The following is a 110,358-nucleotide window of genomic DNA, read 5'->3' on the forward strand; positions in this document are numbered from 1 at the left end:
TGCGAGACCCCGCGAAACGCGAGCACCGCAGGTTGCCCGTAGCGAAGCGGAGGGTCGCAGACAGTGGGGTCGCCTTTTCTTTGGTTACTTTCTTTTGGCGAGACAAAAGAAAGTGACTCGCCCGCCGGGGCGAAATCCCGGCTCCTGCCTCTGCTAGAGCAGAACGCCCCCAAAGAACCCCGCCCCCTGAAACCAACTCCCCACATTCCTAAAATCCACCCTGCACCCCGCACCCGCCCTTATCCAGAATAAGCATCCAACCGCCCGCAAACCCGCATGAACACTGGCGAATAAGCTTATCCGCATAAGGCGCGAACCAAAAAATAGTTTGGTTCCATAAGGCACGCTTTCAGAATCCCGGCTTCTTGCTGGCGCGCTGGACGCACCGCACTTCAAGACAAGACTCACGCACGATGTACCAATACACAGACTTCGACCGCCAGTTCGTTCATCAACGAGCCGCCCAATTCCGCGACCAGCTCGAGCGCTGGCAAAAGGGCCGCCTCCACGAAGACGAGTTCCGTCCCCTGCGCCTGCAGAACGGCTGGTACGTGCAGCGCTACGCCCCGATGCTGCGCGTGGCCGTGCCCTACGGCGAACTCTCGAGCCGGCAGGTGCGCGTGCTCGCGAAGATCGCCCGCGAGTACGACGAGCCCGAGGCCGAGGTCTACAAGAAGGCCATCGAGACCCAGGGCCAGCTCGGCAGCCAGAAGCTGCCCACCCACTACGCCCACTTCTCGACCCGCCAGAACGTCCAGTTCAACTGGATCCCGCTCGCCAAGTCGGCCGACGTGATGGACCTGCTCGCCTCGGTCGACATGCACGGCATCCAGACCAGCGGCAACTGCATCCGCAACATCACGAGCGACGAGCGCGCGGGCATCGCGATCGACGAGGTGGCCGATCCGCGCCCCTACGCCGAAATCATGCGCCAGTGGAGCACGCTGCATCCCGAGTTCGCGTTCCTGCCGCGCAAGTTCAAGATCGCGATCACGGGCGCCGACGAGGACCGCGCCGCCACGGGCTGGCACGACGTGGGCCTGAAGCTGGTGAAGAACGAGGCCGGCGAGATCGGCTTCCGCGTGCAGGTGGGCGGCGGCATGGGCCGCACGCCGATCGTGGGCACGGTGCTGCGCGAGTTCCTGCCGTGGCAGCAGATCATGAACTACCTCGAGGCCGTGATCCGGGTCTACAACCGCTATGGCCGCCGCGACAACATCTACAAGGCGCGCATCAAGATCCTGGTGAAGGCCGAAGGCCAGCGCTACATCGACGACGTCGATGCCGAGTACAAGCAGATCCTCGAGCACGACGGCGCGCCGCACACCATCACGCAGGAAGAGTTCGACCGCGTGGCCGCCTCCTTCGTGCCGCCGGAACTGGCCACCCGCGTGCTGCAGAGCGCCGAGAAGACCGACGCCGAGCTGCGCGCCCATGCCGCCGAGGACGTGCAGTTCGCGCGCTGGCTCGCGCGCAACGTGGCACCGCACAAGAACCCGGCCCTGCGCGCGGTCACGCTGTCGTTCAAGCGCCTGAAGCAGGCGCCCGGCGATGCCTCGGCCGACCAGCTCGACACGCTCGCGCAACTGGCCGACCGCTTCTCGGCCGGCGAAGCCCGCGTGACGCACGACCAGAACGTGGTGCTGCCCTGGGTGCACGCCGAAGACCTGCATGCGCTGTGGCTCGCCGCCCGCGCGGCCGGCTTCGCGAGCGCCAACGTGCACCTGCTGACCGACATGATCGCCTGCCCCGGCGGCGACTTCTGCGCGCTGGCCAATGCGCGCTCGATCCCGATCGCCGAGGCGATCACCGAGCGCTACCAGGACCTCGACGAGCTCGACGACATCGGCGAGATCGACCTGCACATCAGCGGCTGCATCAACTCCTGCGGTCACCACCACAGCGGCCACATCGGCATCCTGGGCGTCGACAAGGACGGCAAGGAGTGGTACCAGGTCACGCTCGGCGGCTCCGACGGCTCGGCCCTCAGCGGCGCGCCGCAGGCCGGCAAGGTGGTCGGCCCCTCGTTCTCGGCGGCCGAAGTGCCGGGCGTGATCGAGGCCGTGCTCACGACCTACCGCGACACCCGCGAGAACGGCGAGAACTTCATCGACACGCTGCGCCGCGTCGGACCCGACCCGTTCAAGGCCGCGGCCAACGGTGCGCGTTTCAAGGTGGAGGAAGCAGCATGAACAAGACGCTCAACATCCTGGCTGCCGAGGAACACGTGGACGACGGCGACCCGAAGGTGCTGCAACTGGCGAACGACGCCGATCCGCTCGCGATCGAGGTCTGCCTGTCGGACATCGAACGCATCGACCTGCACTTCCCGAAGTTCACCGACGGCCGCGCCTACAGCCAGGCCTTCCTGCTGCGCCGCCGCCTGGGCTTCAAGGGCGACATCCGCGCCACCGGCGACGTGCTGATCGACCAGCTGGTGCAGATGGAACGCACCGGATTCTCGAGCGCCGTGCTCAAGGAAGGCGTGGACGCCTCCGACGCGCAGCGCCAGTTCGACCGCTTCTCGGCCTTCTACCAGGGCGACGCGGTGCAGACCGCGCCGCACTTCGCGGCCGGCAACTGAGTTCCCCCAGCAAAGCTTGATTCATCCATGAGCATCGACCTCGCACGCATCAACACCGAACTCGGCCGCAACGCCGAAGGCCTGGTGGACTGGGCCATCGGCCTGGGCCAGAACGCGATCGTCACCACCAATTTCCGGCCCTTCGAGGCCGTGATCCTGCACATGGTGACGCGCGCCAAGCGTGACGTCCCGGTGATCTGGATGGACAACGGCTACAACACCGAGGCCACCTACCGCTTCGCCGACGAGGTGACCAAGCAGCTGGGCCTGGACCTGCACATCTACCTGCCGCGTCGCTCGCGCGCGCACCGCGAGGCGGTCGACGGCCCGACGCCGGCGCTCGACGATCCGCGCCACGCCGCCTTCACCGAGGAAGTGAAGCTCGAGCCCTTCGCGCGTGCCCTGCGCGAGACGGCGCCCAAGGTCTGGTTCACCGCGCTGCGCGCCACCGACACGGCCGTGCGCGCGCAGATGGAGCCGGTCAGCATCAACCCCGACGGCCTGATCAAGGTCGCGCCGCTGCTGCACTGGTCGTCCAAGGACCTCTACACCTACTGCGAGGCGCACGGCCTGCCGAACAACTTCGACTACGTGGACCCGACCAAGGGCGAGGACAACCGCGAATGCGGCCTGCACCTCTCGCATTGAACGCACGCTCCACCGACTCCGAATCTCCAGCGCCCCACCCGATGAACGCCCGTACCGAATCCGATCTGCTGCTGCCGCCGGCGCACCTGTCCAACACGCACCTCGATGCGCTGGAGGAAGAGACCATCTTCATCCTGCGCGAAGTGGCCGCGGCCTTCGAGCGCCCCGCGCTGCTGTTCTCGGGCGGCAAGGACTCGCTGGTGCTGCTGAAGTGCGCCGAGAAGGCCTTCGGCATCGGCCGCCTGCCCTATCCGCTCTTGATGATCGACACCGGCCACAACTTCCCCGAAGTGACCGACTACCGCGACCAGCGCGCCAAGGAGCTCGGCGCCGAGCTGATCGTGCGCAGCGTCGAGGACTCGATGAAGCGCGGCACGGTGCGCCTCGCGCACCCGGGCGAATCGCGCAACGCGCACCAGTCGGTGACGCTGCTCGAGGCGATCGAGGAATTCCGCTTCGACGCGCTGATCGGCGGCGCGCGCCGCGACGAAGAGAAGGCCCGCGCCAAGGAGCGCATCTTCTCGCACCGCGACAGCTTCGGCCAATGGCAGCCCAAGGACCAGCGCCCCGAGCTCTGGACCCTGTTCAACACCCGCCTGGCACCGGGCGAGCACTTCCGCGTGTTCCCGATCTCGAACTGGACTGAACTCGACGTCTGGCAGTACATCGAGCGCGAGCACGTCGGCCTGCCCTCGATCTACTACACGCACAAGCGTGAAGTGGTCGAGCGTCGCGGCCTGCTGGTGCCGGTGACCGAACTGACCCCGCCGCGCGACGGCGAAACCGTGCAGGTGCGCGACGTGCGCTTCCGCACCGTGGGCGACATCACGACCACCTGCCCAGTCGAGAGCCTCGCGGCCGACGCGGGCGACGTGGTGCTCGAGACGCTGTCGGTCGACGTCAGCGAACGCGGCGCCACCCGGATGGACGACATGACCTCCGAAGCTTCGATGGAAAAACGCAAGAAAGACGGTTATTTCTGACCCACCCCCGTCCCTCGCTCACTTCGTGTAGCTCGACTCCCCCCTCAAGGGGGCGACACCAGCGGCCCGGCAAAGCCGGTTCCGCGGTGTCTCCCGAAAGAAACCCATGACCGCCACCACGCTTCAACCCGAAATCACAGCCGACACCGGCACCGCGCTGCGCTTCATCACCTGCGGCTCGGTCGACGACGGCAAGAGCACGCTGATCGGCCGCCTGCTGGTCGACAGCAAGACCGTGCTGCAGGACCAGCTCGCTGGCGTGCAGCGCGGCGGCGAGACCGACCTCGCGCTGCTGACCGACGGCCTGTCGGCCGAGCGCGAGCAAGGCATCACGATCGACGTGGCCTACCGCTACTTCTCGACCGCCAGGCGCAAGTTCATCATCGGCGACGCGCCGGGCCACGAGCAGTACACGCGCAACATGGTGACGGCCGCCTCGGCCGCCGACGCCTCCGTGGTGCTGGTCGATGCCACCAAGCTGGCCTGGGCCGCCGAGGTGGAGGACGGCACGGTCGTCAAGCGCGAGCTGCTGCCGCAGACGCGCCGCCACACGCTGCTGACGCACCTGCTGCGCGTGCAGTCGATCGTGTTCGCGGTCAACAAGCTCGACGCCATCGCCGATGCCGGCCTGGCCTTCGAACGCATCTCGGCCGCGCTCAATGCCTTCGCCGAAGCCGCGGGCGTGCGGGTGGCCGCGATCGTGCCGATCTCGGCGCTCAAGGGCTGGAACGTGGCCACGCGCCATGCCGACTGGGTCGGCTACGAGGGCCCGAGCCTGCTCGAGCTGCTCGAACAGCTGCCGGTGACGGCGCAGGACGAATCGGTGCCCTTCGCCTTCCCGGTGCAGTGGGTCGAGAAGTTCTCGTCCTCGGCCGACACTTCGCAGGGCCGCCGCGTGTTCTGGGGCCGCGTGGCCTCGGGCCATGTCGAGCCGGGCCAGCGCGTGACCGTGCTGCCGAGCAACCAGACCGCCACCGTGGCCCAGGTGCTGAGCCACGCGCGCCAGCCGAAGACCGTGCATGCGGGCCACAGCGCCGGCATCGTGCTCGACCGCGAGGTCGACGTGTCGCGCGGCGACTGGCTGCTGGCGCCCGAGGCCTTCGAGCCGGTGCGCGAGATCACCGCCACCGTGGCCTGGCTCGACGACGAGCCGCTGGTCGCGGGCCGCGTCTACTGGGCGCTGCAGGGGCATCGCTGGGTCAAGGCCAAGGTCGCGCGCATCGTCGACCGGGTCAACATCACGACGCTCGAATCCGAGCCCGCGACCCAGCTCGAGGCCAATGCCATCGGCGACGTGGTGCTCGCGCTGCAGCAGCCGCTGGCCGTGCTGCCGTTCACGCGCTCGCGCACGCTGGGCTCGCTGGTGCTGGTCGATACGGCCTCGCATCGCACCTCGGCGGCCGTGCTCGTGCAGCCGAGCGCCGCAAAGGCCTAAAATCAAGGGTTTTTCCCGACCACAGACCGCATACAACGCCAAATGACCCACGTCGTCTCCGAAGCCTGCATCCGTTGCAAATACACCGACTGCGTGGACGTTTGCCCCGTCGACTGCTTCCGCGAAGGTCCCAACATGCTGGTGATCGACCCGGACGAATGCATCGACTGCGCGGTCTGCATTCCCGAGTGCCCGGCCAACGCCATCTTCGCCGAGGAAGACCTGCCGGCCGACCAGATCGCCTTCATCAAGCTCAATGCCGAGCTGGCCCAGGCCGACGGCTGGAAGAGCATCACCAAGCGCAAGCCCGCCCTGCCCGACGCCGACGAGTGGAAGGACAAGACGGGCAAGATCTCGGAGCTGGTGCGCTGAGCCAGCCCCCCGCCCCCATCGAGACCGACGCCCTGATCATCGGCGCCGGCCCGGTGGGGCTGTTCCAGGCCTTCCAGCTCGGCCTGCTCGAGATCTCCTGCCACATCGTCGATGCGCTGCCCGCCGCGGGCGGCCAGTGCGTGGCGCTGTACGGCCACAAGCCGATCTACGACATTCCCGGCACCCCGGTGACCAGCGGGCGCGAGCTCGCGCAGTCGCTGCTGGCGCAGGTGGCGCCGTTCAAGCCGGTCTTCCATTTCGGCGAGCAGGTCGCCACGCTCGAGCGCCAGGCCGACCAGCGGCTGCTGCTGGGCACCTCGGCCGGCCGCCGCTTCCTCGCGAAGACGGTGTTCATCGCGGCCGGCGTCGGCGCCTTCGTGCCCAAGCGCATCGCGCTCGAGGACATCGGCCGCTTCGAAGGCCAATCGCTGTTCTATCACCCCGACTCGCTCGACCGCTTCGCGGGCCAGGCCGTGGTGGTCAATGGCGGCGACGACACGGCGCTCGAGACCGCGATCGCGCTGACCGCCATCGCCAGGCAGGTCACGCTGGTGCACCGGCGCGACGGCTTCCAGGCCGACGAGGCCACGGTGGCCGCGATGCGCGCGCTGGTGGCCGAGGGCCGGCTGGGCTTCCAGGTCGGCCAGCCCAGCGGCTTCGACGGCCAGACGCTGCGCATCGCCACGCCCGATGCCAGCACGGTCGAGCTGCCGCTCGATGCGCTGGTCGCCTGCCTCGGCATCTCGCCGCGCCTCGGGCCGATCGCCGACTGGGGCTTCGAACTCGAGCGCAAGCAGGTGCCGGTCGACACCGAGAAGTACCAGACGCGCGAAGCGGGCGTGTTCGCGGTCGGCGACATCAACACCTACCCGGGCAAGAAAAAGCTGATCGTCTGCGGCTTCCACGAGGCCACGCTGGCCGCCTGGGGCGCCGCGGCGATCGTGTTCCCCGGCAAGGCGATCCCGCTGCAGTACACGACCACCAGCACCCGGCTGCACGAGCTGCTGGGCGTGGCCGGCAAGGCCTGAGCCGCGTTCAGCCCAGCGCGGGCAGCAGCGCGCGGTACTCGGCGATGAAGCCGCCGATGGCGGCCACGTAGCGCTCGATGTCGGCGTCGCCGAGCGGCAGCGACAGCACCACGAAGCCGCGCGGCGAGGTGTAGATGCCCGCGTTCAACAGGTGGAAGAACAGCAGCTGGCGCAGCCGCCCATCGACCGCCGCGAGGTCGGCCACGCGCCGCACCTCGCCCTGCAAAAAATGCGCGTTCATCAGCGAGCCCACGCCCGTGAACTGCAGCGCCACGCCCTCCTTCGCGCCCAGCGCATTGAGCCGCGCGCGCATCGCCTCGCCGCGCTCGGCCAGCGCGCCGGCCGCCTCGAGCGTGAACAGCTGCGTGAGGCCCGCCTGGCCGGCCGCCATGGTCATCACGTTGTTGTTGAAGGTGCCCGAATGCGCGAGCGCGCCGGTGCGCGGGTCGAACTGCGCCATCACGTCGGCGCGGCCGCCGAAGGCGCCGAAGGACATGCCGCCACCGATGTACTTGCCCAAGGTCGTGAGGTCGGCGCGGATGCCCAGCTCGTTGGCCAGCCCGCGCGGGCCCAGCCGCGAGGTCATGACCTCGTCGAAGATCAGCAGCGCGCCGGCCGCCGTGGCCGCCTCGCGCAGCGCCCGCAGGAAATCGGCCTGCCCCGGGATGCAGCCGGCCGCGCCCTGCATCGGCTCGACCAGCACGGCCGCGATCTGCGAGGCCTGCTCGGCGATGCGCGCGCGCGCCGTCTCGGCGTCGTTGTAGGGCAGCACGAGGAAATCGAAGGGCACGGTGGTGGGCAAGGGCTGGTCGCCGAAGCCCAGCACGCCACCGTGGTAGCCGCCCGAGAACACCACGATGCGGCGCCGCCCCGTGAAGTGCAGCGCGGCCGTGAGCGCCATCAGGTTGGCCTCGGTGCCCGAGTTGGTGAAGCGCAGTCGCTCGACCTGCGGGAAGCGCTCGCGGATGGTCCGCGCCAGCCGGCCCTCGAGCAGGTTGTGGCCCGTGAGGTTGACGCCGCCCCGCATCGCCTCGATCACGGCCTCGCGGATCTCGGGCGCCGAGTGGCCGTAGACGCCGGCCGTGTACTCGGCGATGAAGTCAGCATAGCGGTGGCCGTCGGCGTCCCACAGCGCGGCCCCTTCGCCGCGCGCGATGGTCAGTGGGAACGGCGCGTAGAACAGCACCGAGCGCGTGTTGCCACCGGGCATGGACTCGGCATTGGCCTCGAACTGGCGCCGGCTGGCGGGGTTGGCCTCGGTGAAGCGGCGGTGCGCCTCGGCCAGGGCGTGGTCGATGGGGGCAAGGGTCATGGCGGCTCCTGGAAAGGGTTGGACGGCTGGAATTGACGCCTGGCTCAGCGTTAATTGTTCGATGCTCAATTTTCCGATGTTTATACAATCAATTCACCGACCGAACAATGGCACCCACCCGATGACCACCGCGCGCAAGAAAGCCGCTCCCCCGCCCCGCACCGCCGGCCGACCCGCGGGCGGCGCCGCGCTGACCAGGGGCCGGATCGCCGAGGTCGCGCTGGCGCTGATCGACGAGGCCGGCCTCGGCGCCTTCAGCCTGCGCGAGGTGGCGGCACGGCTCGGCGTCTATCCGGCCACGGTGCACTGGCACGTGAGCTCGCGCGAGGCGCTGCTGGCCGAGGTCGCGGCCACGGTCATGGCCGACGTGGCGCCGCCCGCCGATGCCGCGCAGCCGGGATGGCAGGGCTGGATCGCCGAGCTGTTCCGCCGCTGCCGCGCGGCCGTGCGGCGCCATCCCAACGTCGCCCAGCTGCTGGGCGCGCAGCTGGTGTCCAACGGCAGCCTGCCGACCGCGCTGGTCGAGGGCGTGCTCACGGCGCTGACCGAGGCCGGCTTCGAGGGCGAGCCGCTGCGCGAGGCCTACAACTGCACGATCGCTGCGATGCTGGGCTTCCTCACGATGGAGTTCTCGCCGCTGCCTTCGGACAACACGCAGACCTGGGCCGAGGAGCTGCGCGAGCGCGTCCACACCATCCGCCCGCTCGACCACCCGGTGCTCTCGCGCAACCTGCCGCTGCTGGCCAACCGCGCCTTCATCGTGCGCTGGGACAACGGCAGCACCGTGCCGCTGGACAGCAGCTTCGAGCGCCACGTCCAGATGACCATCGACGGGCTCGAGGCCTTCGCGCGGCGCGTCAGGCCGACGTAGGCACGGGCATCGGCACCGCATCGGCCTCGCGCCCGATGCGCAGCAGCGCGTCCTTGAGCCACAGCACGCCGGCGTCGGAATTCGAGCGCCGGTTCCAGCACACGACCGAACGGTAGCCCTGCAGCTCGAAGGGCAGCGGATGCACCGCGAGCAGCGCGTCGAAGCGCGCGGCCACGCGCAGCGGCATCACGGCCACGTGGTCGGTCTGCGCCAGCAGGTCGACGATCTGGCCGAAGCTGGTCATGGCCACGCTCATGCTGCGCTGGCGGCCCTGGCGCGCCAGTACCTGGTCGATCAGGTCATCCAGGGCTGAACTGCCGTAGCCCAGGAACACATGCGGCGCGGCGCAGAAGTCGTCGAGCGAGGCGGCCTCGCCCAGGGTCGGATGGCCGCGGCGCACCGCGATCACGTAGCGATCCTCGTAGAGCAGCGCCGATTCGCAGTCGCTCGGCGGCTGCAGCCGCGGCAGCACGGCGACGTCGAAATCGCCCTTGCGCAGCCGCTCGGTCAGCGTGAGGAAGGAGCTGGTCTCCCAGTACAGCCGCACGCGCGAACCGCAGGCCACGAGCTCGTTGGCCAGCCGCGGCAGCAGCAGGTGGCTCGCGTAGTCGCCGCCCGAGATGCGGAAGATGCGCTGCGAATGCTCGGGCTGGAAGCGGTCGTCGGGCTCGAGCATGGCCGACAGGTCGGCCAGCACGCGCTCGACCTGGCCCGCCAGCGCCGTGGCGCGCGCGGTGGGCTGCACGCCGTGCGCGGTGCGCGTGAACAGCGGGTCGTCGAAGGTCTCGCGCAGCCGGTTGAGCGAGGCGCTCACCGCGGGCTGGCTCAGGAACAGGCGCGTCGCCGCGCGCGACACGCTGCGCTCGCGCATCAGCGCATCGAAGGTCCGCAGCATGCCGACGTCGAGGCTGCGGATATCACGTCGGGCCATATCTCATATCCAAAGCTTCGAATTGCCCGGGGCACGGGCGGTACTTATCGTCGGGTCCACAAGTACAGCACGACCTGGAGACACGATGAATCCGTTGCGACCCCAGCCGACGCGCCGACGCGCGCTCGGCCTTCTAGGCGCCGTCATGGCCGGCGCCGCCGGCCCGGCCTTCGCGCAGGCGAGCCCGCCCCACTTTCCCACCCGCGTGGTGCGCATCATCCCCTTCGGTTCGGGCGGCGGGCCGATGGACTCGATCGCGCGCATCTACGCCGACAAGCTCAAGGCGCGCTGGAACCAGCCGGTGATCGTCGAGCCCCGGCCCGGCGCCAGCGGCACCATCGCGGCCGACGCGGTCGCCAAGGCGGCGCCCGACGGCTACACGGTACTGCTGACGCTGCCGCTCACGCACATCAACAACGTGGTGCTGCAGCCGCGCCTGCCCTACGACCCGGTGAAGGACTTCGAGCCGCTGTCGCAGCTCGCGACCGGCGGGCCGATGCTGATCGCGCGCGCCTCGGCGCCGTTCTCGAACGTGCGCGAGTTCGTCGCCTACGCCAAGGCGCACCGCGGCATCAGCTACGGCACCTGGGGCAACGGCTCGAACGCCCACCTGTTCGGCGAACTGCTCGCGCGCCAGGCCGGCATCGACCTGATCCACGTGCCCTACAAGGCCGAGGCGGCCGCGCACAACGACCTGTTCGGCGAGGCGCTGGGCGTGGCCTGGGCCAACCCGGCCACCGCGCGCGGGCTGGCCCAGGCCGGCCGCATCAAGGTGCTGGGCATCACCGGCCGGCGCCGCGTGCGCTCGATGCCCGAGGTGCCGACCTTCGCCGAGCAGGGCTTCGCGGGCTTCGACCTCGACAGCTGGATCGGCGTCTACGCGCCCGCGAAAACGCCGCAGCCCGTGATCGACGAATGGGTCGCCGCGCTGCAGGCGGTCACGCGCCAGCCCGACGTGCAGGAGCGGTTGGCCGGCTTCGGCTTCGAGCCGCTGGGCAGCACGCCGGCCGAGTTCCGCGCCGGCCAGAAAGCCGATTTCCCCCGTGTCGCGGACCTGATCAAGGCCGCAGGAGTCACCCCCGAATGAGCACCGTCCTTCCCCCCTCTTCTTCCTCTTCCGCGTCCGAATGGCAGCCGGTCGCGTTCGACACCGGCACCGCCTACGGCCGCAAGCCGCCGAGCCACAAGGCCGAGCTGACCGAGGTCGGCGCCGGCACGCCGATGGGCGAGCTGCTGCGGCGCTACTGGCATCCCATCGGGCTGGCCGCCGATGCCACCGACACGCCGCGCCAGGTGCGCGTGCTCGGCGAGGACCTGATCCTGTTCCGCGACAAGAGCGGCCGGCCCGGCCTGGTGCACTGGCGCTGCGCCCACCGCGGCGCCTCGCTCTACTACGGCCGCGTGGAGGAAGGCGGCATCCGCTGCTGCTACCACGGCTGGATGTTCGACGTGCAGGGCCACTGCGTCGACCAGCCCTGCGAGCCCGAGAACGGCGCGCGCACGCGCGGCCGCGTGCGCCAGCCCTGGTACCCGGTCGAGGAGCGCTACGGCCTGGTCTGGGCCTACCTCGGCCCGGCCGAGAAGAAGCCGGTGCTGCCGCGCTACGACTGCCTGGAGGTGCTCGACGAGGGCGAGACGCTCGAGGCCGACGACAACAGCATCGGCGGCGGCGGGCCGCGGATCATCCCCTGCAACTGGCTGCAGCACTACGAGAACGTGGCCGACCCCTTCCACGTGCCGGTGCTGCACGGCAGCTTCAGCGGCACCCAGTTCGTGGCGCTGATGGGCCAGATGCCCGAGGTGAACTTCGAGAGCACCGAGACCGGCGTGATGATCACCTCGATCCGCCGCCTCGAGGACGGCCGCGTGTTCCGCCGCGTGGCCGGGCCGGTGCTGCCGACCCTGCGCGTGGTGCCGAACCCGCGCGTGGCGGCCTATGGCCGGGTCGAGTCGATCGGCTGGGTGCTGCCGATCGACGACCACAGCTTCCGCATCTACACCGTGGGCCGGGTGAAGCAGCCCGGCGACCTCGCGCGCGTGCGCTCGCGCCTCAACGGCAAGCTGTGGGAGGAACTCAGCGAGGAGGAGCACCGCCGCTTTCCCGGCGACTACGAGGCCCAGGTGAGCCAGGGCGCGATCACCGCGCATTCGGAGGAGCACCTGGCGAGCTCCGACCGCGGCATCGTGATGCTGCGCCGGCTGCTGCAGCGCCAGCTCGACGCGCTGCGCGAGGGCCGCGACCCGGCCGGCGTGAGCTTCGACGCCGACGCGCCGCCGGTGCGCTTCGAGGCCGGCAACTTCCTGCAGGGCGAATGAGCGCGGCCGTCGAACGCATCGCGGTGCGCGTCGCGCGCAAGACGATCGAGGCCGAGGGCATCGCGGGTTTCCGGCTCGAGGCGGCCGACGGCGGCGCGCTGCCGCCCTTCGAGGCCGGCGCACACATCGAGGTGCTGCTGCCCGGCGGCCTGGTGCGGCCCTACTCGCTGTGCAACCCGCCCGCGCAGGCGCCCGGCCACTACGAGATCGGCGTGCTGCGCGAGGAAGCTTCGCGCGGCGGCTCGCGCGCGCTGCACGAGACGGTGGCCGAGGGCACGCTGCTGCAGGTCGGTACGCCGCGCAATCTGTTCGCGCTCGACGAAGCGGCGAGCCACAGCCTGCTGCTGGCCGGCGGCATCGGCATCACGCCGCTGCTCGCGATGGCGCACCGGCTCGCGGCGCTGGGCCGCGACTTCGCGCTGCACTGCTGCAGCCGCAGCGCGGCGCGCTCGGCCTATCGCGCGCGGCTGCGGGCGGAGACCTTCGCCGACCGGGTGTTCTTCCACCACGACGACGGCCCGCCCGCGCAGCGCATCGACCTGGCCGCCACCCTCGGCGAACCGGCGCCCGGGCGCCATCTCTACGTCTGCGGACCGAAGGGCTTCATCGAGGCGGTGCGCGCCACCGCCCGCGCGCTCGGCTGGCCCGAGGCGCGCGTGCATTTCGAATGCTTCGCGGGCGCGCCGCCGCCCGTCGAAGAGGCCGGCAGCTTCGAGGTGCAACTACGCAGCAGCGGCCGCGTGGTGCGCGTGCCAGCAACGCTCAGCGTGGTGGACGCGCTCGCGGCAGAGGGCGTCGAGATCCCGGTGTCCTGCGCCCAGGGCGTCTGCGGCACCTGCCTCACGCGCGTGCTCGAGGGCGAGATCGCGCACCACGACCTCTTTCTCACGCGCGCGGAGCAGGCCGCCAACGACCAGTTCCTGCCCTGCTGCTCGCGCGCGCGTTCGCCGCGGCTGGTGCTCGATCTCTAGGGCGCCTCGTTCTCCTCGAGCAGTTCGTAGAGCACCATGCGCGTCTGCCGGCCGCGCAGCGCCACCTGCTCCTCGATGCGCCGCGTGGGCAGCCGCCCGTTCAGGCCCGCGTGGGTGGCTTCGGACATCAGCGTGCGCGTGCCCAGCTCCTTGTTGCTGCCCTCGATGCGGCTCGCGGCGTTGATCACGTCGCCGAGCGCGGTGTAGGAGAGCCGGTCGCTGGACCCGAGCACGCCGGCGATCACCACGCCGGTGTGCATGCCGATGCGCGTGTGGAAGGGCTGCAGCCCCTCGGCCTGCCAGCGGCGGTTGAGCTCGGCCATCTCGGCATGCAGCTCGCGTGCCGCGAGGCAGGCGCGGTACTCGGCATCGGGCAGGTCGAGCGGCGCGCCCCACAGCACCATGATGCCGTCGCCCATGTACTTGTCGACCACGCCGCCATGGCGCGCGAACACGCGCTGCGCGAGGTTGAAGTACTCGGTGAGCTGGCGCACCAGCACGCCGGCTTCCAGCGATTCGGCGATGCTGGTGAAACCCTCGACGTCGGTGAACATCGCCGTGATGCGGCGCGGCGAGCCGCCGGGCGCCAGCGCGTGGCCCTCGGCCACGAGCTGGCGGATCAGGTGCACCGGCACGAACTTGCTGAAGGCCCGCAGGCTGCGCGCGGAGTCATCGAGCGCCTGGTTCAGGTGCTGGATCTCGAGCACGCGGCTGGGCTGCTGCGGCAGGTCGTCGAGCTCGAGCCGGCCGATGCGGCGCGCGGTCTGCGACAGCTTCTCGATCGGCGCGGTCACCAGCTTCGACAGCCGCAGCGAGATGAAGAGCGCGAACGCCAGGAAGGCCAGGGTCAGCAGCAGGCCCCAGCGCACCAGGCGCTCCACGCCGGCGAGCAGCGCGGCCTCGGGCTCCCAGCTGATCAGCTCCCAGCCCGTGGGGCCGATGCGCGAGGACTCGACCCGGTAGCGCTCGCCCGCATGGGTGACGACGAAGCTCTCGTCCTCCACGTTCTCCGAGATGCCGTGGGCCAGCATGTAGGCATGTACCGCGCCGAGCACGCCGCCCTCGGGCCATTGCAGATCGCGCACGGGATCGGGATGGTCGCTGCGCGCGAGCACGTGGTGGTCGTCGCTCAGCAGCACGCTCTCGCCGGGACCGCGGCTGCCGAACTGGCGCACCAGCGTCGACAGGTGGCCCAGCGACAGATGGCCGACCACCACCAGCGACTGCAGGTGCCGTCCCTCGTCGTCGAGCCGCTCGGCCGGCTGGGCGTAGCTCACGCCGAGTTCCTCGCCGTCGGCCAGGTGAAAGGGCGGCGTCCACACCGGCGCCTTCCGCGCCAGCGCCTCGCGGTACCAGTCGCGCTCGGTGGCGTCGTGGTCGCTGCGGAAGGACTCGATGCGCGTGGTCGCGAAGCGCTGGCGCGGATCGCCGCCCTCGATGTCGACCGAGCGCTTGTATTCCCAGGTCTCGGTGCTGAAGGCCGGATCGCGCACCACCTGGCGGATCGCCGACACCGGGTAGCGCTCGGCCATCAGCAGGTGGCCGTCGTCGCTGGCCACGCCGAGGCTGTCGAGCTCGGTGGCCTCCTCGAGCATCGTCCACAGCATCTCGGCGCTGCGCTCGCCGTCCTCGCCCAGCGGATGCAGGCTCGGCGAATCGCCGACGGCGTGCACCACCGCCTGGGTCTTGGCGAGGAAGGCCAGCACGTTGTCCTCAACGCGGTCGTGGCTTACCTTGTGCGCCGACTCGCCGACGCGCGACACCAGCCGCTGCGCGCCCCAGTAGCCCAGCGCCACCAGCAGCAGCGACTGGACCAGCGCGACGGCGCAGATGATGGTGCCGACATCGACCCGGAAGCGGCGCAGGCGGGTCGCGGCCGCGGACGGCCGGGTGGCATCCGTGGGGTCCGGCGGTGTCGCAGCTTCTGCCATGTCATTCCCTTTCGGCGCGCTCGTGCGCGCCTCGTTCGTCGTGGCGCGGATTGTCCCGGACTTCACGGAATGCCCCCGGTACGCCGCGACGGGCCTAAAATGTCGGTTCGCTAGGGGTGTTGGGTCGGCTTGCCGTCCCGGCTGAGAAAGTCCCTTTGAACCTGATTGAGGTAATCCTCGCGCAGGGAAGCTGGTCCGGCGGCCTGTCACGTTCTCTCGCGTGCCAGCCGTGCCGCTGGAGCCTCGCCCACCTGCCAAACCTTTTGCCCGGAGCAAAACGGATGGCACACGACGACACATCGAATCCTCTCGCCAACGAGGCGCTGACACCGCTGCCGGCGTCGCAGCGCGTCTTCGGCTGGCACGACCATGCCTCGCTCTGGTTCAGCCTGGGCGTGGGCCTCCTGGTGATGCAGATCGGCGCCTACCTGGTGCCGGCCGTGGGCACGCGCGACGCGGCGATCGCGATCGCGCTGGGTTCCTGCCTCGGCGCCGCGCTGCTGGCCTGGACCGCGCGCCTGGGCTGCGAGAGCGGCCTCGCCAGCGCGGGCCTGATGCATGCCACCTACGGCAGCGCCTTCGCACGGCTGCCAGTGCTGCTCAACATCGTGCAGCTGGTGGGCTGGACCACCTTCGAGCTGGTGATCATGCGCGAGGGCACGCAGGCCATCGGCCAGTCGGTGGCCGGGCCATGGCTCGGCAGCGCCTGGGGCGGCGTGGCGACCACGCTGCTGTGGGGCGCGGTGCTGCTGGCGCTGCTCGCGGGCTCGATGGTGAAACTGGTGCGGCGCTTCGTGAGCCGCTTCGGGCTGCCGCTGGTGGTGCTGTCGCTGCTGTGGCTGAGCTGGCAGTTCGCAACCCAGTTGCATGCCAAGGGCTTCGATGCCTTCTGGGCCCGCCCGGGCGACGGCAGCATGGGCATGTTCGGCGCCCTCGACCTCGTGATCGCGATGCCGGTGTCGTGGCTGCCGCTGGTGGCCGACTATGCGCGGCATGGCAAGCGCAGCACCGGCGGGCTCGGCAGCGCCTTCAGCGGCACCTGGATCGGCTATGCGCTGGCCAACATCTGGTGCTATGCGCTGGGCGTGATGGTGGTGAGCGTGGCCGAGCCCGGCACCAGCCTGGTGACGGCGCTGCTGCTGGCGCAGGGCGGATTGGTGGCGCTGGGCCTGATCCTGATCGACGAGCTCGACAACGCCTATGGCGACGTCTACTCGGGCTCGGTCTCCACCCACAGCCTGCTGCCGCGCTGGAGCGTGAAGCGCTGGGGCCTGCTGCTGGCCGTGCTGTGCATCGCGCTCGCGCTGGTGCTGCCGATGCACACGCTCGAGCCCTTCCTGCTGCTGCTGAGCTCGGTGTTCGTACCGCTCTACGGCGTGATCCTCGGGCGGCTGGGCGGCGGCCGCGCGGTGGCGCCGGCCGGCGCGCGTCCCAAGGTCGACCTGGCGGCGGCGCTGATCTGGATCGCGGGCATCGCGGCCTACCACGCGCTCGCGAAATGGGCGCCGCAGTTCGGCTCGGCGCTGCCGACGCTGGCGCTGACCTTCGTGCTGGCCTGGCTCAGCCGGCCGAAGATCGCAGCGGCAGGCGCTGCGTCGGCACTGGCGCAAAGCCGTGGTTGAGCGGGCCATGACCGGCGCCGACCTGCACGTCGACAGCGGCCGCCATCGCGCCGAGGATGTAGGCACGCGCGCGCTCGACCGCCTCGGGCAGCGGCGCGCCCAGTGCCAGGTGCGCGGCGATGGCCGACGACAGCGTGCAGCCGGTGCCGTGCAGGTTGCGGCTCTCGATGCGCCGCGAGGCCAGGCGCGTGCGTTCGCCACTGGATTGCAACAGCACGTCGACCACCTCGCTGCCCGGCAGGTGGCCGCCCTTGAGCAGCACGGCGCGCGCGCCCAGCGCCAGCAGCTCGTCGGCCGCGCCGTCGAGCGCGCCGATGCCGTCGATCGCATGGCCGATCAGCAGGGCCGCCTCGTCGAGGTTGGGCGTGATCACCGCGGCGCGCGGGAACAGTTCGCGCACCAGCACCTGCACCGTCTCGGCCGCGATCAGGCGGTCGCCGCTGGTGGCGACCATCACGGGGTCGAGCACCACGTTCGGCAGGCGGTAGTGGTCGATGGCCCAGGCCACGACCTCGACCACCTCGGGCGCATGCAGCATGCCGAGCTTGACCGCGTCGACGCCGATGTCCTCGACCACGGCCTGGATCTGTGCCTTGAGGAAGGCCGGCGGCACGCCGTGGATACCGGTGACGCCGAGCGTGTTCTGCGCGGTGAGCGCGGTGATGGCCGTCATGCCATAGCAGCCGAGGGCCGCGAAGGTCTTGAGATCGGCCTGGATGCCGGCGCCGCCGCCGCTGTCGGAGCCGGCGATCGAGAGCACGCGCGCATAGCGCTGAGTGGGTCCTTGGGTCATGCCGAAAATTATCGACGCGATTCGAAGGCGCAAGGAGCATCGCGATGAACCTGCCCTTCCGATCGGCGGCGATCCTCGGCGCGGGCCTCATGGGCCGGCTGATGGCCGTGACCCTGGCGCGGGCCGGCTGCCGCGTCGACCTTTACGAAGCGGGCAGCGCCGAGGCCGAAGGCGCTGCGGCGCGCGTGGCCGCGGCCATGCTCGCGCCGCTGGCCGAGTCGGCCGTGGCGCCGGTGCCGCTGGTGCGCATGGGCCACCACGCGCTGTCGCGCTGGCCCGAGCTGCTCGCGCCGCTGGCGCGGCCGGTGTTCTTCCAGCGCGAAGGCACGCTGGTGCTGTGGCACCGGCAGGATGCGAACGAGGCCGCACGGCTCGCGCGCGTGCTGGCCCACACCGGCACGCAGGTGCCCGAGCTGGCGCCGATGCGCACGCTCGATGGCGCGGGCATCGAGGCGCTCGAACCCTCGCTGGGCCGGCGTTTCGCCAGCGGCCTGTTCCTGCCCGGCGAAGGCCAGCTCGACAACCGCGCGCTGCTGGCCGCGCTGCTCGCGACGCTGCAGGCCGACGACAAGGTCACGCTGCACTGGCAATCGCCGCGCGCGCCCGAGGACTTCGCGCCCGGTTCGCCGGGCCAGCCCGACTGGCTGATCGACTGCCGCGGCCTCGGCGCCCGGCCGCAGTGGAACGCGCTGCGCGGCGTGCGCGGCGAGGTGATCCGCGTGCATGCGCCCGACGTGACGCTGGCGCGGCCCACGCGGCTCGTGCATCCGCGCTATCCGCTCTACATCGCGCCCAAGCCCGAAGGCCTGTTCGTGATCGGCGCGACCGAGATCGAATCGGACGACATGTCGCCCGCGAGCGTGCGCTCCACGCTCGAACTGCTGAGTGCCGCCTATGCAGTGCACAGCGGCTTCGCCGAGGCGCGCATCGTCGAGATCGCGACGCAGTGCCGCCCCACCCTGCCCGACAACCTGCCCGCGCTGCGCCAGCCGCGGCCGCGCGTGCTGCAGATCAACGGCCTGTACCGCCACGGTTTCATGATCGCGCCCGCGCTGCTCGATGCCGCGATGGAGTGGCTCGCGCAGGGCCGCTCGCCGCTCGCGCAAGGCTTCGGCCTGGAGACCCCATGACGACGATGAACATCCTGATCAACGACAAGCCCTTCGCGCTGCCCGAGCACGCCACGCTGACCGATGCACTCGCCGCGCTGAACGCCACGCCGCCCTTCGCGGTGGCCGTGAACCGCGAGTTCGTGCCGCGCTCGGCCTATGCCGCGCGTGCGCTGCGGCCCGACGACCGCGTCGAAGTGATCCGCCCCGTGACGGGCGGCTGAACGAATTGATGGAGACAAGACCGATGACCACGACCCCGAACGACCCGCTGGTGCTCTACGGCGAGACCTTCCACAGCCGCCTGCTGCTGGGCACCGCGCGCTACCCCTCGCCCGACCTGCTCGAGGCCGCCGTGAAGCGCGCGAAGCCCGCGATGCTCACGGCCTCGCTGCGGCGCCAGACCGCGAACCAGGGCTCGGGCAACAGCGAACTCGGCAACGGCTTCTGGGAGCTGCTGCGCCGGCTCGAGGTGCCGGTGCTGCCCAACACCGCGGGCTGCCACAGCGTGCAGGAAGTGGTTGCCACCGCGCAGATGGCGCGCGAGCTGTTCGACACGCCGTGGATCAAGCTCGAGCTGATCGGCGACGACTACACGCTGCAGCCCGACACGCTGAACCTGGTCGATGCCGCCTCGCAGCTGATACGCGACGGCTTCAAGGTGCTGCCCTACTGCACCGAGGACCTGGTGCTGTGCCAGCGGCTGGTCGACATCGGCTGCCAGGCCGTGATGCCATGGGCCGCGCCGATCGGCACCGGCCGCGGGCCGGTCAACCCCTATGCGCTGCAGGTGCTGCGCGACCGGCTCGAGGTGCCGATGCTGGTCGACGCGGGCCTGGGCCTGCCCTCGCATGCCTGCCAGGTGATGGAGTGGGGCTTCGACGGCGTGCTGCTGAACACCGCCGTCGCGCTCGCGCAGGACCCGGTCGCGATGGCCGGCGCCTTCGCCGATGCGGTGCAGGCCGGCCGGGCCGCGCGCCGCGCCGGCGCCATGGCCGCGCAGGATGCGGCGCAGGCCAGCACGCCGGTGCTGGGCACGCCGTTCTGGCATCACGCGGGGTGAGCGGCGCCATGAACCACGAACAGCAACCGGACCGCGCGCGCGTCGCGCAGGAGATCGTCGCGGCGCATGGCCCGCGCTTCGGCACCGCCACCTCGGCCCCCGCGGCCGCCATCGCCTACAGCGCCGACGACGCCATCTACCGCGGCGCGCGACAGGCTTGCGGCGCGCTCGGTTTCATCGACATCGACGCCGAATGCATCGCACGCGCCTGGCGCGCGCAAAGCGAACGCCTCGGCGGCTTCGATGCGCAGCGCTGGCCCGACGCGCCCGTCGATTTCGGCCTGCGCGAATTTCCGCCGGCGGCGCGCGACAACGCCTTCGCGCCCTGCCCCGAGCAGCTCGGCCTCTATGCCGTGCTGCCCGATGCGGCCTGGGTCGGCCGCATGGCGCGCGCGGGCGTGCCGACGGTGCAGCTGCGCTTCAAGTCCGAGGACGCGGCGGCCGTGGCGCGCGAGGTTCACGCGGCCGTGGCGGCCGTGCAAGGCACCGGCGCGCTGCTGTTCATCAACGACCACTGGCACGTGGCGATCGAGGCACGCGCCTACGGCGTGCACCTGGGCCAGGAAGACCTCGATGCGCTCGCGCCCGAGGAGCTGCAACGGATCCGCGCCGCCGGCCTGCGCCTGGGCGTCAGCACGCACGGCTATGCCGAGATGGTGCGCGCCGACGCCGTAAGCCCGAGCTACATCGCGATGGGGGCGGTCTATCCGACCACGCTCAAGAAGATGGCGACCGCGCCGCAGGGCGTGGCGCGTCTCGCGGCCTACGCGCGCCTGCTGCATGGCTATCCGCAGGTGGGCATCGGCGGCATCGACGCGCTACGCCTGCCCGAGGTGCTCGCCACCGGCGTGGGTTCCGTCGCCGTGGTGCGCGCGCTGGTCGCCGCCGAGGACCCCGAAGGCACGGCCGCGCAATGGATGGCGGCCATCGACGCCCACCGCACCGCATCGGCTGCGAAGCCCTGAAACCCGACCGAATGACGCATCCCTCTCTTCTTCTTTCCCGCACCCCCATCGCCTGCGCGATGGCCGCCCTGCTCGCTGCTCACGGTGCCTTCGCCCAGGCACAGGACACCACCGCACTGCCCGCCGTGACCGTGAACCCGGCCGCCCTCGCGCCGCCGGCCGAGATCAGCGGCTTCGGCGACGTGCCGCTGCGCGAGCTGCCGCTGTCGGCCACCGTGATCGACAGCAACCAGCTGCGCGCGAGCGGCGCGCGCCGCCTCGCCGACCTCACGCAGTTCGATGCCTCGGTGACCGATGCCTACAACTCGGCCGGCTACTGGGACTACCTCACGGTGCGCGGCTTCGTGCTCGACAACCGCTTCAACTACCGGCGCGAGGGCCTGCCGATCAGCGCCGAGACCTCGATCCCGCTCGACAACAAGGAGCGCGTCGAGATCCTGCGCGGCACCAGCGGCATCCAGGCCGGCACCAGTGCGCCGGGCGGGCTCGTCAACTACGTGGTCAAGCGGCCGACCGAACACGATCTGCGCACCGTGCGCATCGAGACCACCAGCCGCGGCAGCCTGCTCGGCGCAGTCGACCTCGGCGGGCGCTTCGGCGCGCAGCGCGAGTTCGGCTACCGGATCAACGTCGCGGCCGAGAACCTCAAGCCGCTGGTGCACGACCTCGACGGCAACCGCAACCTGTTCTCGCTCGCGGCCGACTGGCGCATCACGCGCGATTCGGTGCTCGAGTTCGAGATCGAGAAGAGCCGCAAGACGCAGCCGAGCCAGAACGGCTACAGCCTGCTGGGCGCCCGGTTGCCGGCGCCGGTCGATCCGCGCATCAACCTCAACAACCAGCCCTGGTCGCAACCCTCGGAATTCGATGCGCTGACCGGCACGCTGCGCTTCAGCCAGGCGCTCAACGCCGACTGGCGCTGGAGCGCGCAGATCGGCCGCCAGCGGCTGCGCACCGACGACCGCCTGGCCTACGCCTTCGGCTGCGGCGCCGAGGGCAACTACGACCGCTACTGCAGCGACGGCACCTTCGACGTCTACGACTTCCGCAGCGAGAACGAGCGCCGCACGCAGACCGCGGGCAGCCTCAACCTCAAGGGCAACGTGATGACCGGCAGCGTGCGGCACGAGCTCGGCATCGGCCTGCTGCAAAGCCGCGTGCGCAACCGCTTCCAGAACCAGGCCTATAACTACGCGGGCACCGGCAACATCTGGGCGACCTCCTTCGTGCCGCCGGCGCCCGATGCCACCACGCCGCAGACCAACCGCGACGAGCGCTCGACCGAGCTCACCCTGCAGGACGCGATCCGCTGGAACGAGCGCTTCACCACCTGGGTCGGCGTGCGCCACACGCGGCTCGACCGCAGCAGCATCGGCAACGACGGCTCGAACCCGACCGGCTACAAGCAGGACGTGACCACGCCGTGGGTGGCCGTGAGCTACGTGCTGCGGCCCGAGCTGCTGGCCTATGCGAGCTGGGGCAAGGGCGTGGAATCGCAGGTGGTGCCGAACCGCCCCGACCTCTACGGCAATGCGGGGCAGGCGCTCGCGGCGCTCGCGTCGCGGCAATGGGAGCTGGGCCTCAAGGGCGGCAACGAGGCCTTCAACTGGCAGCTTGCGTGGTTCGACATCTCGCGGCCGCTGACCAACCTCGATGCCTGCGGCGAATCGTGCACGGTGCGCAACGACGGCCGCGCCGTGCATCGCGGGCTCGAGGCCGGTGCGCAATGGAACCAGGGGCCTTGGCGCCTCGGCGGCAGCGTGTCGATCATCGATGCGAAGCGCCGCGGCAGCACGGCCGATCCCGCGCTCAACGGACAGTCGCCGACCAACGTCCCCAAGCAGGTGCTGCGCGCGCAGGTCGCCTACCGCGTGCCCGCGGTGGCGGGCCTCGAGATCGCGGGACAGCTGTCGTACGAAGGCCGGCGCAACGTGCTGCCCGACGGTTCGATCCGACTGCCGTCGTGGACGCGCCTCGATGCGGTGCTGCGCTACGACACCAAGCTCAACGGCGTGAACACCAGCTGGTCGCTGGCCGTCGACAACGTCTTCGATCGCCGCTACTGGAAGGAATCGCCCTACCAGTTCAGCCACGTCTACCTGTTCCCGGGCGCGCCGCGCACGTTGCGATTGGGCGTGAGCATCGCGCTCTGAACTTTTTTAGCGAAAAGTTGCGTCGGTTTGCCAGACCCTCAAAAACGACGCTATAATCTGAGGCTTGTTCCTCGATAGCTCAGTCGGTAGAGCGCCGGACTGTTAATCCGTAGGTCCCTGGTTCGAGCCCAGGTCGAGGAGCCAAAACAAGCCGCAAGGCTACTGGATGCCCCGCTACTCACAAGGTAGCGGGGCATTTTCCTTTGTGCTCGCGCATCGACCTGCAAACACGTGCCGATGATCGAATGCGGCGACACGATCGACGGCCGATCGCACGCATCGCATCCGCTCTTTCTTCATCGCCCGCATGCAGCGCGATGACGCCGCCATCGACGAATCGCGCGGACAAAAAAAAGCCCGGCATCGGACCGGGCTCAAGCCTTCTTGCAGTCAAGCATCAAAGGGACGGGCAACCCGTCAAGGAGAATGGAAAGTGGTGCGCCGCGCGCCTGCCATGGGATGGAGTTTACTGTATATTTGTACAGTCCTCTCAACCCAGGAGTACTGCCATGCCCCGCATCGAACAACCGGTGGTCGTGCCCAACTACGCGCTGACCGACGCCCTCTCGTGGATCTCGAAATTCGCCCATGCCTGGAAGGCGATCGAGCCCGCGCCCGCCACGCTCAGCATCGACGGCTTCATCATCTGGGGGCCGGTGCTCTACGAGAAGCACAGCGCCGAAGATCCGGTGCAGCTCGCGGCACGCCTGTTCGGCAGCTCGGGGCCCTACTTCCGGTACCTGTACCCAGGCGCGGCGGCCGCGGCCAATCAGGGGTGAAGCGTTGGGCACGAGGGTGCATGTCTTGGCAGACGCGGGAATGTCGGAGAATCGTGCGATGAACTGGCATGCACCGTCCCTCCTGGCCCTCCTGTCGATCCCCTGCGCGCTGGCCATCGCCGGCTGCTCGACGCCCCCGAACGAAGTGATGCAGTTCCGCGAAGGTGTTCTGCGCGCCACCACCTACACGCAGGCGCAGCTGTACTGCGACAACAAGAACCAGACCCCGCGCTGGCTCGGCAAGGCACCGGCCGAGAGCGGCGTGCTGTTCCGCTGCGATTGATGCGATGAGGCAAGCCGCGCGCTGAGCCGCGGCCTTGCAAAGACAGGCATCGTCGGGCTCGCACCGATCCCGCGACACTCGATCCACTCCGGCCGGCAAGCATTGCGCTTGCCGGCCTTTTCATTTCCGACGGTCCGATCAGTGCGCCGTGAGACCGCCACCGCCGGTCGCGTCGCGACGGGTCTTCGCGTTGTCGATGGTCGCGCTGACCGAGCTGGTGTTGATGGCCAGCGCCACGAGCACGGAGCCGACGAAGGCCGGGTCGGTCGAGCCGCTGAAATCCGAAGCGCCCGCGATGGCCAGGGCCTGCTGCACCTGCTGGCGGGTGAGTTCGGCTGCCGCTTCTCCAACGACGTTCTTCTTGGTGGTTGCCATCTGAAAACTCCTGATTCTGGAAGTGAGGAAAAAACAAAACAACGCCAGCCGACTGCAGGTCGCGTGAGATCCATCACGCGCCACAACCCTCCGCCAACGATGAAATGTTAACTGGAGGTCAAAAATACGACGAAGGTTTTCATCGAAAATGCACAGCGAAAACGCCCTCGCCGTGCTCATCTTTCCTGAAGATTTCAAGATGGATAATCGCGCCTCGCTCCGCCAGCCGGCGCATCGCGCAAGCCCTCGGGCCTTGCCGTTCGCGCATCGCTTCAGGCGGCGCGTTTCGAAGATGGGCCACCTTCCAAGAGCCCCCGTTCGAGCCGAGGTCGAGGAGCCGTTTTCCATCCCAGGCCATGCCGAAATCCGCCCCGCGGACGACGCGCATGCGCACATGACTTTCGACACTGGCGTACCGGATGACCGGTCCGTATCGTCGCGCGGTCGCTTGCGACGCGGTATCGAATCGGGAGCTCGTATTGGCCACGCGGTCCCACCTTCGGCTGTTCGATAGGGGCGCCTGCCGCGCAGGCGCCGTGTTGTTTCACTTGATAGATCGGGACATGGCTTTTTCCAAACTTTCTCTCGCAAGCGCACTGGCCGGCCTGCTGGCCCTCTCGGGTTGCCAGACCATGGACATGCAGATGGGCAGCCAATCGGCCAAGACCGTGGCCACGGGCAGCGCGGCCGGCGCCGCCACCTCGGGCGAAAGCAGCGCGCTCGAGCGCTGCGACTCGCCGCTGGGCACCGTCTCGCTGATCGAGAACGTCAATGCCGGCTGGTACACGGTGCTGACCGGCGAATACAAGCTGCCGCCCACCGCCAACCTGCTGCGCCTGCTGGTGCAGCAATCGAACTGCTTCGTGGTGGTCGAGCGCGGCGCGGCCGGCATGAACGCGATGACGCGCGAACGCGCGCTGCAGCAGTCGGGCGAGATGCGCGGCGGCAGCAACTTCGGTCGCGGCCAGATGGTGGCGTCGGACTACGGCCTGTCGCCCGAGATCGTGTTCAGCAACAACGACGCGGGCGGCCTCGGCGGCGCCATCGGCGGGCTGGTCGGCGGCGGCCGCGGCCGTGCCATCGCGAGCCTGGGCGCGAACCTGCAGACCAAGGAAGCCTCGGCGCTGCTGACGCTGATCGACAACCGTTCGGGCGTGCAAGTCGCGGCCGCGGAAGGCAGCGCCTCGAAGACCGACTTCGCGGGCTTCGCCGACCTCGCCGGCGGCCGCGCGGCCGGTGGCATCGGCGGCTACACGCGCACGCCGCAGGGCAAGGTGATCGCGGCGGCCTTCATGGACGCCTTCAACCAGATGGTCCGTTCGCTGCGCAACTACAAGGCGCAGACGGTGCGCGGCCAGGGCCTGGGTGGCGGTGGCCGCCTCGGCGTGGATGGCGGCGCGGCGCCGTCGCAGACCTACGTGCCGGCCGAGCAGCCGACGCGCCGCCGCAAGTAAGCGCGGCGAGCGACGAGCACCGTCGCGCGAGCCCCGCCGCCGCCAGGCCGCGGGGCTTTTTATCGCCCGTCTTTCAGAGATGCCGCGTCTCGGCCGGCGGGTTGAACCAGTTGTTGTTGCGCCCGTCCATGTACATCACGGGCGCGGCCACCAGTTCGTCGGGCGTGGCGTCGTCGAGGCAGCTGACGTTGATGCTGACGTACTTGCCGCCGACCTCGGCCACGTCGCCGCGGCCGAAGGGCCGCACGCCGCAATGGCGGCAGAACAGGTGGTGCGTGCTGTACGAGCCGAACTGGTAGCTCGACAGCTCCTCCTCGCCACTGACCATCCGGAAGGCCTCGGGCCGCACGATCGCGCCCCAGTTGCGCGCCTTGGCGCAGATCGAGCAATTGCAGCGGCCGGTGCCGGCCGCGAGGTCGATGTCGGCCTGGAAGCGGACCTTGCCGCAGTGGCAGCTGCCGTTGTAGGTCTTGAGCATGGGCTTTTCTCCTGGGGGTCTGAGGTGTTGGAAGGCCCGAAGACTAAGGTCCATTGCGGACAGATCCTGTCCTCGATCGCAGGCATCATCGCGTCCATGCTCTCCGCCACCGCCCGCCTCATCCGCCTGTTGTCGCTGTTCCAGGCCCAGCGCGCCTGGACCGGCGCCGAGCTCGCGCGCCGCCTCGAGATCACCGAGCGCACCCTGCGCCGCGACGTCGACCGTCTGCGCAGCCTCGGCTACACGGTCGACTCCACCTCGGGCGTGGCCGGCGGCTACCGGCTGGGCGCGGGCAACAGCCTGCCGCCGCTCTTGCTCGAGGACGAGGAAGCGATCGCGGTGGCGGTCGGCCTGGGCGTGGGCCCGGCCTCCAGCGACGGCGGCAACGACATCGAGAACGCCTCGATGCGCGCGCTGGCCAAGCTCGAGCAACTGATGCCGCCGCGGCTGCGCCGCCGGCTCGACAAGCTGCGCGCCACGGTGGTGCCGGTGCTGCAGAAGCGCTCGGACATCCGGCTCAAGGCGGTGTCGCTGTTCGCCGAGGCCTGCGCCGACCGCGCGCTGCTGCGCTTCGGCTACCGCGACCACCACGAGGTCGTCAGCAGCCGCCGCGTGGAGCCGCACCGCGTGGTGCAGACCGGCCAGCGCTGGTACCTGCTGGCCTGGGACACGGACCGCGAGGACTGGCGCACCTTCCGGCTCGACCGCATCGTCGACCCCGAGCCCACCGGCGCGCACTTCACGCCGCGGCGGCTGCCGCACGGCGACATCGCGGCCTACATGCAGCACGCGCTGCAGATCTCGCCCTACCTGCACCATGCGCGCGTGCTGGTGCATGCGCCCGTGGCCGCGCTCGACGGGCAACTGTCGTGGGTCGGTGGCGTGCCCGAAGCCGTGGCGCCCGACCGCACGCGCATCCAGACCGCGGCCAATTCGCTCGATGCGCTGGCGGTCTGGCTCGGCTGCCTCGGGCACGACTTCGAGGTCGAGTCGCCGCCCGAGCTCGGCGCGCACCTGCAGCGGGTGGCATCGCGGCTGGCACGCATGTCGGGCCGCTGAGCGCGGCGGTCCGCTCCTCCACGTATCCCACGTATATAGGATGGGCACGGCGCGCGCCGGCCCCTACGCTGCGGAGTCCACCCACCCGAGGACCGCAGCCCCCGCGCCATGGCCATCGACACCGCAGCCGCCCCCCTTCTCTCGACCACGCAGGTCGCGCTGGTCGAGGACGACACCGGCATGCGCGAACGCCTGGCCCGCGTGGTCGATGCCGATCCCTCGCTGACCCTGGCCCACAGCGCCTCGACAGCGACCGAGCTGCTGGCCTGGCTCGAGGACAACGCGGTCGACGTGCTGCTGGTCGACCTGGGCCTGCCCGACCTGCCGGGCCTGCAGGTCATCGACCGCTGCCGCAGCATGCAGCCGGCCTGCGCGGTGATGGTGCTGTCGATCTTCGGCGACGAGGCCAACATGCTGCGCGCCTTCGAGGCCGGCGCCAGCGGCTACCTGCTCAAGGACGGCACCGAGAGCGAGCTCGCGGCCCACATCCGCCACCTGCGCGCGGGCGGCTCGCCGATGTCGCCGGTGATCGCGCGGCAGCTGCTGCGCCGCTGGCAGGCGCGCACCGACGCGCCCCTGCATGCCGGCGCCAGCGCGCTGGTGGGACTGGCCCAGGGCACGATCGGCTCGGCCATGGCATCCTCGGCGCTCCCGCGCACGCCGCCGGTGCGGTTGTCGCCGCGCGAATCGGAGGTGCTGGACCTCGTTTCCCGTGGTTTCACCTATGCCGAAGTCGGCGCGCAGATGGGAGTCTCGGCTTCGACCGTCCAAACCCATATCCGCAATATCTACGGCAAGCTGGATGTCCACAACAAGTCCGAAGCCGTGTTCGAGGCGCGCAACCTGGGCTGGCTGCCCTGAGCATCCTTCCGCCGCCTCTTCGTCCGATCTGCGCTTCCTGTTCGCCCTGGTCGCCGCGCTGCTGCTGATCGCCGGCCCGGCCGCCGCCAGCAGTACCGGCGGCGGCACCGCCACGCCCTACACCGTCACCAGCGCCGAGGCCCGCCTCGAGCCCGACGGCCTGCCCGCCGAGGAGCGCCGCGTGCAGCTGCCGTTCCGCTGGGACCAGGCCTTTCCGGGCCGCGGCGGCAAGGCCACCTACCGCATCGCCCTGCCCGCGGCGGCGGCGCCCGCGAGCGAACCGGCCGCGCTGCTGTTCGCGGGCGTGGGCAACCAGGTCGCGATCGAGTTCAACGGCACGCCGCTCGCGGGCTTCGGCACGCTGGGCGATCCGTCCTACGACACCAAGGGCACGCCCTTCGTGCCGGTGGCCGCCTCGCTGCAGCGCACGGGCGCGGCGCAGGAACTGGTGATCCGCACCACCGTGCAACGCCAGCGCGGCGCGGCGCTGGCCACGCTGCAGTACGGCACCGAGCGCGAGCTGCTGCCGCGCTACCGCGTCTACCAGCGCTGGCGCCACACCTCGGTGATCGCCAACGCGGCCATCCTCGCGCTGATGGGCTGCCTGTCGGGCGCGCTCTGGCTGCGCCAGCGCGAGGCGCTCTATGGCTGCTTCGCGCTCGCCGCGCTCTCGGGCCTGCCGCACAACGTCGACCGGGTGCGGCCCGACATGAACCTGCCCTGGCCGCTCTGGGGCGTGGTGATCGCGGTCTGCTATGCGCTGCACATCGGGCTCATCACGCGCTTCGTGCTGCTGGTGCTGCAGCGCGGCCCGGCGGGGCTGGTGCGCGCGCTCTACGCGGCGATGGGCATCGCGGTCGCGAGCGCCATCGCCTCCTTCGTGCTGGCCTGGCCGGCGCTGTGGACCGCCGGCCTGGTACTGCTGAACCTCACGGGCGTGGCCTGCCTGCCGGTGGTGGCGCGCAGCGCCTGGGTCGAGCGCCGCACGATCGCCATGGTGCTGCTGCTGGCGGGCGTGCTCGCGATCCTCGCGGGCATGCACGACCTGCTGCTGGTGCGCATGGGCTTCTTCGGCGGCTCCGACACCGCGCAGACGCCGCGCGCGATGTTCTTCTTCGTGCTGATCCTCGCGGGCCTGGTGGTCGACCGCTACAGCCGCACCGTGGCCGACTACGGCGCGCTCAACGCCACCCTCGCCGAGCGCGTGGCCGAGCGCGAGGGACAGCTGCGCGTGGCCTTCGACGCGCTGCGGCTGCAGCAGCAGGAACAGGCCGTGCTGCTCGAGCGCCAGCGCATCATGCGCGAGATCCACGACGGCGTCGGCTCCCAGCTCGTGGGCCTGCTCAATGTCGTGACCCAGCCCGCGCCCGACCGCGCGGTGGTCGAGGAGCACGTGAAGCTCGCGCTCGACGAGATGCGCATGGCGGTCGACTCGCTGCAGCCCACGCACGACGACCTCGCCACCGTGCTCGCCACCCTGCGCTACCGGCTGCAGCCGCGGCTGGACGCGGCCGGCATCGCGCTGGTGTGGGACGTGGGCGTGATCCCGCCGGTGGCGCCGTTCTCGGCCCAGGCCGCGCTGCAGCTGCAGCGCATCCTGCTCGAGGCCTTCACCAACGTGCTCAAGCATGCGCGCGCCACGCGCATCGTGCTGCATGCGCGCTGGCAGGCCGAGGCGCAGCCGCCGCGCGTGCACATCGTGCTGACGGACAACGGCGTCGGATTGCGGCCCGCGGGCACCGCGCCGAAGACGACGGGACATGGCATCGCGAACATGCGGGCGCGCGCGCTGAGCATCGGCGCGCGGCTGGAGATCGCGGCGGTCGAGCAGGAAGAGAACAGCGCCGGCGGCACGCGCATCACGCTCGAGTGGCCGGGCGCGATCGACTGCCCGCAGCACTGAACGCGGGCGCTGGACTCAGCGCAAGGCGAAAGTCAGCGCCACCGCGCCGAGCGCCAGCAGCGCCAGGCCCGCGATGAACACCACCTCGCCCCAGGCCTCGAGCCGCGCGCCCGAGCGCCGCATGCGCATCGAGATGAAGGACAGCAACGCGCTGGCCAGGAAGACCAGCGCGTCGACCGCGAGCAGCCGATCAATCACCAGCCGCAGATCGTCGCGCGGACCAAGGTGCCCGATGGACATCACGGTCATGCACACGCCGATCATGGTGGCGGAGGTCGGCAGGATGTGGGCCGACAGCCCGTTGGCGGCGCTGTCGGCAGGGTCGAGGCGTTCGGCCTGCGGGGCCGAAGACCGTCGGTGCGGCGGCTTCATCGGTCGTCGCGCGTCGGGGTCCGGCCCGGGGCGGTCAGCCGATGCGCACCGGCACGAAGATCTTGTCGTCGCCGCGCTGGATCAGCAGCGCCACCGACTTGTCGGCCTTCGCGACCACCTCGCGCACCTGCTCCACGGTCTTGGCGGGCGTGCCGTTGATCGCCAGCAGCACGTCGCCGGCCTGCACGCCGGCCATCGCCGACGGGCCGGCCGCGTCCTCGATCAGCAGACCGGTCTCGACCGCGGCCTCGCGCTTCTCGTCGGGCTGCAGCGGACGCAGCGCCAGGCCCAGCTTGCCCTGGCCGGTGGCCTTGTCGGCCTTCGCGACCTGGGCCGGCTTGTCGCTGGCATCGCCGAGCTTCGCCGTCAGCTCCTGGCGCTCGCCCTGGCGCCACACCTCGAGCGTGACCTTGGTGCCGGGGGCCTGCTGGCCGATCACCGCGGGCAGGTCGCCCGAGGACACGATGGGCTGGTCGCCGACCTTGCGGATCACGTCACCGGCCTTCAGGCCCGCCTTGTCGCCAGGGCCGCCCTTCTCGATGTTCGAGACCAGCGCGCCCTCTGGCTTGTCGAGCTTGAAGGAATCGGCGAAGGCCTGGTTCACTTCCTGCACCGCCACGCCGAGGCGGCCGTGCACCGCCTTGCCGGTGGCGACGATCTGGTCCTTGACCTGCACCGCCACGTCGATCGGGATCGAGAACGACACGCCCTGGTAGCCGCCGCTGCGGCTGTAGATCTGCGAGTTGATGCCGACCACCTCGCCGCGCGTGTTGAGCAGCGGGCCGCCCGAGTTGCCGGGGTTCACCGCCACGTCGGTCTGGATGAAGGGCACGTAGCTGTCGTCGGGCAGCGTGCGGCCCTTGGCGCTGACCACGCCGGCCGTCACGGTGTTCTCGAAGCCGAACGGCGAGCCGATGGCCAGCACCCATTCGCCGACCTTCAGGTCCTTGGTGTTGCCCAGCGCGAGCACCGGCAGGTTCTTGGCGTCGATCTTGAGCACCGCGATGTCGGTCTTGGCATCGGCGCCCAGCACCTTGGCGCGGTATTCGCGGCGGTCGGTGAGCTTGACGGTGACTTCCTTCGCGTCCTTCACCACGTGGGCGTTGGTCAGGATGATGCCGTTGGCGTCGACGATGAAGCCCGAGCCCTGGGCCCGCACCGGCACGTCGCGCTGCTGCTGGCCGCGCGGGTTGATCTGGCCCTGGAAGCGGCGGAAGAACTGGAACATCGGATCGTCGGGATCGATGCCCTGGATCTGCGCGGCCTCCTCGTCGTCCGAGGCCTTCATGGTGCCGGTGACGCTGATGTTGACCACGGCCGCGCCGTCGCGCGCGGTGATGGTCGAGAAGTCGGGCAGCGTGACCATCGCGGCCGGCGCGGTGGCGGTGGCATTGGTGGGCGTGCCCACGGCGCGCGCGCTGGTGTAGGCGCCGGCGCCGACGGCGCCGATCACGCCCGCGGTGGCCAGGGCCAGGACCAAGGCACGGGGCGAAGTCAGTCGGGTGTTCATGGATCGGTTCCTTTCATTGCGTCGTGACGCTGATGCGATGGAAGGAATGTCGTTGCGCTCGCTTAAGCGCCGCTTAAACGCCGCTGAACGATCCGGCCGGGCGCGGCCGCGGTGTCAGGCGTGCTGCGGAAAGCGCACCACCACCCGCAGCCCGCCCAGGCTCGGCGAGGCATCGAGCGCCACGCTCGCGCCATGCAGCTCGGCGATCGACTTGACGATCGAGAGGCCCAGCCCGCTGCCCGGCGCCTGCGGCTCGCCCGAGCGGTAGAAGCGGTCGAGCACGCGCTCGCGCTCGGTGGGCGGCAGGCCCGGGCCGCTGTCGTCGACGCTGAGCTCGACCGCCTCGCCCTGGCGCGTGATCGCGATGTCGACGCGGCCGTCCTCGGGCGTGTACTTCACGGCGTTCTCGAGCAGGTTGCGCAGCAGCATGCGCAGCGCCTCGGGCTGGCCCTTCACCGCGGCGCCCTCGTCGGCGCGCGCGATGCCGATGTCGATGCGCCGCGCCTGGGCCGCGGCCACGGCGTCCGACACGGCCAGCCGCGCCACCTCCGCGAGCACCACCGGCTCGGGCGGCGCGCCGGTGGCCATGCTGGCCTCGTGGCGCGCGAGCGCGAGCATCTGCTCGACCAGCCGCGTCGCGCGGTCGATGCCCGCCACCAATCGGCCGATGGCGAGTTCGCGCGCGCCGTCGTCGGTGGCGCGCTGCAGGCCCTGCATCTGCAGCTTGAGCGCGGCCAGCGGCGAGCGCAGCTCGTGCGCGGCGTCGGCCACGAAGTGCTTCTGCGCCTCGAAGGCCTGCCGCACGCGGTCGAACAGCAGGTTGAGTTCCTGCACCAGCGGGCGCACCTCGTCGGGCAGTTTCTCCTCGCTCACGGGCGAGAGATCGTCGGCCTGGCGCGACGCCACCTGGGTGCGCACGCGCGCCACCGGCGCGAGCGAGCGGCTCACCACCCACCACACGACCAGCATCAGCAGCGGCGCCATCAGCGCCACCGGCGCGACGGTGCGCAGTGCCAGGGTGCCGGCCATGTGCTGGCGCGCCGCCATGTCCTGCGCCACCTGGATCACCAGCCCGCGCGTCTGCATCGAGAACACGCGGTAGGTGGTGCCGCGCGCGCGCACGTCGGCGAAGCCCAGCACCGCGAGCTGCGGCAGCGCGGCCTGGTCGGCCGACTCGAAGATGCGCACGCCGTCGGCGGTCCAGACCTGCACCACGAAATCGAAGTTCTGCTCGGCACCGCCGAGGCCGCCCACCGCCGCGCTGGGCGGCAGGCCGGCGCGCAGCGACAGCGCCATCTGCTGCATGTGGTAGTCGAAGATCTCGTCGGCCTCCTTGAGCACGGTGCGGTAGGCCACCAGCGCCTGCGCGCCGGCCGCCAGCACGATGGCCGCGAGCAGGAACCACAGCAGGCGCGCGCGCAGCGAGCCGGTCATGCGCGCGGCCAGTCCCATCACACCCCTCATGCCGCTCACGCCTTCGGCACCATGTAGCCGACGCCGCGCACGTTGCGGATCAGCTCCGCGCCGAGCTTCTTGCGCAGGCCGTGCACGTAGACCTCGACCGCGTTGCTGCTGATCTCGTCCTTCCAGCTGTAGAGCTTCTCCTCGAGCTGCGCGCGCGACAGCACCATGCCGGGCCGCGCCAGCAGCGGCTCGAGCACGGCCCATTCGCGCGCCGACAGCACCACCGGCTGGCCGGCCACGCTGACCTCGCGGGTGGCGGGATTGATGCTCACGCCCATGTGCTCGTAGACCGGCTCGGCGCGCCCGGCCGCGCGGCGCAGCAGAGCGCGGATGCGCGCCAGCAGCTCGTCGAGGTCGTAGGGCTTGAGCACGTAGTCGTCGGCGCCGGCGTCCAGGCCCTCGATGCGCTGCTGGATCGAGTCGCGCGCGGTGGCGATCAGCACCGGCATGCGCTGCTTGCGCGCGCGCAGGTTGCGCAGCACCTCCAGGCCGTCGCGGCGCGGCACGCCGAGGTCGAGCAGCACCAGGTCGTAGTCCTGGGTGCGCAGCGCCGACTCGGCGCTGTCGCCGTCCTTGACCCAGTCGACCGCGTACTGCTCGGCACGCAGCAGGTCGAGCACGGCTTCGCCGATCATCACGTCGTCTTCGAGGAGCAGCAGTCGCATGGCGGGTTCCTGGTGTTCTGGTTTGGCGGTTCGAGGCGGTGGGACCGGGCGAAGTTCAAAGCAGCGCGCGCACCTCGCGCGCGGCCTCGAACAGCAGCGGCAGCATGTCGCGCCGCACGGCCTCCTCCTGGTAGCGCGCGCCCGACAGCACCACGTTGAGCGCGGCCACCGTGTGGCCCTGCATGTCGCGCAGCGGCACGGCCAGCGCCTGCACGCCGAGCTCGTGCTCCTCGCTCGCGAAGCAGTGGTCTTCTTTTCGAGCGCGCGTCACTAGCTGGCGCAGCGCGCGCGCCTGGGTGGTGGTCTGCGGCGTGAGGCGCGCCAAGTGGCGGCCCGTGAGCCAGCGCGTGAACTCGGCCGACGGCAGCGCGGCCAGCAGCACGCGGCCGGTGGAGGTGGCATGGGCCGGCAGCCGCGCGCCCAGGTGCAGGCCATAGGCCAGCACGCGCGTGGGCGTGCCGTAGCTGCCGCTGCGCGCCACGATCACCACCTCCTCGCCGTCGAGCACCACGGCCGAGAAGGATTCGCCGGTCTGCGCCGCGAGCCGGTTCAGGGTGGGCTGCAGCGCGCGCGGCAGGCGCGACGAGGCCAGGTAGCTGCCCGAGAAGCGCAGCACCTTGGGCGCCATCCAGAAGTAGCTGCCGTCGGTCTCGAGGTAGCCCAGGTGCGCCAAGGTCAGCAGGTGCCGGCGCGCCGCGGCGCGCGTGAGACCGGCGCGCTCGGCCGCCAGGGTGGCATTGAGGCGCTGGCGCTCGGTGTCGAAGCTTTCGAGCACCGCCATTCCCTTGGCGATGCCCTCGATGAAGTCGGCTCTGGCGATGGTCATGAGTGAGGCGAAGCGGGAAGTTGCGCGATCATCGCGCAGCCATTCGCATGATCGCACACAGCCGCATCGGCCGGCGTGCCAGGGCGGCGCGCGCGCCCTACGCTTCGCGGAACTTCTCGGAGACATCGACATGCGCACCCAGGTAGCGATCATCGGCGCCGGCCCGGCCGGCCTTCTGCTCGGCCAGCTTCTGTTCAAGGCCGGCATCGACAACGTCATCGTCGAACGCCAGAGCGGCGACTACGTGCTCGGGCGCATCCGCGCCGGCGTGCTCGAGCAGGTCACGATGGACCTGCTGGAACGTGCCGGCGTCGACGCCCGCGCCAAGGCCGAGGGCCTGCCGCACGGGGGCATCGAGCTGCTGTTCAAGGGCGCGCGCCACCGCATCGACATGCACGGCCTCACGGGCGGCAAGCAGGTCACGGTGTACGGCCAGACCGAGGTGACGCGCGACCTGATGGAAGCGCGCGCGGCCGAGGGCCTGGCCACGGTCTACAGCGCGGCCAACGTGAGCCTGCACGACTTCGATTCGCGCTCGCCGCGCGTGCGCTACGAGAAGGACGGCCAGACGCACGAAATCGAGTGCGACTTCATCGCCGGCTGCGACGGCTACCACGGCGTGAGCCGCGCGAGCGTGCCGGCCGATGCGATCCAGACCTACGAGAAGGTCTACCCCTTCGGCTGGCTCGGCGTGCTGGCCGACGTGCCGCCGGTGTCGCACGAGCTGATCTACGCCAACACCGAACGCGGCTTCGCGCTGTGCAGCATGCGCAGCGCCACGCGCAGCCGCTACTACGTGCAGGTGCCGACCGAGGAACGGGTGGAGAACTGGAGCGACGAGGCCTTCTGGAACGAGCTGCGCGCGCGCCTCGACCCGGAAGCGCGCGAGCGGCTGGTGACCGGGCCTTCGCTCGAGAAGAGCATCGCGCCGCTGCGCAGCTTCGTGGCCGAGCCGATGCGCTTCGGCTCGCTGTTCCTGGCCGGCGACGCGGCGCACATCGTGCCGCCGACCGGTGCCAAGGGACTGAACCTCGCGACCGCCGACGTGGGCTACCTGTCGCGCGCCTTCGAGATCTTCTACCGCGAGCGCTCGGCCTCGGCGCTCGACCGCTATTCCGACCTGTGCCTGCGCCGGGTCTGGAAGGCCGAGCGCTTCTCGTGGTGGTTCACCTCGCTGATGCACCACTTCCCCGAGACCGGTGCCTTCGGCCAGAAGATCCAGGAGGCCGAGCTCGACTACCTCGTGCATTCGCACGCGGCCTCGACCTCGCTGGCCGAGAACTACGTCGGGCTGCCGCTCGAGGACTTCTGAGCCTCGGCCTCGAGCTTCTTCTTCATCGCGGCCCCGCCCTCGTCCATCATGCCGGCGATGTAGGGCGCGAGTTCGTCGGGCAGCACGTCGGTGACCCAGACGAAACGCGAGCGCCCTTCGCCCGCGTCGAACACCTGCGCCGACGCATGGTGATGCCGCATGCGGCTGCCCGTGACGGTGTAGGCGATGCGGCGCAGCGATTCGTCGATCGACACCGGCAGCTCGCGCGCCACGCTGCCGTTGGAGAAGTCGAGGATGCGCGCGCCCTCCTCGTCGATGCGGCAGCCCGTGAGGAAGCCCGGCGCGAGCCGCTGGTGCACGGCGCGGAAGTCGCGCAGCGCGTCCCAGACCTGCGCCGCGCTCGCGGCGAGTTCGAATTCCCGGTGGATGGTGGCCATGGCGGGCTCCTTCGCGCTCAGGGATGGCGGCCTGCGCGGGCCGGGACTGTCAGTTCGATGGCGTGATGCATGGCGATGGCTTCCTGGTCGATGAATGGATCAGGCGCTCATCGTCGAGCAAGGCCGCGAGGCGGTCTTGGAGAATCTTGCGGTCGCCGCGCGCGGCACGGCGGAAGTCGCCCGGCGAGACACCGGCGGCGCGCCGGAAGGTGCGCACGAAATTGCTGAGGTCGGCAAAGCCCACGTCGAGCGCGATCTCGGTCACGGGACGGTCGCCGTCGGCGAGCAGGCGCGCCGCATGGCGCAGCCGCGAGCGCACCAGGTACTGGTGCGGCGTGACGCCCAGCACCTGGGAGAACAGCCGCAGGAAATGGAAGGCGCTGAGCCCGGCCTCGGCCGCGGCCTGCTCGAGGCCGATGTCCTCGTGCGAACCCTCGGCGATCCACATCGCGGCATCGACGGCGCGGCGCCGGTCGCGCGCGGGGGCCGCTCCGGGCCGCGGCGCATCGCGCCCTTCCACGAGATCGACGAAGCGATGGGCGAACTGCATGCCGACCTCGTCGACGCCGAGATCGCTGCGGCCCTCGACCGCAGCCTGCGCGAGTTCGCCGAGCACCATCAGCCCGGACAGCGGCGGCAGGCCGCCGGCCTGCCAGGTACCGCGCCCGCCGCCGATCAGCTCGACGAAGCCCGGCGAGAGGTGGAAGGCCAGGCACTCGTCGCCGCAGACATGGTGGTCGTGGGTGCAGACGTACTCGTCGCCCGGCGCGCCGACGAGCACCGAGCCGGCCACGAGCTCGTAGGCATGGCCGCGCGTGCGGTAGCCGAAGCTGCCCTTGCGCACGTACGAGACCGAATGGCCCTCGTGCATCTCGGCGAACGGCGGGGCATCGGGGCCCGCGTCGCAGCGGTAGCTCGAGACCCGGATCGGCTCGGTCTGCAGTTCGGTGACCACGAGCATGGTGGTTCTCCCGCAGTACCGGCCGTGCGGCGGGTCCTCAGTCGACCGTCTGCATCGCCTGCCACACGCGCGAAGGGCTCAGCGGCATGTGCAGGCGCGGCGCGCGGGCGGCCAGGCCGTTGCGCGCGAAGGCGTCGGCCACGGCGTTGACGATGGCCGGCGTGGCACCGATGGTGCCCAGCTCGCCCACGCCCTTGACGCCCAGCGGGTTGTTCTTGCAGGGCGTCGACTCGTCCATCTCCATGTGGAACATGGTGCTGACGATGTCGGCGCGCGGCGCGGCGTAGTCCATCAGGCTGCCGGTGACGGGCTGGCCGGTCTCGTGGTCGTACACCACCTGCTCGTAGAGCGCCTGGCCGATGCCCTGCACCGCGCCGCCCTCGAGCTGGCCGCGCACGATCATCGGGTTGACCACGCGGCCCACGTCGTTGACCGAGCTGTAGGCCACCACGCTGATCTCGCCGGTCGGCGGATCGATCTCGATCTCGCAGATGTGGCAGCCGTTGGGCCAGGTCGGGCCGGCCACGGTGCTGGTGGAGTCGACGAAGATCTCGCGCTCGGGCTGCTTGCCCGCCAGCGTGAACAGGTCGAGCTCGAGGTCGGTGCCGATCACGGCGAAGGCGCCGCGGCTGTAGGTCACGTCGTCGATCGCCACCTCGAATTCCTGGGCCGCGAGTTCGCGCGCCTTGTCGATGGTGCGCTCGGCGCCGATGCGCACGGCCGAGCCGCCGGTGAACAGCGAACGCGAACCCGCGCTGCCGAAGCCGTCGCCGCGATCGGTGTCGCCGAGCACCACGCGCACCTTCTCGATCGGCACGCCGAAGGCGTCGACCGCGAGCTGCGCCAGCGAGGTGGCGATGCCCTGCCCCATGGCATTGACGGCCGAGAACACTTCTATCACGCCGTCGGCCTGCACCGAGACGGTGACGCGCTCCTCGAACACGTTGCCGCCGGTCCATTCGAGGAAGGTGGCGATGCCCAGGCCGCGGTGCCGGCCGTTGCGCGCCGATTCGGCGGCGCGGCCCTCGAAGCCGTTCCAGTCGGCCAGGCCCAGCGCCTGGTCCATCACCGACTCGAACTTGCCGGTGTCGTAGGTCTGCGCCATCGGGTTCTTGTACGGCATCTGCTCGGGGCGGATGAAGTTGCGCCGGCGCAGCTCGATGCGATCGATGCCGGTCTGGCGCGCGGCCTCGTCCATCAGCCGCTCGATGGTGAAGATCGCCTCGGGCCGGCCGGCGCCGCGGTAGGCGCCGGTGGGCGCGGTGTTGGTGAGCACCGCCTTGAAGTGGAAGTCGATGGTCTGGATGTCGTAGACGCTGGTCTGCACCCAGGGGCCGATCAGCAGCTGGATCGCGACGCCGGTGCCGGTGGCATAGGCGCCGACGTTGGCCAGCGTCTTGATGCGCAGCGCGAGGATGCGACCCTTGGCATCGAGCGCGAGTTCGGCCTTGGCCTCGATGTCGCGGCCATGGGCGCTCGAGAGGAATTCCTCGCTGCGGTCGGCCACCCATTTCACGGGGCGCTTCACCTGCAGCGCCGCGAAGGCCACCGCGATGTCCTCGGGATAGGCGCCGGTCTTCATGCCGAAGCCGCCGCCGACGTCGCCGACCACCACGCGGACCTTGTCCTTGGCCAGGCCGATGGCGGCGCAGATCGAATCGCGCACGCCCGAGGGCATCTGGGTGCTCATGCGGATCGTGAGGCGGCCGGTGTCGGCGTCGGGCGCGGCGAGCACCGAGCGCGGCTCGATGGTCAGCGCCACCACGCGCTGGTTGACCACGTCGAGCGCCACCACGTGGGCGGCCTTGGCGAAGGCGGCCGTGGCGGCCTCGCTGCTGCCGTGGCGCATCTCGGCCGCGATGTTGCCGCCGGCCTCGTCGCACAGCTGCGGCGCGCCGTCGGCGGTGGCGGCCGCGAGGTCGACCACCATCGGCAGTTCCTCGTACTCGACCATCACGGCTTCGGCCGCGTCGCGCGCTTGCTGGACGGTCTCGGCCACCACCACGGCGACGGCTTCGCCGACGAAACGCACGCGTTCGTGCGCGATGGCATGGCGCGCGGGGCTGGCGCTGTCGCCGCCGTCGGCACGCTTGAAGCCGGCGGCGCCGGGCATCGGCTTGACGCCGGCCGCGGCCAGGTCGGCGCCGGTGATCACGGCGAGCACCCCCGGCAACGCGAGCGCCGCCGAGGCGTCGACCGAGGCGATGCGCGCATGAGGATAGGGAGAACGCAGGAAGACCAGGTGGGACTGGCTCGGCAGGGACACATCGTCCGTGTAGCGGCCGGCGCCTGAAAGAAGACTCTGGTCTTCGAGCCGGCGCACGGCCTGGCCGCTGCCGAAACGCATGGGATTGGGGTCTGTGGTCAACGTGGTCCTCTTGTACCGGGCCCGCGCACAACGCTGGCGCGCGGAGACCGTCATGGGGTGCTTCTTCGAAGGAAGCTCCGCACTATATGTGAGCTGGAGCAAACGTGTGCGCCTTTGGACGAGTGCATTGGGAGGGCACCAGAAAGGGGCATGCCCGAGGGGCCCGCGGCGGAGCCGGCGTTGGGTTTTCGCCTCTGATACGAAGATGCGCCCCGCAAGCCGTGTATACCTACGGCCATGCGACAACTGCCCTGGCTCGAACCCGGCGATGCCCTGCCCGACCCCTCGACGGCGTGGGGGATCGCCGATCCCGTGCCCGGGCTGCTGGCGGCCGGCGGCTCGCTCGACGTCGATACTCTCTTGCGCGCCTACGGCCGCTGCGTCTTCCCCTGGTTCAGCGAGGACCAGCCGATCCTGTGGTGGAGCCCCGATCCGCGCATGGTGCTGCAGGTGGCCGATTTCCGGCTCCACCGCTCGCTGCGCAAGACGCTGACGCGCTTCGCGCAGGCGCCGGGCTGCGAGATCCGCATCGACCACGACTTCGGGGCCGTCATCCGGGCCTGCTCGGGCTCGGCCCGCCCGGGCCAGTCGGGCACCTGGATCGTGCCCGACATGGTCGCCGCCTATACCGAATTGCACCGGGCTGGCCATGCCCACAGCGTCGAGACCTGGATCGACGGCGAACTCGCGGGCGGCCTGTACTGCGTGGCGATCGGCGGCGCGGTGTTCGGCGAGTCGATGTTCACGCGCCGCCCCGACGCCTCGAAGACCGCGCTAGCGGCGCTGGTGTGCCTGTGCCGGCGCTTCGGCGTGCGGATGATCGACTGCCAGCAGAACACGGCCCACCTCGCGAGCCTGGGCGCGCACGAAATGCCGCGCGCGCGCTTCGTCGAACACGTGGCCCGGGCTCGGGAAGCGACGGGGCCCGCCTGGCGTTTCGAGCCCGTATACTGGTCCGAACTCCTGTCTGCGCGACCCTCTCACCCGACGTGACGCACCTCAAGGATCTCCCGCTCCACACGCTGCAGTTCTACGCGACCGCGCCCTATCCCTGCAGCTACCTGCCGGACCGCCAGGCCCGCTCGCAGGTGGCCACTCCCAGCCACCTGATCCACAACGACGCGTACTCGGACCTGGTGCTCAGCGGCTTCCGGCGCAGCGGCATGTTCACCTACCGCCCGTACTGCGACGGCTGCCGCGCCTGCGTGCCGCTGCGGGTGCTGGCCAATGCCTTCAAGGCCTCGCGCAGCCAGCGCCGTGCCGCCAAGCAGCACGCCGACCTGCAGGCCCGCGTGCTCAAGCTGTGCTTCGTGCCCGAGCACTACCAGCTCTACCTGCGCTACCAGAACGGCCGCCACGCGGGCGGCGGCATGGACCACGACAGCATCGACCAGTACACCCAGTTCCTGCTGCAGAGCCGCGTGAACTCGCGGCTGGTCGAGTTCCGCGAGACCCTGCCCGACGGCAGCGCGGGCGCGCTCAAGATGGTGTCGATCCTCGACGTGCTCAACGACGGCATCTCGGCCGTCTACACCTTCTACGAGCCCGAGGACGGCATGGCCTACGGCACCTACAGCGTGCTCTGGCAGATCGAGCAGGCGCGCAAGCTCGGCCTGCCCCACGTCTACCTGGGCTACTGGATCGAACACAGCCCGAAGATGAACTACAAGGCGCGCTTCGCGCCCCACGAATTGCTGATCGACGGCCGCTGGCAGCGCGCCAGCGATTTCACAAGATAAAATGGCGCCCGGTCTTCACCGCACAGCGCCATGAGAAAAAACCATTCAGACATTCCGGCCACCCCCGTCATCCAGGTCATCGAACGCATGTTCGCGCTGATCGACGTGCTGGCCTCGCGCGAAGAAGCCATTTCCCTGAAGGAAATCAGCGAAAAGACGGGGCTTCATCCCTCCACCACCCACCGCATCCTCAACGACCTCGCGGTCGGCCGCTTCGTCGACCGTCCCGAGGCCGGCAGCTACCGGCTCGGCATGCGCCTGCTGGAGCTCGGCAACCTGGTCAAGGGCCGGCTCAACGTGCGCGACGCCGCGCTGGGCCCGATGCGCGAGCTGCACAAGCTCACGCAGCAGCCGGTCAACCTCAGCATGCGCCAGGGCGACGAGATCGTGTACATCGAGCGCTCCTACAGCGAGCGCTCGGGCATGCAGGTGGTGCGCGCCATCGGCGGCCGCGCCGCGCTGCACCTCACTTCCACCGGCAAGCTGTTCCTGGCCGCGGACGATCCGCAGCGGGTACGCAGCTACGCCACCCGCACCGGGCTGGCCGGCCACACGCGCAACAGCATCACGCAGCTGCCGGCGCTCGAGCGCGAGCTGTCGAAGGCGCGCCAGTACGGCATCGCGCGCGACAACGAGGAGCTGGAGCTGGGCGTGCGCTGCATGGCCGCCGGCATCTACGACGACCAGGGCAAGCTGGTCGCGGGGCTGTCGATCTCGGCGCCGGCCGACCGGCTCGACGAAGGCTGGCTGCCCAAGCTGCAGGCAACGGCGAACGAAATCTCGGAGGCGCTGGGCTTCAAGCAGGGCGTGGCACCCGCTGCCGGGGCCGTGGCGGCCGCTTCGGGGTCGCCGGGCGGCCCATCCCCCTCCGTGGGGGCTTGAGCGCGCCTGGGCGCGTTTCAGGCCCTTGGGGCGACCCTCAGGGGTCGAAGCTCTTGCCCCGCACCATGAAAAAAGCCGGCAACCGCCGGCTTTCGTCTTTGGGCAGACCCGCTCAGCCTGCGATCTGGTACGCCACGGCGCGCGAGGCGGCCGGCGAACCCGGCACGGCATGCGTGGCCTCGACCCAGCGGCGCACGCGCTCGGCGTCGGCGATGCGGCTGAACTTGCCGGCCGAATCGAGGAACACCATGATCAGCTTGCGGCCCGCGACCCGGGCCTGCATCACCAGGCACTGGCCGGCTTCGGAGATGTAGCCGGTCTTCTGCACGCCGATGTCCCAGTCGGGGCTCTTCACGAGGCGGTTGGTGGTGTTGAACTGCAAGGTGCGGCGGCCGACCTCGACCTGGTACTCGGGCGAGGTGGACAGCGAACGCACGGTGGCGTCGGCGTAGGCGGCGTTCACCAGCAGCGCCAGGTCCTGCGCGCTCGACTGGTTGCGACTCGACAGGCCGGTGGGCTCGACATAGCGCGTGTCCTTCATGCCGAGCATGCGCGCCTTGGCGTTCATGATGCTCACGAAGGTGCTCAGGCCACCGGGATAGGTGCGGCCCAGCGCGTGGGCGGCGCGGTTCTCGCTCGACATCAGCGCCAGGTGCAGCAGTTCGCCGCGCGTGAGCGTGGTGCCGACCGTCAGGCGCGAGCTGCTGCGCTTCTCGGTGTCGACGTCGTCCTGGGTGATGGTGATGAGCTCTTCGTTCGGCAGCTTGGCCTCGCTGATCAGCAGGCCCGTCATGAGCTTGGTGAGCGAGGCGATCGGCAGCACGGCGTGGTCGTTCTTGCTGAACAGCACCTCGTGCGTGTCCTGGTCGACCACCAGCGCGACGCTCGATTTAAGCTCGAGCGCGTCGTCGGTGGTGTGCAGGCCGGCCATCTGGCCGAAGGACTGGCGCGGCGGCGCCTCGACACGGACCACCGAGCGGCGCTGCACGGCCACCACGGTCTTGCCGTTCTTCTTTTGCAGGGTGGCCACCACGTTGCGGCCACCACGGACCACCTTGTCGGCCTTGTCGTCGCGCTCGGCACGGCCACCACGCTTGGCGACCTTGGACGACGCGGCATTGCGCTTCACCTCGACCGGCGCAGCGCCGCGGGCTTTCTTCGAGACGGCCGCCGTCTTGGCAGGGGCCGCCTTCTCTTTCTTGGCGGCTTGGGCGCCGGACAACAAAAAAGCCGTCGCGCAGAACGCGACGGCGAGGGTGCGAAGGCTTGAAACGCGGTGGAGACGGGCTTCGGGCATGTACAAAATCTCCAGCGGCAGGAATAAGGACCGCAGTGTATCGAAATCAAAAAAGGCACGCAATATCAGCTACTTGCATCCTTTTCTTCATTCGAATACCAAGGATCGCCCGAAAACCTAACCTTGTGCCGCCACTCTCTCAGCTTGGCTCTGTAACTTGTTGAGCGCACTCAAATAAGCCTTTGCTGACGCCACCACGATGTCGGGATCCGCCCCGACGCCGTTGACCACCCGCCCTGCGTTTTGTAACCGGACTGTAACTTCTCCCTGGCTTTCCGTCGAGCCACTGATGGCATTGACCGAGTAAAGCACCATCTCGGCGCCGCTCTTCACGTGCGACTCGATGGCCTTCAGGGAAGCATCGACCGGGCCATTGCCGTCCGACTCGCCCGTGACTTCCTTGCCATGGACGGTGAAGACGATCTTCGCCTGGGGGCGTTCACCGGTTTCGCTGTGCTGCGCGAGAGAAACGAAAGCAAACTGTTCGCCAACGTTCGCACCCTCCTCCGCGCTGACAAGCGCGAGGATGTCCTCGTCGAAAATTTCGGATTTGCGGTCGGCCAGCTCCTTGAAGCGCAGGAAGGCGGCGTTGATCTCGCCCTCGCTCTCCATGGTCACGCCCAGCTCCTGCAGCCGCTGCTTGAAGGCGTTGCGGCCGCTGAGCTTGCCCAGCACGATCTTGTTGGCGGCCCAGCCCACGTCCTCGGCCCGCATGATCTCGTAGGTGTCGCGCGCCTTGAGCACGCCGTCCTGGTGGATGCCCGAGGCATGCGCGAAGGCATTGGCGCCCACCACCGCCTTGTTGGGCTGCACCACGAAGCCGGTGGTCTGGCTGACCATGCGGCTCGCGGCCACGATGTGCTGGGTGTCGATGTTGAGCGTGAGGCCGAAGTAGTCCTTGCGGGTCTTCACGGCCATCACCACCTCTTCGAGCGAGCAGTTGCCCGCGCGCTCGCCGAGGCCGTTGATGGTGCACTCGATCTGGCGCGCGCCGCCGATCTTCACGCCGGCCAGCGAGTTCGCCACCGCCATGCCGAGGTCGTTGTGACAGTGCACCGACCAGATCGCCTTGTCGCTGTTGGGAATGCGCTCGCGCAGGGTCTTGATGAAGTTGCCGTAGAGCTCGGGGATCGCGTAGCCCACGGTGTCGGGCACGTTGATCGTGGTCGCGCCCTCGGCGATCACGGTCTCGATCACGCGGCACAGGAAATCGGGATCGCTGCGGTAGCCGTCCTCGGGGCTGAATTCCACGTCGCCCACCTGGTTGCGCGCGAAGCGCACCGCGAGCCTGGCCTGCTCGTAAACCTCGTCGGGCGACATGCGCAGCTTCTTCTCCATGTGCAGCGGCGAGGTCGCGATGAAGGTGTGGATGCGGCCGCGCGCCGCGCCCTTCAGCGCCTCGGCGGCGCGCGCGATGTCGCGGTCGTTGGCGCGCGACAGGCCGCACACCGTCGATTCCTTGATCGCGTTGGCGATCGCCTTGACCGCCTCGAAGTCGCCGTTCGAGCTGGCCGGAAAGCCGGCCTCGATGACGTCGACCCGCAGCCGCTCGAGCTGCTTGGCGATGCGCAACTTCTCGTCGCGCGTCATCGAGGCGCCGGGCGACTGCTCGCCGTCGCGCAAGGTGGTGTCGAAAATTATGAGTTGGTCGGTCATCGTGGTTCTCCTTCGTTTCTGGCCACCTGGCGCTTCGGTCGGATCGAGGCTCAGACGGTCGCGGTCTCCGATTGTGCGCTGTGCGCGCCATTGCCCCTGGCGCGCTCCACGCCCGAGACGATCGCCTTCAGCGACGCGGCGATGGTGTCCTCGTCGATGCCCACGCCGAACAGCGTGCGCGACTCGTCCACGCGCAGTTCCAGGTAGGCCACGGCCTTGGCGTCGGCACCGGCGCCGATCGCATGCTGGTGGTAGTCGATGACACGCACCGCATGGCCCGTCGCGGCGCTCAGCGCGTGCGTGAAGGCATCGATGGGACCGTTGCCGCGGCCCTCGATGGCCACGGTCTCGCCGTTCCAGGCCAGGTCGCCGCGCAGAAGCACCGAGGCGTTGGCGCCGTCCTTGCCCTCCTCCTGCAGCACGCGGTGCTGGAGCGCCTGCACCGACTCGATGCCGTACTCGCGCACGAACAGCTGCCAGAGGTCCGCGGCCGTGAGCTCCTTGCCCGCGACGTCCATCACGCGCTGCACCGTCTGGCTGAATTCCATCTGCAGGCGGCGCGGCATCTCGATGCCGTACTCGCTCTCGAGCAGGTAGGCGATGCCGCCCTTGCCCGACTGGCTGTTGACGCGGATCACGGCCTCGTAGCTGCGGCCGACGTCCTTCGGGTCGATCGGGAGGTAGGGCATGTCCCAGATGTCGCCGTCCTTGCGCGCCGAGAAGGCCTTCTTGATCGCGTCCTGGTGCGAGCCCGAGAACGAGGTGTAGACCAGGTCGCCCACGTAGGGATGGCGCGGATGCACGGGAATCTGGTTGCAGTGCTCGACCGTGGCGCGGATCTCGTCGATGTTCGAGAAGTCGAGTTCGGGCGAGACGCCCTGCGTGTAGAGATTGAGCGCCACGTTCACGAGGTCGAGGTTGCCGGTGCGCTCGCCGTTGCCGAACAGGCAACCTTCGATGCGGTCGGCGCCGGCCATCAATGCGAACTCGCCGGCGGCGGTGCCGGTGCCGCGGTCGTTGTGCGGATGCACCGAGAGCACGATCGCATCGCGGCGTTCGAGGTTGCGATGCATCCACTCGATCATGTCGGCAAAGATGTTCGGCGTGGAGTGCTCGACCGTCGACGGCAGGTTGACGATGCACTTGCGCTCGGGCGTCGGCGCCCAGACCGCGGTGACCGCGTCGACCACGCGCTTGGAGAACGCGAGGTCGGTGCCCGAGAACATCTCGGGCGAGTACTGGAAGGTCCAGCGCGTGTTGGGCTGCTTCGCGGCCATCTCGTTGAACATGCGCGCATGCGAGGCAGCGAGCTCGACGATGCCGTCCTCGTCCATGCCGAGCACCACGCGGCGCATCACGGGCGCCACGGCGTTGTAGAGATGGACGATGGCGCGCGGCGCGCCCTGCAAGGCCTCGAAGGTGCGGGCGATCAAGTGGTCACGCGCCTGCGTCAGCACCTGGATCGTCACGTCGTCGGGAATGCGGTCTTCCTCGATGAGCTTGCGCACGAAGTCGAACTCGACCTGCGACGCGGAGGGAAAGCCGACCTCGATCTCCTTGAAGCCGATGGCCACGAGGGTTTCGAACATGCGCATCTTGCGCGTGATGTCCATCGGCTCGACCAGGGCCTGGTTGCCGTCACGCAGATCGGTCGACAGCCAGATCGGCGCCTTGGTCAGCACGGCGTCGGGCCAGGTGCGGTCCTTGAGACCGATGGGCGCGAACGCACGGTATTTGGCTTGAGGTTGCTTCAACATGTCGATTTCTCTGCTGTGATGGTTGGTGATCAACCAGCAACCCCAAAAACAAACGGCCCGTTGCTGGTGCGAACGGGCCGTGGTGATGGATTTGCGCGTGCGCTACCGTCTCCGCCCGTGAGGGAGAGCTAGTAGGGACAGCAGCGAAATCATCTTCGTCATGAGGGTTGCGAATTTAGCACAGGCGTCGAGACTTTGTGAAGACTGTGTCCCGATGCCTGTCTCAGTTGTGCAAACCGCGCTCGTCGGGTTCCTCGGTCGAGGTGCTGATCACGCTGGTCTGCTGCCCCTTGGCCTTGCGCCACGCATAGACCACGTAGCCGCTCAGGCCGTAGACCACGAACAGGCCGAACAGCACCGTCGGCGGATGGATGTTGATGACCGCGATGCCGAGCGCGATCAGCACGATCACGGCGAAGGGCACGCTCTTCTTCATCTGCACGTCCTTGAAGCTGTAGAACGGCGCGTTGGTCACCATCGTGAGGCCCGCATAGAGCGTGAAGGCGAAGGTGATCCAGGTGATCTGCGTCCACGAGAGGTACAGCACCTCGCCGCCGCGCTTGCCCCATTCGGTCATGAGCCAGATGAAGCCGGCCACCAGCGCCGCCGCCGCGGGCGACGGCAGGCCCTGGAACCAGCGCTTGTCGACCACGCCGGTGTTGACGTTGAAGCGCGCGAGCCGCAGCGCCGCGCAGGCGCAATAGACGAAGGCCGCGATCCAGCCCCAGCGGCCCAGGCCCTTGAGCGACCACTCGTAGGCGATCAGCGCGGGCGCGGCGCCGAACGAGACCATGTCGGACAGCGAGTCCATCTGCTCGCCGAACGCACTCTGCGTGTTGGTCATGCGCGCCACGCGGCCGTCGAGGCTGTCGAGCACCATGGCCGCGAAGACGCCCAGCGCGGCGAGGTCGAAGCGCGCGTTCATCGCCATCACGACCGAATAGAAGCCGCCGAACAGCGCGGCCAGCGTGAACAGGTTCGGCAGGACGTAGATGCCCTTTCGCCGCTTGCGCGGCTGGACCTCGTCGGGGACGGTGTCGTCATGCATTGGATAGGTCTCCGTCCCTCATGGGCATTGTCGGTTCAGCTATCTCTTCGATAGCAATTCGGTCACTGGATCGCATCCCCGGGAGTGTAGTTCAGGGGCACGCCCGCCCCTCCAAGCAAAAGGGCCACCGCGAGGGTGACCCTTGGGGGAATCGGGCGCCGGAGCGCCCTGCTCGCCGGGAGATCAGTTGCGGGTCTGGTCGACCAGCTTGTTCTTCTTGATCCAGGGCATCATCGCGCGCAGCTTTTCGCCAACCACTTCGATCTGGTGCTCTGCACCCAGGCGACGGCGGCTGATCAGCGTGGGCTGGCCGGCAGCGGCTTCGAGCACGAAGCTCTTGGCGTATTCGCCGGTCTGGATGTCCTTGAGCACCTGCTTCATGATCTTCTTGGTCTCGTCGGTCACGATGCGCGGGCCCGTGACGTACTCGCCGTATTCGGCGTTGTTCGAGATCGAGTAGTTCATGTTGGCGATGCCGCCTTCATAGATCAGGTCGACGATGAGCTTGAGCTCGTGCAGGCATTCGAAGTACGCCATTTCGGGCGCGTAGCCGGCTTCCACCAGCGTTTCGAAACCGGCCTTGATCAGCTCGACCGTGCCGCCGCACAGAACCGCTTGTTCGCCGAACAGGTCGGTCTCGGTTTCTTCGCGGAAGTTGGTCTCGATGATGCCGGCCTTGCCGCCGCCGTTGGCGGTGGCGTAGCTCAGCGCGAGGTCACGCGCCTTGCCGGTCTTGTCCTGGTGCACGGCCACGAGGTGGGGCACGCCGCCGCCTTGGGTGTAGGTGCTGCGCACGGTGTGGCCCGGGGCCTTGGGAGCGACCATCCACACGTCGAGGTCGGCGCGCGGCTGCACGAAGCCGTAGTGCACATTGAAGCCGTGCGCGAAGACCAGAGAAGCGCCTTCCTTGATGTTCGGCGCCACGTCGTTCTTGTAGACGTTGGCGATCTGCTCGTCGGGCAGCAGGATCATGACGACGTCGGCAGACTTCACGGCATCGGCCACTTCGGCGACCTGCAGGCCGGCCTTGCCGACCTTGTCCCACGAAGCGCCACCCTTGCGCAGGCCGACCACGACCTTGACGCCGCTGTCGTTCAGGTTCTGCGCGTGCGCATGGCCTTGCGAGCCGTAGCCGATGATGGCCACCGTCTTGCCCTTGATCAGGCTCAGGTCCGCGTCCTTGTCGTAATAAACCTTCATGATGTTCTCCAGATAGATATGCGAGTTGCAGTGTGTTGTGCCGTTCGTCCTGAGCCTGTCGAAGGGCTCAATGCAGTCCCCGCTCGCGCGGAGGCTTCGACAAGCTCGGCCCGAACGGACGGCGACCGAGCTCCGTTTTCATCGGGTCAGACCCGCAGGATGCGTTCGCCGCGGCCGATGCCGCTGGCGCCGGTGCGCACGGTCTCGAGGATGGCGCTGCGATCGATCGCCTCGAGGAAGGCGTCGTTCTTGCCATGGTCGCCGGTGAGCTCGATGGTGTAGCTCTTGTCGGTGACGTCGATGATGCGGCCGCGGAAGATCTCGGCCATGCGCATCATCTCCTCGCGCTCCTTGCCGACCGCGCGCACTTTCACCATCATGAGCTCGCGCTCGGTGTAGGCGCCTTCGGTCAGGTCGACCACCTTGACCACCTCGATCAGGCGGTTCAGGTGCTTGGTGATCTGCTCGATCACGTCGTCGGAACCGGCGGTGACGATGGTCATGCGCGACAGGCTCGCATCCTCGGTGGGCGCGACGGTCAGCGACTCGATGTTGTAGCCACGGGCCGAGAACAGGCCCACCACGCGGGAAAGAGCACCGGGCTCGTTTTCCAGCAGAACGGCAATGATGTGTTTCATGTGTGCGTGACTCCTCTTTTCGCCAGCGCGGAAGCTTTCGCTTTCGCCGCCCTCCCCCGCGCACGGTAATGCGCGGGCTCGGCGGGCAATAGATTCGTCAGTGAAAGGTTGAGAACGAACGGTCGAAAACAGGCCGAGGGATCAGAGATCCTCGGACCCCAGCAGCATCTCGGTGATGCCCATTCCGGCCTTGACCATCGGGAACACGTTCTCGGTGGGGTCGGTGCGGAAATCCATGAACACGGTGCGGTCCTTGAGCTTGCGTGCTTCGCGCAGCGCGGGCTCCACGTCCTGCGGACGCTCGATCAGCATGCCGACGTGGCCATAGGCCTCGGCGAGCTTCACGAAGTTGGGCAGCGCATCCATGTAGCTATGGCTGTAGCGGCCGGAGTACTCGATCTCCTGCCACTGGCGCACCATGCCGAGGTAGCGGTTGTTCAGCGAGCAGATCTTGATCGGCGTGTTGTACTGCAGGCAGGTCGACAGTTCCTGGATGCACATCTGCACCGAGCCTTCGCCCGTGATGGTGAAGACTTCCGACTCCGGCTTCGCGAGCTTGATGCCCATGGCGTAGGGAATGCCCACGCCCATGGTGCCCAGGCCGCCCGAGTTGATCCAGCGGCGCGGCTCGTCGAAGCGGTAGTACTGCGCGGCCCACATCTGGTGCTGGCCGACGTCGGACGTGATGTACGCGTCGGCGTCCTTGGTCATGTTCCACAGCGTCTCGACGACGAACTGCGGCTTGATCACGTCCTTGTTGCCACGGTCGTACTTGAGGCAGTCGCGCGAGCGCCAGCCTTCGATAGTGGTCCACCAGTTGGCGAGCGCGCCGGCATCGGGCTTGGTCGTGCTCTCGCGGATCATCGAGATGAGCTCGGTGAGCACGTCCTTGACGTCGCCCACGATCGGGATGTCGACCTTCACGCGCTTGGAGATGCTCGACGGGTCGATGTCGACGTGGATGATCTTGCGTTCGTTCTGCGCGAAGTGCTTGGGGTTGCCGATCACGCGGTCGTCGAAGCGCGCGCCCACGGCCAGCAGCACGTCGCAGTTCTGCATCGCGTTGTTGGCTTCGATGGTGCCGTGCATGCCCAGCATGCCGAGGAACTTGCGGTCGCTCGCCGGATAGGCGCCCAGGCCCATCAGCGTGTTGGTAACCGGGTAGCCGAGCATGTCGACCAGCGTGCGCAGCTCGTTGGTGGCATTGCCCAGCAGCACGCCGCCGCCAGTGTAGATGTAGGGGCGCTTGGCGTTGAGCAGCAGCTGCAGCGCCTTGCGGATCTGGCCGCCGTGGCCCTTGCGCACCGGGTTGTACGAGCGCATCTCGATCTTCTCGGGATAGCCGGCATAGGCCACCTTCTTGAACGAGACGTCCTTGGGCACGTCCACCACCACGGGGCCCGGACGGCCGCTGCGTGCGATGTGGAAGGCCTTCTTCATCGTCATCGCCAGATCCTTCGGATCCTTGACGAGGAAGTTGTGCTTGACGATCGGGCGCGTGATGCCGACGGTGTCGCATTCCTGGAAGGCATCCAGGCCGATCGCCGCCGTGGGGACCTGGCCCGAGATGATCACCATCGGGATCGAGTCCATGTAGGCCGTCGCGATGCCCGTGACCGCGTTCGTCAGGCCCGGGCCCGAGGTGACCAGCGCCACGCCCACCTCGCCGGTGGCGCGCGCATAGCCGTCGGCCGCGTGGACCGCCGCCTGCTCGTGGCGCACCAGCACGTGCTGGATGGTGTCCTGCTTGTAGAACGCGTCGTAGATGTAGAGAACCGCGCCACCGGGGTAGCCCCAGATGTACTGGACGCCTTCGGCCTGCAGTGCCTTGACCAGCACTTCGGCGCCCATGAGTTCTTGCGTGTGATTGCCGGCGCCGGAGGACGCGGCTGCTGCGGAAGCGAGTTCCGCCTTCGAGATTTCCATGATCAACCTTTGGAGTTTTTTCGGGAACGAAAAACCTTGGGTGCCCCTTGCCAACCCTTGTGGGGCCGCGCCAGGACTTGAGGCCAAAGCCATGAGCGGACTGATTGTTCCGCCGGACCGTGACCCGTTTGCCTTTTGACTTGCGAGCGCGATTATGACACCGCCGCGGCGTTCCGCCGAGCCCGTATCGCCCCGCAACACGATTCGTCAAGAGCGGCGGGCATAATTCGCGGCCAACAACGAGGCATTCCCGCCCGACATCCATTCCCACGCGGCGCCCGGCGCCCCTCTCACGCTTGGCCACCGAACAAGAACTCTCCGATTTCCTGAAAAGCGTCGAACGCCGCGCTTTCAAGCGGTCGGTCTATCACGTGCGAGACGAGGAAGCGGCGCTCGACATCGTGCAGGACAGCATGATGAAGCTGGCCCAGCACTATGGCGACAAGCCGGCCGCCGAGCTGCCGATGCTGTTCCAGCGCATCCTGTCGAACTGCACGCTCGACTGGTTCCGCCGCCAGAAGACCCGCCGCGCCCTGTTCTCGAACCTCAGTGATTTCGAGGCCACGGACGACGACGGCGATTTCGACCTGCTCGAGAACTTCGCCTCGCCGACCGACTCCAGAGAAACCGAGAGCGCCGAGGACACCACGCGCCGGGCACAGGTCCTGCACGAGATCGAAGAACAGATCGCGGCATTGCCGGGCCGTCAACGCGAGGCTTTCCTGATGCGTTACTGGGAAGAAATGGACGTCGCAGAGACGGCCGCCGCAATGGGCTGCTCCGAGGGCAGCGTCAAAACCCACTGCTCGCGCGCCGTCCACGCTCTGAGCAAGGCGCTCAAAGCCAAGGGAATTTCGCTATGAATACTAAGGTTCCTCTTTCTTCTGTTGCCGAAAACGAATTCGGTCAACGCGTGGCCGCGCGCCTGTCCGCCGGCAACCAGGCGTTGCCGCACGACATCGGCGAACGCCTGCGCGTGGCGCGCGCGCAAGCCGTGGCCCAGCGCAAGCAGGCCCCGCAGCTGCGCGCCGCGCCCGCCGTGGTGCAGGCGGGCAATACCGCCGCGTTGGGCGGCGGTGGTGGCTGGGGCTGGTGGACGCGCATCGGCACCGTGGTGCCGCTCGTGGCCCTGGTGGCCGGCCTGGTCACCATCAGCGTGATGCAGGACGAGGACCGCGCCAGCGAGCTGGCCGAGGTCGATTCCGCGCTGCTCACCGGCGACCTGCCGCCGGCGGCCTACACCGACCCGGGCTTCGCGCAGTTCCTCAAGTCCGACGGCGCCTCCGACTGACGAGGGCCTCACCCGCCCTCCCAGCCCCGCGCCCGGCTTCGCCGCTCCCGTCTGCCGCCTAGACCTTCCCGCCTGTCCGAAGCCTCCATCCGACCGATCATCCGAATGCCACGCCGCACCCTGCCCCCCGCGATTTCGCCCCGCTCCTCGCGCTCGTGGTCGCAAGGCGTGGCGACTCGTCTCGCCGGGGCCGGCACCGTGGCCGCCGCGGCACTGGGACTGACGATCGCGGCCGCGCAGACCACGCCCGTGCGCTCGGAAGCCGTTCGCGCGGAGACGCCCAAGGCCGCGCCGACCGGCACCATGGCCGCGTCCGCGGCCGCCAAGCCGCCCACCCTCACCAAGCCGCTGTGGGCCGAGCTCACCGCCGAGCAGCAACAGGCCCTGCAACCGCTGGCGCCGCACTGGAACACTCTCAACGTCGGCCAGAAGCGCAAGTGGCTCGCGCTGTCGCGCAACTACGCCTCGCTGCCGGCCGAAGACCAGATCACGCTGCGCAGCCGCATGATCGAGTGGGCCGCACTCAGCAACCAGCAGCGCGTCCAGGCGCGCCTGAACTTCGCCGAGGTCAAGCGCGTGCCGGCCGACGAGCGCAAGGCCAAGTGGGAGCAGTACCAGGCGCTGAGCGAAGAGGAAAAGCGCAAGCTCGCCGAGCGTGCGCCCGCCAAGCCCAAGGGCGCCGCCATCCCGGTGCGGCCGGTGTCGTCCCAGAAGCTCGTGGCCGTGCCCACGGTCACGCCGCCCGGGCAGCACACGCCCCGCATCCAGCTCGCGCCGCCGATGGCGCCCGCGACGCCGGCCATCGTGCCCGCTGCGGCCATCGTCGCGACCCCGCCGGCCGCATCGTCCGGCACGGCTGCGGCCACCGTCGCCCCGGCGACGCCCTCGGCCGCGGCCCCCCCCACCTTCACGCCCCAGCCGGTGCCGGCCGAAGCCCAGGTGCCGTCTCCGTACTCTTCATCGTCCGGCCCGTCGACTTCGGTATCCTCCACACCGTCTTCCACTTCTGCGGGGCGCACGCTCGAGCAACCCTCGGCCGCCCCCTGACCCAAGGTCTCGATGGTTTCCAGCTCTTCCGAAGTTTCGGAGTCGGATTCGCCTGCTTCGCTCGTCCCTCCTGCGTCTGACGTTTCTTCTTCCACGGCACAGGGCCCGGTTCCGGGACTCTGGCGCCGCATGGCCTGCTGGCTCTACGAAGGCATGCTGCTGTTCGCGGTGGTGTTCGTTTCGGGCTGGCTCTTCAGCACGCTGGGCCAGATGCGCGACGCCATGGATTCGCGGCGCCACCTGTTTCAAGCCTTCCTCTTCGTGGTGTTCGGCGTCTATTTCGTCTGGTTCTGGGCCAAGGGCCAGACGCTGGCGATGAAGACCTGGAACATCCGCATCGTCGACACGCACGGCCACCCGGTCAGCCAGCGCCGCGCGCTCGCGCGCTACCTGCTGAGCTGGATCTGGTTCCTGCCGCCGCTCGCTGCCGTCGCGCCCTTCAAGCTGTCGGGCCCCGAAGTCACGGTGCTCGTCTTCGGCTGGGTGGCCATCTGGGCCCTGCTGGCACGCTTCCATCCGCAACGCCAGTTCTGGCATGACGCCTGGGCCGGCACCCGGCTCATTACCTCCAAGCCCATGAGCCGCCGATGAGCGCCCTGCCCGAACTTCCCGATCCCGCCGTCAATCCGCAGAAGGCCCGCAAGGGCTTCGATCGCGTCTGGCACGCCACGCTGATCTCGCTGCACGGCCTGCGCGCCGGCTGGGGCGAGCCGGCCTTCCGGCAGGAAGCCATCCTGTCGATGGTCATGATCCCCGCCGCCTTCTGGCTCGGCCGCAGCTGGGTCGAGATCGCCCTGCTCGCGGGCAGCGCGGTGCTGGTGATGATCGTGGAGCTGCTCAACACGGCGGTGGAAGCGGCCATCGACCGCATCGGCCCCGAATGGCACGACCTCTCCAAGCGCGCCAAGGACATGGGCAGCGCCGCGGTGCTGCTGTCGCTGTCGCTGTGCACCTGCATCTGGGCCGCCGCCCTGTGGACACGCTTCGTGTCATGAGCGGGCCCGCCACGCGAGGCATGATCGGGGGATGACCCCTGAATTTTCGATTTGCGTGTATTGCGGCTCGCGCCCCGGCGAGCGTCCCGAGTTCACTGAAGCCGCCATGGCGGTCGGCCGCTGGATCGGCCAGCAGCGCGGCCAGCTGGTCTACGGCGGCGGCCGCACCGGCCTGATGGGCACGGTGGCCGAGGCCACGCGCGCCGCGGGCGGACGCGTGGTCGGCATCATCCCCAAGGCACTGGTCGACAAGGAACTGGCCAACCCGCTGTGCGACGAGCTGCACGTGGTCGACACCATGCACGAACGCAAGGCGATGATGGGCGAGCGCGCCGACGCCTTCCTGGCCATGGCCGGCGGCATCGGCACCTTCGAGGAACTGTTCGAGATCTGGACCTGGCGCCAGCTCGGCTACCACGACAAGCCGGTCGGCATCCTCAACAGCGCCGGCTACTACGACAAGCTGCTCGACTTCCTCGACCAGAGCGTGCGCGACGGCCTGATGGGCGACTGGCAGATGAGCCTGGTGCGCACCGGCACCGAAGCCGAGCCGCTGCTCGCGGCGCTGCGTGCCGAGGTGCCGCGCCATCCGCGCGACGACCGGCTGGCCGAGAACCTCTGAACCTCTTGTGAAAGGCCGGCGAGCGCCGGCCCCTGCGGTTCAGCTCAGACCGCGTTCTCGTTCTCTTCGCCGGTGCGGATGCGCACGATGCGCTCGACGGCCGTCACGAAAATCTTGCCGTCGCCGATCTTGCCGGTGCGCGCCGAATTGACGATGGCCTCGATGCAGCGCTCGACGTCGCCCTCGTTGACGACGACCTCGACCTTCATCTTCGGCAGGAAGTCGACCACGTACTCGGCGCCGCGGTACAGCTCGGTGTGGCCCTTCTGGCGGCCGAAGCCCTTGACCTCGGTCACGGTGAGTCCGGTGACGCCCACTTCGGCCAGGGCCTCGCGTACGTCCTCGAGCTTGAAGGGTTTGACGATGGCGGTGATCTGCTTCATGGTTTGCGTGCTCCGGCGGTTTCGTTGAATTTGCTGGTGATAGGGTAACGCCAATCCTTGCCAAAACTGCGGTGCGTCACCCGGATGCCTACCGGCGCCTGGCGCCGCTTGTATTCGTTGATCTTGATGAGCCGTGCCACCCGCTCGACCACCGCACGGTCGTAGCCCGCGGCGATGATCTCGTCGATGCCCTCGTCGTCCTGCATGTAGCGTGCCAGGATCGCGTCGAGGATGTCGTAGGGCGGCAGGCTGTCCTGGTCGGTCTGGTCGGGCCGCAGCTCGGCGCTCGGGGGCCGCGTGATGATGCGCTCGGGGATCGGCTCGGCGCCGGTGCCGTAGGGATCGTGGGCATTGCGCCAGCGCGCGAGCGCGAACACTGTCGTCTTCAGCAGGTCCTTGATGACCGCGAAGCCGCCCGCCATGTCGCCGTAGAGCGTGCAGTAGCCGGTGGCCATCTCGCTCTTGTTGCCCGTGGTGAGAACGATCGAGCCGAACTTGTTCGACAACCCCATCAGCAGCGTGCCGCGGATGCGGGCCTGGATGTTCTCTTCGGCCGTGTCCTCGGGCCGGCCCGCGAAATCGGGGGCCAGCGCCGCCTTGAACGACTCGAAGGTGGGGCGGATCGAGATCTCGTCGTAGCGCACGCCCAGGCGACCCGCCATGTCGCGCGCATCGATCCAGCTGATGTCGGCCGTGTAGGGCGAGGGCATCATCACCGCACGCACCTTGTCCTTGCCGAGCGCGTCGACCGCGATCGCGAGCACCAGGGCCGAATCGATGCCGCCCGACAGCCCGAGGATCGCGCCCGGAAAACCGTTCTTGCCCACGTAGTCGCGCACGCCGAGCACCAGCGCATCCCAGAGCTGGGCCTCGGCGTCGCGCGGCGCCGCAATGGGCTCGGGCAGGAAGCGCACGCCCTGCGACGGTGCACGCTCGAGCTCGGTCAGCACCAGCTTCTCCTCGAAGCCCGGCGCCTGCATCGCGAGCGCGCCATCGGCCTGCAGCGCGAACGAGGCGCCGTCGAACACCACCTCGTCCTGCCCGCCCACGAGGTGGGCATAGACCAGCGGCAGCCCCACGGCACGCGCGCGATCGGCCATGCGCGCCACGCGCTCGCCCTCCTTGCCCACGTGGTAGGGCGAGGCATTGATGACGGCCAGCACCTCGGCGCCGGCGGAGCGCGCCAGTTCGGCCGGCTCGTCGAACCAGGCGTCCTCGCAGATCAGCAGGCCCACCGACACGCCGCCGGCCTCGAACACGCAGGTGCCCTGCCCCGGCGCGAAGTAGCGGCGCTCGTCGAACACCTGGTAGTTGGGCAGCTCGCGCTTGGCGTAGGTCTGGAGGATGCGGCCTTCCTTGAGCACGCTGGCCGCGTTGTGGCGCAACTGTACCGACACGGAGCGCCCGCGCAGGCTGCCGCCGCTCGGATGCCCCACCACCACGACCATGTCTTTGAGGTCGGCCAGAGCGGCAGCGATGCCTTTCACGGCATCATCGCAAGCTTCGGTGAAGGCGGGCCGCAGGAACAGGTCCTCGGCCGCATAGCCGGCGATCGAGAGTTCGGGCGTCAGCAGAAGGCGAGCGCCCTGGGCATGGGCCTCGCGCGCGGCCGCCACGATTTTTCGGGCATTGCCGGGGAGATCGCCCACCACGAAATTGAGTTGCGCGATGGCGAGCTTGAGCGTCATACGGAAGGAAGAAACAGGCTTGAACGATTATGTCATTCGGGTTGTCGCGTCGCCGTCGGACGTGAACCCGCAGGCCTGGAACGCGCTGCTCGCCGCGCAGGCCGAACCCTCGCCCTTCATGCGCCACGAGTACCTGGCCGCACTGCACGAGAGCGGCAGCGCCACGCCCGAGAGCGGCTGGACGGCCCAGTTCTTCACCCTCTGGCGCGGCGACACGCTCGAGGCCGCCTGCCCGGTCTACGTCAAGGACCATTCCTATGGCGAGTACGTGTTCGACTGGGCCTGGGCCAACGCCTACCAGCAGCACGGCCTGGCCTACTACCCGAAGGCGACGGTCGCGGTGCCGTTCACGCCCGTGCCCGGCGCACGCCTGCTCGCGCGCGACGCGACAGGCCGCGCGCTGCTGGCCCAGGCGCTGGTGGCCTGGTGCAAGGACAGCGAACTCTCGTCGCTGCACCTGCTGTTCGGTGCCGCAGCCGACATCGAGGCCTGCACCGAGGCCGGGCTGATGCTGCGGCACACGGTGCAGTTCCATTGGCAGAACCCGACGCCCGGCTACGCGGACTTCGAGGCCTTCCTCGCGAGCCTCGCGCACGACAAACGCAAGAAGATCCGCCAGGAGCGCCGCAAGGTCGCCGATGCCGGCGTGCGCTTCCGCTGGTCGCGCGGGGCCGATATCTCGCGCGCCGACTGGGACTTCTTCTACCGCTGCTATGCGCGCACCTACCGCGAGCACGGCAACCCGCCCTACCTCACGCGCGACTTCTTCCATCGCCTGGCCGACACGCTGCCCGAGGCCTGGCTGCTGTTCATCGCCGAGCGCGAAGGCAAGCCGATCGCCGCCAGCCTGATCGCGCTGGCCACCGACGACAGCACCGGTAGCCCGCTCGTGGCCTACGGCCGCTACTGGGGCGCTGTCGAGCGCGTCGACTGCCTGCACTTCGAGGCCTGCTACTACCAGCCGCTGGCCTGGTGCATCGCGCACGGCGTGCAGCGCTTCGAGGGCGGCGCGCAGGGCGAGCACAAGATGGCGCGTGCCCTGATGCCCGTGAAGACCACCAGCGCCCACTGGCTCGCGCATCCGGCCTTCGCCGACGCGGTCGAGCGCTTCCTCGAGCGCGAGGGCGAAGGCATCGAGAACTACATGGACCACCTGGGCGAGCGCAGCCCGTTCAAGGCCGCCTGAGCGCGACGGCGGGCCCGCGTCAGGCCACGGCCAAACACGGCTGCTATAAACCCCGGCAGATCGCCAACAACAAGGGGAAAAGTCATGCCATTCGTCGGCCTGGGTCTGCACATCCTGATCGCGCTGTTCTTCGCGGTGCACGCGATGCGCCACGGCAAGCAGATGTACTGGCTCTTGATCCTGTTCAGCTTTCCGCTGCTGGGCAGCATCGTCTACTTCGTGGTCGAGTACCTGCCCGCCTCGCGCATGCAGCGCACCGCGGGCAAGGTCGCGAGCGCGGCCATCGGCTTCATCGATCCCGAGCGCGAATACCGCGCGGCCGAGCAGGCCTACGACCTCGCGCCGACGGCGCAGAACAAGCTGCGCCTCGCCAAGGCCGCGCTCGATCGCGGCCAGGCCGGCGAGGCGGTCGGGCACTACCGCGATGCGCTCAAGGGCCCGCTGGCCTCCGATCCCGAGCTGCAGTTCGGCCTCGCGAGCGCGCTGCTCGCCGCGGGCGGTCCCGGCGCGGGCGGCGAAGCGATGCAGGCGCTGCAAAGCCTGCGCTCCACCCGCGACGACTACCGCAAGGACGAGGTCGCGCTGCTGGTGGCCCGCGCCCTGGCCGCCGAGGGCCGCAACGACGAAGCGCGCCAGGCCTTCGAATCGACCCTGAGCCTCTACAACACCGTCGAGGCGCGAGCGCGCTACGTGGCCTGGCTCGCGCAGCAGGGCGACAGCGCCGCCGCGCGGCGTCAGTGGGACGAGCTCCAGCAGGCCGCGCGCCACTGGAATTCGCACGCCCGCTCGGTCAACCGCGAATGGATGCGGCTGGCCGGCGACGCGGCCCGCGGCTGAGGCCGAGCGCGAGGCCCCGACCAAGGGCATAGCCGGCCCTGCCGTTCGGCAGATCGACAGCGGCCGGCGCGGGAACGAGCATGCGGCCATCGCGCGCGCCCGGCGCGCAGGAGAGCACCGCATGCCCGCATCGATCCGCCCCCTCTTCCCCTGGGCGCTGGCCCTGGGCCTCGCGGCCCTCGCCTGCGTCCCGGCCCATGCCGCCAGCTTCGACTGCGCCAAGGCCTCGAACCCCACCGAGAAGACCATCTGCGCCACCCCTGTGCTCTCGCTGCAGGACGAGAGCATGGCCGAGCTCTATCGCAAGCAGCTCGCGATACCCGATGCCGGCCAATGGGCCACCTACCTGAGGCGCGACCAGCGCGACTGGCTCGCGGTGCGCAACCGGCACTGCAAGGCCGACGTGAAATGCCTGCGGGAAGACTACGAGCGGCGCATCCGCTACCTGGTGGAGCCGCTGCTGCACTGGACCGGCCGCTACGTGGAGGGCCGCTGTCCGAAGGACGGGCGTTTCCTGGACGTGACGCCGTCGAACGACGGCGCGCTCGACATCGAGCTCTACGTCTGCCCCGATGCGCGCGGCAACATGCTGCTGCAGGGCGGTGGCCGGCTCGACGAGCGGCAGCGGCTGGTGGTGCCGTTCGGCGGGCGTTGCACCCGCACCCTGCAATTCAGCGCCGACCGCATCGTGGTGACCGACACGCCCGCGGGCGCCGCGGAATGCGCGAGCCCGTCGACGGCCGGCACCTTCGTGCGCGATGCGCGCCGGTCGCCGTTCGAGCAGAAGTGACTGCCCGGGCGACCGACACGCCCCGCCCGATCACTTCTTGTAGGCGGCGATACCGTCGAGGATTTCCTTGCGGGCGGCGTCGATGCCTTCCCAGCCCAGCACCTTGACCCACTTGCCGGCCTCGAGGTCCTTGTAGTGCTCGAAGAAGTGGCTGATGGCCTTCAGGCGCATCGGGTTCACGTCGTCCACCGATTTCCAGTGGCTGTAGATCGGCAGCACCTTGTCGGTCGGCACGGCCAGCACCTTGCCGTCCACGCCGGCTTCGTCTTCCATCATCAGGATGCCCAGCGGGCGGCAGGGCACGACCACGCCCGGCAGCAGCGGGTACGGCGCGATCACCAGCACGTCGACCGGGTCGCCGTCGCCCGACAGCGTCTGCGGCACGTAGCCGTAGTTGGCCGGGTAGTACATGGCCGTGGTCATGAAGCGGTCGACGAAGATCGCGCCCGATTCCTTGTCGACCTCGTACTTGATCGGGTCGGCATTCATCGGGATTTCGATCACGACGTTGAAGGCATCGGGGACGTTCTTGCCGGGGGAGACTTTGTCGAAGGACATGACGTTTTTCGAGTAGTTGAAAAGTATGAGAGGGATGCGGACAAACCCGAAGTTTACTTTCCGAGTCACGGACCCGTCGCACGCGATTTCGTTTTTGCCTGTAAATTGCAGCCGTTGGCCAATCGGCTCCGCACCCCGGCTCCCCGGGATGCAGCGAGCTTCGAGGAAGCAACGCGGCGGAAATCTCGACTCCCGCGCGTTGCACGCAACGGATCCTCGCGCTTTCCGTCTCCACGTCACAACGAACGAATGGAGATGCAACGCATGAATGGCAACACCCCCCTCATCCTCGCCATCGTCTGCGGCCTCGTGGCCGTGGCCTACGGCATCTGGGCCCGAAGTTGGATCCTCGCCAAGGACGCGGGCAACGCGCGCATGCAGGAGATCGCGGCGGCGATCCAGCAGGGCGCGGCGGCCTACCTGGCCAAGCAGTACCGCACCATCGCCATCGTGGGCGTGGTGCTCGCGATCCTGATCGCCCTGTTCCTCGACCTCACGACCGCGGTCGGCTTCGTGGTCGGCGCAGTGCTCTCGGGCGCCTGCGGCTTCATCGGCATGAACGTCTCGGTGCGCGCCAACGTGCGCACCGCGCAGGCCGCCACCCAAGGCATCGGGCCGGCGCTCGACGTGGCCTTCCGCGGCGGCGCCATCACCGGCATGCTGGTGGTCGGGCTGGGCCTGCTGGGCGTGTCGATCTTCTACTGGTTCCTGGCCTCCAGGGGCCTGCCGAGCGGCAACCATGCGCTGGCGGCGCTGCTCAATCCGCTGATCGGCTTCGCCTTCGGCTCCTCGCTGATCTCGATCTTCGCGCGGCTGGGCGGCGGCATCTTCACCAAGGGCGCCGACGTCGGCGCCGACCTGGTGGGCAAGGTCGAGGCCGGCATCCCCGAGGACGATCCGCGCAACCCCGCTGTGATCGCCGACAACGTGGGCGACAACGTCGGCGACTGCGCCGGCATGGCGGCCGATTTGTTCGAGACCTACGCGGTGACGCTGATCGCCACCATGGTGCTCGGTGCGCTGATGGTCACGGCGGCGCCGGTCAACGCGGTGCTCTATCCGCTGGCGCTGGGCGGCGTGTCGATCATCGCGTCGATCATCGGCTGCTTCTTCGTCAAGGCCTCGCCGGGCATGACCAACGTGATGCCGGCGCTCTACAAGGGCCTGGCGGTGGCGGGCATCCTGTCGCTGATCGCGTTCTGGTTCGTCACCAGCTGGCTCATCCCCGACAACGCGATCGCGGCCAGCGGCAGCCAGCTCAAGCTGTTCGGCGCCTGCTTCGTGGGCCTGGCGCTGACGGCCGCGCTGGTGTGGATCACCGAGTACTACACCGGCACGCAGTACAAGCCGGTGCAGCACATCGCGCAGGCCTCGACCACGGGCCACGGCACCAACATCATCGCGGGCCTCGGCGTGTCGATGCGTTCGACGGCCTGGCCGGTGATCTTCGTGTGCATCGCCATCCTGGCCTCGTACGCGCTGGCCGGCCTGTTCGGCATCGCGGTGGCCGCGACCTCCATGCTCAGCATGGCCGGCATCGTGGTGGCGCTGGACGCCTACGGCCCCATCACCGACAACGCCGGCGGCATCGCCGAGATGAGCGAACTGCCCGCGAGCGTGCGCGACATCACCGACCCGCTGGACGCGGTGGGCAACACCACCAAGGCCGTGACCAAGGGCTACGCCATCGGCTCGGCCGGCCTCGCGGCGCTGGTGCTGTTCGCCGACTACACGCACAAGCTCGAGAGCTTCGGCCTGAACATCACCTTCAACCTCAGCGACCCGATGGTGATCGTCGGCCTGTTCATCGGCGGCCTGATCCCCTACCTGTTCGGCGCGATGGCGATGGAAGCCGTGGGCCGCGCGGCGGGCTCGGTGGTCGAGGAAGTGCGCCGGCAGTTCCGCGACATCCCCGGCATCATGGAAGGCACCGCCAAGCCCGAGTACGGCAAGGCCGTGAGCATGCTGACCGGCGCGGCCATCAAGGAGATGATGATCCCCTCGCTGCTGCCGGTGCTGGTGCCGATCGTGGTCGGCCTGCTGCTCGGACCGAAGGCCCTGGGCGGCCTGCTGATGGGCACCATCGTCACGGGCCTGTTCGTCGCCATCTCCATGTGCACCGGCGGCGGTGCCTGGGACAACGCCAAGAAGTACATCGAGGACGGCCACTTCGGCGGCAAGGGCAGCGAGACGCACAAGGCCGCCGTCACCGGCGACACCGTGGGCGATCCCTACAAGGACACGGCCGGCCCGGCCGTGAACCCGCTGATCAAGATCATCAACATCGTGGCGCTGCTCATCGTGCCGCTGGTGGTGAAGTTCCATGCCGGCGATGCGACGGCAGCCGTGCCGCCCCCGGCACCCGTGGCCGCCACGGCACCGGCCGCGGTCAGCACGCCGGCCGGCGCCGTGGCCTCGGGCGCGGTGACCGCGGCAGAAGCCGCCGCGGTCAAGGTCGAGAACGGCGTGGTCAAGTTCTACTTCGCCACCGGCAGCGCCGAGGTCGCGCCCAATGCCAGGGAGGCGCTGGCCGACGTGATCAAGGCGGTGCAGAGCGGCAACACGGTGCTGGTGAGCGGCTACCACGACGCCACCGGCGACGCCGCGAAGAACGCCGAGCTCGCCAAGCAGCGTGCGGTGGCGGTCGGCGATGCGCTCAAGGCCGCGGGCGCGCCCGAGGACAAGATCGAGCTCGCCAAGCCCGAACAGACCCAGGCCGACGGCCCCGCGGGCGAAGCGCGGCGCGTCGAGGTGAAGGTGAAGTCCTGAGGCTCGCGCCCGACTGAAACGCCATTCCGGAAGGGGCGACGCCGCATCGGCGTCGCCCCTTTTTCTTGCGCGCTCGAGAACGCACGCCATCGAAGCGAGGTGCGCGCGCCACGTTTCGCGTGACCGGGCCGCGCCGGCCCGCTACGCTTGCGCGCAAGGCATTTCGAATCCGATGACACACCTTCACCTTCGCAACGCCCTCCTCCAGGCCCTGGCCCCGCTGCTGCTCGCGGCCACCGGTGGCGCGGCCTTCGCGCAGGCCCCCGCGCCAGCCGACGATGCCACCGCGATGAGCTTCGATGCCGCGCGTGCCCGCATGCTCGACCGCTCCGACAAGCTGGCCGCCGCGCGCGCGGCGGTCGAGGCCAAGCAGTTGCAGAGCGATGGCCTCAAGCGGCTCGGCGGCCCGGTGGTCAGCGTGTCGGGCTTGGCCTATGCGTACAACGCCAACCTGAACCTCGACCTCGATCCGCTCAACCAGAAGCTTGGCCAGATCGGGCAGGCGCTGCCGCCCTCGATCCAGAGCTTCATCGCGCGCGTGCCGATACCGCAACTGCCCAACAGCTACACCTTGAACCGGCACGACACCGGCTCCAACGCCTCGGTGTCGGCGGTCTGGCCGATCTACCTGGGCGGTGCCACCGATGCGGTGCGCGGCTTCGTGTCGGCGCAGACGCGCGAGGCCGAGGCCGATGCCGAACAGGCGAGCCACGAGGTCGACACGCTGCTGGTGCAGCGCTACTTCGGCGCGCAGCTCGCACAGCGCGCGGCGCAGTTGCGCGCGCAGGCCGAACGCACCATCGCGCAGCACGACGCGGCGGCGCAGAAGATGCTCGCGGCCGGCGTGATCTCGCGCGTCGAACGGCTGCAGGCCAGCGCGGCCTACGAGGAAGCGCGCCGCAACGCGCGCAAGGCCGAGAACGACGCCGCGCTCGCGGCTGTGGCGCTGGCGCGCACGGTGCGCGCCGAGGGCCGCGTGGCACCGCAGACGCCGCTGTTCGTGATCAGCGCGCCGATCGAGCCGCTGGGCTGGTTCATCGATTCGGCGCTCAACCGGCATCCCGGCCTCGAGAAGGTCGCGGCCAAGAAGTCGCAGGCCGAGCAGTTGCACGAAGGCGAGGAAGCGCTGCGGCGCCCGCAGGTCATCGCCTTCGGCACGCGCCAGCTCAAGAGCGGCAATGCCGATTGGGTGGCGGGCCTGGGCGTGCGCTGGACCTTGTACGACTCGGTCGACCGCGATGCGCTCTCGGCCGCGTCGCAAAAGCAGGTCGAGCAGGCCGAACGCACCGGCGCCCAGGCGCGCAGCGACATCTCGCTGCTGGTGGAACGCAACTGGCGTGCGCTCGACAACGCGCGCCGCCAGTACCTCGAGATGCAGGCCTCGGTGGAACTGGCGCGCGAGGTGCTGAAGCTGCGCACCTCGGGCCTGCGCGAAGGCACCAGCACCACGCTCGACCTGATCGATGCCGAGACCAACCAGGCCAAGGTGCTGACCGAGCGCGCGCAGGCCGCCAACGAGTACGTGCAGGCGCTGGCCCAGTTGCTCGAGAGCGCGGGCCTGTCCGACCGCTTTTCCGACTACATCGCGCGTGCCGACGTGAAGGTGAACTGAATGATGAGTGCCAAGACCCGCAAACTGATCGCGATCCTGGCCGCGCTGCTCGTGCTGGCGCTGCTGGCCTGGGGCTTCTGGCGCGCCTCGCGGCCCGCGCCCGAGGTGTTCCAGGGCCAGATGGAGGCGCGCGAGACCGACGTGGCCGGCAAGGTGACGGCACGCGTGGCCGAGGTGCTGGTGAAGGAAGGCGACCGCATCCAGGCCGGCGCGGTGCTGGTGCGCATGGACAGCCCCGAGGTGCGCGCCAAGCTCGCCCAGGCCACCGCCGCCGAGCAGGCCGCGCAGGCCGTGGCCCAGAAGGCGCAGAACGGCGCGCGGCCGCAGGAGATCGAGATGGCGCGCATGCAATGGCAGCGCGCCGAGACCGCGGCCCAGCTCGCGCAGACTTCGTTCCGCCGCGTCGACGGCCTCGCGCGCGAAGGCCTGGTGGCCGACCAGAAGCGCGACGAGGCCGAGGCCAACTGGAAGGCCTCGCGCGACGCGGCCATCGCCGCCAAGGCGCAGTACGACATGGCACGCGCCGGCGCGCGCCCCGAGGACCAGGCCGCGGCCAGCGCGCAGGCGCGCCAGGTGGCCGGCGTGGTCGCGGAAGCCGAGGCCGCCAAGGCCGAGACCGAGCTGCGCAGCCCGGTCGCCGGCGAGGTGGCCAAGGTGCTCGCCAAGGTCGGCGAGCTCTCGCCGCAGGGCGTGGCGGTGGTCACGGTGGTCGACCTGGCCGACCAGTGGGTGGTGCTCAACGTGCGCGAGGACCGGCTGCCGCGCTTCGCGATGGGCAGCGAGTTCGAGGCCCGCCTGCCCGCGCTGGCCGAGGACCGGCGCACGGCGCGCTTCAAGGTCTACTACAGCGGCGTGCTGCCCGACTTCGCGACCTGGCGCGCCACCCGCGGCGGCGCCGGCTTCGACGTGCGCACCTTCGAGGTCCGCGCGCGGCCGCTGCAGCCGATCGAGGGCGCGCGGCCCGGCATGAGCGTGCTGGTCGACTAGCACATGAGCCTTCACGGCTTCTCCACCGCCAGCGCACGGCGCGAGTTCGCGCTGCTGCGCACGCGGCCCTGGGACCTCGCGATGATCACCTGGGTGCCGCTGCTCGCGGTGCTCCTGATCTGGTGGATCTTCTCGGCCGGCCTGCCCGAGCGGCTGCCGATCGGCGTGCTCGACCAGGACCGCTCGGCGCTGTCGCGCCAGATCGTGCGCTTCCTCGATGCCACGCCGGGCCTGCGCGTGGTGCAGCGCTTCGACGACGAAGGTGCGATGGCGCGCGCGCTCACCAGCGGCGCGGTCGATGCCGCGGTGCAGCTGCCGCGCGATCTCAACCGCGAGGTCAAGCAGGGCCGCACGGGAAAGGTCGTGCTGCTGCACAACGCCCAGCTCGGCACCCATTCGAGCCTGATCCAGCGCGACGTGCGCACCGTGGTCGCCACGGTCTCGGGCGGGGTCGAGCTCGCGGTGCGCAACAAGCGCGGCGAATCGATGATCGCCGCGCGCGCCACCATGGAGCCGCTGAAGGCGGGCACCGTCGCGCTGTTCAACACCTCGGGCGACTACGAGCAGTTCCTCGGCACCGCGCTGATCCCGGCGCTGCTGCACATCCTCGCGATGACCGCCGGCGCCTGGGCCGTGGGCCGCGAGCTGCGCGACCGCAGCATCGGCGGCTGGCTGGGCGCCGCGCCGCGCTGGCACGAGACGCTGGCCGCGCTCGCGGGCAAGCTCGCGCTGCCATTCGCGAGCCTGTCGCTGGTCGGCATCGCCGCCATGCTGTGGATCACGGCCGGGCGCGGCTGGCATCCGGTGGGTTCGCTCGGCTGGACGCTGTTCGCGCTGGTGGTGTTCCTCGCGCTGTCGATCGCGCTCGGCGGCTTCGTGGCGGCACTCACGCGCTCGCTGCGCACCGCGCTGTCGGCCACCGGCTTCATCACCGCGCCGGCCTTCGCGTTCGGCGGCGTGGGCTTCCCGCTGGTCGCCATGCCCGCGCTGGCGCAGCTGTGGGCCGCGCTGCTGCCCTACACCCACTACATCCGCGTGCAGATGGAGCAGCTGCAGATGGGCGCGCCGCTGGCCTATTCGGCCGCGACGCCGCTGTGGATGGTGCTGGGCAGCGCCGTGCTGCTGGCCGCGACGGCCACCGCGCTGGGCCGCGCGGCGCGCGCGCCCGATTCGTGGGGCGGCCGCTGATGGACCACCACCGCGCCCTCGCCCGCTTCGGCGCCGCCTGGAGCGACACCGCGCTGGCCGTGCTGCGCGACAAGGGCGTGCTGCTGATCATGCTGCTGGCGCCGATCATCTACGGCTTCTTCTACCCCTGGCCCTACGGCTCGCAGGCCGTGACCCGCGTGCCGGTGGCGGTGGTCGACCAGGACCACACCGGGCTGTCGCGCCAGATCGCACGCTTCGCGATGGCCAATCCGCGGCTGGACGTGCGCCTGGTCACGACCGACGTGCATGAGGCGCAGCAGGCCCTGTGGCGCGGCGAGATCGAGGGCTATGCGCTGCTGCCGGCCGACCTCAAGCGCAGCGTGCTGCGAGGGCTGCCGGCGGTGGTGAGCATCGAGGGCAACGGCGCCTATGCGCTGCTCAACAAGGCGGTGCTCTACGGCTTCTCGGAGGCGGTGGGCACGGTCTCGGCTGGCGTCGAGATCCGCAAGCTGCAGGCCGGCGGCCAGAGCGCCGTGCAGGCCGCGCGCAGCCGCAGCCCGCTGGTCACGCAACTGGTGGCGCTGTTCAATCCCACCGAGGGCTATGGCAGCTACGTGGTGCCGGCGGTGGCGCTGCTGATCCTGCAACAGACGCTGCTGATGGGCACCGCCATGCTCGCCGGCACCTGGGCCGAGGCACGGCGGCTGCGCGCCTCGATGAGCGCCTGGCTGGGCCGGCTCGCGGCGCTGTCGGGCTTCGGCGTGCTCAGCGGCATCTTCTATTTCGGCTGGGTGTTCTTCCTGCAGGACTATCCGCGCGGCGGCAACCCCTTCGGCGCGCTGGTGCTGCTGGCCTTCTACGTGCCCGCGATCTGCACGCTGGGCCTGCTGCTGGGCTGCTGGTTCCGCGACCGCGAACGGGCGCTGCAGGTGCTGTTGTTCACGGCCCTGCCGATGGCTTTTCTCTCGGGCTTCTCGTGGCCGGTCGAGGCCCTGCCCGCGCCGCTGCAGGCCCTGCGCTGGCTGTTCCCGAGCACGGCGGGCATCCAGGCCTCGCTGCGGCTCAACCAGATGGGGGCGCCGCTGCACGACGTGCTGCCGCACCTGGGCGTGTTGCTGGCGCTGCTGACCGCGGGCCTATTGGCGCTGTGGCTCGCGGCAACGCCGCAGCGTGCGACACCCGCCTAGCGCTGGCTCTCCGCCGCCACCGCGCGCACCAGCCGCGTGGCCGGCGCGACCAGCTCGCGCAGATCGCCCGCGCGCTCCTGCTCGATGGCCTGCAGCACCAGCTCGTTGATGCCGCCGACCACCGTCATCGCCATCTCGCTCGTCAGGTGCGCCTGCGGGCCCGGGCCGGTCGTGCCGCTGCTGTTGATCGCGGCCTGGATGAAGTTCGCGATCTCGTCGTTGACCCGGCGCCGCGCCACCAGCCCCGGCATGCCCAGGCCCAGGATCTCGACGAACAGCGTGCGCAGCAGCACCGGGTCCTGCGCGAGATAGTCGAAATAGGCCGTGATCGCACGCTCCACCTGCGCATGCCAGGGCTGCACCGGGTCGAAGGCCTCGCTGACCGCCTGCAGCGCCAGGTGGCTGGCCGCCTCGTAGAGCGCGATCAGGCATTCGGTCTTGGTCGCGAAGTGCTCGTAGAAGGTGCGGCGCGACACCGCGGCCTCGCGCACGATGTCGGCGATGGTGGTGTCGGCGTAGCCCTTGGCGGCCACCGCGCGGGCCATGCCCTCGAGCAGCCGGTGGTAGTGCTCGTTGCGCGATTCGACCGGAGTCTGGGAGGTGTTGTCGGTGACGGCACTCATGAACGGAACATTTTCCTACGCTCTGGTACTTGACAGTACCAAGCACCCGGAGGCACCATGCAGGCATCGCGGTACGCATCTGTACCACGCCCCCTTGCCACCACCATTCCGATTCACGAGGATTGTCTTCATGAGCACCGAACTCGTCGTCCGCCGCCTTCTGATCGATCTCCAGGCCCCGTTTGCCCGCGACTGGTGCGGCGGCGATGCATTCTCCACCGCCTTCTTCAACGCCCTGTCGATGAGTTTTCCCTTCGGCGAGCAGTTCTTCATCGACGCGGTGCGCGACGCCGTCGCCACCCTGCCGCCCGAGACGCAGGACAAGTACCGCGCCGAGGTGCGCGGCTTCATCGGCCAGGAGGCGACGCACCGGCGCATCCATTCGCTGTTCAACGCCCACCTCGAGAAGCAGGGCCTGGTCGACCGCTGGACCGAGCGCGCGAGCAAGCGGCTGTCGCTGATGGAAGGCGCCGATCCCCGCCACGCACTCGCGGTGACGGCCGCCACCGAGCACTTCACGGCCATGTTCGCCGAGTGGCTGCTGGCGCATCCGCATATCCTCGACGGCGCCGAGCCCCGGCTGCGCACCATGTGGCTGTGGCACAGCGCCGAGGAGCTCGAGCACAAGAGCGTGGCCTTCGACGTCTACCGGGCCGCGGGCGGTTCCGACGAATGGCGCACGCGCTGGTTCCGCCGCGTCACGCTGATGTTCCTCGGCGACCTGATGCACCAGACGCTGGCCAACCTGCGGCACGAGAAGCAGCTGTGGAAATGGTCGACCTGGAAGAGCGCCGCGCGCATCCTGCTGGCGCGCGACGGGCTGCTGCGCGGCAACTACGCGATGTGGCGCCGCTACCTGCGCACCGATTTCCATCCGGCGCAGCAGGACAGCAGCCTGTCGGAACGCTGGCTGGTGGACAACCGCGCGGCCTATGTGCCGGTCGGCGCGGCCGCGACGCAGCCGGACACCGCCGCGGCCTGAGCGCGGCCCCTCAGAAGAAGCTGGTGCGGTGCTGCGGCACCGTGCCGCCGGCCTGCTGCTGCGGATCGACGCGCAGTGGCACCTCGTGGAGGGTGTCGAAGTCCGAGGGCGCATCGGGCACGCGCATCACGGCCTCGAGCTCGTGCATCGAGGCCACCCAGCGGCCGGCCGGCGACTCGGCCGGCTCGTCGTTGGCGAAGGTGCCGTCGCGGATGTAGAAGGTCTCGCCCTCGGGACGCTCGCCGTGTAGCTCGACCAGGCGCGCGATCGAGAAGTTGTAGGTCACCAGCTTCTCGCGCGTCAGGCGGTCCTTGCCGCCGCAGTTGAACGAGCCCTCGGCCGCGATCACGATGCACGAGCCGTCCACGCTGCTGTCGGTGCCATGGCCCGAGCGCCAGATGGCGTTGGGCAGCCGCACCCGCACCTTGTCGATGACCAGGTCGCGCTGCTTGTTGAGGCTGCCCAGCGGCGGCACCAGCGAACGCAACTGCCGCAGGCGCTCGGCGAAGTTGTCGTCCATCACGAATTCCACATGGTGCGACGCGCTGCCCGAAGACCGCTTGACCACCTGCATGACGACGTGACGCGGTTTAGCCACGGCAGCTTCCTTTTGCGCGCGCGGACGGCCGCACTACGCCAAAAGCACCCATTGCCTTGCTGCAAATCATCTGATGTCGGCCTGAAATTAGAACTTTTTGACCAATGCAATTACATGCATCAATTGTTTCTAACTGTATAACTATTGCGGCCGCTGTGGAAGTCGGACGACGCGATGCCCGCACGGGCATGTCGCCAAGGCGTCGCCCCGCCGTGCTAGGCGAGGCGCGCGGAAAAACGCCCTTGCGGGCGCTGCGTCATTCGGGCGACGACGGCGCGGCCGCGGCGGTTTCCAGTGCCTCGTCGAGCGCCTTGCAGGACGGCGCGCAGACGGTCTGGGACTTGCCGAGGACCTGGCGGGTGCGCAGCTGCGAGCGCACGCGGTGCTTGCCGCACATGAAGCACGACATGGTGGCGCCGCTGAACGACGCGGAGGCGCGGAACGGGGACCCCGGCGTCTTCGACTTGTAGCGCAGGCCGTCTTCCAGGACGGCAGTCTTCACCTCAGCCTTGGCCATCGGTTTCTTCCTTCTTCTTCGGTTCGGGGCGGCGCATGGCGCGCGCGATCGCTTCCCTGGCGCGGGTCTCGGCCGCCAGCGAGGCGTCGAGCGCGGAGCGGCACAGGCCGGCGTGCTGGTAGTTGAGGTTCTCGTACACCTCGGCGGCGGCCGGATAGGCGTCGAGCAGGCGACTGAGGTCGGCGCCCGATTCGACGTCTTCGAACTCGTGCACCAGGTGCGCGACCACCGAGCGGTACTGCTCGGCACCGACGGGCACCTTGCTGTGCTCCAGCCGCTCGAGCAACTGGGCCAGCACATGGGTCACCGACAGATCGGTCTTGGGGGACGGAGTGTGGGTCGTGTTCATGGTCTGCATCTGGGGACAGCATACCCCTATGCAAGTGGCGGGGTGTCGGCCGAAGCCCCTTCCCCGGCCGGGACGAAGCCGGATTCGCCGCCTTCGCCGGCCCGTACGGCCTTCATGCGCTGCAGCAGGCTGTGCAGCATTTCGGTCGAGAGGCCATGGATCACCAGCCGGTGCCCGGCCCGCAGGGTCGACAGCGGCACCAGCGGGTGCTTGTTGTTGACCAGGATCAGGTGCTCGGGCGCCGCCAGGATGGTGGCGGCATAGATGCCGATGGTTTCATCCAGTTGCAGCGAGTTGGCGGCGCGCCAGAAGTCGTTGTCCGTCAGCATCAGCTGGTAGAGCGGCGTGAACAGCTCGATGGCGCTCTGCAGGTCCAGGAAGTTGAGCCGCCCGTGCGGCATGTCCTCCAGCCGCAACGCGGGCTCCCGGATCATCGAGAAATCGGGCGCCTCCGCCTTGCCCAGCGCCAGCCCGCGGTCGCGCAGCGCCTGGTTCAGCCGGATCACGAAATTGAACAGGTTGAGGTCGTGCTTGAGGAACATGTCGTCCTTCAGCGCCTCGATGTCCGGCGGCTCCAGCGGCGAAGTGGCCACCGGCGCCGGCGAATTGCGCCCGATGAAGGCCAGCACCTGCGAGCCCAGGTGGAAGTGCCGCAGGATCAGCCAGTTGGCCTCGGGCGACACGAAATGCCGCAGCCCCCAGGCCAGGATGCGGTGCAGCAGTCGCGAGTGCGACCAATTGCGCGGCACGAACACCTTCACCACCTGGATCAGGATGATGGTGGCGCGCGCGATCGGCCGCAGGAACGGCAGCAGGTACTGCCGCGAGCCCGAGCTCGAATCGGCGAGCCAGGCCGCCTTGACCTCGTCGGGCAGCGGCGTGCTCTGGTCGAGGTAGAGCGCCAGCCAGGGGCTGGGATCGCGCTCGTCGTGCCCGCGGGCCAGGAATTCAGGCGTTCGCATGGGAAATCCGCTCGGTGATGTGCTGGAACTGCATCAGGTAGAGGGCGGCCGTATGGCGCGCCGTGTCGGCGATCTGGCGCGCGGCGCGGGCCTGGCCCTCGACGGCCATCACCATCTCGACCGCCAGCAGCCAGCGGTTCAGATGGTTCTCGTCGTTGTGGCCGTGGTACTCGAGGAAGCGGAAGGCATCGGGCGGCAGCCGCAGGCTGGCCTTGAGCAGCGGCAGCAGCGCCGGCACGATGCGCTGGCCCGTGCCCTCGATGATGTAGATCGCGCCCAGCAGGCCGATCGGGTCGCGCGTGGCGGCCAGCGCATGCAGGTAGGCGTTGAGCGCCTCGCCGCCCGGGTTGCGGCGCAGGTCCTCGATGCGCTCGACCGTGCCGCCGGCCTTGCGATAGTCGCTGAACAGGATCTGGAAGTCGTTCTGCTCCTCGCCCGCATGCACGCCGATCAGCGACGACAGCGCCTGGTACGGCTCGCTCAGCGAGGCCGCGCCTTCCCGCATCCAGAGGCTGCCTTCGCGCACCTGCGGCACCCACTGCTCCATCCAGTTCAGGTAGTCGGGCACCGCGAAGCGGCGCTCGCGGATCTGCCGCACGAGCGGCGTGCGCCAGACGCGCGAGCGGTAGTCGTGCCAGATGGCGGCCAGCTCGGTCAGCAGCGCGCCCAGGCCCTCGGGCGCGGCGGCCGGGTCGTGCGGCGGCGCGATCACGAGTTCGTCGTCGGCCGTGGCCACGGTAGCGCGCGGCGCCACCATCACGGGCGGTGCCTCCACCGCCTCGACCTCGAGCAGCATGTAGGCCGCCATGAAGCGCCCCGACTCCGGCACGTAGCAGAAGACCTGCTCGCCGGGCTTCAGCGCGCGGGTATGGAGGAACTCGGCCAGCATCACCAGGATCGACGCCGCCCCGGTGTTGCCGCGCCACGCGAGGTTGCTCCACCAGCGCTCGCGCGGGATCGACAGCTCGGCCTTGGCCATCAGGTCCTCGACCACCGGGATGAACTTCTCCGACGAGTAGTGGCAGAGGAAATGGTCGACGCGCTTGGGATCGACCCAGCCGTCGCGCACCAGCCCCGCGTACTCGTGGATGCCGATGTCGAACAGGTGCGGCAGCAGCCGGATGTCCTGGCGCAGCGACAGCGCGCCGGCCGCCTCGGCCTCGGACCAGGAAGCGAAGTCGAGGTGGCCACGCGCGCGGTCCTCGGTCAGGCCCAGCTGCATGCAGACCGGGTAGTCGCCCGAGAACGAGCGCTGGTGCACCCACTTCAGGCGCAGCCGCAGGCCCGGCGAGCCGGCCAGCGCGGGCGCGCCATCGGACAGCAGCAGCGCCCCGGCACCGTCCGACAGCATCCAGCGCAGGAAGTGCGAGTCGAAGTCGGTCTCGTAGCCGCGCGCCGCGAAGCGCGAGCGCTTGAACAGCCGCGAGGGCATCTCGCTGGCCACCGCGAGCGCCGAGCGGTGCGCGCCCAGCTCGATGCCCTGCGCCGCGGCCTGGATCGCCGACACGCCGGCCGCGCAGATGCCGTGCACCGCGAGCGTTTCCATCGGTGCCGCCGCGAGCTCGCCCTGGATCATGTTGGCGAAGCCGGGCATCAGCGTGTCGCCGCCCGAGGAGCCGCTGGCCAGCAGCGACACGCGCGACAGCTCGGCGCCGCCGCGGCGCAGGCAGTCGCGGATCGCGCCGGCCGCCATCTGCGCATTGGTGTGGCGCGTCGCGCCTTCGGCATCGATCGCGTAGTGGCGCGTGCGGATGCCGTTCTCGGCCAGGATGCGGCGCTTGATGCGCTCGGACATCCGGTTGAGCGGCGCGATGAAGTCGTCCATGCGCTCGTTGGGCACGGGGTCGCCCGGCATGAAGTAGCCGGCGCTTTCGAGGTAGACGCGTTGGAAGGGAACTGGCATGTGTCAGGAAGTGAAGGAATCGCCCGGCATCAGCGGTCGGCTGCGCCATCGCGGCCAGACCGCGCCGAGCACGAACACGCGCGCCATGTACGGCACCAGCCCGCCCTCGTTGAGCGACGGATCGACCCGCGCGCGGTAATGCGTGCGATGCAGATGCGTGAGCTCGGACCAATGGGCATGCGGGTTCTCGTGGTGCGCCGTGTGGAGCCCGATGTTGAACAGCAGCGGATTGACCCAGCCCTCGAAATTGCGCGCGTAGTTCAGCGGGGTACCCGAGGTATCGCCGCGCGCCCCTCGTTCGGGCCGGCGGCCGTCGGCATGCGCGTGCTGCAGGTAGTTGGTGGCCAGCAGCCAGTGCAGGCCGTGCAGCTGCGGCAGGATCACGAACACCAGCGCCTTGCGCCAGTCGAGCGCGAGCAGCGCGGCCCAGCTCGCGAGCCACAACGCGTACTGCGCCATGCAGTAGCGCCAGGCCCCGCGCCGATGGCGATGCAGCCGGCCCAGCCACGCGATGAACAGCGGGAACAGCACCCACACCGCCTGGAACGGATGCAGCAGGTAGCCGCGCAGGTGGTTGGTGTCGCCGCCGAAGCGGTAGGTGCGCGCCACGTCCTTCGGGCCATGGCGATGGCGGTGGTGGTTCGCCACGTGCGCGGGCCAGAACACGAAGGTCGGATGGCCCTGCAGCAGCGTGATCCAGAAGTCGGTCAGCCGGTTCATGCGCCGGCCGCGCCACATGCGCAGGTGCACGTGGTTGTGGTGGATCACGCCGACGCCGAGCGTGAGGAACAGCATCGGCGCATAGAGCCAGAGGCTGAAGCCGTGCACCCATTGCCAGGCGGCGAGCGCCGGCAAGGCCGCCAGGTAGAACAGGCTCTGCCAGTCGCGCCAGTGACGCAGTCGCGGCATCTCAGGCCGGCCTGCCATCGTGCGTGGCCGCACGGCCGCGCTGCCTGTCGCGAAAACCCCGGAACAGCGGCTCGGCCGCGTCGGCCGCGATGCGGGTGCCGAACAGCCGGTCCATGAAGGTGAACTGGAAGCCGTAGTTGCCGTTGTGGCAGGCATGGTGCAGGTGGTGGCGGCGGCTGGCCGCGAACCAGTGGCTGTACGACACGCGCGGGAAGAAATCGTAGTTCGAATGCCCGACGCTGTTGAAGAACAGGCTGAACACCGGCACCGAGGCCAGCGACCAGAAGCTGAAGTCGTGCAGCACCATCGGCAGCAGGATCACGTTGCCGAGCATCGCGGCCTCCAGCGGATGGAAGCTGTAGGTAGCCCAGGGCGTGGTCACGAACGAGCGGTGGTGCGGCCCGTGGAAGCGCCGCAGCCAGCGCGTGTGCAGCAGCCGGTGGTTGAGCCAGAAATGCACGTCGTTCCACAGCGCGAGCACCACGATCTCGGCCACGATCTGGCGCCAGCCCGCATCGGGATCGAGCCGCGCCCAGCCCAGCTGCAGCAGCCCCCAGGGAAACACCATGCCGAGCCCGAAGATCAGCACCGAGATGCCCGATTGCGTGAGCTCGCGCCGCAGTTGCCCGGGCTGCAGCGGCCGCGGGTCGAGCACCCGGCCGATGCCCAGCGCCGGCAGCACACGCTTCGTCAGCAGGGCATTGAGCGCGCCGAAGCCGAGGTAGATGCCGCCGAAGAACAGCAGCCCCCACAGCATCACCTGCGGGGCGGAAAGGGACGTGAAGGTCTGCGCCATCCCCCCGAGGCTACAGCAGCATCTCGGGCACGATCGGGGCGATCAGCATGTTGTAGAAGCGCTGGAAGAAATCCGACTCGGGCTCGGCGGTCAGGATCAGCTCCTTCTCGCCGTCGGTCGTGAGCCATTCCAGGGTGCCCGTGCCCTTGGCCAGCCGCAGCCGGTAGGAGTTCTGCAGCTTGCTGATGTTGATCACGCGCAGCATCTCGCGCGCGAGCTGCGGGCTGTCGGCCACCACGCCCATCTCGGTGTTCTGGCTGGCCGAGCGCGGGTCGAGGTTCATCGAGCCGATGAAGATGCGGCGCTTGTCGATGGCCGCGGTCTTGGCATGCAGCCGACCCAGCGACTTGCCGAACATGCCGAAGCGCTCGCCCGCGCTGGTGCGCTTGGGGCTCAGCTCATAGACGTCGGCACCGCTGCGCAGCAGCCGCTCGCGGTAGCGCGCGTAGCCGGTGTGCACCAGCGGCTCGTCGTTGGCGGCCAGCGAGTTGGTCAGCAGCGTGAGCTTGACCTTGCGCTTCGTGAGTTCCTCGAAGGCCGCCATGCCGCGCTCGCCCGGCACCAGGTAGGGCGAGGTCAGGTCGACCTCGCTCTGCGCGTCGAGCATCAGGGTCCAGACCTTCATCGTCACGCTGGTGGCGATGGCCTCCTCGGCGGTCATGGTGGTCGGCTTGGTCGGCGGATCGGCGATGGCGCGCGCCTCGCCCCACAGCAGGCCCATGCGGCCCGCGTCGAGCTCCTCGGCGATCGGCCCGTAGCCGAGGATGTCGACCGGCGGCAGCACGATCTTCGGCGGCGGCGCGGCCATGCCGATCCAGGCGTCGAAATCGGCGGCCGCCGGCGCACGGCCGCCCTCGCCCGTCACGATCTCGGCCACGGGCCAGACCTGCCGGCTGTTCCAGTAGCTGTCGAAGATCGATTCGAGCTGCGGCACCACCTTGCCGACCACCAGCGCGTCCATGTCGATGAAATTCTGCGCCTCGCTGAGCACGAAGTACTCGTCGGCGATGTTGCGCCCGCCCACCACGGCCATCGCGCCGTCGGCGATGAACAGCTTGTTGTGCATGCGGTGGTTGAGCCGCGCGATCTCCAGCGGCGAGGCCGCGAAGCGCGACAGCAGCCCGCCGCCGCGCCCGCAGCAGAAGGGATTGAACAGCCGCACCTGCACGTTGGGCACGGCGGCCAGCGCCAGCAGCAGCTGCTGGCTCTTCATGGTGTAGAGGTCGTCGACCAGCAGGCGCACCTGCACGCCGCGCGCGGCGGCCTCGCGCAGCGAACGCAGCAGCAGCCGGCCGGTGGCGTCGTTCTCGAGCTGGTAGTACTGCACCACGAGCGAACGCTGGGCCCGCTGCGCGAGCTGGATGCGCGCGTCGAGCGAATACACGCCCAGCGGCATCAGCCGGAAGCCCGAGTGCTCGCCGGGCGGCGTCGAGGCCTCGGCGATCTTCGCCAGCCGGGTCGAGGGATCGAAGGCCGCGGCATGCTCGACGGGCCGTTCGCGCGCGGGCGGCAACGCACCGCAGGCGGCGAGCGTCGCGGCCACGCCGAGGGCGTACACGAGGCGCAGCGCGCGCCGGATCCAGGCATTCGTCATTTCTTCCGTCCTTCCCCACCATCGGCGCGATGAGCGCGCTCCCGGGGCCGCATCTTCCCTCTTTTCGAGCGCAGCCCCTGCAGCAAGTACGGCGCGCACGCCGCGCCGGTTTCAGCGGCTGCATCGTCCTAGAATCCGCCCCCACAGCGACCGGAGCACACCGCCATGCAACTTCCGACCTTCTCGCGCGCGGCATTCGGAACCCTCGTGCTGGCCGCGGCGGCACTCTGCGCACCCGCGCGCGCCGCGCTCGACATCGGCGACCCCGCGCCCCGCTTCACCGCCACCGCCGCGCTCGGCGGCAAGACCTTCCGCTACTCGCTGGCCGATGCGCTCGCCAAGGGGCCGGTGGTGCTGTACTTCTTTCCGGCCGCCGACTCGAACGAGTGCTCGATCGAGGCCCATGCCTTCGCCGAGGCCATCGACCAGTTCGCGGCCCTGGGCGCGACGGTGATCGGCGTCTCGGCCGACGACATCGACACGCTGTCGAAGTTCTCGGTCAAGTCCTGCCAGAGCCGCTTTCCCGTGGCCTCCGACGAGTCGAAGGCCGTGATCCAGTCCTTCGACGCGGTGATGCAGACCCGGCCCGACTTCGCCAACCGGCTGTCCTACGTGATCGCGTCCGACGGCAAGGTCGCCTCCTACTACCAGAACCTCAATCCCGACAAGCATGTCGAGCGCATGCTCAATGCGGTGAAGGCGCTGCCCAAGGCCGCTGCCGCTCGCTAGGGCTCAGGCGCCGCGCGGGGTTTCATCGCTTCGCGCAAAATCCCGGCCCATGCAGCTCAACTTCATCGCCAACGCCGACGTTCCCTCGGCCTCCGGCCGCACCCTCCCCGTCATCGACCCTTCCGACGGCCAGCCCTACGACGAGATCCAGCGCAGCAATGCCGCCGACATCGACAGCGCGGTGCGCGCCGCGCGCGACTGCTTCGAGGGCGTGTGGCACAAGGTCAGCGCGGCCGACCGCGGCCGCCTGCTGTTCAAGCTCTCGCAGAAGATCGCCGAGCACGTCGACGAGCTCGCGGCCATCGAGCAGCGCGACTGCGGCAAGCCGGTGAAGCAGGCGCGCGCCGATGCGCTCGCGCTGGTGCGCTACTTCGAGTTCTATGCCGGCGCCTGCGACAAGCTGCACGGCGAGACCATCCCCTACCAGGACGGCTACAGCGTCTTCACCTGGCGCGAGCCGCACGGCGTGACCGGCCACGTGATCCCGTGGAACTACCCGATGCAGATCTTCGGGCGCAGCGTGGGCGGCGCGCTCGCGGCCGGCAACGTCTGCGTGGTCAAGCCGGCCGAGGACGCCTGCCTGTCGCTGATTCGCGTGGCGCAGCTCGCGGCCGAGGTCGGCTTTCCGGCCGGCGCGCTCAACATCGTCACGGGTTACGGCCACGAGGTGGGCGACGCGCTCGCGCGCCACGAGGGCATCGACCACATCAGCTTCACCGGCAGCCCGAAGATCGGCACGCTGATCCAGCAGGTGGCGGCCGAGCGGCATTGCCCGGTCACGCTCGAGCTCGGCGGCAAGAGCCCGCAGATCCTGTTCGCCGACGCCAACCTCGACGCGGCGATCCCGGTGCTGATCAACGCCATCGTGCAGAACGCCGGCCAGACCTGCTCGGCCGGCTCGCGCGTGCTGGTCGAGCGGGCCATCTACGAGCCGCTGCTCGAACGCCTGGGCCATGCCTTCGAGGCGCTGCGCGTGGGCCCGGCCGCGATGGACCTCGACGTCGGTCCGCTGATCCGCCAGACCCAGCAGCAGCGCGTGTGGGATTTTCTCAGCGACGCGCAGGTGGCCGGCATCCCGATGGTGGCGCAGGGCATCGTGGTCGACGAAGCCCCCGAGACCGGCTTCTACCAGGCACCCACGCTGCTGCGCGACGTGCCGGTGGACCATCGCCTCGCGCAGGAAGAAGTGTTCGGCCCGGTGCTCGCCGCCATGGCCTTCGCCGATGAAGACGAAGCGGTGGCGCTCGCCAATGCCACCCAGTTCGGCCTGGTCGCCGGCATCTGGACCGAGAACGGCGCGCGCCAGTTCCGCATGGCCAAGCGCGTGCGCAGCGGCCAGGTGTTCATCAACAACTACGGCGCCGGCGGCGGCGTGGAGCTGCCCTTCGGCGGCGTCAAGTCCTCGGGCTATGGCCGCGAGAAGGGCTTCGAGGCGCTGTACGGCTTCACCACGCTGAAGACGGTGGCCGTGAAGCACGGCTGAGATCGCCTTCCTTCAAGCAAAAACGCGGCGGACCGCCAGGCCCGCCGCGTTTTTTTCTTGCGCGCCGAAGCCGTTCAGCCCAGCGCCGTGTCGAGCAGCATCATGAGCACGAAGCCGACCATCAGCCCGCCGGTGGCGAAGGCCTCGTGCCCCTTGCGGTGCGACTCCGGAATGATCTCGTGGCTGATCACGAACAGCATCGCGCCCGCCGCGAAACCGAGCCCCCAGGGCAGCAGCATCGCCGAATGGCCGACCACGGCCGCGCCGAGCACCGCGCCCAGTGGCTCGACCAGGCCCGAGGCCATGCCGATCAGCACGGCGAAGCTGCGGCTGTAGCCGGCGGCCAGCAGCGCCACCGCCACCACCAGGCCCTCGGGCACGTCCTGGATCGCGATGCCGGTGGCCAGCGCGTCGGCGCGCAGGCCGTTGTTGGCGGCGTAGCCGACGCCGATCGCCAGCCCCTCGGGCACGTTGTGCAGCGCGATCGCGAACACGAACAGCCAGGTGCGCCGGATCTGGCGTGCCGCCTGCCCTTCGCGGCCCTTGATGAAATGCTCGTGCGGCAGCACGCGGTCCATCACCATCAGCGCGATGCCGCCGAGCAGGATCGCGCCGCCGATCACGCCGCCGGCCGCCCAGTCGCCGCCGCCGAAGACGCCGATCGACTTGGCCGCCTCGAGGCCCGGAATGATCAGCGAGAAGGCGCAGGCCGCGAGCATCACGCCGGCGCCGAAGCCGAACAGCGTGTCCTGCACGCGGTCGGGCAGGCGCTGCGAGAAGATCACCGGCGTGGTGCCCAGCGCCGTGGCGAAGGCCGCCACCGAACCGCCGAGGAACGCGTTCCAGACCACCGGATCGGCGGTCACGAAACGCCAGAAGTGCGCCACCACGACGACAGCGCCGGCCGCCACGATCGCCAGCCCGAGCCATTCGCGCGCGCTGCGGGCGGGACGCGGACCGTGCATGGCGGGGGCCGCGGCCGGTTGCTCGGAGCTGTCGGGGTTCATGCGCCGGAATTTCCGCCGCGCAGCGCCGCGGCATGGCGACGGGCCACCTCGGCCCAGTTCACGACGTTGTAGAAGGCCGCGATGTACTCGGGGCGGCGGTTCTGGTACTTGAGGTAGTAGGCATGCTCCCACACGTCGAGCCCGAGGATCGGCACGTTGCCCGAGCCGATGCCGCGCATCAGCGGGCTGTCCTGGTTGCCGCTGCTCTCCACCGCGAGCTTGCCGGCGGGCGTGACCGTGAGCCAGGCCCAGCCGCTGCCGAAGCGCGTGAGCGCGGCCTTGGTGAAGGCCTCCTTGAAGGCCTCGAAGCCGCCGAGGTCGGCATCGATGGCCTTGGCGAGCTCGCCCTCGGGCAGGCCTCCGCCGCCCTGGCCCACGGGCGCCATCACGGTCCAGAACAGGCCGTGGTTGGCGTGGCCGCCGCCGTTGTTGCGCACCGGCGCGCGCAGGGCTTCGGGCAGCTGTTCGACGCCGGCGATCAGCGCCTCGACCGGCTGGCCTTCGTGCGGCGTGTCCTTCAGCGCGGCGTTGAGGTTGTTGACGTAGGTCTGGTGGTGCTTGCCGTGGTGGATTTCCATCGTCTGGGCGTCGATGTGGGGCTCGAGCGCGTCGAAGGCATAGGGCAAGGCGGGAAGAACGTAGGGCACGATGACAAAGCTCCTGGTTGAAAGAAGCCCTTTGCGTCGTCCATTCGCTACGTACTCAGGCGTACAAATGATAATTGTTCGCATTGTCTATGTCCAGACAGGCTGCATGGGAATGGCGAGAACCCGCCAGACGGGGCGCGGCCGATACACTGGCCGGGCCGTCGCCGCCTGCGCAAAGAACGCCCGATGAACGCTCCACGCCCCCTGCCCTTCGTCCGCCTCCTCCCCGTGCTGGCGCTCGCCGCCGCCGGCCTCGCCCGCGCCGAGTTCGCCTCGCCGCCGCCCGGCGAGTACATCTACCAGGGCGGCAACGGCGCGCTGCGCATCAAGCCCAACGGCCATTTCGACATCACAACCATCGGCGCCAACGCCCACACCTGCGCCCTCGACGGCACGCTCGCGCGCGGCACGGCGAAGCTCGAAGACTCGAGATGCGTGGTGAACTTCACCGTCGACGGCGGCACGGTCAAGGTCGGCAGCAACGGCGCCGACCAGTGCCGCGACAGCTGCGGCGCGCGCGCCACCTTCGAGGGCACCTACACCCGCCCGGCCCCGGCCTGCACCGACAAGGCCGTGGCCGCCTCGCGCCAGGGCTTCAAGCGCCGCTACGACGCGCGCGACTATGCCGCCGCCCTCACCACGCTGGCACCGGTGCTCACCGAGTGCGACAAGACCCTGGACTGGATCAGCAAGGGCTGGATGCGCAACGACCTCGCGCTGACCCAGTACAAGCTCGGCGACCGCGCCGCCTGCCTGCAGACCCTGGCGCCGCTGGCCGAGAGCGCGGGCAAGAGCGACGAGAAGATCCAGGAGGAATACCCGCCGGCCGACGCCGAGATCTACCTGCCGGTGGTGCGCGCCACCCGCACCAACCTCAAGCTCTGCCGCGGTTGAACGGCCCCGTATCGCCGAAGCTTGACCGCGGGCAAGGTCCGCCGCGGCGCGATCCAGTAGCCTGCGCGGCACAGGCCCTTGGGCCATGGCGCAAAATCGGACCCCTCGCCCCATGAACAACCGCAGCAGCTCCAGCACCGTCATCCCGATCGCCGAGATCGGCCGCGCGCGCGCGGCCCTCGCCGTGCCCGGCGTCGCGGTGCCCGCCACCGGCGTGCTGCACGACCGCCTGGGCCGGCCGCTGACCGACCTGCGCATCAGCGTGACCGACCGCTGCAACTTCCGCTGCAGCTACTGCATGCCGAAGGACGTGTTCGACAAGGACTACCAGTACCTGCCGCACAGCGCGCTGCTGAGCTTCGAGGAGATCACGCGGCTGGCGCGCCTGTTCGCCGCGCACGGCGTGCGCAAGATCCGGCTGACCGGCGGCGAGCCGCTGCTGCGCAAGAACATCGAGGGCCTGATCGAGCAGCTGGCCGCGCTGCGCACACCCGCGGGCGAACCGCTCGAGCTCACCCTCACCACCAACGGCTCGCTGCTCAAGCGCAAGGCCGCCGCGCTCAAGGCCGCCGGCCTGCAGCGCGTGACCGTCAGCCTCGACAGCCTCGACGACGCGGTCTTCCGCCACATGAACGACGTCGACTTTCCGGTCGCCGACGTGCTGGCCGGCATCGAGGCCGCGCATGCCGCGGGCCTGGGCCCGATCAAGGTCAACATGGTGGTCAAGCGCGGCACCAACGAGCAGGAGATCCTGCCGATGGCACGCCACTTCCGCGACCAGCTCGACGGCAAGGTCGTGCTGCGCTTCATCGAGTACATGGACGTCGGCGCCACCAACGGCTGGCGCATGGACGAGGTGCTGCCCTCGGCCGAGGTCGTCGCGCGCATCGGCGCCGAATTTCCGCTGCGCCCGCTCGAGGCCAGCGTGGCCGGCGAGACCGCCCAGCGCTGGGCCTATGCCGACGGCCGCGGCGAGATCGGCGTCATCAGCAGCGTCACGCAGGCCTTCTGCCACGACTGCAGCCGCGCGCGGCTGTCGACCGAGGGCAAGCTCTACCTGTGCCTGTTCGCGAGCGCCGGCCACGACCTGCGCCCGCTGCTGCGCGGTGCCGCCAGCGACGAGGAGATCGCCTCGGCCATCGGCCACGTCTGGCAAGGCCGCGCCGACCGCTACTCGGAACTGCGCGCGCTGCGCGGCCCCGACGATGGCGGCGCCAAGGCGCAGCGCCGCGTCGAGATGAGCTACATCGGCGGATGAGCGCACCGATGGGCCGCATCGCCGACATCGCCGCCGGCCTCGCCTGCCACGACCCCCAGGACCTCGGCGTCGACGGTGTGCGCAGCTTCATCGAGCGGCTGGTCGAGGGCGCCGTCGTCGCGCAGCATGAACAGCTCGGCCTGCGCCAGGCGCTCGGCCGCGTGCTGGCCGAGGACATCGTCTCGCCGGTCAGCGTGCCGCCGCACGACAACTCCGCCATGGACGGCTTCGCCTTCGACGGCGCGCTGCTGCGCGACGATGCGGCCAGCGATGCCTCGGTCTCGCTGCGCATCGTGGGCACCGCGCTGGCCGGCGCCACCTGGCGCGGCGCGCTGGTCCCGGGCGACGCGGTGCGCATCATGACCGGCGCCGTCATGCCCGCCGGGCTCGACACCGTGATCCCGCAGGAGTTCTGCCGCGTCGAGGACGATCGCCTGAGCTTTCCCGCGCGCGTGGTGCGCCGCGGCGACAACCGCCGCCTCACGGGCGAGGACCTGATGCAGGGCCAGCCCGCGCTGCGCCGCGGCCAGCGGCTGTCGCCGGCCGCGCTCGGCATGGTCGCGAGCCTGGGGCTGACCGGCGTGCCGGTGCTGCGGCGGCTGCGCGTGGCCTGCCTGTCGACCGGCGACGAGATCCTCGAGATCGGCGACGCGCCGCGCGAGGGCGCGGTCTACGACAGCAACCGCTACACCGTCACCGCCCTGCTCGAGCGGCTGGGCTGCGAGGTCATCGACCTCGGCCTGGTGCGCGACGATCCCGCCTCGCTGGCGGCCGCCGTGCAGCGCGCGGCGCGCGAGGCCGATGCCATCGTCACCAGCGGCGGCGTCAGCGCCGGCGCGGCCGACCACACGCGCGACGTGATGCAGCAGCTCGGCGACATCGCCTTCTGGCGCGTCGCGATGCGCCCGGGCCGGCCGATGGCCGTGGGCCTGATCCCGCGCGAGCCCCAGGGCCACGAATCGGCCGTGCTGTTCGGCCTGCCCGGCAATCCGGTCGCCGTGATGGTCACCTTCCTCGCCTTCGTGCGGCCCGCGCTGCTGCGCATGATGGGCTGCCATGCCGCGGCCGCCGCGCACCCGCCGCTGCTGCGCGCGCGCAGCCTCGGGCCGATCCGCAAGAAGCCGGGTCGCACCGAGTACCAGCGCGGCTTCGTGCAGTCGGTGCCCGGCGCGCTGCCCGAAGTGCGGGTGGCGGGCAACCAGGGCTCGGGCGTGCTCAGCTCGATGGTCGAGGCCAACGGCCTCGTGGTGCTGCACCACGACCAGGGCCCTGTGGCCGCGGGCGACGAAGTCGACGTGATGATGTTCGACGGGCTCGTCTAGGGCGTTTTCACTCGGCCGTGATGTTCGCGGCCTTGATGATCTGGGCCCACTTGCGCGTCTCGCTGCCGATGAACGCGCTGAACTCGGCGGCGCTGCCGCCACGCAGTTGCAGTCCTGCCGCCTCGGCCTTGCGGCGAACGTCCGCGTCGGCCACGGCCGCGTTGATCTCGGCATTGAGCCGCTCGACCACCGCCGCCGGCGTGCCCGCGGGCGCCAGCATGCCGTACCAGCCGTAGCCCACGACCGAGGGCAGGCCCTGCTCGCGCAGGGTGGGCGCATCGGGGTACAGCGGCGAACGCTCCTCGTTGGCCACGCCCAGCACCCGCAGCTTGCCGGCCTGGATATGCGGCACCGCGGTCGAGATGGCGGTCAGCGTGGCGTCGATGCGCCCGGCCAGCAGCTCGGTGTAGGCCGGTGCGTCGCCGCGGTACTGCACCACCACGCCCTTGGCGCCCGCGGCGCGCAGCAGCAGCTCGGCCGTCAGGTGCGGCGCGGAGCCCGCGCCCGGCGAGCCGAAGGTGGCGCCCCCGGGCTGTGCCTTCGCATGCTTCACGAACTCGGCCAGCGTCTTGTAAGGCGCCTGGGCATTGACCACCAGGAACAGCGGCGCGATCGCGGTGCTGGCGATGGCGGCGAAGCTCTTGTGCACGTCGTACGGCAGGTCCTTGTAGAGCGCCTCGCCGATGGCGATCGGCGCGGCGGCATGCAGCAGCGTGTAGCCATCGGGCGGCGCCTTGGCCACGAAGTCGTTGGCGATGCGCGTGCCCGCGCCCGCCTTGTTCTCGACCACGATCCCCTGGCCCAGCCAGCGCCCGAGGAAGTCGCCGAGCACGCGCGTGAGGATGTCGTTGGAGCCGCCCGCGCCGTAGGGCGAGATCATGCGGATCGGCCGCGCGGGCCAGGCCTGCGCAAAAGCCGGCGCGCTCCAGGGCAGCGCCAGGCCGGCGGCCGCGGCGAGAAGGTGGCGGCGGTTCAGGGTCGTCATGCGTGTCGTCTCCATTTTTTTAAGTGTGTTCGTTCGTCGAGTCTCAGGCCTGCCGGATCGGCGGATAGTCGAAGCGCAGCGCCAGATGGTCGGCATGCGGCTGGTAGAGCCGCAGCACGACATAGAAACGCGCGTCGCGCGGCGCCGGCAGCCAGTTCGCGCCCGGCCCGGGATCGTCAGCCTGCAGCCGGATCACGAGGCTGCCGTCGGCCTCGTGGCGCAGGCCTGGCGTGCGGTCGCCGATCGAGTAGCGCGCGATCGGGTTGGCCACGAACAGGCAGTCGCTGCGCCGGTACATCGTGAGCGACCAGAAGGCGCCCACCTTCGGGGCCCGGCCCGGCGCGAAGCGCAACTCGTAGCGCCGCGATCCATCGAGCGGTTCGCCCCGCGCGTCGACCTCCGCCGTCGGGTACATCGCCTCGTCGATGCCGAGCGCACCGATGAAGTTGCGCGCGATGCGGGAACGCGTCAGCAGGTCCTCGCCCCAGTGCGTGCGCACCATGACCGGGATGGCCCAGCCGCCGCCCAGGTCGTGCGGCTGGCCGGCGCTGCGCAGGCCTTCGTAGACGGCCGGCAGCGCGGCCTCGAGCGCGCCGGCCGCGGGCGGCCATGCGAGCCGCTCGCCCTCGGGCACGGGATTGCGCCGCAGCGCGGCCTCCACGACCTGGCGATACAGCTCGGGCGCGGGAATGCGCGTGTCACGGCCGTCGAGCACGGTGTCCACGCGCATCGCCGCGTCGGCGCCATCGAGCCGCACGAGCCGCAAGCCCGCCTGCAACTCGCGCACGCGCTCGGCATCGGGGCCGTCGTCCTCCACGAGGATGCGGCCGATCAGCCAGACGTCGTCGCCCGCCGCGCGGATCGTGTGCGTGATGCCCGCGGGCACGGTGCCGCGCCAGCCCGGTCCATGGACCAGCGTGCGCTGCGCCCGGTTGCCGGTGGTGCGCCGCCCCACGTAGGCGAAGGGGTTGGTCCAGGCATCGAGCAGCCCGAGGGTCCAGTAGCGCTCGCCCATGTCGGGCGACTCGATGACCACCGGCCCTTCGCAGAGGTCGAGCCAGGCGTTGCTGTACACGGTGTCGTTGTTCGGGCTCACCACCTCACGGTCCTCCGGCCCCAGGCGGCGGTGCGTGTGGGTGAACTGGTTGACCCAGCGCATCCGGGTCCCGGGATCCGTCGCGGCGAAGCCCAGCCGCGGATGGCGGCGCGCGGTGGTCACGGCGCGCATGCGCATCATCTCGAACAGCGGCAACGTCTGGACGACCGCGGCTTCGTCGGGGTGTGTGAACAGGTCCATGGTGTTTTCGTCTCTCATCCGGCACTCAGGCCACCGCGCCGTCGCGGCGGAGCTCGGCGATTTCCTGCGCGCCGAAGCCCAGCGCGCCCAGCACCTCGTCGGTGTCCGCGCCGCAGGCGGACGCGGCGCGCGGCCGGGCGCGCGGTGCCTCGCCCAGGCTGTAGGGCAGCGCCAGCGAGGGGTAGCGGCTGCCGTCGGCCGCGACCGCGTCGACCAGCATGCCGCTGGCCTGCACGTCCTCGCTGTCGAGCACCTGCCGGTAGCTGCGCACCGCGCCGACGACGATCTGGTTGCGGCTCAGCAGCGCCACGCACTCCTCGCTGGTGAAGGCAGACAGGCATTCGCGCAGCACCGCGCGCAGTTCGGTGCGATGCCGCACGCGCAGGGCATTGCTGCGAAAGCGCGGATCGTCCGCGAGCGCCTCGCGCCCCACCACCCGGCAGAAGCGCGCCCAGTGCTCGTCCGCATAGGCCGACAGCACGATGTGCCCGTCGCGCGTGGGCACCACCTCCGCGGCCGGCGCGTTGTTCGGCTGGCCGTCGCCGATGCGCGTCGGCTCGGGCGCGCCGCCCAGGTAGTCGCACCAGGTGGTGGCCTGCAGGTGCAGCGCCACCTCGAGCAGCGAGGTGCGCAGCGTCTCGCCTCGGCCGGTGCGCGTGCGGCCATAGAGCGCCGCCAGCACCGCCTGCGCGCCCAGGTGCCCCGCGGCCGCGTCGATGACCGGCACGCCCACCTTCTGCGGCAGCCGGTCCGGCTCGCCCGTCACCGACATCAGCCCGCTCTCGGCCTGCGCGGCCACGTCGTAGCCCGGACGCGCGCTCGAGGGCCCGCGGTTGCCGAAGCCCGAGATCGAGAGGTAGATCAGCTTCGGGAAGCGTTCGCGCACCGGCTCCGGCCCGAAGCCCAGGGCCTCCACCGCACCCGGGCGCAGGTTCTGGATCAGCACGTCGCTGCCCTCGATCAGCCGCCACGCGACCGCGCGCCCGGCCTCGCTCTTGAGATCGAGCGCGATCGAGCGCTTGCCGCGGCTGTAGGCCCGGATCATCGACTCGCCGTAGCGCCCGATGTGGCGCGCCTGGTCGCCCGCGATCGGCTCGATCTTCACGACCTCGGCGCCCAGCTCGGCCAGCACCATCGCCGCGCCCGGGCCGGCGATGTACTGCCCCATGTCGATCACGCGCACGCCCGCCAGCGGTGCCGCCGGGCCGGTTGTCTCTGTCGTTGTCTCGGTGTTCATCGGCCCGGACCTTATCCCCTTCCCCTATTCTTGAAAATTCGATAATCGTGAGGGAGCGATCACGATCAGCTATCGCCTCCGACACCGAACCGCCCATGGACGCCAAGACCCACCATCTCGTGCGCAAGCTGCGCCTGCGGCACCTCGAGCTGCTCGCCGCGCTCTCCGAGACCGCCACCATGCGCGGCGCGGCGGCGCGGCTGCACCTGAGCCAGCCCGCGATCAGCAAGATGCTCGGCGAGATCGAGGGCTGCTTCGGCGCGCGGCTGTTCGAGCGCAGCCACCAGGGCATTCACGCCAACGCGCTGGGCGCGAGCGCCGTGTTCCGCGCGCGGGCGGTGCTCAACGAACTCGCGCGCGCTACCGAGGAAGTCGACGCGCTGCAGGGCGGCGCCGCGGCGGTGCTGCGGGTCGGCGCGCCCTCCGTCACCGCCACCATTCCGGCCGCCATCGCCGAGCTGCGCCGGCGGGTGCCGGGCGCCGCCGTGCTGCTGCGCGAGGGCCGCGTCCACGAACTGATCGAGCGGCTGCTCGAGGGCGAGCTCGACTGCGTCTTCGGCGCCATCACGCCCGAGCTGTCCGCGAGCGACATCGCGCCGCGGCTCGAGCCCGTGGTGTTGCTCGAGGACGAACTCTGCGTGCTCGCATCCACCGCTCACCCCGACAACGACGACGGCGCCCGGCGCAAGCTGCGCTGGGCCGACCTGGCCCAGTCCTCCTGGGTGCTGCCGCCGCGCGAGACGCTGGTGCGGCAGGCCTTCATGACGGCCTTCCTCAACGACGGCGCGACGCCGCCGATGCCGGTCGTCGAGGCCCTGTCGTCGGTGACGGTCGGCGCGGTGCTGCGCCGCGATCCGTCGCTGCTGTGCGCGGTGCGGCTGGAGCATGCGATCGACGAGATTGCGCGCGGCGGCGTGCGGCGGCTCGCCGTCGCGCCGAAGGTGAGCCTGCCGTCCTTCGGCCTGTTCTTCCGCCGCGACGGCATGGAGCGCCCGCCGATCCTGGCCGAGTTCGCCGAGGCGGTGCGGCGCGGAGCCGCGACGATGGCGCCGAAGCGGCGCGCCAGGCCCGCGACCTGAGCGGACTCAGGGCGCGAGATACTCCTTCGAGATCCCCGCCCCCACCGTGTACTTCGGATCCACGAAGTTGCCCAGCCGCACCTTGCCGCACTGGCTCAGCATCATGTAGGCGTCCCAGCGGTCGTAGCCGTACTCGGCCTCCATCCAGAGCACCAGTTCCTTGTAGGCGATGCGGGTCGCGTCCTCGAGCGGCCTCGCGCTGCCGATGGCCATGATCATGGCCTCGGTCTCCAGGCGCGGCCACTCGAGCTTCCAGCCCTTGATCAGGTCGACGCGAATGGTCGTGAGGCTCGGGTACTCGACTGCGGTGCCGCAGACCTCGCCGTCGCCCTGGCAGGCATGGGCGTCGCCGATGAACAGCCGCCCGCCCGGCGTGCGCACCGGCAGGTAGGTGATGCTGCCCGGGCCCATGTCGGGCAGGTCCATGTTGCCGCCGTGCTGGTCGGGCGTGAGGCTGTTGATGGAATCGAGCTCGGGCGAGCAGCTCAGGGTGCCGATGTGCGGGCGGTACGGCAGCGTGACGCGCTTGCTCCAGTACACGCCCTCCTCGTCCACGTCGATCTTGCGCACGGTCTCGGGCAGCGGCTGGTTCAGCAGCGCGGTGAAGGCGGTGCCGCTCAGCGCGCCGAAGTCCGGGATCATGCAGCAGGTGCCGCGCGGATTGGGCCCGCGCGGCGCCATCGATTCGATGTGCACCGCGATCGCGTCGCCGGGCTCGGCGCCCTCGATCATGATCGGTCCGTTCTGCGGATTGACGAAGGGCATGGTCAGCACCTTCGAGGGCAGGTCCTGCTCGGTCTTGACCTTGCCGTCGAAGGCATCGCGCGTCTCGACCACGATACGATCGCCGGGCTTCACCGTCAGCACGGGTTGGGTGTAGGGGCCGATGGTGAAGTGGTAGGTGCCCTGCTTCGCCTCGGTGAGTTCGTGGGTGGCCACGCCGCGGCTACGGCCCTCGCCGCGCGTCTGCATGATCGATCGTTCGAGCCAGCTCATGGGATGGGTCTCCTTCTTGGTTGCTTCACAGCGAGAGGTGCTCGCGCACCGCCTGCGCGTTCATGGCGCCGGGCTCGATGCGCCCGACGATGCGGCCCTTCTCCATCACGTAGGCGCGTTCGCCCACGTCGAGGATGGTGTCGAGGTTCTGCTCGACGAAGAGGATGGTGGTGCCGAGGTCGCGGCGGATCGCGCGCAGCACGTCGCAGATCAACTGCACGATCGAGGGCTGGATGCCTTCCGAGGGTTCGTCGAGCAGCATCAGCGCCGGGTTGCCCACCAGCGCGCGGCCGATGGCGAGCTGCTGCTGCTCGCCGCCCGACATGGTGCCCGCGAGCTGGTCGCGCCGCTCGGCCAGGCGCGGGAAGTACTGGTAGACCAGTTCGGGCTGCTTGCGGCCGCGCGGGCCGCCGATCAGCTCGCCCACCATCAGGTTCTCGGCCACCGTCATGCGCGGGAACACCTCGCGCCCCTGCGGCACGTAGCCGATGCCCAGCCGCGCGCGCGCATCGCTGGTCAGGGTCTCGATGTCGCGTCCCAGGAAGCGAATGCCACCGCCGCGCGTGCGCAAGAGGCCCATCAGGCAGCGCATGGTGGTGGTCTTGCCCACGCCGTTGCGCCCGATCAACGCCACGATCTCGCCCTTGCCCACTGTCAGGTCGACGCCCTGGAGGATCGGCGTGGCGCCATAGCCGGCCTGCAGGCCGCGGATCTCGAGCACGGTCTCAGTGGTGTTCATGCGTCTTCCCCAGGTAGATCTCGGCCACGCGCGGATCGGCGATCACCTCGGCGATCGAGCCCTCGGCGAACACCTTGCCGAAGTGCAGCACGGTCACGCGCTGCGCGATCTGGCGGATGAAGGCCATGTCGTGCTCGACCACCAGCACCGTCATGCCCTCGGCATTGAGTTTCTGGATCAGCTCGCCGGTCTTGAAGGTCTCCTCGGGCGACAGCCCGGCCGTGGGCTCGTCCATCAGCAGCAGCACCGGCTTGAGCGCCAGCGCCATGCCGATCTCCAGCCACTGCTGCTGGCCGTGCGCCAGTTCGCCCGCGGGCTTGTCGGCATCGGCCGCGAGGTCCAGCAGCTCGAGCAGCCGGTCCTCCTCGCGCCGCAGCTCGGCCAGCCGCGCATGGTGCTGCAGCGCGATGTGGATGTTCTGCCGCACCGGCAGTTCGCGGAACACGCTGGGCGCCTGCATCTTGATGCTCATCCCCTGCTGCACGCGCTGGTAGGGCCGCTCGTCCGTCACCTCGCGGCCCTGGAACTCGATGCGGCCTTCGCTCGCTTCGTGGGTGCCGACGATCAGCTTGAACAGCGTGCTCTTGCCCGCGCCGTTGGGTCCGATCAGGCAATGGATCTCGCCGCGGCGCACCGAGAGGTCGACCTCCGACACGGCCGCATGGCCGCCGAAGCGCTTCGACAGGCCGTGGGTCTGCAACAGCACCTCGGTCATGCACGCACCTCCGCCGTGGTGGCTTCGGGCAGCTTCGACGGCGCCGCGGGCCTGGTTGCGCCGCGCCGCGCGAACAGCCGCCGCGCCACGTTCGCCACGCCGATCACGAAGCCCTGCGGCGCCACCATCACGGTGCACAGCAGCATCGCGCCCATCAGCAGCAGCGCCGCCTGCTGGCTGTAGACCGTCAGCGCCTGGAAGGCCCAGAGCACCAGGAAGGAACCGACCAGCGTGGCCGTGATGTCGCCACGGCCCGAGAACGCGACCCAGACGATCGGCATCGCCGCGGCCGGCAGGCCGATGCTCGCGGGCGTGATGAACTGGCCCCAGGAGGTGTAGAGCACGCCGCTGAGGCCCGCCAGCGCGGAGCCGATCACGAAGGTGGCGAGCTGGTATTTGCGCACGTCGTAGCCGAGCAGCTCGGCGCGCTGCGGATCCTCGCGCACCGCCACCACCACGTTGCCGAAGCGCGAGTTCAGCAGGATGCGCAGGCCCAGGTAGACCACGAGGATCAGCGCCACCACCAGGTAGTACAGCGCCACGCCCTCGAAGAACAGTTGCTCGCCGCCGAACCACGGGATGTTCAGCGGCGCCATGTCCTTCATGCCGTTGAAGCCGTTGAGCCGCGCGTTGCCGATGTGCCATTCGGGCCCGGCCGTCTGGCCGAGGAAGAAGGCCAGCACCAGCGTGGCCGACAAGGTGACGATGCCGAAGAACACGCCGCCCACGCGGCCCCAGATCATGAAGTAGCCGAGCACCGCCGCCGCCAGCGCGGCCAGGCCGAGGGCCAGCGCCAGCGCGAGGAAGGTGGTGCCCGACTCGCCGCCCAGGTTGGTGGCCAGCACGCCGTAGCCGTAGCCGGCCACGCCGAAGAAGAAGGTCTGGCCGAAGGACAGCATGCCGCCGTAGCCCCAGACCAGGCACAGGCCCATGGCCATGAAGGTCCAGGTCAGCAGGTAGGCCATGTTGCCGACGTCGTACGAATCGGCGACGGCCGGGTACGCGAGCACCAGGACCAGCACGGCGAGGAAGGGAAGCCAGAAGACGCGGCTGGCGCCCAGCGTCTGCGGCCCGTTGATGAGTTGGAACATGCGAGAAGGACTCCGTGCAGGGGAAGACGCCGGTCAGCGGGTGCGTCGGGCCAGCCAGCCCGACACCCCTTCGGGCAGGATGCGGATCACCACGATCACCGCCAGCAGCATTCCGATCTGGCCCACGATCTGGCCGCCCCAGCCGTTGAGGCCGGTACGGATGACCGCGAGCAGAATGCCGGCCGGCGCGGTGCCCAGCAGCACGTTGGCGCCGCCCACCACCACCGTGACGAAGCTCTCGACCAGGAAGGCCGCGCCCATGGTCGGGATCAGGGTCATGGTCGGCGCATAGAGCGCGCCGCACAGCCCCGCGAGGCCGGCGCCGATGCCGAAGCTCAGCGCGTACACGCGGCCCACGCGCACGCCGGTGGCCTGCGCGATCGAGGCGTTCTGCATGGTGGCGCGCGCATGCACGCCGAAGCGGGTGCGCATGAAGACCAGGTAGATGCCGCCGAGCACCGCCACCGCGGCCGCGAACAGCACCAGCCGGTAGACCGAGAAGCTGTAGCCGCCCACGCTGAAGCTGCCTTCGGGCGTGCCCACGCCCGCGAGCGTGGAGCCGAACACCAGCAGCATGCCCTGCGTGACGATCAGGCTCAGGCCGAAGGTGGCGAGCAGCGAGTCGAGCGGCCGCTTGTAGAGCTTGCGCACCAGGCTCCACTCCACGGCCATGCCGATCAGGCCGGCCGCGAGCGTGCCGCACAGCTGCGCGAGCGGCAGCGGCAGCCCGCCGTGCACCAGGCCCACGGTGACGTAGGCGCCGCACATGATGAACTCGCCGTGCGCCATGTTGATCACGCCCATCATTCCGAACACCACGGCCAGGCCGGCCGCCGAGAGGATGAGGAACGCGAACACGTCGGCGAACTGGTAGAGGAAGGAGAAGATTTCGGCGAACACCGCGGCTCCCGGTCAGTGGCTGGCTGCTGCAAACGCGCTCAGGACTTCTTCGGCAGGTCCGAGGGCGTGTACTGCTTGCGGTCGTTCTTCTTCGTCAGGTCGCAGCCGATCTGGCCGAGCCAGTAGGGCTGGATGGTCCCGTAGTCCTTGAGCACCTTCACCGCATGCTTGTCGTCGACCGAGATCAGCCGCATCTGGTGCGACACGTGCTGGCTCTTGGGATCGATGCAGATCTTGCCCTCGGCGGCCTCGATGCAGGCGTCGCCCGCGGCGATCACCTTGCGCAGGTCGGCCAGCTTGGTCGACTTGGCCTTCTCGACCAGCGTCTTGTACATGTAGAGCGTGTTGTAGGCGTTGTAGCCCATGTCGTTGATGTAGGGCTCGTTCGGGAACTTGGCATGCCAGCGCTTCTTGAACTCGGTGGCCGCGGGCGTGTCGATCTCCTCGAACCAGTTGGCCGTGGCATGCATGCGGTTGAGCGCGGGCGGCGCGAAGCGCTTGTGCTCGAAGCCCAGCATCACCTTCACCGACGAGCCCATCGGCAGGTTCAGCTTGGCGGCCGCGGCCTGCTCGAAGAAGGAGTCCTGCGCCGCCCCCACGTTGAGCATCAAGAGCCAGTCGGGCTTGGCCTTCTGGATGTTCTGGATCGTCTGCGCGAACTGCGACACGCCCAGCGGGATGAACTCCTCGCCCACCACGGTGCCGCCCAGGTCCTTGAGGATGGTGCGGTTCCACTCGGCGGAGATCTGGCCGAAGTTGTAGTCGGCGGCCACCACGTAGACCTTCTTGCCGAAGGTCTGGACCATGTAGGGGATCAGGGTGGAGAACTGCTGCTCGGGCACCGCGCCCATGCTGATCATGTTGGCGTCGCACACGCCGCCCTCGTACTGGTTGGTATAGAAGTACGGCGTCTGCGTGCGGTCGACGATCGGGCGCACCGCCTCGCGCGAGGCCGAGGTGATGCCGCCGATCAGCAGGTCGACCTTGTCCTTGCTCAGGAGGCGCCGCGTGAACTCCTGGTAGCGCGCGTTGTCGCCCTGCGGATCGAGGTGGATCAGCTCGATCTGGCGGCCCATGATGCCGCCGGCCTTGTTGATCTCCTCCACGGCCAGCAGCGAGCCGTTGAGCTTGGGCTTGCCGAGCACGGCGAGGTCGCCCGAGACGTCTTCCATCAGGCCGATCTTCAGCGGATCGGCGGCCATCGCCGAGGTGGCCAGCGCCAGCGTGCAGCCCAGGGAGAGAAGCGCATTGCGTAGTGTCATGGTGGTGCTTTCGAGGGAAGGAGAAAAGAACGAGGGAGAACGAAGGAATGGGAAGCCCGCGGCGCTCACAGCGCGGGGTGGCGGCGGTGCCAGTCGGTGAGCTGCTGGAAGGCCGCGCCGGCGCGCACCAGCAGCGCCTCGTCGAAGTGGCGCGACACGAACTGGAAGGCCACCGGCATGCCCGCGGGCGTGAAGCCGCCGGGCAGCGTGATCGTGGGGCTGCCGGTCATGTCGAAGGGGCAGGTGTAGCGCAGCATCGCGGCCATCAGCTCGGCGTCGACGCCCATCTGCGCCATGCGCTCCATGGTCGGCGAGGCGATGCCGGTGGCCGGGATCAAGAGCAGGTCGATGTCCTCGAACATCGCGCGCACGCGGCCGCTGAAGTCGTGGCGGTGCAGCACGATCTTCTGGTAATCGGTGCCGCTTTGCGCCAGCCCCAGCTCGATCAGGCCAGCCACGGCCGGGCCGTACATCTCCTTGCGCGCCGGATAGGTCTTCTCGTGCACCACCGCGGCCTCGATGCCGCACAGCGGGAACCAGTCGGCCAGCGCCTGCGCCGGATCGGGAAAGCGCACCTCGCGCAGTTCGCCGCCCAGCGTCTTCACCGCGGCGACGGCGGCATCGAAGACCTCGCGCGTCGACGCGTCCACGCCCTCGGTGGCCCAGCGCAGGTCGATGCCCACGCGCAGCCCGGCCAGGCCCTTGTCGATGTCGGCCAGGTAGTCGGGCACCGGCAGCAGGCTGGCGGTGGGATCGTTCGCGTCGGCGCCCGCGATGGCGCCGAGCATCGCGCCCGCATCGGCCGCGCTGCGCGTCATCGGGCCGATATGGTCGAGCGTGGCGGCGAGCTCGAAGGCGCCGTGGCGGCTCACGCGGCCCCAGGTCGGCTTCAGGCCCGTGAGGCCGTTGGCGGCCGAGGGAAAGCGGATCGATCCTCCCGTGTCGGTGCCCAGCGAGCCGTAGCACAGGCCCGCCGCGGTGGCCACGCCCGAGCCGCTGGAGGACACGCCCGGCCAGTGCGCCGCGTTCCACGGATTGACCGGCGGCGACACGCTCGGATGGTGGTCGGCATAGGCGCTCTCGGTGAGCTGCAGCTTGCCGAGGATCGGCGCGCCGGCCTCGCGCAGCTTGCGCACCACGGTGCCGTCGACCTCGGGCACGAAGTCCTGGTAGAGCGTCATGCCGGCGGCCGTGGGCACGCCCGCGGTCCAGCACAGGTCCTTGACCGCCACCGGCACGCCGTGCAGCGGGCCGCGCGATTCGCCGCGCGCGATCTCGGCGTCGGCGCGCCTGGCCTCGGCCAGCGCCGAGTCGGCCATCACGCGCACATAGCTGCGCAGGCCGCCGTCGACCTGCCCGATGCGGTCGAGCTGGGCCTGCGTGACCTCGACGCTCGAGAGTTCCTTCGACTGGATCAGGCGGCCGACTTCGAGCAGTTCGAGGTAGTGCAGATCGGTATTCGGCATGGTGTGGAGGCTCCGTTCGTTGTGGATGGAAAAGGGGTCGGCCTGTAGGAAGGCGCCGACATCGAAGGTATAGAAGCACCGCCTTCGCGGCTTGGCTCGCAGCGCCATCGCGATGTGCTGGCGCGGCCAGTCGTGGATGGGTTGGCGCTTTCAGGCCAGCGCGGGCGCGCGGCGGTGGAAATCGGTGGCCTGCTGGAACGCATGGCCCGCGCGCAGCAGCGCGGCCTCGGCGAAGGGCCGGCCGATCAGCTGCATGCCGATCGGCAGGCCGTCGGGATCGAAGCCGCAGGGCACGTTGAGCGAGGGCAGCCCCGTGAGGCTGGCCACGCCGGTGAACTGCATGATCGCGGACAGCATGTCCTCGGGCCGGCCCGGCTCGATCTCCACGCTGGTTTCGCCGATGCGCGTGGCCGCGAAGGGCAGGGAGGGACAGACGAACACGTCGACGCGGCGGAAGGCCTCGAGGAACTCGGCGCGCAGCAGCGCACGGTAGCGCTGCGCCTGCAGGTAGTGGGTGGCCAGCAGCATCTCGCCGGCCTCGAGCAGCGTGCGCACGTCGTCGCCGTAGTCGCCGGGCCGCTCGCGCAGGCTGCGCTGGTGGTAGGTGCTGGGCTCGGCCGACTCGATGGTGAGCTGGGCCGAGATGTTGCCGTGGATGTGGCCGATGTCGACCTCGACCACCTGCGCGCCCAGTTCGACGAAGGCCGCGATCGCGGCCTGCACGGCGTCGTGCACCGGCGCCTGCAGGTGCTCGAAGAAGTAGCCCGGCACGATGCCGATGCGCAGGTGGCGGCAGCCGCCCTCGAGGTCCTGCAGGTAGTCGTCCACCGCGCGCGGCGCGCTGGCCGCGTCCTTCGGATCGAAGCCCGCGATGGCGCCGAACATCAGCGCGCAGTCCTCCACGCTGCGGGCCATCGGGCCCACCGTGTCCATGCTCCAGGCCAGCGGGATCACGCCGTGGTTGCTGACCCGGCCATAGGTGGGCCGCAGCCCGACGATGCCGTTGATGGCCGAGGGCAGCCGGATCGAGCCGCCGGTGTCGGTGCCGATGGCGCCGAAGCACAGGCGCGCGGCCACCGCCACGGCCGAGCCGCCGCTGGAGCCGGCCGGGAAGCGATCGGTGTCCCACGGGTTGCGCACCGCGCCGTAGTGCGGATTGGCCGAGGTGCCGCCCCAGGCGAACTCGTGCATGTTGGTCTTGCCGATGAACAGCGCGCCGGCCTGGCGCAACCGTGTGGCGACAGTGGCGTCGGCCTCGGGCAGCCAGTCGGCCAGCAGCTTGCTGCCGGCCGTGGTGCGGCTGCCGCGCAGCGCGACGTTGTCCTTGAGCGCCAGCGGCACGCCATGCAGAGGTCCGAGCTCGTGGCCCGCGGCCGACAGCATCTCGGCCGCGCGCGCGACCTGCAGCGCCTGCTCCTCGAACACGGTGATGAAGGACCTGAGCACGCCGTCGTGGGCGCGGATGCGCGCGAGCGAGGCCTCGACCAGTTCCACGGGCGAGACCTTGCGCGCGCGCACCAGGCGCGCGGCTTCCGCAAGGCCCAGGTTCGCGATGTCGTTCATCGAAGTACCTCCGTGCTTCGCACTGCGGTGCGAGCTTGCTTGGGGCGGCCCGGCGCGGCGCTCATGCCCCCTCCTCCGGCAGCTCGTGCGCATGCGTGAAGGCCGTGACCGGCATCAGCGCCTGCCGCGCGGGATCGCTCATCTGCGCGCTGAGCGCATTGGCGGCCGGGATCCAGGCCCGCAGCACGGCATCGACCGCGGCCAGCCGCTCGGGGCTCAGGTCGAGGCCGGCGCAGCGCGCCAGCGCAGCGGTGTCGATCGCCGGCGGGATACCGGATGGATCGGAGGTAGAGGAAGGCATCGTCGTTTCCTTGCGTGAAGCGCCCGTCTGGGGGCTGGCTTCACGATAGGCAACGACGCGGTTCGCGGCTTGGCTGCGCCTGCCATCGCGATGGGCTGGAACCGCCAGCCGCGGCGGACGGCCGTGCTCAGTGGCGGCGCAGCAGGGTCTGCGGCGTCACGCCGTAGGCCTTCTTGAACACGCGGCAGAAATGCGAGAGGTCGCTGAAGCCGTGCTGGAACGCGGCCTGCGTGACCTGCCGCACCCGGCCTTCGCTGAGCGCCGCATGGCTGGCCTCGAGCCGCTGCTTCCACAGGTGCTGGATCGGCGTGCTGCCGTATTCGGCGAACACGCGCGCCAGCGTGCGCGCCGACACGTGCTGCGCCGCGGCGATCTGCTCCACGTCGAGCTCGCAGTCGTCGAGGTGCGCGGCGATGTACTCGCGCGTGCGCTGGTAGAGCTGGGCATGCGAGGACAGCGCGGCCTCGGCGCCGTCGCTCTGCACCTGCAGCACGGCCGAGAGCATGTCGAGCATCGAGCCCGCGAGGCTGGCCTCCATGGCCTCGCTGCCCGAGAGCTCGAGGCTCGCCGCCTCGCGGATCATGTGGCCGAGCAGCCGCGCCGTGGGATGGCCCTCGGCCAGGTGCATCGCCGTGAGGTTGTGGGCCTCGGGAAAGCGGCACAGCAGTTGCCGGCGCGGAATGCGAACCAGCAGCGTGGACTCGGGCGCGAGGTCGAAGCTGAAGGGCCGCGCGGCGTCGTAGAGCACGATGTCGCCGTTGCGCTGCACCACTTCCCGCCCCGACTGCGAGAGCACGCCGTGGCCCGACACCATCAGGCTCAGCATGAAGTCCTCGTTGGGGCCGCTGCGCAGGTGCTGGGCATCGCGCTCCCAGACATGGCGCGGCGAGGACATCTCGGCCAGCGCGAGCTTGCCGAGCGAGCGCAGCCTGAAGCGCGCGTTGAAATGCTGGCGGTCGGGCACCACGCTCTTGGCCGGGATCAGGTGCTGGCACACCACGTCGCTCCAGTACGCAAAGCGCTGGGCGTCGTCGACCGTGTCGGTGGAGTAGTCGAGGTGCATGCTGCGAGCGAAGGGTTGGAAACCATCTCGCGATGGCCATCGCAACGCCTCAAGCAACATCCATGCCCTTGCCGAGGCCTGCCCGCGCACTCTAGCGTGCGGGCCCCGCTTCCCTCTGAGGGCTGACCCGTAGTCTCCGCGTGTTCAGCCGCGCGCTCAGCCGCGGCCGAGCGCCTTGTCCACGCCCTTGTTGGCCAGCATGTCGGCGCGCTCGTTACCCGGGTCGCCCGAATGGCCCTTGACCCAGCGCCACTCGATGGCGTGGCCGCCCTCCTGCACCAGCTTGTCCAGCCGCTGCCAGAGCTCGACGTTCTTCACCGGCTGCTTGGTCGAGGTGAGCCAGCCCTTGGCCTTCCAGCCGCGGATCCACTCGGTGATGCCCTGGCGCACGTACTGGCTGTCGAGGTAGAGCGTGACCTTGCAGGGCCGCTTGAGCGCGGCCAGGCCCTCGATCACGGCCGTGAGCTCCATGCGGTTGTTGGTGGTGTTCAGCTCGCCGCCGAACAGCTCCTTCTCGGTGGCGCCCGACTTGAGCCAGGCGCCCCAGCCCCCGGGGCCGGGATTGCCCTTGCAGGCACCATCGGTGTAGATCACGACTTCGTTCAAGCTCTCTGTTCCTTCATTTCTTCACTGTCGATATTCATTCACGTCATTCGCCGTCGGCGCGGCGTCCCTGCCGGTGCACCTTGCCCGCGATCGGCACCGGCGCCGTGGCGCGGGCGCTGGCGCGGCGCCATTCGGGGCTCAAGAGGCGCATGCCGCGCACGCGCTTGACCGCCACCAGGAAGTAGGCCGCGCCGAAGATCGGCCACCAGCGTTCGCCGGCCACGTCCATCCAGCGGCTGCGCTCGAGCCAGGCCTCGCTGCGCGCGGACGGCCGGTAGACGCCGAAGCGGCCCGACTCGACCTCGAAGCTCAGCAGGCGCAGCCAGTCGCGCATGCGCCAGTAGCCGATGAACTCGCCGCCCTCGGGCAGGAAGAGTTCGCCGAAGCCCAGGCGCCGGTACAGGTGCGCGCGGCGCTGCCGCATGCCCCAGAGGCTGGTCGGGTTGAGCCCGCAGATCACCACCCGGCCCTCGGGCACCAGCACCCGCTCGACCTCGCGCAGCGTGGCGTGCGGGTCGGGACTGAGCTCGAGCGCATGCGGCAGCACCACCAGGTCCAGGCTGTTGGCCGCGAACGGCAGCGCCGCGAAATCGGTCAGCAGCACGGCCTGCGGCGCGTGCGCCAGGTGCGCCGGGTCGTCGAGCGCCAGCCAGCGGTGCGGCATGCGGTTGGCGCGCAGGCCCTCGACCTGGGCGGCCCCGAGCTGCAGCGCGTGGTAGCCGAAAACGTCGGCCACGGCCTGGTCGAACTGGGCTTGTTCCCAGGCGAGAAGGTAGCGTCCGGGGGGGGTCGCGAACCACTCCTGCAAACCTATAATTTGACCGCTCATGACCCTCGTTCCGCTGCCCGCCTTCGCCGACAACTACATCTGGATGCTGCAGGACGGGTCCAACGCGATCGTGGTGGACCCGGGCGATGCCCGGCCGGTGCTCGACGCACTGGCAAGCGGCAAGCTGCAACTGGCCGCGATTCTAGTCACGCACCATCACGCCGATCACACGGGCGGCGTGGCCGAGCTGCGCGCCGCCACCGGCGCCGCGGTGTGGGGTCCGAAGCACGAGCGCATCCCCGAGCCCTATGCCCCGCTGGTGCAGGGCGACCGGGCCGAGGCGCTGGGCCTGCGCTTCGAGGTGATCGACGTGCCGGGCCACACGGCCGGCCACATCGCCTACTTCCTGCCGGCCGCCGAGGGCCGTGCACCGCTGCTGTTCTGCGGCGACACCCTGTTCTCGGGCGGGTGCGGGCGCCTGTTCGAGGGCACGCCCGCGCAGATGCTGGCCTCGCTCGACGCGCTCGCCGCGCTGCCCGGCGACACCCGCGTATGCTGCGCTCACGAATACACACTTTCTAACCTGCGCTTCGCCCAGGCGGTGGAACCCGGCAACACCGACCTGACTCAGTACCGGGCGCATTGCGAAAGCCTGCGCGCCCAGGGCGAGCCCACGCTGCCATCGCAGCTGGCCCTCGAACGCCGGATCAACCCCTTTCTTCGCAGCCGCGAAGCCACTGTCCTTCGAGCGGTGCACGCGCATGCCGAGCTGTCCCCCGACGCGGGCGAAGCCGACGTGTTCGCGGCGCTGCGCCAATGGAAAAACGACTTCCGATGAAACTCACCGCTGCCGCCTGCCTTGCAGGCATCCTGTTGCTCGCCGGCTGCGCGGGCACCGGCACCCCCTCTTCCTCGTCTTCCTCCCCTTCCCCCTCCTCTCCCCCCACCGCCGGCGGTACCGGCGCCGCCGCCAGCCGAGCCGCGCCCATCTACCCGAGCGGCCAGCTCGCCCCGATCGCCAGCAGCGAGGCGCGCTCGCAGAGCGTGGTCACGCTGGCCCCGCCGGCCGACATGTGGGACCGCATCCGCCGCGGCTTCAAGATGCCCGACCTCGACAGCGACCTGGTGCGCGACCGCGAGCAGTGGTATGCGAGCCGGCCCGACTACATCCAGCGCATGACCGAGCGCTCGAACAAGTACATCTTCCACATCGTCGAGGAACTCGAGCGGCGCAACATGCCCACCGAGCTGGCGCTGCTGCCCTACATCGAGAGCGCGTTCAACCCGCAGGCCGTGTCGAGCGCGCGCGCCGCCGGCATGTGGCAGTTCATGCCCGCCACCGGCACCGACTTCGACCTCAAGCAGAACATCTTCCGCGACGACCGCCGCGACGTGGTCGCCTCCACGCGCGCCGCGCTCGACTACCTGCAGAAGCTCTACAACATGTTCGGCGACTGGCAGCTCGCGCTGGCCGCCTACAACTGGGGCGAGGGCAGCGTGAGCCGCGCCATCGCCAAGAACCAGCGCCTGGGCCTGCCCACCACCTACAGCGACCTCACGATGCCGGCCGAGACCCGCATGTACGTGCCCAAGCTGCAGGCGGTGAAGAACATCGTGGCCAACCCGCAGGCCTTCAACGCCGAGCTGCCGGTGATCGCCAACCACCCCTACTTCCAGACCGTGCCGCTCACGCGCGACCTCGACGTGGAACTGGCCGCCAAGCTCGCCGACGTGCGCATCGAGGACTTCCGCGCGCTCAACCCGGCGGCCCACAAGCCGGTGCTGATCGCCGCCGGCACCTCCGAGCTGCTGCTGCCCTGGGACAACGCCGCCGTGTTCCAGCGCAACTTCGACGCCTACACGCAGGGCCAGTACGCGAGCTGGACCGCCTGGGTCGTGCCCAACACCATGACCGTGGCCGATGCCGCGCAGCGCGCCGGCATGAGCGAGTCGGACCTGCGCGCGCTCAACAACGTGCCGCCGCGCATGCTGATCAAGGCCGGCTCCACGCTGATCGTGCCGCGCGGCGCGCGCGTCAAGGAGGACGTGGCGGCGGTGGTGGCCGACAGCGGCCACCTGAGCTTCCAGCCCGAGATCGTCACGCGCCGCACCACCGTCAAGGCCGGGCGCAGCGACAACGTGGCGAGCATCGCGCGGCGCTACAACCTGCGGCCCGCGAACGTCGCCGAGTGGAACGACGTCAAGCCCAACCATGCCTTCAAGCGCGGCATCAGCGTGGTGGTCTACCTGCCGGTGCGCGCCGCCCCGGCCGCGCGCGTCGGCAGCGGTGCCGGTCCGCGCGCCCGCCCGGTCGCGCAGGTCAAGCGCGGCAGCAACGTGAGCAAGGTGCCGGCCAGCGCGCCCAGCAAGCAGGTGGTGCGCGAGAAGCGCGGCGGCACGCCCTCGAAGAAGAAGCGCTGAAGAAGCGCCGAGATGGCGGCACGACCGGCGCAACACCTTTCGCGGCGCCGGCCACGAATAACGAGATCAGGAGGGCCATGACATGGCAGTGGAAGGAAGTGCGGGCGATCTCGTCAAGGTCGTCACGCTGTTGGGTGCCGCGGTGGTCGCGGTGCCGCTGTTCAAGCGCATCGGGCTCGGCTCGGTGCTGGGCTACCTGGCCGCGGGGCTGGCCATCGGCCCGTTCGGCTTCGGCCTCTTCACCGATCCCCAGACCATCCTGCACACGGCCGAGCTCGGCGTCGTGATGTTCCTGTTCGTGATCGGCCTCGAGATGCGGCCCTCGCACCTGTGGAGCATGCGGCGCGACATCTTCGGCCTCGGCAGCCTGCAGGTGGTGGTCTGCGGCATCCTGCTGACCGGCGTGGGCATGGCCTTCGGCTTCCCGCTCGCCGTGTCCTTCGTCTGCGCGATGGGCTTCGTGCTGACCTCCACCGCCATCGTGATGCAGCTGCTCGGCGAACGCGGCGACATCGCGGCGCCGCGCGGCCAGAAGATCGTCGCCGTGCTGCTGTTCGAGGACCTGCTGATCGTGCCGCTCTTGGCCATCGTGGCATTCATCGCGCCGCCCGACGCCACGCAGCACGTGGTCGAGGCCGGCTCGCGCTGGATCGGCGTGGGCATCGCGCTGGCCGCGCTCGCGGCGCTGGTGGCGGCCGGCATCTGGCTGCTGAACCCGCTGTTCCGCGTGCTCGCCAACTCGAAGGCGCGCGAGGTCATGACCGCCGCCGCGCTGCTGGTGGTGCTGGGCGCCGCGCTGCTGATGCAACTCGGTGGCCTTTCGATGGCCATGGGCGCCTTCATCGCCGGCGTGCTGCTGTCCGAATCCACCTTCCGCCACCAGCTCGAGGCCGACATCGAGCCCTTCCGCGGCCTGCTGCTCGGGCTGTTCTTCATCGGCGTGGGCATGTCGCTCGACCTCGCGGTGGTGGCGCGCAACTGGCAGCTGATCCTGGCCGGCGTGCTGTCGATGATGGTGGTGAAGTCGCTGTGCATCTACGCGGTGGCGCGGCTCGCGAAGAGCTCGCGCGCCGACGCGCTCGACCGCGCGGTGCTGATGGCCCAGGGCGGCGAGTTCGCCTTCGTGCTGTTCTCCTCCGCGCTCGCCGCGGGCGTCATCAGCCCGGTGGTCAACGCCAACATGACGGCGGTGGTGGTGCTCTCGATGGCGCTCACGCCGATGGTGGTGCTCGCGCACCGCCGCTTCGCGCCGGCCGTGGCCGAGTCGATGGACGGCATCGACAAGGCCGAGGACTTGGTCGGCAACGTGCTGGTGATCGGCTTCGGCCGCTTCGGCCAGATCGCGATCCAGGGCGCGCTGGCGCGCGGCGCCTCGATCGCGATCATCGACACCGACACCCAGGTGATCCGCGATGCCGCCCTGTTCGGCTTCAAGGTCTACTACGGCGACGGCTCGCGCGCCGACGTGCTGCATGCCGCCGGCGCCCACAGCGCGCGCGTCATCATGGTCTGCGTGAACGACAAGGCCGCCACCACGCGCATCGTCGAGCTGCTCAAGGCCGAGTTCCCGCATGCGCAACTGCTGGTGCGCGCCTACGACCGCGAGCACATGCTCGAGATCGGCAAGCTCAACGTCGACTTCCAGATCCGCGAGACCTTCGAATCGGCGATGGCCTTCGGCCGCCAGGGCGTGCTGGCGCTCGGCGCCTCCGACACCGAGGCCGACGAGGTGATCGGCGAGCTGCGGCGGCGCGACGCGGAGCGCCTGGTGCTCGAGATGGCCGGCGGCATCTTCGCGGGCCGCGCGCTGGTGCAGGTCAACACCGAGGCGCACGGCAAGAACACCTGAGCGCGCCCGAGCTCGTTCTCGGGCCGCCGCGCGGTTCAGAGCTTCTCGGTCTCGCCGCTGCGCGGCTGCCACTTCATGAGCCGCTTCTCGATCAGGCCCACCAGCGCGTCGAGCGCGAGCGCGAAGGCCGTCAGCACCACGATGCCGGCGAACACGGTGTTGACGTCGAAGGTGCCCTCGGCCTGCAGGATCAGGTAGCCGACACCGCGCGCCGAGCCCAGGTACTCGCCCACCACCGCGCCCACGAAGGCCAGGCCCACCGAGGTGTGCAGGCTCGAGAACACCCAGCTGGTGGCGCTCGGCAGGTAGACGGTGCGCAGCAGCTGACGCTGGTTGGCGCCCAGCATGCGCGCATTGGCCAGCACCACCGGGCTGACCTCGCGCACGCCCTGGTAGACGTTGAAGAACACGATGAAGAACACCAGCGTGACGGCCAGCGCCACCTTGCTCCAGATGCCGAGGCCGAACCACAGCGCGAAGATCGGCGCGAGGATCACGCGCGGCATCGAGTTGGCGGCCTTGATGTAGGGATCGAGGATCAGGCTCGCGGTGGGCGCGAGCGCGAGCCACAGGCCGCAGCCCAGGCCCAGCACGGTGCCGATGCCGAAGGCCAGCACGGTCTCGAGCAGCGTGGTGCCCAGGTGCAGGTAGATGTCGGCATTGCCCTTGAGCCCGTCGGGGAACAGCGGGTTCGCCGGCACCTCGAAGGGCAGGAACCAGCTCCAGATGCGCCCGGCCACCTGGATCGGCTCGCCGAGGAAGAAGGCCACCTGCTGGTTGCGCGAGGCCAGGTGCCAGCCCACGAGGATCACGACCAGCAGCACCAGCTGCCAGAAGCGCGCGTTGCGTTCGTTGAGGGCCAGGCGCGACATCATGCGGCCTTCTTCAGTTGCTGCGCGTAGCCCTTGAGCACCTCGTCGCGCAGCACCTCCCAGATCTGGGTGTGCAGCTCGACGAAGCGCGGCTGGGTGCGCACCTCGGCCACGTCGCGCGGGCGCGGCAGGTCGATCTCGAACTCGCCGATCGGATGGGTGGCGGGTCCGGCCGAGAGCACCACCACGCGGTCGCTCATCGCGATGGCTTCGTCGAGGTCATGGGTGATGAACAGCACGGCCTTCTTCTTCGCGCTCCAGAGATCGAGCACCTCGTTCTCCATCAATTGCCGGGTCTGGATGTCGAGCGCGCTGAAGGGCTCGTCCATCAGGATGATGTCGGGGTCGAGCACCAGCGTCTGCGCCAGCGCCACGCGCTTGCGCATGCCGCCCGAGAGCTGGTGCGGATAGCGGTCGCCGAAGCCCGAGAGGCCCACGCGCGCGAGCCAGGCTTCGGCCTCGCGGCGCGCTTCGGCATCAGGCACGCCGCGGTACTGCAGTCCCACCATCACGTTGTCGATGGCGCTGCGCCAGGGCATCAGCGCCTCGGTCTGGAACATGTAGCCCGCGCGCGCGTTGATGCCCGCGAGCGGCTGGCCGAACACCTTGACCGTGCCGGACGAAGGCTGCAGCAGCCCCGCGCCGATGTTGAGCAGGGTCGACTTGCCGCAGCCCGTGGGACCGACCACCGACACGAACTCGCCGGCGCGCACGCGCAGCGTGGTGTCGGCCACCGCGGTGTAGCGCTGGCCGGGGTCGTCCTTCGAATGGAAGATGCAGCTGATCGAGAGGAGTTCGAGTGCGTGGTCGGACATGGCGGAACTGGATGTCGAGCGAAGTGCGTCCCCCAGAAAAAACCCGGCCGAAGCCGGGTCGCGGGACATCGAGGTCAGGCCTTGAACCTGTCCTTCGCTCGCCGTGCGAAATCGTTGGTGTAGGTTTTCGCCAGGTCGATCTTGTCGGCCTTGACGGAAGTATCGAAGCTCGCGATCGCCGCCAGCGCGGTCTTGGGTCCCTCGGACGGCACGATGCCGTCGGGCGCGATCGATTCGCGCACCTTGTCGAACGAGGCGAGGTAGAGCGCGCGGTCGCCGAGCAGGTAGGTCTCGGGCACGGTCTTGATGATGTCGCCCGGGCCCGCGGTCTGCAGCCACTTGAGGCCGTGCACGATCGCGTTGGCCAGCGCCTGGCAGGTGTTGGGGTTCTTCTGCACGAAGTCGACCGGCGCGTAGAGGCAGGCGGCCGGCATCGGCCCGCCGAACACCTGCTGCGTGCCCTTGAGCGTGCGGGTGTCGCTGATGATCTTCACGTCGCCCTTCTGCTCGAGCATGGTCATCACCGGGTCGGTGTTGCTGATGGCGTCGATCTGGCCCGAGCGCAGCGCGGTGAGCGCGCCGGCCGCGACGCCCACGCCGATGTAGCTCACGTCGCTGGCCTTGAGGCCGCCGCGCGAGAGCACGAGGTTGGCCACCATGTTGGTCGACGAGCCCGGCGCCGAGACGCCGATCTTCTTGCCCTTGAGGTCGGCGATGCCGGCATAGCTCGACATGTTCTTGGTCGACACGCCCATCGCGATCTGCGGCGCGCGGCCCTGCAGCACGAAGGCCTGGAAGAACTGGTTCTTGGCCTGCAGGTTGATGGTGTGCTCGTAGGCACCCGAGCACACGTCGGCCGAGCCGCCGACCACCGCCTGCAGCGCGCGCGCGCCGCCCGCGAAGTCGGAGATCTCGACATCGAGCCCCTCGGCCTTGAAGTAGCCGAGCTGCTCGGAGATGGTGAGCGGCAGGTAATAGAACGCCGCCTTGCCGCCGACCGCGATCGAGATCTTGGTTTTCTCCAGCTTCGGCTGCGCAAACACCCGCGGCAACGCGATGGTGGCGGCGGCGATGGCCGAGGCGGAGATGAGGGTGCGGCGGTGAAGCATGGAACGTGGCCTGCGGCGGCTTGGGGTGGCTCTGGGATGCGTCGAAACTGAATCGAGCTTAGGGGCGCGCGCAGGGTCGCTGCATCGGGGTCATCCCGTGCGGGTTTTCACGTAAGCATGAAGGCCTCTCACAGAGTGAAAAAGGCCGGATTAGTCCGCGCTATTTCGCGAGGAACAGGATCGCGATGTTGACCACGAACGCAGCCGCCCAGACCGCGCTGCGCAGCGCCGGAATGCCCTTGATGTAGAGCGCGAGATAGGCCACGCGCAGCAGCACGTAGGCGATCGCGAGGCGGTCGATCCACAGCTGCGCGGCGCCGAGCTGGTGCGCGATGAGCACCGCGCCGATGAAGAACGGCAGGCCTTCGAAGCTGTTGGCCTGCGCGGCATTGGCGCGCGCACGCCAGCCCGCCTGCCTGGCGGCCCAGTCGCGCGGCTGCGCGTTGTCGCTGGGACGGAACGCGCCGGCCTTGGCGATCCAGGCCGCGAGGTATGGCAGGCCGCAGGCGATGAAGACGCACCAGTAGGCGACGGTGAGCAGCGACAGGGTCATGGGTGTCTCCGGAATCTCTTGGATGCGCCGCGCAGCGGCGGTGGCCGCCGCGGGATCAGCGCCGGTCGACCAGCGCGTGCGCGATGGTGCCGAGGTCCACGTACTCGAGCTCGCTGCCCGCGGGCACGCCGCGCGCGAGCCGCGTGACGGTGAGGCCGCGCTGGCGCAGCGCATCGCCGATGACGTGCGCCGTGGCCTCGCCCTCGGCCGTGAAGTTGGTCGCGAGGATCACCTCGGCCACGGTGCCGTCGAGCGCGCGCTCGAACAGCTTCTGCAGGCCGATGTCCTTGGGACCGATGCCGTCGAGCGGACTGAGCTTGCCCATCAGCACGAAGTAGTAGCCGCGAAAGGCATTGGTGCGTTCGAGCGCGGCCTGGTCGGCCGGCGTCTCGACCACGCAGAGCTTGGTCGCGTCGCGCCGCACGTCGAGGCAGACGTTGCACACCGGCATCTCGGTGAAGGTGTTGCAGCGCTCGCAATGGCGCACCTGCCCCGCCGCCTGCTGCAGGGCGCGCGCGAGCAGCTGCGCGCCCTCGCGGTCGTGCTGCAGCAGGTGGAAGGCCATGCGCGAGGCCGACTTGACGCCCACGCCCGGCAGGCGGCGCAGCGCATCGACGAGCGCGTCGAGGGAACCGGCGTCGGACACGTCAGCCTTGGTGGCTCGGCGGCATCAGAACGGCAGCTTCATGCCCGGGGGC

Annotated in this window: 108 protein-coding genes, 1 tRNA gene and 1 riboswitch (1 of these 110 only partly in view); of the genes, 52 read left to right on the forward strand and 57 right to left on the reverse strand. The window is 69.7% G+C overall.

Annotated features, from left to right (window positions below):
- Positions 1-413: 413 nt before the first annotated feature.
- The 7 genes from AC07PU_RS05110 (at position 414) to AC07PU_RS05140 (ending at position 7,050) form a co-directional block, all read left to right on the forward strand.
- On the forward strand, positions 414-2,192 hold the full coding sequence (locus tag AC07PU_RS05110; protein ID WP_431512638.1) for a nitrite/sulfite reductase: 1,779 nt from the start codon (positions 414-416) through the stop codon (positions 2,190-2,192).
- Complete coding sequence (locus tag AC07PU_RS05115) at positions 2,189-2,584, forward strand: DUF934 domain-containing protein (protein ID WP_057596678.1); 396 nt, start codon at positions 2,189-2,191, stop codon at positions 2,582-2,584. Before AC07PU_RS05110 ends, AC07PU_RS05115 begins: the two co-directional genes overlap by 4 nt.
- Positions 2,585-2,611: 27 nt before the next feature.
- A complete protein-coding gene (locus AC07PU_RS05120; protein ID WP_093341456.1) occupies positions 2,612-3,232 on the forward strand; it encodes a phosphoadenosine phosphosulfate reductase domain-containing protein in 621 nt (206 codons plus the stop codon).
- A 41-nt stretch (positions 3,233-3,273) separates the two neighbouring features.
- Positions 3,274-4,215: a sulfate adenylyltransferase subunit CysD gene (gene cysD, locus AC07PU_RS05125; RefSeq protein ID WP_093341455.1), complete on the forward strand. Its 942-nt coding sequence runs from the start codon at positions 3,274-3,276 to the stop codon at positions 4,213-4,215.
- Between the two features lie 106 nt (positions 4,216-4,321).
- Positions 4,322-5,650, forward strand: a complete 1,329-nt coding sequence (locus tag AC07PU_RS05130; RefSeq protein WP_495315843.1) for a sulfate adenylyltransferase subunit 1 — start codon at positions 4,322-4,324, stop codon at positions 5,648-5,650.
- Between the two features lie 42 nt (positions 5,651-5,692).
- The gene (gene fdxA / locus AC07PU_RS05135; protein ID WP_057596674.1) at positions 5,693-6,022 is read left to right on the forward strand and encodes a ferredoxin FdxA; all 330 of its coding nucleotides are present in this window, start codon (positions 5,693-5,695) and stop codon (positions 6,020-6,022) included.
- On the forward strand, positions 5,980-7,050 hold the full coding sequence (locus AC07PU_RS05140) for an NAD(P)/FAD-dependent oxidoreductase (protein ID WP_495315845.1): 1,071 nt from the start codon (positions 5,980-5,982) through the stop codon (positions 7,048-7,050). Before fdxA ends, AC07PU_RS05140 begins: the two co-directional genes overlap by 43 nt.
- Before the next feature lie 7 nt (positions 7,051-7,057).
- On the opposite strand, the gene AC07PU_RS05145 is transcribed toward AC07PU_RS05140, so the two are convergent.
- Positions 7,058-8,362, reverse strand: a complete 1,305-nt coding sequence (locus AC07PU_RS05145) for an aspartate aminotransferase family protein (RefSeq protein WP_495315847.1) — start codon at positions 8,360-8,362, stop codon at positions 7,058-7,060.
- 121 nt (positions 8,363-8,483) lie between these two features.
- On the opposite strand from AC07PU_RS05145, the gene AC07PU_RS05150 reads away from it, so the two are divergent.
- Entirely contained in the window at positions 8,484-9,233 is a 750-nt protein-coding gene (locus AC07PU_RS05150) for a TetR/AcrR family transcriptional regulator (protein WP_495315849.1), read from the forward strand.
- Here the strand turns inward: AC07PU_RS05150 and AC07PU_RS05155 are convergent.
- Positions 9,220-10,164: a LysR family transcriptional regulator gene (locus tag AC07PU_RS05155; RefSeq protein ID WP_495315851.1), complete on the reverse strand. Its 945-nt coding sequence runs from the start codon at positions 10,162-10,164 to the stop codon at positions 9,220-9,222. The genes AC07PU_RS05150 and AC07PU_RS05155 overlap by 14 nt on opposite strands.
- An 85-nt stretch (positions 10,165-10,249) precedes the next feature.
- Here AC07PU_RS05155 and AC07PU_RS05160 point away from each other — a divergent pair, with 85 nt between their 5' ends.
- The 3 genes from AC07PU_RS05160 to AC07PU_RS05170 are packed head-to-tail and all read left to right on the forward strand — an operon-like array spanning position 10,250 to position 13,451.
- Complete coding sequence (locus tag AC07PU_RS05160; RefSeq protein ID WP_495315852.1) at positions 10,250-11,251, forward strand: Bug family tripartite tricarboxylate transporter substrate binding protein; 1,002 nt, start codon at positions 10,250-10,252, stop codon at positions 11,249-11,251.
- Complete coding sequence (locus AC07PU_RS05165; protein WP_495315854.1) at positions 11,248-12,480, forward strand: Rieske 2Fe-2S domain-containing protein; 1,233 nt, start codon at positions 11,248-11,250, stop codon at positions 12,478-12,480. Before AC07PU_RS05160 ends, AC07PU_RS05165 begins: the two co-directional genes overlap by 4 nt.
- Positions 12,477-13,451, forward strand: a complete 975-nt coding sequence (locus tag AC07PU_RS05170) for a PDR/VanB family oxidoreductase (protein ID WP_495315856.1) — start codon at positions 12,477-12,479, stop codon at positions 13,449-13,451. The genes AC07PU_RS05165 and AC07PU_RS05170 overlap by 4 nt, the downstream gene beginning before the upstream one ends.
- Here the strand turns inward: AC07PU_RS05170 and AC07PU_RS05175 are convergent.
- Positions 13,448-15,382 (reverse strand): adenylate/guanylate cyclase domain-containing protein, encoded by a 1,935-nt coding sequence (locus AC07PU_RS05175; RefSeq protein ID WP_495315858.1) that lies wholly within the window; start codon positions 15,380-15,382, stop codon positions 13,448-13,450. The genes AC07PU_RS05170 and AC07PU_RS05175 overlap by 4 nt on opposite strands.
- Before the next feature lie 102 nt (positions 15,383-15,484).
- Positions 15,485-15,587, forward strand: a riboswitch (TPP riboswitch).
- Positions 15,588-15,663: 76 nt separating this feature from the next.
- On the opposite strand from AC07PU_RS05175, the gene AC07PU_RS05180 reads away from it, so the two are divergent.
- Complete coding sequence (locus AC07PU_RS05180; protein ID WP_495315860.1) at positions 15,664-17,004, forward strand: purine-cytosine permease family protein; 1,341 nt, start codon at positions 15,664-15,666, stop codon at positions 17,002-17,004.
- On the opposite strand, the gene thiD is transcribed toward AC07PU_RS05180, so the two are convergent.
- A complete protein-coding gene (thiD, locus tag AC07PU_RS05185) occupies positions 16,943-17,797 on the reverse strand; it encodes a bifunctional hydroxymethylpyrimidine kinase/phosphomethylpyrimidine kinase (protein WP_495315862.1) in 855 nt (284 codons plus the stop codon). The genes AC07PU_RS05180 and thiD overlap by 62 nt on opposite strands.
- A 44-nt stretch (positions 17,798-17,841) precedes the next feature.
- On the opposite strand from thiD, the gene AC07PU_RS05190 reads away from it, so the two are divergent.
- The 8 genes from AC07PU_RS05190 (at position 17,842) to AC07PU_RS05225 (ending at position 24,149) form a co-directional block, all read left to right on the forward strand.
- Entirely contained in the window at positions 17,842-18,927 is a 1,086-nt protein-coding gene (locus AC07PU_RS05190) for an FAD-dependent oxidoreductase (RefSeq protein WP_495315864.1), read from the forward strand.
- Between the two features lie 5 nt (positions 18,928-18,932).
- Entirely contained in the window at positions 18,933-19,130 is a 198-nt protein-coding gene (gene thiS / locus AC07PU_RS05195; RefSeq protein ID WP_057596681.1) for a sulfur carrier protein ThiS, read from the forward strand.
- 23 nt (positions 19,131-19,153) lie between these two features.
- Positions 19,154-19,969, forward strand: a complete 816-nt coding sequence (locus tag AC07PU_RS05200; protein WP_209540604.1) for a thiazole synthase — start codon at positions 19,154-19,156, stop codon at positions 19,967-19,969.
- A gap of 8 nt (positions 19,970-19,977) precedes the next feature.
- Positions 19,978-20,934 carry a thiamine phosphate synthase gene (locus AC07PU_RS05205; protein WP_495315866.1) on the forward strand — a complete coding sequence of 319 codons (957 nt, stop codon included), beginning with the start codon at positions 19,978-19,980 and terminating at the stop codon, positions 20,932-20,934.
- A 59-nt stretch (positions 20,935-20,993) separates the two neighbouring features.
- Positions 20,994-23,087 (forward strand): TonB-dependent siderophore receptor, encoded by a 2,094-nt coding sequence (locus AC07PU_RS05210; RefSeq protein ID WP_495315868.1) that lies wholly within the window; start codon positions 20,994-20,996, stop codon positions 23,085-23,087.
- Positions 23,088-23,155: 68 nt separating this feature from the next.
- Positions 23,156-23,231 (forward strand) — tRNA-Asn (locus AC07PU_RS05215).
- Positions 23,232-23,596: 365 nt separating this feature from the next.
- A complete protein-coding gene (locus AC07PU_RS05220) occupies positions 23,597-23,866 on the forward strand; it encodes a hypothetical protein (RefSeq protein WP_093341440.1) in 270 nt (89 codons plus the stop codon).
- Between the two features lie 58 nt (positions 23,867-23,924).
- Complete coding sequence (locus AC07PU_RS05225; protein WP_093341438.1) at positions 23,925-24,149, forward strand: hypothetical protein; 225 nt, start codon at positions 23,925-23,927, stop codon at positions 24,147-24,149.
- A 138-nt stretch (positions 24,150-24,287) separates the two neighbouring features.
- Here the strand turns inward: AC07PU_RS05225 and AC07PU_RS05230 are convergent, their stop codons facing one another.
- The gene (locus AC07PU_RS05230) at positions 24,288-24,524 is read right to left on the reverse strand and encodes a hypothetical protein (protein WP_093341437.1); all 237 of its coding nucleotides are present in this window, start codon (positions 24,522-24,524) and stop codon (positions 24,288-24,290) included.
- Positions 24,525-24,663: 139 nt separating this feature from the next.
- Positions 24,664-25,011, reverse strand: coding sequence for a hypothetical protein (locus AC07PU_RS05235; protein ID WP_495315871.1), 348 nt, complete (start codon positions 25,009-25,011; stop codon positions 24,664-24,666).
- A 76-nt stretch (positions 25,012-25,087) separates the two neighbouring features.
- Between AC07PU_RS05235 and AC07PU_RS05240 the strand changes: the two genes are divergently transcribed.
- Positions 25,088-25,978 carry a CsgG/HfaB family protein gene (locus AC07PU_RS05240; RefSeq protein ID WP_398497370.1) on the forward strand — a complete coding sequence of 297 codons (891 nt, stop codon included), beginning with the start codon at positions 25,088-25,090 and terminating at the stop codon, positions 25,976-25,978.
- 73 nt (positions 25,979-26,051) lie between these two features.
- Here the strand turns inward: AC07PU_RS05240 and AC07PU_RS05245 are convergent, their stop codons facing one another.
- The gene (locus AC07PU_RS05245) at positions 26,052-26,456 is read right to left on the reverse strand and encodes a GFA family protein (RefSeq protein WP_057592466.1); all 405 of its coding nucleotides are present in this window, start codon (positions 26,454-26,456) and stop codon (positions 26,052-26,054) included.
- 96 nt (positions 26,457-26,552) lie between these two features.
- On the opposite strand from AC07PU_RS05245, the gene AC07PU_RS05250 reads away from it, so the two are divergent.
- The 3 genes from AC07PU_RS05250 (at position 26,553) to AC07PU_RS05260 (ending at position 30,279) form a co-directional block, all read left to right on the forward strand.
- On the forward strand, positions 26,553-27,515 hold the full coding sequence (locus tag AC07PU_RS05250) for a helix-turn-helix transcriptional regulator (protein ID WP_431512574.1): 963 nt from the start codon (positions 26,553-26,555) through the stop codon (positions 27,513-27,515).
- 108 nt (positions 27,516-27,623) lie between these two features.
- Positions 27,624-28,376 carry a response regulator transcription factor gene (locus AC07PU_RS05255; protein WP_093341431.1) on the forward strand — a complete coding sequence of 251 codons (753 nt, stop codon included), beginning with the start codon at positions 27,624-27,626 and terminating at the stop codon, positions 28,374-28,376.
- Positions 28,318-30,279 carry a sensor histidine kinase gene (locus AC07PU_RS05260; protein WP_495315875.1) on the forward strand — a complete coding sequence of 654 codons (1,962 nt, stop codon included), beginning with the start codon at positions 28,318-28,320 and terminating at the stop codon, positions 30,277-30,279. Before AC07PU_RS05255 ends, AC07PU_RS05260 begins: the two co-directional genes overlap by 59 nt.
- A gap of 15 nt (positions 30,280-30,294) precedes the next feature.
- Here AC07PU_RS05260 and AC07PU_RS05265 read toward each other — a convergent pair whose 3' ends face one another.
- The 5 genes from AC07PU_RS05265 to AC07PU_RS05285 form a co-directional block, all read right to left on the reverse strand.
- Positions 30,295-30,651, reverse strand: a complete 357-nt coding sequence (locus tag AC07PU_RS05265) for a hypothetical protein (protein WP_093341428.1) — start codon at positions 30,649-30,651, stop codon at positions 30,295-30,297.
- 34 nt (positions 30,652-30,685) lie between these two features.
- A complete protein-coding gene (locus AC07PU_RS05270; RefSeq protein WP_093341427.1) occupies positions 30,686-32,161 on the reverse strand; it encodes a DegQ family serine endoprotease in 1,476 nt (491 codons plus the stop codon).
- A gap of 114 nt (positions 32,162-32,275) precedes the next feature.
- Complete coding sequence (locus tag AC07PU_RS05275) at positions 32,276-33,625, reverse strand: ATP-binding protein (protein WP_495315878.1); 1,350 nt, start codon at positions 33,623-33,625, stop codon at positions 32,276-32,278.
- Positions 33,626-33,630: 5 nt separating this feature from the next.
- Entirely contained in the window at positions 33,631-34,290 is a 660-nt protein-coding gene (locus AC07PU_RS05280; protein ID WP_057592472.1) for a response regulator, read from the reverse strand.
- Between the two features lie 55 nt (positions 34,291-34,345).
- Positions 34,346-35,116: an IclR family transcriptional regulator domain-containing protein gene (locus tag AC07PU_RS05285; protein ID WP_495315881.1), complete on the reverse strand. Its 771-nt coding sequence runs from the start codon at positions 35,114-35,116 to the stop codon at positions 34,346-34,348.
- Between the two features lie 130 nt (positions 35,117-35,246).
- Here AC07PU_RS05285 and pobA point away from each other — a divergent pair, with 130 nt between their 5' ends.
- On the forward strand, positions 35,247-36,428 hold the full coding sequence (pobA, locus tag AC07PU_RS05290; protein WP_495315883.1) for a 4-hydroxybenzoate 3-monooxygenase: 1,182 nt from the start codon (positions 35,247-35,249) through the stop codon (positions 36,426-36,428).
- Here the strand turns inward: pobA and AC07PU_RS05295 are convergent.
- From AC07PU_RS05295 to AC07PU_RS05305, 3 genes are read right to left on the reverse strand one after another with little or no spacing between them, the layout of a single operon-like run.
- Positions 36,398-36,826, reverse strand: a complete 429-nt coding sequence (locus tag AC07PU_RS05295; protein ID WP_495315885.1) for an SRPBCC family protein — start codon at positions 36,824-36,826, stop codon at positions 36,398-36,400. The genes pobA and AC07PU_RS05295 overlap by 31 nt on opposite strands.
- A gap of 49 nt (positions 36,827-36,875) precedes the next feature.
- On the reverse strand, positions 36,876-37,787 hold the full coding sequence (locus AC07PU_RS05300; RefSeq protein WP_495315887.1) for a helix-turn-helix transcriptional regulator: 912 nt from the start codon (positions 37,785-37,787) through the stop codon (positions 36,876-36,878).
- A 37-nt stretch (positions 37,788-37,824) separates the two neighbouring features.
- Entirely contained in the window at positions 37,825-40,134 is a 2,310-nt protein-coding gene (locus tag AC07PU_RS05305) for a xanthine dehydrogenase family protein molybdopterin-binding subunit (protein WP_495315889.1), read from the reverse strand.
- Positions 40,135-40,392: 258 nt separating this feature from the next.
- On the opposite strand from AC07PU_RS05305, the gene aat reads away from it, so the two are divergent.
- Genes aat through AC07PU_RS05320 form a run of 3 tightly spaced genes read left to right on the forward strand, consistent with a single transcriptional unit; the run spans position 40,393 to position 42,776 of the window.
- Positions 40,393-41,148, forward strand: a complete 756-nt coding sequence (aat, locus tag AC07PU_RS05310; protein WP_495315891.1) for a leucyl/phenylalanyl-tRNA--protein transferase — start codon at positions 40,393-40,395, stop codon at positions 41,146-41,148.
- Complete coding sequence (locus AC07PU_RS05315) at positions 41,145-41,894, forward strand: arginyltransferase (RefSeq protein WP_495315893.1); 750 nt, start codon at positions 41,145-41,147, stop codon at positions 41,892-41,894. The genes aat and AC07PU_RS05315 overlap by 4 nt, the downstream gene beginning before the upstream one ends.
- Before the next feature lie 30 nt (positions 41,895-41,924).
- Positions 41,925-42,776: an IclR family transcriptional regulator gene (locus AC07PU_RS05320; RefSeq protein WP_093341417.1), complete on the forward strand. Its 852-nt coding sequence runs from the start codon at positions 41,925-41,927 to the stop codon at positions 42,774-42,776.
- Positions 42,777-42,888: 112 nt separating this feature from the next.
- Here the strand turns inward: AC07PU_RS05320 and AC07PU_RS05325 are convergent, their stop codons facing one another.
- The 7 genes from AC07PU_RS05325 to AC07PU_RS05355 form a co-directional block, all read right to left on the reverse strand.
- Entirely contained in the window at positions 42,889-44,073 is a 1,185-nt protein-coding gene (locus AC07PU_RS05325) for a serine hydrolase (protein WP_093341415.1), read from the reverse strand.
- A 117-nt stretch (positions 44,074-44,190) separates the two neighbouring features.
- Complete coding sequence (locus tag AC07PU_RS05330; protein ID WP_208511884.1) at positions 44,191-45,729, reverse strand: 2-isopropylmalate synthase; 1,539 nt, start codon at positions 45,727-45,729, stop codon at positions 44,191-44,193.
- A gap of 50 nt (positions 45,730-45,779) precedes the next feature.
- Entirely contained in the window at positions 45,780-47,486 is a 1,707-nt protein-coding gene (gene leuA, locus AC07PU_RS05335) for a 2-isopropylmalate synthase (RefSeq protein WP_431512566.1), read from the reverse strand.
- A 223-nt stretch (positions 47,487-47,709) separates the two neighbouring features.
- On the reverse strand, positions 47,710-48,534 hold the full coding sequence (gene pssA / locus AC07PU_RS05340; RefSeq protein WP_057592484.1) for a CDP-diacylglycerol--serine O-phosphatidyltransferase: 825 nt from the start codon (positions 48,532-48,534) through the stop codon (positions 47,710-47,712).
- A gap of 183 nt (positions 48,535-48,717) precedes the next feature.
- Complete coding sequence (gene ilvC, locus AC07PU_RS05345; protein WP_093341411.1) at positions 48,718-49,734, reverse strand: ketol-acid reductoisomerase; 1,017 nt, start codon at positions 49,732-49,734, stop codon at positions 48,718-48,720.
- A gap of 146 nt (positions 49,735-49,880) precedes the next feature.
- Positions 49,881-50,372: an acetolactate synthase small subunit gene (gene ilvN / locus AC07PU_RS05350; protein WP_012747479.1), complete on the reverse strand. Its 492-nt coding sequence runs from the start codon at positions 50,370-50,372 to the stop codon at positions 49,881-49,883.
- 141 nt (positions 50,373-50,513) lie between these two features.
- The gene (locus AC07PU_RS05355) at positions 50,514-52,298 is read right to left on the reverse strand and encodes an acetolactate synthase 3 catalytic subunit (protein WP_093341410.1); all 1,785 of its coding nucleotides are present in this window, start codon (positions 52,296-52,298) and stop codon (positions 50,514-50,516) included.
- Positions 52,299-52,594: 296 nt separating this feature from the next.
- Here AC07PU_RS05355 and AC07PU_RS05360 point away from each other — a divergent pair, with 296 nt between their 5' ends.
- The 6 genes from AC07PU_RS05360 to AC07PU_RS05385 all read left to right on the forward strand — a co-directional run bounded on the left by AC07PU_RS05360 (position 52,595) and on the right by AC07PU_RS05385 (position 56,253).
- Positions 52,595-53,161: an RNA polymerase sigma factor gene (locus AC07PU_RS05360; protein ID WP_208511881.1), complete on the forward strand. Its 567-nt coding sequence runs from the start codon at positions 52,595-52,597 to the stop codon at positions 53,159-53,161.
- Complete coding sequence (locus AC07PU_RS05365; RefSeq protein WP_093341407.1) at positions 53,158-53,589, forward strand: DUF3619 family protein; 432 nt, start codon at positions 53,158-53,160, stop codon at positions 53,587-53,589. Before AC07PU_RS05360 ends, AC07PU_RS05365 begins: the two co-directional genes overlap by 4 nt.
- A gap of 168 nt (positions 53,590-53,757) precedes the next feature.
- Positions 53,758-54,636 carry a DUF3106 domain-containing protein gene (locus AC07PU_RS05370; RefSeq protein WP_495315899.1) on the forward strand — a complete coding sequence of 293 codons (879 nt, stop codon included), beginning with the start codon at positions 53,758-53,760 and terminating at the stop codon, positions 54,634-54,636.
- Between the two features lie 12 nt (positions 54,637-54,648).
- The gene (locus AC07PU_RS05375) at positions 54,649-55,227 is read left to right on the forward strand and encodes an RDD family protein (RefSeq protein ID WP_296789224.1); all 579 of its coding nucleotides are present in this window, start codon (positions 54,649-54,651) and stop codon (positions 55,225-55,227) included.
- On the forward strand, positions 55,224-55,631 hold the full coding sequence (locus tag AC07PU_RS05380; RefSeq protein WP_057592491.1) for a diacylglycerol kinase: 408 nt from the start codon (positions 55,224-55,226) through the stop codon (positions 55,629-55,631). Before AC07PU_RS05375 ends, AC07PU_RS05380 begins: the two co-directional genes overlap by 4 nt.
- Before the next feature lie 31 nt (positions 55,632-55,662).
- Entirely contained in the window at positions 55,663-56,253 is a 591-nt protein-coding gene (locus tag AC07PU_RS05385; protein ID WP_296789222.1) for an LOG family protein, read from the forward strand.
- 44 nt (positions 56,254-56,297) lie between these two features.
- Here AC07PU_RS05385 and AC07PU_RS05390 read toward each other — a convergent pair whose 3' ends face one another.
- Complete coding sequence (locus tag AC07PU_RS05390) at positions 56,298-56,636, reverse strand: P-II family nitrogen regulator (RefSeq protein WP_013540975.1); 339 nt, start codon at positions 56,634-56,636, stop codon at positions 56,298-56,300.
- Positions 56,633-58,324: an NAD+ synthase gene (locus tag AC07PU_RS05395; RefSeq protein ID WP_495315903.1), complete on the reverse strand. Its 1,692-nt coding sequence runs from the start codon at positions 58,322-58,324 to the stop codon at positions 56,633-56,635. Before AC07PU_RS05395 ends, AC07PU_RS05390 begins: the two co-directional genes overlap by 4 nt.
- Positions 58,325-58,343: 19 nt before the next feature.
- On the opposite strand from AC07PU_RS05395, the gene AC07PU_RS05400 reads away from it, so the two are divergent.
- The 3 genes from AC07PU_RS05400 (at position 58,344) to AC07PU_RS05410 (ending at position 61,137) form a co-directional block, all read left to right on the forward strand.
- On the forward strand, positions 58,344-59,510 hold the full coding sequence (locus AC07PU_RS05400; protein WP_495315905.1) for a GNAT family N-acetyltransferase: 1,167 nt from the start codon (positions 58,344-58,346) through the stop codon (positions 59,508-59,510).
- A gap of 84 nt (positions 59,511-59,594) precedes the next feature.
- Positions 59,595-60,347 carry a hypothetical protein gene (locus AC07PU_RS05405; RefSeq protein WP_495315907.1) on the forward strand — a complete coding sequence of 251 codons (753 nt, stop codon included), beginning with the start codon at positions 59,595-59,597 and terminating at the stop codon, positions 60,345-60,347.
- Between the two features lie 121 nt (positions 60,348-60,468).
- Positions 60,469-61,137, forward strand: coding sequence for a lysozyme inhibitor LprI family protein (locus AC07PU_RS05410; protein ID WP_495315909.1), 669 nt, complete (start codon positions 60,469-60,471; stop codon positions 61,135-61,137).
- 30 nt (positions 61,138-61,167) lie between these two features.
- On the opposite strand, the gene ppa is transcribed toward AC07PU_RS05410, so the two are convergent.
- A complete protein-coding gene (gene ppa, locus AC07PU_RS05415) occupies positions 61,168-61,695 on the reverse strand; it encodes an inorganic diphosphatase (protein WP_093341396.1) in 528 nt (175 codons plus the stop codon).
- A gap of 264 nt (positions 61,696-61,959) precedes the next feature.
- Here ppa and AC07PU_RS05420 point away from each other — a divergent pair, with 264 nt between their 5' ends.
- From AC07PU_RS05420 to AC07PU_RS05440, 5 genes are all read left to right on the forward strand, one after another.
- On the forward strand, positions 61,960-64,464 hold the full coding sequence (locus AC07PU_RS05420; protein WP_495315911.1) for a sodium-translocating pyrophosphatase: 2,505 nt from the start codon (positions 61,960-61,962) through the stop codon (positions 64,462-64,464).
- A gap of 172 nt (positions 64,465-64,636) precedes the next feature.
- On the forward strand, positions 64,637-66,076 hold the full coding sequence (locus AC07PU_RS05425; RefSeq protein ID WP_431512560.1) for a TolC family protein: 1,440 nt from the start codon (positions 64,637-64,639) through the stop codon (positions 66,074-66,076).
- Positions 66,077-67,063, forward strand: a complete 987-nt coding sequence (locus AC07PU_RS05430) for an HlyD family secretion protein (protein ID WP_495315913.1) — start codon at positions 66,077-66,079, stop codon at positions 67,061-67,063.
- 3 nt (positions 67,064-67,066) lie between these two features.
- On the forward strand, positions 67,067-68,251 hold the full coding sequence (locus tag AC07PU_RS05435; protein WP_495315915.1) for an ABC transporter permease: 1,185 nt from the start codon (positions 67,067-67,069) through the stop codon (positions 68,249-68,251).
- The gene (locus AC07PU_RS05440) at positions 68,251-69,399 is read left to right on the forward strand and encodes an ABC transporter permease (protein ID WP_495315917.1); all 1,149 of its coding nucleotides are present in this window, start codon (positions 68,251-68,253) and stop codon (positions 69,397-69,399) included. Before AC07PU_RS05435 ends, AC07PU_RS05440 begins: the two co-directional genes overlap by 1 nt.
- On the opposite strand, the gene AC07PU_RS05445 is transcribed toward AC07PU_RS05440, so the two are convergent.
- The gene (locus AC07PU_RS05445; RefSeq protein WP_209540631.1) at positions 69,396-70,022 is read right to left on the reverse strand and encodes a TetR/AcrR family transcriptional regulator; all 627 of its coding nucleotides are present in this window, start codon (positions 70,020-70,022) and stop codon (positions 69,396-69,398) included. The genes AC07PU_RS05440 and AC07PU_RS05445 overlap by 4 nt on opposite strands.
- 130 nt (positions 70,023-70,152) lie before the next feature.
- Between AC07PU_RS05445 and AC07PU_RS05450 the strand changes: the two genes are divergently transcribed.
- The gene (locus AC07PU_RS05450; protein WP_495315920.1) at positions 70,153-71,004 is read left to right on the forward strand and encodes a metal-dependent hydrolase; all 852 of its coding nucleotides are present in this window, start codon (positions 70,153-70,155) and stop codon (positions 71,002-71,004) included.
- 10 nt (positions 71,005-71,014) lie between these two features.
- Here the strand turns inward: AC07PU_RS05450 and AC07PU_RS05455 are convergent, their stop codons facing one another.
- From AC07PU_RS05455 to AC07PU_RS05490, 8 genes are all read right to left on the reverse strand, one after another.
- Entirely contained in the window at positions 71,015-71,602 is a 588-nt protein-coding gene (locus tag AC07PU_RS05455) for a hypothetical protein (RefSeq protein ID WP_093341385.1), read from the reverse strand.
- Positions 71,603-71,858: 256 nt separating this feature from the next.
- A complete protein-coding gene (locus tag AC07PU_RS05460) occupies positions 71,859-72,119 on the reverse strand; it encodes a hypothetical protein (RefSeq protein WP_495315922.1) in 261 nt (86 codons plus the stop codon).
- Positions 72,106-72,477 carry a hypothetical protein gene (locus AC07PU_RS05465; RefSeq protein ID WP_208511219.1) on the reverse strand — a complete coding sequence of 124 codons (372 nt, stop codon included), beginning with the start codon at positions 72,475-72,477 and terminating at the stop codon, positions 72,106-72,108. The genes AC07PU_RS05460 and AC07PU_RS05465 overlap by 14 nt, the downstream gene beginning before the upstream one ends.
- Positions 72,478-72,494: 17 nt before the next feature.
- The gene (locus AC07PU_RS05470; RefSeq protein WP_495315925.1) at positions 72,495-73,430 is read right to left on the reverse strand and encodes a DUF6999 family protein; all 936 of its coding nucleotides are present in this window, start codon (positions 73,428-73,430) and stop codon (positions 72,495-72,497) included.
- Positions 73,417-75,333, reverse strand: a complete 1,917-nt coding sequence (locus tag AC07PU_RS05475; protein WP_495315927.1) for an iron-containing redox enzyme family protein — start codon at positions 75,331-75,333, stop codon at positions 73,417-73,419. The genes AC07PU_RS05470 and AC07PU_RS05475 overlap by 14 nt, the downstream gene beginning before the upstream one ends.
- 3 nt (positions 75,334-75,336) lie before the next feature.
- Positions 75,337-76,260 carry a fatty acid desaturase gene (locus AC07PU_RS05480; RefSeq protein WP_495315929.1) on the reverse strand — a complete coding sequence of 308 codons (924 nt, stop codon included), beginning with the start codon at positions 76,258-76,260 and terminating at the stop codon, positions 75,337-75,339.
- The gene (locus tag AC07PU_RS05485) at positions 76,244-77,038 is read right to left on the reverse strand and encodes a sterol desaturase family protein (RefSeq protein WP_495315932.1); all 795 of its coding nucleotides are present in this window, start codon (positions 77,036-77,038) and stop codon (positions 76,244-76,246) included. The genes AC07PU_RS05480 and AC07PU_RS05485 overlap by 17 nt, the downstream gene beginning before the upstream one ends.
- 10 nt (positions 77,039-77,048) lie before the next feature.
- Positions 77,049-78,632 (reverse strand): phospholipase D family protein, encoded by a 1,584-nt coding sequence (locus AC07PU_RS05490; RefSeq protein ID WP_495315934.1) that lies wholly within the window; start codon positions 78,630-78,632, stop codon positions 77,049-77,051.
- Positions 78,633-78,797: 165 nt separating this feature from the next.
- Here AC07PU_RS05490 and AC07PU_RS05495 point away from each other — a divergent pair, with 165 nt between their 5' ends.
- Entirely contained in the window at positions 78,798-79,361 is a 564-nt protein-coding gene (locus AC07PU_RS05495) for a peroxiredoxin (protein ID WP_495315937.1), read from the forward strand.
- Positions 79,362-79,410: 49 nt separating this feature from the next.
- A complete protein-coding gene (locus tag AC07PU_RS05500) occupies positions 79,411-80,844 on the forward strand; it encodes an aldehyde dehydrogenase family protein (protein WP_495315939.1) in 1,434 nt (477 codons plus the stop codon).
- A 74-nt stretch (positions 80,845-80,918) separates the two neighbouring features.
- Here the strand turns inward: AC07PU_RS05500 and AC07PU_RS05505 are convergent, their stop codons facing one another.
- Together AC07PU_RS05505 and AC07PU_RS05510 are read right to left on the reverse strand one after the other, a co-directional pair.
- Positions 80,919-81,809 (reverse strand): ZIP family metal transporter, encoded by an 891-nt coding sequence (locus AC07PU_RS05505; RefSeq protein WP_490877630.1) that lies wholly within the window; start codon positions 81,807-81,809, stop codon positions 80,919-80,921.
- A 38-nt stretch (positions 81,810-81,847) separates the two neighbouring features.
- A complete protein-coding gene (locus tag AC07PU_RS05510) occupies positions 81,848-82,498 on the reverse strand; it encodes a superoxide dismutase (RefSeq protein ID WP_490877624.1) in 651 nt (216 codons plus the stop codon).
- Between the two features lie 186 nt (positions 82,499-82,684).
- On the opposite strand from AC07PU_RS05510, the gene AC07PU_RS05515 reads away from it, so the two are divergent.
- The 3 genes from AC07PU_RS05515 (at position 82,685) to moeA (ending at position 85,972) form a co-directional block, all read left to right on the forward strand.
- Complete coding sequence (locus AC07PU_RS05515; protein ID WP_495315942.1) at positions 82,685-83,392, forward strand: hypothetical protein; 708 nt, start codon at positions 82,685-82,687, stop codon at positions 83,390-83,392.
- 112 nt (positions 83,393-83,504) lie between these two features.
- A complete protein-coding gene (moaA, locus tag AC07PU_RS05520) occupies positions 83,505-84,650 on the forward strand; it encodes a GTP 3',8-cyclase MoaA (RefSeq protein ID WP_208510104.1) in 1,146 nt (381 codons plus the stop codon).
- An 8-nt stretch (positions 84,651-84,658) separates the two neighbouring features.
- On the forward strand, positions 84,659-85,972 hold the full coding sequence (gene moeA / locus AC07PU_RS05525) for a molybdopterin molybdotransferase MoeA (protein ID WP_495317236.1): 1,314 nt from the start codon (positions 84,659-84,661) through the stop codon (positions 85,970-85,972).
- A gap of 7 nt (positions 85,973-85,979) precedes the next feature.
- Here moeA and AC07PU_RS05530 read toward each other — a convergent pair whose 3' ends face one another.
- Genes AC07PU_RS05530 through AC07PU_RS05540 form a run of 3 tightly spaced genes read right to left on the reverse strand, consistent with a single transcriptional unit; the run spans position 85,980 to position 89,491 of the window.
- Positions 85,980-86,957: a Bug family tripartite tricarboxylate transporter substrate binding protein gene (locus AC07PU_RS05530; protein WP_495315944.1), complete on the reverse strand. Its 978-nt coding sequence runs from the start codon at positions 86,955-86,957 to the stop codon at positions 85,980-85,982.
- 43 nt (positions 86,958-87,000) lie between these two features.
- Positions 87,001-88,254 carry a DUF1254 domain-containing protein gene (locus tag AC07PU_RS05535; protein ID WP_495315946.1) on the reverse strand — a complete coding sequence of 418 codons (1,254 nt, stop codon included), beginning with the start codon at positions 88,252-88,254 and terminating at the stop codon, positions 87,001-87,003.
- Between the two features lie 25 nt (positions 88,255-88,279).
- The gene (locus AC07PU_RS05540) at positions 88,280-89,491 is read right to left on the reverse strand and encodes a CaiB/BaiF CoA transferase family protein (protein ID WP_495315948.1); all 1,212 of its coding nucleotides are present in this window, start codon (positions 89,489-89,491) and stop codon (positions 88,280-88,282) included.
- A 95-nt stretch (positions 89,492-89,586) separates the two neighbouring features.
- Between AC07PU_RS05540 and AC07PU_RS05545 the strand changes: the two genes are divergently transcribed.
- Positions 89,587-90,570, forward strand: coding sequence for a LysR family transcriptional regulator (locus tag AC07PU_RS05545; protein ID WP_495315950.1), 984 nt, complete (start codon positions 89,587-89,589; stop codon positions 90,568-90,570).
- A gap of 6 nt (positions 90,571-90,576) precedes the next feature.
- Here the strand turns inward: AC07PU_RS05545 and AC07PU_RS05550 are convergent, their stop codons facing one another.
- The 12 genes from AC07PU_RS05550 to AC07PU_RS05605 form a co-directional block, all read right to left on the reverse strand.
- Positions 90,577-91,566 (reverse strand): acetamidase/formamidase family protein, encoded by a 990-nt coding sequence (locus AC07PU_RS05550; RefSeq protein WP_495315952.1) that lies wholly within the window; start codon positions 91,564-91,566, stop codon positions 90,577-90,579.
- Positions 91,567-91,591: 25 nt separating this feature from the next.
- The gene (locus AC07PU_RS05555; RefSeq protein ID WP_093341355.1) at positions 91,592-92,305 is read right to left on the reverse strand and encodes an ABC transporter ATP-binding protein; all 714 of its coding nucleotides are present in this window, start codon (positions 92,303-92,305) and stop codon (positions 91,592-91,594) included.
- On the reverse strand, positions 92,292-93,020 hold the full coding sequence (locus tag AC07PU_RS05560; protein WP_413763722.1) for an ABC transporter ATP-binding protein: 729 nt from the start codon (positions 93,018-93,020) through the stop codon (positions 92,292-92,294). The genes AC07PU_RS05555 and AC07PU_RS05560 overlap by 14 nt, the downstream gene beginning before the upstream one ends.
- Entirely contained in the window at positions 93,017-94,111 is a 1,095-nt protein-coding gene (locus AC07PU_RS05565) for a branched-chain amino acid ABC transporter permease (RefSeq protein WP_495315955.1), read from the reverse strand. The genes AC07PU_RS05560 and AC07PU_RS05565 overlap by 4 nt, the downstream gene beginning before the upstream one ends.
- Positions 94,112-94,144: 33 nt before the next feature.
- Positions 94,145-95,011: an ABC transporter permease subunit gene (locus tag AC07PU_RS05570; protein WP_057592524.1), complete on the reverse strand. Its 867-nt coding sequence runs from the start codon at positions 95,009-95,011 to the stop codon at positions 94,145-94,147.
- A 38-nt stretch (positions 95,012-95,049) separates the two neighbouring features.
- Positions 95,050-96,273: an urea ABC transporter substrate-binding protein gene (locus AC07PU_RS05575; protein WP_431512541.1), complete on the reverse strand. Its 1,224-nt coding sequence runs from the start codon at positions 96,271-96,273 to the stop codon at positions 95,050-95,052.
- A 65-nt stretch (positions 96,274-96,338) separates the two neighbouring features.
- A complete protein-coding gene (locus tag AC07PU_RS05580; protein ID WP_495315959.1) occupies positions 96,339-97,739 on the reverse strand; it encodes an amidase in 1,401 nt (466 codons plus the stop codon).
- Positions 97,740-97,889: 150 nt separating this feature from the next.
- Positions 97,890-99,302 carry an amidase gene (locus AC07PU_RS05585; RefSeq protein WP_495315961.1) on the reverse strand — a complete coding sequence of 471 codons (1,413 nt, stop codon included), beginning with the start codon at positions 99,300-99,302 and terminating at the stop codon, positions 97,890-97,892.
- A 61-nt stretch (positions 99,303-99,363) separates the two neighbouring features.
- A complete protein-coding gene (locus AC07PU_RS05590; protein ID WP_495315964.1) occupies positions 99,364-99,603 on the reverse strand; it encodes a hypothetical protein in 240 nt (79 codons plus the stop codon).
- Between the two features lie 127 nt (positions 99,604-99,730).
- Complete coding sequence (locus AC07PU_RS05595) at positions 99,731-100,666, reverse strand: AraC-like ligand-binding domain-containing protein (protein WP_177239264.1); 936 nt, start codon at positions 100,664-100,666, stop codon at positions 99,731-99,733.
- A gap of 156 nt (positions 100,667-100,822) precedes the next feature.
- Positions 100,823-101,272: a ribonuclease HI gene (gene rnhA, locus AC07PU_RS05600; protein WP_398498285.1), complete on the reverse strand. Its 450-nt coding sequence runs from the start codon at positions 101,270-101,272 to the stop codon at positions 100,823-100,825.
- A 43-nt stretch (positions 101,273-101,315) separates the two neighbouring features.
- Positions 101,316-102,101 (reverse strand): class I SAM-dependent methyltransferase, encoded by a 786-nt coding sequence (locus AC07PU_RS05605; protein ID WP_256222384.1) that lies wholly within the window; start codon positions 102,099-102,101, stop codon positions 101,316-101,318.
- Here AC07PU_RS05605 and gloB point away from each other — a divergent pair.
- From gloB to AC07PU_RS05620, 3 genes are all read left to right on the forward strand, one after another.
- The gene (gene gloB / locus AC07PU_RS05610) at positions 102,100-102,879 is read left to right on the forward strand and encodes a hydroxyacylglutathione hydrolase (RefSeq protein WP_495315967.1); all 780 of its coding nucleotides are present in this window, start codon (positions 102,100-102,102) and stop codon (positions 102,877-102,879) included. The genes AC07PU_RS05605 and gloB overlap by 2 nt on opposite strands.
- Positions 102,876-104,462 carry a transglycosylase SLT domain-containing protein gene (locus AC07PU_RS05615; RefSeq protein ID WP_495315969.1) on the forward strand — a complete coding sequence of 529 codons (1,587 nt, stop codon included), beginning with the start codon at positions 102,876-102,878 and terminating at the stop codon, positions 104,460-104,462. Before gloB ends, AC07PU_RS05615 begins: the two co-directional genes overlap by 4 nt.
- Before the next feature lie 82 nt (positions 104,463-104,544).
- A complete protein-coding gene (locus AC07PU_RS05620; RefSeq protein ID WP_495315970.1) occupies positions 104,545-106,311 on the forward strand; it encodes a monovalent cation:proton antiporter-2 (CPA2) family protein in 1,767 nt (588 codons plus the stop codon).
- Between the two features lie 35 nt (positions 106,312-106,346).
- Here AC07PU_RS05620 and AC07PU_RS05625 read toward each other — a convergent pair whose 3' ends face one another.
- The 6 genes from AC07PU_RS05625 to AC07PU_RS05650 all read right to left on the reverse strand — a co-directional run.
- Positions 106,347-107,186, reverse strand: coding sequence for an ABC transporter permease (locus AC07PU_RS05625; RefSeq protein WP_057594209.1), 840 nt, complete (start codon positions 107,184-107,186; stop codon positions 106,347-106,349).
- The gene (locus tag AC07PU_RS05630; RefSeq protein WP_093341331.1) at positions 107,183-107,998 is read right to left on the reverse strand and encodes an ABC transporter ATP-binding protein; all 816 of its coding nucleotides are present in this window, start codon (positions 107,996-107,998) and stop codon (positions 107,183-107,185) included. The genes AC07PU_RS05625 and AC07PU_RS05630 overlap by 4 nt, the downstream gene beginning before the upstream one ends.
- Positions 107,999-108,072: 74 nt before the next feature.
- On the reverse strand, positions 108,073-109,107 hold the full coding sequence (locus AC07PU_RS05635) for an ABC transporter substrate-binding protein (RefSeq protein ID WP_057594211.1): 1,035 nt from the start codon (positions 109,105-109,107) through the stop codon (positions 108,073-108,075).
- A 160-nt stretch (positions 109,108-109,267) separates the two neighbouring features.
- Complete coding sequence (locus AC07PU_RS05640; RefSeq protein WP_208513568.1) at positions 109,268-109,660, reverse strand: MAPEG family protein; 393 nt, start codon at positions 109,658-109,660, stop codon at positions 109,268-109,270.
- Positions 109,661-109,715: 55 nt separating this feature from the next.
- Positions 109,716-110,306 (reverse strand): recombination mediator RecR, encoded by a 591-nt coding sequence (gene recR, locus AC07PU_RS05645; RefSeq protein WP_093341325.1) that lies wholly within the window; start codon positions 110,304-110,306, stop codon positions 109,716-109,718.
- Positions 110,307-110,330: 24 nt separating this feature from the next.
- A protein-coding gene (locus AC07PU_RS05650) for a YbaB/EbfC family nucleoid-associated protein (RefSeq protein ID WP_007836669.1) crosses the window boundary here: on the reverse strand, positions 110,331-110,358 show its end. It continues 305 nt past the right edge of the window; 28 of the gene's 333 nt are visible here — the last part of the coding sequence; its start codon lies beyond the right edge, outside the window; it ends in the stop codon at positions 110,331-110,333.

It is taken from the genome of Variovorax sp. GW821-FHT10D07 (genome assembly GCF_059415325.1).

Excerpts from the sequence above, each read along its gene's own strand:
- ilvN (WP_012747479.1), bottom strand. The coding sequence starts at position 50,372 with ATGAAACACATCATTGCCGTTCTGCTGGAAAACGAGCCCGGTGCTCTT.
- AC07PU_RS05365 (WP_093341407.1), top strand. The coding sequence starts at position 53,158 with ATGAATACTAAGGTTCCTCTTTCTTCTGTTGCCGAAAACGAATTCGGT.
- AC07PU_RS05560 (WP_413763722.1), bottom strand. The coding sequence starts at position 93,020 with ATGACCGAGGTGCTGTTGCAGACCCACGGCCTGTCGAAGCGCTTCGGC.
- AC07PU_RS05385 (WP_296789222.1), top strand. The coding sequence starts at position 55,663 with ATGACCCCTGAATTTTCGATTTGCGTGTATTGCGGCTCGCGCCCCGGC.
- AC07PU_RS05280 (WP_057592472.1), bottom strand. The coding sequence starts at position 34,290 with ATGCGACTGCTGCTCCTCGAAGACGACGTGATGATCGGCGAAGCCGTG.
- AC07PU_RS05115 (WP_057596678.1), top strand. The coding sequence starts at position 2,189 with ATGAACAAGACGCTCAACATCCTGGCTGCCGAGGAACACGTGGACGAC.
- AC07PU_RS05390 (WP_013540975.1), bottom strand. The coding sequence starts at position 56,636 with ATGAAGCAGATCACCGCCATCGTCAAACCCTTCAAGCTCGAGGACGTA.
- AC07PU_RS05450 (WP_495315920.1), top strand. The coding sequence starts at position 70,153 with ATGAGCACCGAACTCGTCGTCCGCCGCCTTCTGATCGATCTCCAGGCC.
- AC07PU_RS05545 (WP_495315950.1), top strand. The coding sequence starts at position 89,587 with ATGGACGCCAAGACCCACCATCTCGTGCGCAAGCTGCGCCTGCGGCAC.
- AC07PU_RS05110 (WP_431512638.1), top strand. The coding sequence starts at position 414 with ATGTACCAATACACAGACTTCGACCGCCAGTTCGTTCATCAACGAGCC.
- AC07PU_RS05630 (WP_093341331.1), bottom strand. The coding sequence starts at position 107,998 with ATGTCCGACCACGCACTCGAACTCCTCTCGATCAGCTGCATCTTCCAT.
- AC07PU_RS05145 (WP_495315847.1), bottom strand. The coding sequence starts at position 8,362 with ATGACCCTTGCCCCCATCGACCACGCCCTGGCCGAGGCGCACCGCCGC.
- cysD (WP_093341455.1), top strand. The coding sequence starts at position 3,274 with ATGAACGCCCGTACCGAATCCGATCTGCTGCTGCCGCCGGCGCACCTG.
- AC07PU_RS05585 (WP_495315961.1), bottom strand. The coding sequence starts at position 99,302 with ATGAACGACATCGCGAACCTGGGCCTTGCGGAAGCCGCGCGCCTGGTG.
- AC07PU_RS05605 (WP_256222384.1), bottom strand. The coding sequence starts at position 102,101 with ATGAGCGGTCAAATTATAGGTTTGCAGGAGTGGTTCGCGACCCCCCCC.
- AC07PU_RS05220 (WP_093341440.1), top strand. The coding sequence starts at position 23,597 with ATGCCCCGCATCGAACAACCGGTGGTCGTGCCCAACTACGCGCTGACC.
- AC07PU_RS05295 (WP_495315885.1), bottom strand. The coding sequence starts at position 36,826 with ATGGCCACCATCCACCGGGAATTCGAACTCGCCGCGAGCGCGGCGCAG.
- AC07PU_RS05270 (WP_093341427.1), bottom strand. The coding sequence starts at position 32,161 with ATGAACACCCGACTGACTTCGCCCCGTGCCTTGGTCCTGGCCCTGGCC.
- leuA (WP_431512566.1), bottom strand. The coding sequence starts at position 47,486 with ATGTTGAAGCAACCTCAAGCCAAATACCGTGCGTTCGCGCCCATCGGT.
- AC07PU_RS05305 (WP_495315889.1), bottom strand. The coding sequence starts at position 40,134 with ATGCGTTTCGGCAGCGGCCAGGCCGTGCGCCGGCTCGAAGACCAGAGT.
- AC07PU_RS05500 (WP_495315939.1), top strand. The coding sequence starts at position 79,411 with ATGCAGCTCAACTTCATCGCCAACGCCGACGTTCCCTCGGCCTCCGGC.
- moeA (WP_495317236.1), top strand. The coding sequence starts at position 84,659 with ATGGGCCGCATCGCCGACATCGCCGCCGGCCTCGCCTGCCACGACCCC.
- AC07PU_RS05480 (WP_495315929.1), bottom strand. The coding sequence starts at position 76,260 with ATGGCAGGCCGGCCTGAGATGCCGCGACTGCGTCACTGGCGCGACTGG.
- AC07PU_RS05120 (WP_093341456.1), top strand. The coding sequence starts at position 2,612 with ATGAGCATCGACCTCGCACGCATCAACACCGAACTCGGCCGCAACGCC.
- pobA (WP_495315883.1), top strand. The coding sequence starts at position 35,247 with ATGCGCACCCAGGTAGCGATCATCGGCGCCGGCCCGGCCGGCCTTCTG.
- AC07PU_RS05325 (WP_093341415.1), bottom strand. The coding sequence starts at position 44,073 with ATGCCCGAAGCCCGTCTCCACCGCGTTTCAAGCCTTCGCACCCTCGCC.
- thiS (WP_057596681.1), top strand. The coding sequence starts at position 18,933 with ATGAACATCCTGATCAACGACAAGCCCTTCGCGCTGCCCGAGCACGCC.
- AC07PU_RS05410 (WP_495315909.1), top strand. The coding sequence starts at position 60,469 with ATGCCCGCATCGATCCGCCCCCTCTTCCCCTGGGCGCTGGCCCTGGGC.
- AC07PU_RS05425 (WP_431512560.1), top strand. The coding sequence starts at position 64,637 with ATGACACACCTTCACCTTCGCAACGCCCTCCTCCAGGCCCTGGCCCCG.
- AC07PU_RS05330 (WP_208511884.1), bottom strand. The coding sequence starts at position 45,729 with ATGACCGACCAACTCATAATTTTCGACACCACCTTGCGCGACGGCGAG.
- AC07PU_RS05265 (WP_093341428.1), bottom strand. The coding sequence starts at position 30,651 with ATGAAGCCGCCGCACCGACGGTCTTCGGCCCCGCAGGCCGAACGCCTC.
- AC07PU_RS05530 (WP_495315944.1), bottom strand. The coding sequence starts at position 86,957 with ATGACGACCCTGAACCGCCGCCACCTTCTCGCCGCGGCCGCCGGCCTG.
- AC07PU_RS05615 (WP_495315969.1), top strand. The coding sequence starts at position 102,876 with ATGAAACTCACCGCTGCCGCCTGCCTTGCAGGCATCCTGTTGCTCGCC.
- AC07PU_RS05245 (WP_057592466.1), bottom strand. The coding sequence starts at position 26,456 with ATGCTCAAGACCTACAACGGCAGCTGCCACTGCGGCAAGGTCCGCTTC.
- gloB (WP_495315967.1), top strand. The coding sequence starts at position 102,100 with ATGACCCTCGTTCCGCTGCCCGCCTTCGCCGACAACTACATCTGGATG.
- AC07PU_RS05625 (WP_057594209.1), bottom strand. The coding sequence starts at position 107,186 with ATGATGTCGCGCCTGGCCCTCAACGAACGCAACGCGCGCTTCTGGCAG.
- AC07PU_RS05380 (WP_057592491.1), top strand. The coding sequence starts at position 55,224 with ATGAGCGCCCTGCCCGAACTTCCCGATCCCGCCGTCAATCCGCAGAAG.
- AC07PU_RS05490 (WP_495315934.1), bottom strand. The coding sequence starts at position 78,632 with ATGACGAATGCCTGGATCCGGCGCGCGCTGCGCCTCGTGTACGCCCTC.
- AC07PU_RS05210 (WP_495315868.1), top strand. The coding sequence starts at position 20,994 with ATGGCCGCCCTGCTCGCTGCTCACGGTGCCTTCGCCCAGGCACAGGAC.
- AC07PU_RS05300 (WP_495315887.1), bottom strand. The coding sequence starts at position 37,787 with ATGCTCGTGGTCACCGAACTGCAGACCGAGCCGATCCGGGTCTCGAGC.
- AC07PU_RS05430 (WP_495315913.1), top strand. The coding sequence starts at position 66,077 with ATGATGAGTGCCAAGACCCGCAAACTGATCGCGATCCTGGCCGCGCTG.
- AC07PU_RS05590 (WP_495315964.1), bottom strand. The coding sequence starts at position 99,603 with ATGCCTTCCTCTACCTCCGATCCATCCGGTATCCCGCCGGCGATCGAC.
- AC07PU_RS05485 (WP_495315932.1), bottom strand. The coding sequence starts at position 77,038 with ATGGCGCAGACCTTCACGTCCCTTTCCGCCCCGCAGGTGATGCTGTGG.
- AC07PU_RS05320 (WP_093341417.1), top strand. The coding sequence starts at position 41,925 with ATGAGAAAAAACCATTCAGACATTCCGGCCACCCCCGTCATCCAGGTC.
- AC07PU_RS05465 (WP_208511219.1), bottom strand. The coding sequence starts at position 72,477 with ATGCAGACCATGAACACGACCCACACTCCGTCCCCCAAGACCGATCTG.
- AC07PU_RS05435 (WP_495315915.1), top strand. The coding sequence starts at position 67,067 with ATGAGCCTTCACGGCTTCTCCACCGCCAGCGCACGGCGCGAGTTCGCG.
- AC07PU_RS05230 (WP_093341437.1), bottom strand. The coding sequence starts at position 24,524 with ATGGCAACCACCAAGAAGAACGTCGTTGGAGAAGCGGCAGCCGAACTC.
- AC07PU_RS05405 (WP_495315907.1), top strand. The coding sequence starts at position 59,595 with ATGCCATTCGTCGGCCTGGGTCTGCACATCCTGATCGCGCTGTTCTTC.
- AC07PU_RS05620 (WP_495315970.1), top strand. The coding sequence starts at position 104,545 with ATGGCAGTGGAAGGAAGTGCGGGCGATCTCGTCAAGGTCGTCACGCTG.
- AC07PU_RS05260 (WP_495315875.1), top strand. The coding sequence starts at position 28,318 with ATGTCCACAACAAGTCCGAAGCCGTGTTCGAGGCGCGCAACCTGGGCT.
- AC07PU_RS05225 (WP_093341438.1), top strand. The coding sequence starts at position 23,925 with ATGAACTGGCATGCACCGTCCCTCCTGGCCCTCCTGTCGATCCCCTGC.
- AC07PU_RS05255 (WP_093341431.1), top strand. The coding sequence starts at position 27,624 with ATGGCCATCGACACCGCAGCCGCCCCCCTTCTCTCGACCACGCAGGTC.
- AC07PU_RS05575 (WP_431512541.1), bottom strand. The coding sequence starts at position 96,273 with ATGACACTACGCAATGCGCTTCTCTCCCTGGGCTGCACGCTGGCGCTG.
- AC07PU_RS05495 (WP_495315937.1), top strand. The coding sequence starts at position 78,798 with ATGCAACTTCCGACCTTCTCGCGCGCGGCATTCGGAACCCTCGTGCTG.
- AC07PU_RS05580 (WP_495315959.1), bottom strand. The coding sequence starts at position 97,739 with ATGCCGAATACCGATCTGCACTACCTCGAACTGCTCGAAGTCGGCCGC.
- ppa (WP_093341396.1), bottom strand. The coding sequence starts at position 61,695 with ATGTCCTTCGACAAAGTCTCCCCCGGCAAGAACGTCCCCGATGCCTTC.
- AC07PU_RS05505 (WP_490877630.1), bottom strand. The coding sequence starts at position 81,809 with ATGCACGGTCCGCGTCCCGCCCGCAGCGCGCGCGAATGGCTCGGGCTG.
- AC07PU_RS05595 (WP_177239264.1), bottom strand. The coding sequence starts at position 100,666 with ATGCACCTCGACTACTCCACCGACACGGTCGACGACGCCCAGCGCTTT.
- AC07PU_RS05190 (WP_495315864.1), top strand. The coding sequence starts at position 17,842 with ATGAACCTGCCCTTCCGATCGGCGGCGATCCTCGGCGCGGGCCTCATG.
- fdxA (WP_057596674.1), top strand. The coding sequence starts at position 5,693 with ATGACCCACGTCGTCTCCGAAGCCTGCATCCGTTGCAAATACACCGAC.
- AC07PU_RS05565 (WP_495315955.1), bottom strand. The coding sequence starts at position 94,111 with ATGTTCCAACTCATCAACGGGCCGCAGACGCTGGGCGCCAGCCGCGTC.
- AC07PU_RS05285 (WP_495315881.1), bottom strand. The coding sequence starts at position 35,116 with ATGACCATCGCCAGAGCCGACTTCATCGAGGGCATCGCCAAGGGAATG.
- AC07PU_RS05395 (WP_495315903.1), bottom strand. The coding sequence starts at position 58,324 with ATGACGCTCAAGCTCGCCATCGCGCAACTCAATTTCGTGGTGGGCGAT.
- AC07PU_RS05475 (WP_495315927.1), bottom strand. The coding sequence starts at position 75,333 with ATGCCAGTTCCCTTCCAACGCGTCTACCTCGAAAGCGCCGGCTACTTC.
- AC07PU_RS05205 (WP_495315866.1), top strand. The coding sequence starts at position 19,978 with ATGAACCACGAACAGCAACCGGACCGCGCGCGCGTCGCGCAGGAGATC.
- ilvC (WP_093341411.1), bottom strand. The coding sequence starts at position 49,734 with ATGAAGGTTTATTACGACAAGGACGCGGACCTGAGCCTGATCAAGGGC.
- AC07PU_RS05640 (WP_208513568.1), bottom strand. The coding sequence starts at position 109,660 with ATGACCCTGTCGCTGCTCACCGTCGCCTACTGGTGCGTCTTCATCGCC.
- AC07PU_RS05155 (WP_495315851.1), bottom strand. The coding sequence starts at position 10,164 with ATGGCCCGACGTGATATCCGCAGCCTCGACGTCGGCATGCTGCGGACC.
- AC07PU_RS05515 (WP_495315942.1), top strand. The coding sequence starts at position 82,685 with ATGAACGCTCCACGCCCCCTGCCCTTCGTCCGCCTCCTCCCCGTGCTG.
- AC07PU_RS05355 (WP_093341410.1), bottom strand. The coding sequence starts at position 52,298 with ATGGAAATCTCGAAGGCGGAACTCGCTTCCGCAGCAGCCGCGTCCTCC.
- aat (WP_495315891.1), top strand. The coding sequence starts at position 40,393 with ATGCGACAACTGCCCTGGCTCGAACCCGGCGATGCCCTGCCCGACCCC.
- AC07PU_RS05460 (WP_495315922.1), bottom strand. The coding sequence starts at position 72,119 with ATGGCCAAGGCTGAGGTGAAGACTGCCGTCCTGGAAGACGGCCTGCGC.
- AC07PU_RS05470 (WP_495315925.1), bottom strand. The coding sequence starts at position 73,430 with ATGCGAACGCCTGAATTCCTGGCCCGCGGGCACGACGAGCGCGATCCC.
- AC07PU_RS05240 (WP_398497370.1), top strand. The coding sequence starts at position 25,088 with ATGGCTTTTTCCAAACTTTCTCTCGCAAGCGCACTGGCCGGCCTGCTG.
- thiD (WP_495315862.1), bottom strand. The coding sequence starts at position 17,797 with ATGACCCAAGGACCCACTCAGCGCTATGCGCGCGTGCTCTCGATCGCC.
- AC07PU_RS05165 (WP_495315854.1), top strand. The coding sequence starts at position 11,248 with ATGAGCACCGTCCTTCCCCCCTCTTCTTCCTCTTCCGCGTCCGAATGG.
- AC07PU_RS05535 (WP_495315946.1), bottom strand. The coding sequence starts at position 88,254 with ATGGACCTGTTCACACACCCCGACGAAGCCGCGGTCGTCCAGACGTTG.
- AC07PU_RS05200 (WP_209540604.1), top strand. The coding sequence starts at position 19,154 with ATGACCACGACCCCGAACGACCCGCTGGTGCTCTACGGCGAGACCTTC.
- AC07PU_RS05550 (WP_495315952.1), bottom strand. The coding sequence starts at position 91,566 with ATGAGCTGGCTCGAACGATCGATCATGCAGACGCGCGGCGAGGGCCGT.
- AC07PU_RS05180 (WP_495315860.1), top strand. The coding sequence starts at position 15,664 with ATGGCACACGACGACACATCGAATCCTCTCGCCAACGAGGCGCTGACA.
- AC07PU_RS05160 (WP_495315852.1), top strand. The coding sequence starts at position 10,250 with ATGAATCCGTTGCGACCCCAGCCGACGCGCCGACGCGCGCTCGGCCTT.
- AC07PU_RS05175 (WP_495315858.1), bottom strand. The coding sequence starts at position 15,382 with ATGGCAGAAGCTGCGACACCGCCGGACCCCACGGATGCCACCCGGCCG.
- AC07PU_RS05275 (WP_495315878.1), bottom strand. The coding sequence starts at position 33,625 with ATGAGGGGTGTGATGGGACTGGCCGCGCGCATGACCGGCTCGCTGCGC.
- AC07PU_RS05420 (WP_495315911.1), top strand. The coding sequence starts at position 61,960 with ATGAATGGCAACACCCCCCTCATCCTCGCCATCGTCTGCGGCCTCGTG.
- AC07PU_RS05555 (WP_093341355.1), bottom strand. The coding sequence starts at position 92,305 with ATGAACACCACTGAGACCGTGCTCGAGATCCGCGGCCTGCAGGCCGGC.
- AC07PU_RS05150 (WP_495315849.1), top strand. The coding sequence starts at position 8,484 with ATGACCACCGCGCGCAAGAAAGCCGCTCCCCCGCCCCGCACCGCCGGC.
- AC07PU_RS05130 (WP_495315843.1), top strand. The coding sequence starts at position 4,322 with ATGACCGCCACCACGCTTCAACCCGAAATCACAGCCGACACCGGCACC.
- AC07PU_RS05375 (WP_296789224.1), top strand. The coding sequence starts at position 54,649 with ATGGTTTCCAGCTCTTCCGAAGTTTCGGAGTCGGATTCGCCTGCTTCG.
- pssA (WP_057592484.1), bottom strand. The coding sequence starts at position 48,534 with ATGCATGACGACACCGTCCCCGACGAGGTCCAGCCGCGCAAGCGGCGA.
- AC07PU_RS05445 (WP_209540631.1), bottom strand. The coding sequence starts at position 70,022 with ATGAGTGCCGTCACCGACAACACCTCCCAGACTCCGGTCGAATCGCGC.
- AC07PU_RS05440 (WP_495315917.1), top strand. The coding sequence starts at position 68,251 with ATGGACCACCACCGCGCCCTCGCCCGCTTCGGCGCCGCCTGGAGCGAC.
- AC07PU_RS05540 (WP_495315948.1), bottom strand. The coding sequence starts at position 89,491 with ATGAACACCGAGACAACGACAGAGACAACCGGCCCGGCGGCACCGCTG.
- AC07PU_RS05170 (WP_495315856.1), top strand. The coding sequence starts at position 12,477 with ATGAGCGCGGCCGTCGAACGCATCGCGGTGCGCGTCGCGCGCAAGACG.
- AC07PU_RS05635 (WP_057594211.1), bottom strand. The coding sequence starts at position 109,107 with ATGCTTCACCGCCGCACCCTCATCTCCGCCTCGGCCATCGCCGCCGCC.
- AC07PU_RS05250 (WP_431512574.1), top strand. The coding sequence starts at position 26,553 with ATGCTCTCCGCCACCGCCCGCCTCATCCGCCTGTTGTCGCTGTTCCAG.
- moaA (WP_208510104.1), top strand. The coding sequence starts at position 83,505 with ATGAACAACCGCAGCAGCTCCAGCACCGTCATCCCGATCGCCGAGATC.